73 protein-coding genes, 5 tRNA genes and 1 rRNA gene are annotated in these 83,173 nt (G+C 41.7%); 10 read left to right on the forward strand and 69 right to left on the reverse strand.

The genetic code is table 11. The features are described 5' to 3' along the window. Positions 1-26 precede the first annotated feature (26 nt). From T357_RS0114375 to T357_RS0114390, 4 genes are all read right to left on the reverse strand, one after another. Positions 27-740: a hypothetical protein gene (locus tag T357_RS0114375; RefSeq protein ID WP_031554088.1), complete on the reverse strand. Its 714-nt coding sequence runs from the start codon at positions 738-740 to the stop codon at positions 27-29. Positions 741-909: 169 nt separating this feature from the next. After that, on the reverse strand, positions 910-2,007 hold the full coding sequence (locus T357_RS0114380) for a tetratricopeptide repeat protein (RefSeq protein ID WP_155991468.1): 1,098 nt from the start codon (positions 2,005-2,007) through the stop codon (positions 910-912). Between the two features lie 4 nt (positions 2,008-2,011). Continuing rightward, positions 2,012-3,523, reverse strand: coding sequence for a tetratricopeptide repeat protein (locus tag T357_RS20480; protein WP_031554092.1), 1,512 nt, complete (start codon positions 3,521-3,523; stop codon positions 2,012-2,014). Positions 3,524-3,706: 183 nt separating this feature from the next. Then, positions 3,707-5,158: a hypothetical protein gene (locus tag T357_RS0114390; protein ID WP_031554094.1), complete on the reverse strand. Its 1,452-nt coding sequence runs from the start codon at positions 5,156-5,158 to the stop codon at positions 3,707-3,709. A 276-nt stretch (positions 5,159-5,434) separates the two neighbouring features. On the opposite strand from T357_RS0114390, the gene T357_RS0114395 reads away from it, so the two are divergent. Then, the gene (locus tag T357_RS0114395) at positions 5,435-7,021 is read left to right on the forward strand and encodes a transporter substrate-binding domain-containing protein (protein WP_031554098.1); all 1,587 of its coding nucleotides are present in this window, start codon (positions 5,435-5,437) and stop codon (positions 7,019-7,021) included. A gap of 60 nt (positions 7,022-7,081) precedes the next feature. Here T357_RS0114395 and T357_RS22360 read toward each other — a convergent pair whose 3' ends face one another. Then, on the reverse strand, positions 7,082-7,228 hold the full coding sequence (locus tag T357_RS22360) for a tyrosine-protein phosphatase (RefSeq protein ID WP_197027356.1): 147 nt from the start codon (positions 7,226-7,228) through the stop codon (positions 7,082-7,084). A gap of 96 nt (positions 7,229-7,324) precedes the next feature. Here T357_RS22360 and T357_RS0114400 point away from each other — a divergent pair, with 96 nt between their 5' ends. Further along, the gene (locus tag T357_RS0114400) at positions 7,325-8,734 is read left to right on the forward strand and encodes an alanine/glycine:cation symporter family protein (RefSeq protein WP_031554101.1); all 1,410 of its coding nucleotides are present in this window, start codon (positions 7,325-7,327) and stop codon (positions 8,732-8,734) included. Positions 8,735-8,804: 70 nt separating this feature from the next. Here the strand turns inward: T357_RS0114400 and T357_RS0114405 are convergent, their stop codons facing one another. The 16 genes from T357_RS0114405 to T357_RS0114480 form a co-directional block, all read right to left on the reverse strand. Further along, entirely contained in the window at positions 8,805-9,425 is a 621-nt protein-coding gene (locus T357_RS0114405) for an SOS response-associated peptidase (RefSeq protein WP_044917077.1), read from the reverse strand. A gap of 116 nt (positions 9,426-9,541) precedes the next feature. Then, a complete protein-coding gene (locus T357_RS0114410) occupies positions 9,542-9,793 on the reverse strand; it encodes a hypothetical protein (RefSeq protein WP_031554107.1) in 252 nt (83 codons plus the stop codon). 98 nt (positions 9,794-9,891) lie between these two features. Further along, positions 9,892-11,286, reverse strand: a complete 1,395-nt coding sequence (locus T357_RS0114415; RefSeq protein ID WP_031554109.1) for a Y-family DNA polymerase — start codon at positions 11,284-11,286, stop codon at positions 9,892-9,894. Further along, positions 11,283-11,987: an XRE family transcriptional regulator gene (locus tag T357_RS0114420; RefSeq protein WP_031554112.1), complete on the reverse strand. Its 705-nt coding sequence runs from the start codon at positions 11,985-11,987 to the stop codon at positions 11,283-11,285. Before T357_RS0114420 ends, T357_RS0114415 begins: the two co-directional genes overlap by 4 nt. Positions 11,988-12,205: 218 nt before the next feature. Then, positions 12,206-12,574 carry a YccF domain-containing protein gene (locus T357_RS0114425; RefSeq protein ID WP_031554115.1) on the reverse strand — a complete coding sequence of 123 codons (369 nt, stop codon included), beginning with the start codon at positions 12,572-12,574 and terminating at the stop codon, positions 12,206-12,208. Between the two features lie 167 nt (positions 12,575-12,741). Further along, complete coding sequence (locus T357_RS0114430) at positions 12,742-13,428, reverse strand: vWA domain-containing protein (protein ID WP_031554118.1); 687 nt, start codon at positions 13,426-13,428, stop codon at positions 12,742-12,744. Positions 13,429-13,499: 71 nt separating this feature from the next. After that, entirely contained in the window at positions 13,500-13,697 is a 198-nt protein-coding gene (locus T357_RS0114435) for a YbaK/EbsC family protein (RefSeq protein WP_031554120.1), read from the reverse strand. 135 nt (positions 13,698-13,832) lie between these two features. Beyond that, positions 13,833-13,904 (reverse strand) — tRNA-Gly (locus tag T357_RS0114440). Between the two features lie 103 nt (positions 13,905-14,007). Continuing rightward, positions 14,008-14,080 (reverse strand) — tRNA-Phe (locus T357_RS0114445). Between the two features lie 5 nt (positions 14,081-14,085). Further along, positions 14,086-14,156 (reverse strand) — tRNA-Gly (locus tag T357_RS0114450). Positions 14,157-14,324: 168 nt separating this feature from the next. Continuing rightward, a complete protein-coding gene (locus tag T357_RS0114455; protein ID WP_049962459.1) occupies positions 14,325-15,104 on the reverse strand; it encodes a DNA/RNA non-specific endonuclease in 780 nt (259 codons plus the stop codon). Between the two features lie 15 nt (positions 15,105-15,119). After that, positions 15,120-17,483, reverse strand: coding sequence for a ferrous iron transport protein B (feoB, locus tag T357_RS0114460; protein ID WP_031554125.1), 2,364 nt, complete (start codon positions 17,481-17,483; stop codon positions 15,120-15,122). Between the two features lie 127 nt (positions 17,484-17,610). Then, entirely contained in the window at positions 17,611-18,225 is a 615-nt protein-coding gene (locus T357_RS0114465) for an HD domain-containing protein (RefSeq protein ID WP_031554128.1), read from the reverse strand. A 19-nt stretch (positions 18,226-18,244) separates the two neighbouring features. Further along, entirely contained in the window at positions 18,245-19,183 is a 939-nt protein-coding gene (locus T357_RS0114470) for an efflux RND transporter periplasmic adaptor subunit (protein ID WP_031554131.1), read from the reverse strand. A 112-nt stretch (positions 19,184-19,295) separates the two neighbouring features. Continuing rightward, a complete protein-coding gene (locus T357_RS0114475; protein ID WP_031554134.1) occupies positions 19,296-20,624 on the reverse strand; it encodes a hypothetical protein in 1,329 nt (442 codons plus the stop codon). A gap of 189 nt (positions 20,625-20,813) precedes the next feature. Beyond that, positions 20,814-22,256, reverse strand: coding sequence for an alanine/glycine:cation symporter family protein (locus T357_RS0114480; protein ID WP_044917080.1), 1,443 nt, complete (start codon positions 22,254-22,256; stop codon positions 20,814-20,816). Positions 22,257-22,433: 177 nt separating this feature from the next. Between T357_RS0114480 and T357_RS0114485 the strand changes: the two genes are divergently transcribed. After that, a complete protein-coding gene (locus tag T357_RS0114485; RefSeq protein WP_031554139.1) occupies positions 22,434-23,243 on the forward strand; it encodes a PspC-like choline-binding domain-containing protein in 810 nt (269 codons plus the stop codon). A gap of 193 nt (positions 23,244-23,436) precedes the next feature. On the opposite strand, the gene T357_RS0114490 is transcribed toward T357_RS0114485, so the two are convergent. The 14 genes from T357_RS0114490 to T357_RS0114555 form a co-directional block, all read right to left on the reverse strand. Next, a complete protein-coding gene (locus T357_RS0114490; RefSeq protein WP_031554142.1) occupies positions 23,437-24,414 on the reverse strand; it encodes a LacI family DNA-binding transcriptional regulator in 978 nt (325 codons plus the stop codon). 88 nt (positions 24,415-24,502) lie between these two features. Further along, complete coding sequence (locus T357_RS0114495) at positions 24,503-25,507, reverse strand: D-ribose ABC transporter substrate-binding protein (protein ID WP_031554145.1); 1,005 nt, start codon at positions 25,505-25,507, stop codon at positions 24,503-24,505. 50 nt (positions 25,508-25,557) lie between these two features. Beyond that, on the reverse strand, positions 25,558-26,493 hold the full coding sequence (locus T357_RS0114500; protein WP_031554147.1) for an ABC transporter permease: 936 nt from the start codon (positions 26,491-26,493) through the stop codon (positions 25,558-25,560). Beyond that, on the reverse strand, positions 26,483-27,976 hold the full coding sequence (locus tag T357_RS0114505) for a sugar ABC transporter ATP-binding protein (RefSeq protein WP_031554149.1): 1,494 nt from the start codon (positions 27,974-27,976) through the stop codon (positions 26,483-26,485). The genes T357_RS0114500 and T357_RS0114505 overlap by 11 nt, the downstream gene beginning before the upstream one ends. Positions 27,977-27,991: 15 nt before the next feature. Continuing rightward, positions 27,992-28,408, reverse strand: coding sequence for a D-ribose pyranase (gene rbsD / locus T357_RS0114510; RefSeq protein ID WP_031554153.1), 417 nt, complete (start codon positions 28,406-28,408; stop codon positions 27,992-27,994). Position 28,409: 1 nt separating this feature from the next. Then, positions 28,410-29,297, reverse strand: coding sequence for a ribokinase (gene rbsK, locus T357_RS0114515; protein ID WP_031554155.1), 888 nt, complete (start codon positions 29,295-29,297; stop codon positions 28,410-28,412). A gap of 298 nt (positions 29,298-29,595) precedes the next feature. Beyond that, positions 29,596-30,039, reverse strand: a complete 444-nt coding sequence (locus T357_RS0114520; RefSeq protein ID WP_031554157.1) for a hypothetical protein — start codon at positions 30,037-30,039, stop codon at positions 29,596-29,598. 2 nt (positions 30,040-30,041) lie between these two features. Then, a complete protein-coding gene (locus tag T357_RS0114525) occupies positions 30,042-33,245 on the reverse strand; it encodes a glycoside hydrolase family 3 C-terminal domain-containing protein (RefSeq protein ID WP_031554161.1) in 3,204 nt (1,067 codons plus the stop codon). Positions 33,246-33,259: 14 nt separating this feature from the next. Then, the gene (locus T357_RS0114530; protein ID WP_031554164.1) at positions 33,260-34,789 is read right to left on the reverse strand and encodes an MFS transporter; all 1,530 of its coding nucleotides are present in this window, start codon (positions 34,787-34,789) and stop codon (positions 33,260-33,262) included. A gap of 34 nt (positions 34,790-34,823) precedes the next feature. Next, positions 34,824-36,821, reverse strand: coding sequence for a glycoside hydrolase family 2 protein (locus T357_RS0114535; protein WP_031554166.1), 1,998 nt, complete (start codon positions 36,819-36,821; stop codon positions 34,824-34,826). Between the two features lie 203 nt (positions 36,822-37,024). Beyond that, positions 37,025-38,317: an ATP-binding protein gene (locus T357_RS0114540; RefSeq protein ID WP_031554169.1), complete on the reverse strand. Its 1,293-nt coding sequence runs from the start codon at positions 38,315-38,317 to the stop codon at positions 37,025-37,027. Between the two features lie 87 nt (positions 38,318-38,404). Then, positions 38,405-39,115, reverse strand: a complete 711-nt coding sequence (locus T357_RS0114545) for a LytR/AlgR family response regulator transcription factor (protein ID WP_031554173.1) — start codon at positions 39,113-39,115, stop codon at positions 38,405-38,407. 145 nt (positions 39,116-39,260) lie between these two features. Next, positions 39,261-39,581 (reverse strand): type II toxin-antitoxin system RelE/ParE family toxin, encoded by a 321-nt coding sequence (locus tag T357_RS0114550; RefSeq protein ID WP_031554176.1) that lies wholly within the window; start codon positions 39,579-39,581, stop codon positions 39,261-39,263. Next, the gene (locus tag T357_RS0114555; protein ID WP_031554179.1) at positions 39,578-39,883 is read right to left on the reverse strand and encodes a type II toxin-antitoxin system RelB/DinJ family antitoxin; all 306 of its coding nucleotides are present in this window, start codon (positions 39,881-39,883) and stop codon (positions 39,578-39,580) included. Before T357_RS0114555 ends, T357_RS0114550 begins: the two co-directional genes overlap by 4 nt. Positions 39,884-40,103: 220 nt before the next feature. On the opposite strand from T357_RS0114555, the gene T357_RS0114560 reads away from it, so the two are divergent. Beyond that, positions 40,104-40,349 (forward strand): type II toxin-antitoxin system Phd/YefM family antitoxin, encoded by a 246-nt coding sequence (locus T357_RS0114560; protein ID WP_031554181.1) that lies wholly within the window; start codon positions 40,104-40,106, stop codon positions 40,347-40,349. Positions 40,350-40,531: 182 nt separating this feature from the next. Here the strand turns inward: T357_RS0114560 and T357_RS0114570 are convergent, their stop codons facing one another. The 23 genes from T357_RS0114570 to T357_RS21500 form a co-directional block, all read right to left on the reverse strand. Beyond that, a complete protein-coding gene (locus tag T357_RS0114570) occupies positions 40,532-41,875 on the reverse strand; it encodes a VanZ family protein (protein WP_031554187.1) in 1,344 nt (447 codons plus the stop codon). A gap of 865 nt (positions 41,876-42,740) precedes the next feature. Continuing rightward, entirely contained in the window at positions 42,741-44,063 is a 1,323-nt protein-coding gene (locus tag T357_RS0114580) for a Gfo/Idh/MocA family oxidoreductase (RefSeq protein WP_031554193.1), read from the reverse strand. 59 nt (positions 44,064-44,122) lie between these two features. Further along, positions 44,123-45,181 (reverse strand): pyridoxal phosphate-dependent aminotransferase, encoded by a 1,059-nt coding sequence (locus tag T357_RS0114585; protein WP_031554196.1) that lies wholly within the window; start codon positions 45,179-45,181, stop codon positions 44,123-44,125. Positions 45,182-45,230: 49 nt separating this feature from the next. Next, positions 45,231-45,506, reverse strand: a complete 276-nt coding sequence (locus T357_RS22085) for a pyridoxal-phosphate-dependent aminotransferase family protein (RefSeq protein ID WP_330373133.1) — start codon at positions 45,504-45,506, stop codon at positions 45,231-45,233. Continuing rightward, positions 45,479-46,297, reverse strand: a complete 819-nt coding sequence (locus tag T357_RS19425; RefSeq protein WP_330373134.1) for a pyridoxal-phosphate-dependent aminotransferase family protein — start codon at positions 46,295-46,297, stop codon at positions 45,479-45,481. The genes T357_RS22085 and T357_RS19425 overlap by 28 nt, the downstream gene beginning before the upstream one ends. Positions 46,298-46,320: 23 nt before the next feature. Then, positions 46,321-47,445, reverse strand: coding sequence for a sulfotransferase family protein (locus T357_RS0114595; protein ID WP_031554198.1), 1,125 nt, complete (start codon positions 47,443-47,445; stop codon positions 46,321-46,323). A gap of 22 nt (positions 47,446-47,467) precedes the next feature. Then, on the reverse strand, positions 47,468-48,637 hold the full coding sequence (locus tag T357_RS0114600; RefSeq protein ID WP_031554200.1) for a glycosyltransferase: 1,170 nt from the start codon (positions 48,635-48,637) through the stop codon (positions 47,468-47,470). A 52-nt stretch (positions 48,638-48,689) separates the two neighbouring features. Next, entirely contained in the window at positions 48,690-49,901 is a 1,212-nt protein-coding gene (locus T357_RS0114605) for a glycosyltransferase (protein WP_031554202.1), read from the reverse strand. Positions 49,902-49,915: 14 nt separating this feature from the next. After that, positions 49,916-50,950: a glycosyltransferase gene (locus T357_RS0114610; protein ID WP_197027357.1), complete on the reverse strand. Its 1,035-nt coding sequence runs from the start codon at positions 50,948-50,950 to the stop codon at positions 49,916-49,918. A gap of 72 nt (positions 50,951-51,022) precedes the next feature. Then, positions 51,023-51,982, reverse strand: coding sequence for a nitroreductase family protein (locus T357_RS0114615; RefSeq protein ID WP_081828192.1), 960 nt, complete (start codon positions 51,980-51,982; stop codon positions 51,023-51,025). Further along, complete coding sequence (locus T357_RS0114620; protein WP_031554212.1) at positions 51,966-53,528, reverse strand: oligosaccharide flippase family protein; 1,563 nt, start codon at positions 53,526-53,528, stop codon at positions 51,966-51,968. Before T357_RS0114620 ends, T357_RS0114615 begins: the two co-directional genes overlap by 17 nt. Positions 53,529-53,546: 18 nt before the next feature. Beyond that, positions 53,547-54,674, reverse strand: a complete 1,128-nt coding sequence (locus T357_RS0114625; RefSeq protein ID WP_197027358.1) for a polysaccharide pyruvyl transferase family protein — start codon at positions 54,672-54,674, stop codon at positions 53,547-53,549. A gap of 13 nt (positions 54,675-54,687) precedes the next feature. Beyond that, positions 54,688-55,815, reverse strand: coding sequence for an EpsG family protein (locus tag T357_RS0114630; RefSeq protein ID WP_031554218.1), 1,128 nt, complete (start codon positions 55,813-55,815; stop codon positions 54,688-54,690). A gap of 4 nt (positions 55,816-55,819) precedes the next feature. After that, positions 55,820-57,556, reverse strand: a complete 1,737-nt coding sequence (locus tag T357_RS21495) for a glycosyltransferase family 2 protein (protein WP_049962461.1) — start codon at positions 57,554-57,556, stop codon at positions 55,820-55,822. A gap of 5 nt (positions 57,557-57,561) precedes the next feature. Continuing rightward, positions 57,562-57,768 carry a hypothetical protein gene (locus tag T357_RS21275; RefSeq protein WP_155991477.1) on the reverse strand — a complete coding sequence of 69 codons (207 nt, stop codon included), beginning with the start codon at positions 57,766-57,768 and terminating at the stop codon, positions 57,562-57,564. An 18-nt stretch (positions 57,769-57,786) separates the two neighbouring features. Further along, positions 57,787-58,668: a glycosyltransferase gene (locus tag T357_RS0114650; protein ID WP_031554223.1), complete on the reverse strand. Its 882-nt coding sequence runs from the start codon at positions 58,666-58,668 to the stop codon at positions 57,787-57,789. A gap of 97 nt (positions 58,669-58,765) precedes the next feature. Further along, the gene (locus T357_RS0114655) at positions 58,766-59,908 is read right to left on the reverse strand and encodes a glycosyltransferase (protein WP_031554225.1); all 1,143 of its coding nucleotides are present in this window, start codon (positions 59,906-59,908) and stop codon (positions 58,766-58,768) included. A 753-nt stretch (positions 59,909-60,661) separates the two neighbouring features. Next, the gene (locus T357_RS0114665; RefSeq protein ID WP_242840126.1) at positions 60,662-61,411 is read right to left on the reverse strand and encodes a CpsD/CapB family tyrosine-protein kinase; all 750 of its coding nucleotides are present in this window, start codon (positions 61,409-61,411) and stop codon (positions 60,662-60,664) included. 13 nt (positions 61,412-61,424) lie between these two features. Next, positions 61,425-62,225 (reverse strand): YveK family protein, encoded by an 801-nt coding sequence (locus T357_RS0114670; protein ID WP_081828194.1) that lies wholly within the window; start codon positions 62,223-62,225, stop codon positions 61,425-61,427. 54 nt (positions 62,226-62,279) lie between these two features. Then, positions 62,280-63,005, reverse strand: coding sequence for a CpsB/CapC family capsule biosynthesis tyrosine phosphatase (locus T357_RS0114675; protein ID WP_031554230.1), 726 nt, complete (start codon positions 63,003-63,005; stop codon positions 62,280-62,282). A gap of 135 nt (positions 63,006-63,140) precedes the next feature. Beyond that, complete coding sequence (locus T357_RS0114680; RefSeq protein WP_031554232.1) at positions 63,141-63,761, reverse strand: hypothetical protein; 621 nt, start codon at positions 63,759-63,761, stop codon at positions 63,141-63,143. 200 nt (positions 63,762-63,961) lie between these two features. Next, positions 63,962-65,239, reverse strand: coding sequence for an LCP family protein (locus tag T357_RS0114685; RefSeq protein WP_049962463.1), 1,278 nt, complete (start codon positions 65,237-65,239; stop codon positions 63,962-63,964). A gap of 115 nt (positions 65,240-65,354) precedes the next feature. Then, positions 65,355-65,669, reverse strand: a complete 315-nt coding sequence (locus T357_RS21500) for a hypothetical protein (protein WP_197027359.1) — start codon at positions 65,667-65,669, stop codon at positions 65,355-65,357. A gap of 243 nt (positions 65,670-65,912) precedes the next feature. Between T357_RS21500 and T357_RS21505 the strand changes: the two genes are divergently transcribed. After that, positions 65,913-66,080, forward strand: coding sequence for a YlcI/YnfO family protein (locus T357_RS21505; RefSeq protein ID WP_197027360.1), 168 nt, complete (start codon positions 65,913-65,915; stop codon positions 66,078-66,080). Positions 66,081-66,133: 53 nt separating this feature from the next. On the opposite strand, the gene T357_RS0114700 is transcribed toward T357_RS21505, so the two are convergent. Beyond that, on the reverse strand, positions 66,134-67,642 hold the full coding sequence (locus T357_RS0114700) for a sugar transferase (protein ID WP_031554238.1): 1,509 nt from the start codon (positions 67,640-67,642) through the stop codon (positions 66,134-66,136). Between the two features lie 192 nt (positions 67,643-67,834). Between T357_RS0114700 and T357_RS0114705 the strand changes: the two genes are divergently transcribed. Next, a complete protein-coding gene (locus T357_RS0114705) occupies positions 67,835-70,048 on the forward strand; it encodes a hypothetical protein (RefSeq protein WP_031554240.1) in 2,214 nt (737 codons plus the stop codon). A 335-nt stretch (positions 70,049-70,383) separates the two neighbouring features. Here T357_RS0114705 and T357_RS0114710 read toward each other — a convergent pair whose 3' ends face one another. Next, complete coding sequence (locus T357_RS0114710; protein WP_031554242.1) at positions 70,384-70,782, reverse strand: hypothetical protein; 399 nt, start codon at positions 70,780-70,782, stop codon at positions 70,384-70,386. Between the two features lie 189 nt (positions 70,783-70,971). Between T357_RS0114710 and T357_RS0114715 the strand changes: the two genes are divergently transcribed. Beyond that, positions 70,972-71,382, forward strand: a complete 411-nt coding sequence (locus tag T357_RS0114715) for a hypothetical protein (protein WP_031554244.1) — start codon at positions 70,972-70,974, stop codon at positions 71,380-71,382. Between the two features lie 64 nt (positions 71,383-71,446). Next, positions 71,447-71,519, forward strand: a tRNA-Lys gene (locus tag T357_RS0114720). A gap of 65 nt (positions 71,520-71,584) precedes the next feature. On the opposite strand, the gene T357_RS0114725 is transcribed toward T357_RS0114720, so the two are convergent. After that, entirely contained in the window at positions 71,585-73,123 is a 1,539-nt protein-coding gene (locus tag T357_RS0114725) for a DEAD/DEAH box helicase (RefSeq protein WP_049962464.1), read from the reverse strand. Positions 73,124-73,989: 866 nt separating this feature from the next. Between T357_RS0114725 and pap the strand changes: the two genes are divergently transcribed. Continuing rightward, complete coding sequence (gene pap, locus T357_RS0114730; RefSeq protein ID WP_031554249.1) at positions 73,990-75,468, forward strand: polyphosphate:AMP phosphotransferase; 1,479 nt, start codon at positions 73,990-73,992, stop codon at positions 75,466-75,468. Between the two features lie 200 nt (positions 75,469-75,668). Here pap and T357_RS0114735 read toward each other — a convergent pair whose 3' ends face one another. From T357_RS0114735 to T357_RS0114750, 4 genes are all read right to left on the reverse strand, one after another. Continuing rightward, positions 75,669-76,022 carry a DUF1622 domain-containing protein gene (locus tag T357_RS0114735; RefSeq protein WP_031554251.1) on the reverse strand — a complete coding sequence of 118 codons (354 nt, stop codon included), beginning with the start codon at positions 76,020-76,022 and terminating at the stop codon, positions 75,669-75,671. 224 nt (positions 76,023-76,246) lie between these two features. Then, positions 76,247-76,876, reverse strand: coding sequence for a L(+)-tartrate dehydratase subunit beta (gene ttdB / locus T357_RS0114740; protein WP_031554254.1), 630 nt, complete (start codon positions 76,874-76,876; stop codon positions 76,247-76,249). Between the two features lie 110 nt (positions 76,877-76,986). Then, positions 76,987-77,895, reverse strand: coding sequence for a L(+)-tartrate dehydratase subunit alpha (gene ttdA / locus T357_RS0114745; RefSeq protein WP_031554257.1), 909 nt, complete (start codon positions 77,893-77,895; stop codon positions 76,987-76,989). Positions 77,896-78,052: 157 nt separating this feature from the next. Further along, a complete protein-coding gene (locus T357_RS0114750) occupies positions 78,053-79,324 on the reverse strand; it encodes an SLC13 family permease (protein WP_031554260.1) in 1,272 nt (423 codons plus the stop codon). Between the two features lie 510 nt (positions 79,325-79,834). Here T357_RS0114750 and T357_RS0114760 point away from each other — a divergent pair. After that, complete coding sequence (locus T357_RS0114760; RefSeq protein ID WP_031554263.1) at positions 79,835-80,722, forward strand: LysR family transcriptional regulator; 888 nt, start codon at positions 79,835-79,837, stop codon at positions 80,720-80,722. Positions 80,723-80,776: 54 nt separating this feature from the next. On the opposite strand, the gene T357_RS0114765 is transcribed toward T357_RS0114760, so the two are convergent. From T357_RS0114765 to T357_RS0114780, 4 genes are all read right to left on the reverse strand, one after another. Further along, positions 80,777-81,463 carry an FUSC family protein gene (locus T357_RS0114765; protein WP_031554266.1) on the reverse strand — a complete coding sequence of 229 codons (687 nt, stop codon included), beginning with the start codon at positions 81,461-81,463 and terminating at the stop codon, positions 80,777-80,779. Positions 81,464-81,711: 248 nt separating this feature from the next. After that, complete coding sequence (locus T357_RS0114770) at positions 81,712-82,437, reverse strand: DUF554 domain-containing protein (protein WP_031554269.1); 726 nt, start codon at positions 82,435-82,437, stop codon at positions 81,712-81,714. A 167-nt stretch (positions 82,438-82,604) separates the two neighbouring features. Then, positions 82,605-82,678, reverse strand: a tRNA-Asp gene (locus tag T357_RS0114775). 246 nt (positions 82,679-82,924) lie between these two features. Beyond that, positions 82,925-83,173, reverse strand: a 23S ribosomal RNA gene (locus T357_RS0114780); the annotation flags it as partial.

Here is an 83,173-nt window from a genome sequence, read left to right on the forward strand (position 1 = left end):
AATTAATCAATATTTTTAGATGATTTTTATCCCCATATTGAATCTTCCTGTCCAAAACCTGTTGATATTCCACTTCCGTTCAGATAATAGTTGATATTTTCTGTTGTTGCATCAACATAATTAATACTAATCAAATTTGTGCCATACAGCTCATATTGTTCTATTTGACGATTTGATAATTCATCATTGGGATCATCTGTAATATAGCCCCCAAACCAACCACCGACAGCATTGAAACCTGAATTTTTATCAAAGCTATAAACATCATCAGTTGCTTTACCTCGAGTTCTTCCGGTACCAATGTATTTTCTGTCAAGGTCCACGGAATCTATGTACGATAGTCCATATTCAGATAAATATTCGTAATTGATGTTGAATGATTTTAAACCGTTTTCAGAATAACACAGAAGCACATTACAACATGATCCATACTCTATTTCGCTATGCGTTAAAGACATAATTGATATTTCCAAAATCCCATCATTATCTATATCAACAAGTGAAAATTTTTCTGCCTTAAGTCCGGCACTATTCCATGTATTATTTTCTATTGCTGAACGATATGTTGCAATTGCGGCTGAATTCATGGCTTGAATATCACTTATATTATTAGTTCCATTATCTCCCTGATACCATGTTTGCCAATTGTCTCCGCCGGATCCCACCTGGCCTGCAAGTGCAGTAATTGAAGCCATATAGGTTAAAAACATAGTCGCTGCAAATAATCTTGGTATTTTCATTTCATCCTCCTGATAAACATTGCTTGTTTTCTTTGTATGAACTCATATTACTATCACCATCTATATAATGGTTTATAATCTGATATAACGCATTAATTTCTGATGAATGGTAACCGATGGTTAATGCAAACTATTTGTACAAAACAATAATAATTCCAACTAACCACATTTAATAAGCTTTAAACGAATCTGCATAGCCCGGCATACCGAATGTATGTTCAAACACATCTTCTTCAGTTGCACCAGACAGTTCACCATTTTCATTTACAGCACAAAAGAAAAACCCTGGTTTTTCCGGGAACGGTCCCAAGTTAACAAGTTTTCCCTTTCTAATATTATAATATTCGATCTTACCTCGAAATGAAGCTGTACCTTCTCCATCATATAGACCGTCTATTAATTGAAAAGTCGCAGACTCTGTCCTTCCGCTATTAGATCTATTAAAATATTCTGCACTGCCATATGGCACATCTTCTTTCCAACTACATTTCACATAAGTTTCATTTTTATTACTAATTGACACTAACAATCCCGAACCTTCACGTAAACCGTTTTTAAAACTTCCCCGAAATACGTAGTAAGCTTTATCTACTTTATACAGACCAAAGCCCTCACCGTTTTCATTGGAAATATACTTACCTCCAAACATATCTGTTATAGCTTTTAATTTTTCAACATTATCCTCAGATGAAATGTTAAAGGCTTCAGCTGAAACATCCAGTTCCTCGATAAGCTTTTCTGCATCCTTTATGTCACTGATAGCTTGAGATCTTTCTATAAGTTTGTCATCTCCAAGAATTGCATATCCGTCTTCCAGTATCTTGGCAGCATGATCACTATCGCCTTCTTTTAATGCCAGATCCGACCATGCAACATAAAGTTCCGCAAGGATTCCCCTTACACTCTGATTGATTTCCTCAAGGGATTTATCATTAACTGTGGTGCCGGTTCCATCGCCGATTAAATTAATGACTATTCCATAGTTTTCTGTGGCACTTGTATAAAGCGTATCGGCGGCACTATAATCTCCGGCATTCTTTGCCTCTCCATAGTAAGCGTCACCAAGTCCCAGATACCCATCAGTATTCTTTGGGTCTATTTCGATTACTTTATTAAAAGCAAGAATCGCCTGCTCATAATCAAGTTCCGCCAAAAATTTGTTTCCTAGTTCCAATTGCTTTTGTATTTTCTGTGCGTTTGATACACAGGCGCATAAACATACAAGTACCAATAAATTAATTAATATTTTGGATAATAATTTATTCATATTGTTATATTTTTTTTCCTCCAATTCCGGTTGTTATTCCGCTTCCACTCAGATAATAATTAATATTTTCTGTTGTTGCTTCAACATAATTTAAATAATACAAATTTTGGCCATACTGTTCATATTTAGCTATATTATAGTTGGATATTTCATCATTGGGATCATCATTAATATATGTATTACACCATGCGTCAATTTCATTAGTACCCGAACATTTATCGAAGCTATAAACATGACAATAATCTTTAATTCGTATTGATCTGGTAGCAATGTATTTTCTGTCAATGTCAACAGAATCTATACATATGTTATTGTAGTGATCATCGAATGAATTGAAATCCTCTGATTTTAATCTGTTTTCAGAATAATAAAGCAAAGCGTTACAACAAGAACTCATTCCGCTACTAAGAGCTGAAGTATCTGTATATACTGATATTTCCATAATCCCATCACCATCTATATCAATAAGTGCAAATTCATCTGCCTTAATCCCACCACTATTCCATGTATTATTTTCTATTGCTGAACGATAGGATTCAATTGCAGCCATTTTCATAGCTTCAATATCGCTTATTTTCTTTCCGTCCTTACCAACTTTCTTCCCATCCGGTGTTACGGTATCAACGAGCATCGCTCCATCTGCCCCAACATAGAAGGTGTTATCAATCCACTGGTTTTTAAGCATTGCTCCATTTTCATCAAAGAAATATCTCTTCCCGTTTATATCCTGCCAACCGATGACCATAATGCCGTCAGTTCTGAGATAATAGGTATTTCCATTGTCTTCCCGGAAACCGGTGAGCATAACGCCTCTACCGTCAAACAGATACCATTTCTCTTTAAGCTTTAACCAGCCTGTAACAGACACGCCGTTTTCATCATAGTAATGTCTTCCGTCAGCCTCATCTAGCCACTCATTGAAATGATACTTACTCTCATCAAGGTTTATCACGTAGGTGGCAGTTTTGTGTTCACCCTCGTATCCGGTTTTGCTTACCGCATAGTACTCGATGGTATATTTTCCGTTTTTTCCGAGTTCAATGGGGGATGAATATTTACTTTCATTATCACTTCCGGAAACCTTGTAGAAAATCTCGCCACCTTCCGATGAAGACATGGAAAGAGTCACAGGATCGGTATAGGTTCCAGAGCCCTCGGACAAAGTGACCTCCGGATATACATCTACAAGAACATCAGATATCTTCTGGTTTTCCGGCATCAGAGTCACGGCATCCTGAAGAAATTCTACCTCTTTATCAATATCTCCATTTTTCTCATATGTATCTGCAAGAAGAATGTAGATATCTTCATTCTTCGGATCTATCTCTAACATCTTCTGCAAGGTCAGGATCGCTTCGTCATAGTTTTCTTCAGCAATATACTTATGTGCGGTCTTAAGCATTCGCCTGATGCGCTGCGCAGGAAGGTTGAAATATACCAGTATCCCGACAAGCGCTGCCAGAAGGATTCCAGTCAATGCAAAAATAATTATAAATGGACTTGATTTCTTTTCCATACGCCCCCTAACGATTTCTATAATACGTACACTTCAAATATAATATATCTTACTATAAATAAAAACGCCAAAAATCTTATAGATCCTTAGCGTTTTTTGACCATACTGCTCATATTGAACTTTTTTACGATTATATACTTGGTGTCTTTCTGATAGGATTGTATCTGTATCGCATATTAGAGTTTACGGTCTTCTTATAATTGCGCATATGTCACATCCGCTATGAGTTGGTTCCTGTCCAGTTAATCCACTTGCTGCAAGTAATACTACCAAATCATATCCTGTGTCACCAATCTTCCAACGCCAGACTCCTTTTTCGATTCGTTCAGGATCATCTCCCAATAATTCACAATTACTATTAAAACTTTTTCCAAGTGGTGCCGGCAGTTTTCTCATATCCCCATTACCTTGATAAATCGTGCCTACAGGATATCCTTTTTCTTTTTCTGCCAACCAGTAGAGCTTATGATGATCTATCTCTGCACATAACAACGGATATTCTTCGTTCAATCCATAATATGAAGCCAGAAATTTGCTAGCATCAAAGACATGCCGATCTTCTTTAGTGATGCTATAAGAAGAGTTAAAAAAATAAATGATAGCAGATTCATCATGGTTATTTAAGTATTTGGAGTAAAGCGGTACTGACACTTCATCTGATCCCATTTTTATCATTCCGGTCTGCAACAATTCTTCAATTTCTTTGAGCTGTCTTTCTTTATCTTCGTTAGTTACAATCTCAAGCGCAGACTGGTCTGAAGAAATGACAGATGGCATGAGCATATCGTGTGCCGGCCAGTAGTCATTCTTCGCATATGTCTCTATGTCCTTAAATTCATACTCAAAGAAATTGCCATTATAATATATTTCACAGAAGCCAAGTTCATCATCTATCGTCTCAGCTCCAATGTGTCTATCAATGTCACAATACTTTGAATCCAGAGATCCATTAAACCCCATATCCTGTTGTCTTTGTGATTCATTTCTCTTGAAATCCTCTGATAATGGCCAGAAATGATACTTTGAGACACCTTCTACAAAGAGCTTAGGACGATATTCTTCCTTTGCGTGAACATCGGTGTAATCATGAGTAATTGTCCACCCGTTATCAACAAGTTTCCGCAGCAATGGATCAATTTCTTCAGGCGGAATATTATTAGATAAATCCACACCCATCATTCCCTCAATGGAAAGATTCCTCATTTGTGTAACTCTTCCCTCCAACATAGGAATCGTCTCCCCTGTCAAATTCCAGATAGTCCCTTCCAGTAGTACGCCTGATTCAGGTAATCTTGTATCAAATGTCCTGGAGGTATAAGGTTCCATTACTGAATCTCTGGTATAGTACGGAAGCTGGATATGTTCAGCGTCTGTCAGTTCCTTCAGATCTCCATAGGTCATCTTCGTTATATCAAAGTATTTTCCATTAATCCGGATAGTATTTCCGCCTGGATCCTTTACGCTGTTTTTCTTGTCTTTCCTGCTTTTATTCTCTTTTGACGATTTCTCTTCCGATATGGCAGTATCCTTCTTCCCACGTACCGTGTCATCTTCTGCCTTTCCGCAGCCTCCCATAAGGCAGGCACTTATTGCTAGTCCTATAACTATCTTTACTAACTGCGTTGTCTTCTTCATTATGGTTTTGTCCTCCTGTTATGATTTCAGACGTTTTCTTCTTTATGTAGACATATTATCATTTGTTTCAATAATTAAGATTATAATCTGACATAAAGTAAGCGTCAAATAGAAGGTGCAGTTGCAAAGTTCATTGTGGGAATACTTTTGACACCCACATCATAATATAATATGGAACGGAATTTATGCCGATAAACAATTATACTATTGAACAATAACAGCATATTTGATGATACAGGTATAAGGAACGGTGCAAAGTTAATAAGGAGAAAAGAAATGGGTTTTAGTCAGGCTCGAAAAAAACAGCTAATTACATTTTTGATGTCCACATGTATCCTCATGGTTTCAATGTTCACCCTCAGTGCTGCTGCGGAAGAGTCCGCCGGTTTCAGCAGTCTCTCTGACTTTAAAGGCAAACAGATCTCAATGCTTACAGGAACATCCTTCGATGTTTATATGGAAAAAAATGAGATATTAAAAGGGGATGTGGATATCCTTATGCAAAACAGTACTGTGGACTCGATTTCCTCAGTAATCTCAGGAAAGAGCGACGCCGTCATCATGGATCTGCCCATAGCTGAAATAGCGGTGGCAGAGCACGAAGAACTTGCCATCTTTCCGGAGTGCATTCAGGATGATGCTTATGGATTTGCATTCCCAAAAGGAAGTCCACTGGTTTCGCCTTTTAATAAAGCACTGAAAAAGCTCATGGACGATGGTCTCGAAAAAAAGATGGCTGAGAAGTGGATGGGTAATGATGAAGCACTTAAGGTTATCAACCCTCCGGATTGGGAAGGTTCAAAGGGGACTCTCAGATACTGGGCAAATACCGGTGCTCCACCCATGTGCTACCTGGGTTCCGACGGCACACCTGTAGGTTATGCAGTTGATATAGTAATGCAGGTTGCCCGGGAGATGGACTATAAGGTTGAAATAACAGAATGCGCCTTCAGCGGACTTATCCCATCGGTTCAGAGCGGAAAGGCAGATCTTGCGGGAGCAAGTATGTCTATCACCGAAGAGCGCCGTGAAAAGGTGGATTTCTCGGATCCTTTTTACAGGGGCGGATCCTTTTTGGTTGTAAGAAAAGACAGACTTGCTTTATCCGATAAAGCCGGAACAGCGGAAACTAATGAAGAAACCGGCAATCTCATTGCTTCAATAAGAAACAGTTTTTACAAAACCTTCATTCAGGAAAACAGAGGAAATGTATTCCTAAAAGGGTTTCTGAATACCATGATCATTACCATAGCGTCAATGTTTTTGGGCTGTGTGTTTGGATTTTCATTATTCTTCCTCTGCCGAAAAACCGGGAAAACAGTGTTCAGTATAGTACAGACAGTGACCGGTGTCATAGTCGGAATTCCTGCTGTAGTACTTCTGATGGTGCTGTTCTATGTCATTTTCGGTAAACATGATATCTCGGGAATCATTGTTTCCATCATGGCATTCACCCTTACCTTTGGGACTTCGGTGTTCAGTATGCTTCAGGTAGGAACCGGAGCGATAGACATTGGCCAGACTGAAGGCTCTTATGCTTTGGGATTTTCAGATAATGAGACCCTCTTCAGAGTCATTCTGCCCCAGGCGCTTATGCATATTCTTCCTATCTTTAAAGGTGAAGCGGTATCCCTTCTGAAGTCAACCGCCATTGTCGGTTACATCGCTGTTCAGGATCTGACAAGGGCCGGTGATATGATAAGAAGCCGTACTTTTGACGCCTTCTTTTCACTCATATCTGTTGCAGTCATATATTACGTGGTCGGCAGACTTATGGGAATGCTTATCGGTAAGTTACAGAAAAGCCTGGACCCGAAAAGGAGAAATATCGACAGAATTCTTATGGGAGTGAAAAGAGTTTGACCCCGATAAAGACCTGTGAAGATACCGTTTATACTTCACAGGCCTTTTTTCAATCTTCTTTTAAGCTGTCAGATATTTGTTTTTCATTATCCTTATTTCTTCATCAGACAGGGCCAGCCCATCAAGTATATATCTGCTTATGTCCCCATACTTCTCATTAACTGCCTGATAAAAACTATCTATATAATCTCTCAGTGCCCCAAACAATATCCGAATAGATTCGACAGAAAAAAGATTGGTAATAAGAAATAGTCATGGTAGAATTAAGTTTCTTATACAAACCATGGAAAGGGAAAATGTCAAATGATTTTGGATGTGTTGAATAAGATAGATGATGTGATGTATTACCCTGTACTTATCATCGTACTGTCACTTACGGGTTTATATTTCACAGTTTTAACAAAGGGAGTTCAGATAAGATTATTACCGGAAGCTTTGCGGCTTCTTCTGGAACCGCCTGAAGACAAAAAGAATGTTTCCTCACTGCAGGCAATGCTTGTTTCTACCGCTTCAAGAGTCGGAACCGGAAACATCGTAGGTGTATCCACAGCCATATGTCTCGGTGGTCCCGGAGCCTGTTTCTGGATGTGGCTTCTATGTATAATCGGTGCTGCTTCCGCTTTTGTGGAAAGCACCTTGGCCCAAATTTATAAGAGAGAAAAGCAGAACGGCGATTCCTACGGAGGTCCGGCTTACTACATCGAAAAGGCTCTTCATGCTCCAAAGCTTGCAGCTTTATTCTGCGTTTTTCTGATTGCTACATATGCTTTCGGCTTTAACCTTTTGTGTTCCTATAACCTTCAGTCAAGTTTCGCTGCATACTCATTTTATGATCCGGCTGTTACACCGGGCATGATCGGTTTTGTTCTTGCCCTATTAACCGCTTACTGTCTCTTAGGCGGAGGACAGAGGATAATTAAGTTCACAAGCTTTATCGTACCGATCATGGGAATCTCATATGTAGTCATCTCACTTATAGTGATTTTTTGTAACTTGAAATCCATCCCTGCCATGTTCGTTATGATATTTAAGGATGCCTTTGATTTTAAGTCAATATTTGGAGGCATTTCCGGATCCTGCATGATATACGGCATCAAACGTGGTCTATATTCCAATGAGGCCGGAGTAGGCTCTGCGCCCAATGCTTCCGCCGCAGCTAATGTGTCCCACCCGGTAAAACAGGGACTTGTTCAGACATTTTCAGTTTATATAGACACACTTATTCTTTGTACTGCAACAGCGCTTATGTGTCTTTCAAGCGGAGTAGAAAGAAACGAAGCAGTATCAGGTGCGCTTTATGTACAGAATGCGATATCAACGGTTTTCGGAAAGATGGGCCCTTTATTCATTACCATTGCAATGATTCTTTTTGCATTTACAACCATCCTGGGAAATCTGTTTTACGTTGATAATGCCCTTATATTCCTTAATCACAAGAAGCCGCTTTCAAAAACCTTTATGAAAGTATTTCACTTGTTCTGTGCCGTAATCGTACTTGCAGGCGCAACCATTCCCATGAGCACGGCCTGGGCACTTGCGGATATAACCATGGGCTGCATGACCCTTATAAACCTTCCTGCCTGCTTTAAGCTCAGAAAAATCGCATTAGCCACCTTAAAGGATTACGAAACCCAGAAAGCCAAAGGGCTCAATCCTGTATTTAAGGCTGAAGCTGCAGGCATCTCACTTGATGAACTTTGTTTTTGGAAATAAAAAGCAGCTTTCATACCACAGACAAGCCTTTGGGTTTTCGCCGCTATGTTATAACCACTATTTAAGCAAATCATGTTTTTTCAATGACCATATCCGACAGAGCATAAGGCAATATCTCTGTCGGATCAGATGTCGGACTGATCCATGCTTCTATCTTATCTTTGGGAAGCATTACCGGCATACGGTCATGTATCCGTGATAACTCTGCGGTTGGTTCCTTTGTAAGGATTACAAATACCGGATATCCATCTTCGATTCGATACAGCCCGCAAAGCCAGGTCACGGTACAACCTTTTGGCTGGATGGCATATTGATCTCCGGTTTTTTCTTTTCCGTCAGGACTTTTGAAATGCTGCCACTCAAAGTAATAGGAAGCCGGAATGATGCATCGGTGTGATTTCCAGGCCTCTCTGAAGGTAGGCTTTATACCTGCAGTTTCAACCCTTGCATTAAACAGTGTTCTTTTATTGTCTCTCGCCAAAAATCCCCATTGCATGGGGAATACTGTTTTCATCCCTTTTGCATTCGGGGCGATGACCGGAACGATATCGGTAGGTCGTACCACCCCGTCGGTAATGATCGGACGGGCATGAGTATCTATGAACTTACTCGCGAGAACAGATCTTGATACCGCATAGGTTATTTCTTTTAATTCCGGTAGTTCCTTTTCCAGTGCATATCTTGTACACATATTTTTCCTCTATCTATTTTTTTCTAATACGTCGATGCTGTTTTTTTTTACCTTTATATCTGAAAAACAGATACGAATTCGTTTGGATGCCCTACATATGTCGCCCCGACAAGCTTCTAAGGTGTTTCCTCCAAAGGTGAAGTTTCGTTATTGAATACCTCCGAAACTTTAGCTTCCGTCTTGAATAGCTCCTCATTGAAGCCTTTCAAAGCGTCAAAAGGACTGAATATTTTAGCTCTCCTTGAAAGATCCATTGCCGGATGCCTGATTGAAAAGCTGTCATATTTATCATGAACAGGTTTTCCTTTCTCTAAAACGCTTCTGTATTTAAATGAAGGAGGGAAATTTGAATCGCCGGTAATACTCATATCTGGTCTCCATTCCGCCGTCATGTTGTGGCACAAATAGTGATAAAAAAGTATTTTTCACATTTGTTCCTCAGGTCTGAAAACAAACCAAAGTTCACTTATGCTCTGTGGCCTCCGATCTGTTCATTCCTCATCTTTGTGGTTGCACCTTCCAAAAAATTAATTCCTTTCAACATTGCATTGGCTCCATATCTTGTCCGCACCTCCAGAAGCGCTGCGTGTAGTTGTCTTTCTCTATTCAGAGCATCGTAGTCTGTAAAGAGATCCATTTGATAAACTCCGTTATCCGATTTCACATCACAGGCGCATATTCCAAGCCTCCTTAAAAGTATCCTGTGGTCACTTTTTTTATCTACATCCTTCATGATCCCTTCGATAACGATATTGGCGGTATTGGTGGCTGATTTAAATCTTACGGTTCCGGTTGAATGGGCGGGATGAAGTCTCCCGTACCAGTCAATGGCAAGTCTTCCGTCATAGCTTGGAAAATATTCAAGACTCTTATAATCATAACTGATCCACCACGTAAACCTTGAAGAGACAAGTTTTTTCTTATACATATCACAGCATAAGATATCTATCATTTCCTTGAAAACTATACAGGCTTCATCATATTTGTAGGGTCTCGGAAGAACCTGACCATTGGAAAGAGAATGATTGTCACTTTTATAGTGTTTAATATCATACATGGTCACAGGTTCTACACCCCAGGCGTGATCTATGAGTATCTCAGCATCTATTCCGAAAACCTTATAAAACCACTCTTCATCACACTGTGAACGTTCGGCAATGTCTCCCATGGTGTACATGTGATTTTTTTCGAGCCTTGCTGCTTTACCACGACCTATCTGCCAGAAATCTGTAAGAGGTTTATGTTCCCAAAGGAGATACCTGTAGCTATCTTCCGTAAGTGCAGCGATGCGTACTCCGTCTTTATCTGCGGGAGCTTTCTTGGCAACGATATCCATAGCGATTTTTGCAAGATATAAATTGGTACCTATTCCCACTGTGGCTGTGATTCCGGTATTCTTAAGAACATCCCTTATCATAGTCATAGCCATAACATGTGCCGGGTGTTGTCCGGACTTTGTGGCATCCGTTTCGTAGAAGTGAAGATATGGCGTACAATCGATGAAGCATTCATCGATACTGTAAATGTGAATATCCTCAGAAGATGCATACTTTAGGAATATCCCATAGATTTTTGCTGAGGTTTTTTCGTACTCGGCCATACGTGGTGTTGCAGTAATATAAAGTACCTTTGTATGATACGTCTGCTCATATTTTCTGATGGCCCGCTTTGCCTCAAAAAGCCTCGGTCTGCTCGGAACACCTATAGCTTTCAGGGCAGGAGATACTGCAAGACAGATAGTCTGATCCGATCTTGTGGCATCCGCTACCAACAGCTTTGCTTTCAGAGGATCCAGTCCTCTGGCGACACATTCCACTGATGCATAAAAGCTTTTCATATCTATGGCGATGTAAACACTCATCGCTCCGCAAGCTTTCCGAAAATCCTGAAGGTACTGAATTCATCTATCTTTATGGGTTTATACTTTGCATTCAGAGATACAAGGAATGTCCCAAGCTTATTGGACACGTACTTTTTTATGTAGGTCATATCATCGAAAAAGAAAAGACCTATATCACCGGATTCGAGATTTTCCCTCTGCTCAATCCAGACAAGTTCTCCGTCGTGAAACCTGGGTTCCATACTGTCACCGGCGATATAAACGCCAAAATCAGCTTTATCAGGAACCGGTTCCCTTATCTCCATCACTTCAAAATTTTCTTCATCAAGGAAGTTTCCGGTACCGGCAGATGCACGTGTAAGCGCAACCTTCATATACCGGACAGGCATAGGGATAACTCCCTCCGGCAGTTTTTTATAATCACCGGACTTTTCTAAAAGATCAATATAATCAAGAACCTTCTGTATACCTTCTTCATTAAGCTCTATAAAAGGATCTAAAGGATTCTCCCCAATAAATTCCGTATATATATCGTATATTTCAAGGATCTTACACAGTACCAAAAGCGCCTCTGCATTGGGTGTACTGTTTCCTTTCTCCCATGCACTGATACCGGCATTCTTAATGGCGATATCATATTCGCCAAGAAGTTTAGCCAGCTCCTTCTGGGACAGTTTCTTTCTTCTTCGGTTACGTGCTATTACCTCACCTATATTTCTCATGTATAACCTCTTTCAGCGTGCGAAGCCCCGGGATACTCATCAATGTATATGCATTGTACCATACGTATGTTCTTAATTCAACGCTTTATTGATTTTTAGCAACAAAGAAGAGTATTTTCTATGCTGCATAGATTTTACCTGATTGTTGATCAACCGGTATTTTTTGCCCAAAAAAAGGGTCAGACCCAAAATGTCTGACCCTGACGGCTAAAGTAATCTTATCTTATATTCACTATACTTGCTCCAAACGGGCAAAGGCTCAGCCTTGCTATCTTAAAGAACTGAAGACCAAATGGGATTCCAATGATGGTGACGCACAGAAAACAGCCAATCAGAAAATTTCCCAAAGCAAGTTCAAGGCCTGATAAAAAGAACCAAAGAACATTTAGAAGAAACGAACCTGCTCCTCCACCATTTACTATTTCTTTACCAAAAGGACAAAGTGATAATGTTGAAAGCTTGAAGCATTGCATCCCCACCGGTATTCCTATGATAGTAATACACCAAAGAAGTCCTGCCAACCACCAGCCGATGGCGCTCAAAAGGCCTCCACATATAAGCCATATAAGATTTCCAAGAAAAGTCATGATGATATCCTCCCGTACAACATTGAGTTTTTAAACCTTATACCATGAATCTCTGATTCTCCGTGCACTGAGATGACTGTAGCAACGGATCTTTACTTCATTCCCATTATTACATATCCCTCATCATTTCTCTATTACCATTTTTTGCGTCATGACGCAATTTAGAGTTATCTCCTTCCCTGAACCTTGCCACGTTTCCTGAAATCTACATTGATTTCTTCATGCCAGTCACTTTCATCGAGACATTCACCTGCCTTTGCAGCACTGGGGGCCATCATTACCGAGCATACAGCCTTGGAAATACCGGAAAAGACATTAGCGGTACCAAGTTCATCACATACGTAATTTACTGCTCGCTCCTTACGGATGCCAAACTTTTGTGCTTCCGCATAGGCATCTATATTGGCACCGATGAAAATAAATTCCCAACCATACTTCTCCTGCTGATGTTTCACCATTTTTTCAACTTCCTCCCTTGAATACCGGGAGCTTGCATTCTCCATTCCGTCAGTGGTGATAACAACGATAGTATTATCAGGTCTGTCTTCAGGTCTTATATATTTGTGAACATTACCGATATGGTGGATCGCACCGCCTACTGCATCAAGAAGAGCCGTGCATCCTCTGACATAATACTGCTTGTCTGTCATCTTCTCTATCTTTTCAATCGGAACTCTGTCATGTATCACTTCACTCAGGTCATCGAAAAGAACTGTGGAGACCAATGCCTTCTCCCCTGTCTTCTTCTGCTTTTCCATCATGGCATTGAACCCGCCGATTGTATCTGCCTCAAGACCTCCCATAGATCCGCTTCTGTCCAAAATGTAAACTATCTCTGTATAACCTTTACTCATTCTGCTACCTCCTGCATATCTCTGTATATTATTTCTGCCCCTCTGCAGCGAGGCATTTCTTATCTGTTGTCTTAATGATACATTTTTGCAAATAAAAAAAGGTAAACTCGCGGTTTACCTTTAAAAAAAACGGCTGGATCAATTTCAGCTTCTGTGCATCCGATCTGTTGAGCAGCGTGCTCTACAGTATCTATTGTCTCCGGGTGTTCCGTAAGTCTGTCGCCAAATCCCTTTATTTCAAGAAATTCCTTTACTTTTGAATTTATCATCGGTATTTCCTCCAATATTTTTCTATCAATATAGTAACAGACAAAAACAGAAAAGCCGTAATCCTTTATAAAAAAAAGCAAAAACTAAAAGAAAAGGAATCATTGATTTCTCAACGATTCCTTAACTAAGTAACGAGCGCGAGACGGGGATCGAACCCGCGATCTTCGCCTTGGCAAGGCGACGTAGTACCACTCTACTACTCGCGCATTATTAATGTCCGTTCAACTTTCATTTCTGTGAAGAACGAAACACTATACAAAAGATGATCAGTTTCAGTGTGAATGTTATCGCTGTCTTTATCATCTTGGATGCCCAGAACCGGAATCGAACCAGTGACACGAGGATTTTCAGTCCTCTGCTCTACCAACTGAGCTATCTGGGCAGCTAAGCGGGTGATGGGAATCGAACCCACATGTTCAGCTTGGAAGGCTGACATTCTACCATTGAACTACACCCGCAATTGCTTTTCGCAATCACCTTATCGGTGACGCGAGTGTTATGATACAAAACTTAAGCGGCATTGTCAACAAAAAGTTGCTTTTTATTTTTAGAATATTTCAAAATTATTTTTTATTTGTTTTAACCGGTCAAACCGTCTTATATTCATCGGATTTCAAGTATCCGGACTACTTTATTTTCCGGTTTTCCCCCGTGCTGTAATCGATTTCTATTCCGGGCTGAACATTGTAGCAGTACACACAAAAGCATATGCCCTTCCCGCCGTCTTCTACGGATAATGCCTCCATCAGCACTCCGTCAGCAAGCAGATTGTCTCCCGCGAACATGGGTGTAACTCTATATAGAACATGATTATCGGTCTCGTCAATATATTCCACAACCATTTCTTCAAAGGGACGCATACCATCATAGTTCATGTATCTTGTGCCGGTAATGAGATTTCTCTCATTGTCATTCTCCGCAGTCAGTGAATAAGCAATCAAATGACTTCTGTTATAAAGATATGGCGGATCCGAATCCACTATCCCCGGATATTTCCTCTGTACCCATCCTGTAGGCTTTATATGGGATATATCGCCGCGCTTCTTTCTGGGCATCAGCTCACGGCAGGCATTGGCATAGGCCACACCGCAACGCCCCAGGGAATCAAAATCACTGTAGGTTTCAAAAGCCTCTGTGGTCATATCATCCGCTGTAAAAAAGGGAACATTATCATTTATGACCGCATAGGTTTCTCCGGAATATTCCGGTATCTCATAGACAGATTCAGTCTTAACTGTTTCCGGTTTAACTGTCTCGGGCTTAACATTTCCCGGATGGGATTGCAAAAATGTGGTATATATAACCGCAATGGCTATCACCAGCCAGGTGATAAAACTTGTCTTCCCTGATTTTTTTATGTATTTATCGTTTCTGTATTTATTCTTTCTATTGTCGTTATACGCCATAACACCACATCTGATTTAAACAAATCCTAAGGCAAGTCCCAGAAGCCTGACTATGAAAGCCACCACCCATGCAACGAAGCATTGGAAAAAAACTGTAATAATTGCTGCTCTTCCTCCGGACTCCTGTTTTACAGACGCAATAGCCGCAACACATGGAGTATAAAGAAGACAAAAAACAAGAAATACAAAGGCTGTCAGGCCGCTTAATTCCGCCCTTAGTCCGGAAGTTCCACCATAAAGCACAGTAAGCATGGAGACCACACTCTCCTTCGCAAGGAAACCTGAGATGAGGGATGTCACTATCTTCCAGTTTCCGAACCCGAGCGGCGCGAATAATGGCGCGATGCCTCCGGCAAGTACCGCAAGTATGCTCTTTTCGGAATCCGTTACAAGGTTAAATCCGAGATCAAAATTCTTTAAAAACCATACAGCGATGGTTCCGAGAAAGATAACCGTAAAGGCTCTCTGAAGGAAATCCTTTGCCTTATCCCACATAAGCATTACAACATTTTTAAGTCCCGGAAGTCTGTAGTTGGGAAGCTCCATAACAAAAGGAACCGCTTCTCCGGAAAACAATGTTTTCTTTCCGATCAGAGCCACAACTATAGACATGACTATACCGATAAGATAAAGAGCTATAGTCACGACAGCCGCATATTTCGGAAAAAATGCCGCCGCAAAGAAAGCATAGATTGGCATCTTTGCACTGCAGCTCATAAAAGGTATCAGAAGTCTCGTCATCTTTCGGTCTCTGTCGGAGGGCAGGGTTCTCGCAGCCATGATGGCAGGAACACTGCAGCCGAAGCCTATCAGCATCGGGACGATACTTCTGCCGGATAGTCCCAGTTTTCGCAAAAGCTTATCCATAAAGAACGCGACTCTCGCCATATAGCCGCTGTCTTCAAGCATAGACAAAAAGAAGTAAAGCACCACAATGATAGGAAGAAAGCTAAGCACCGAGCCTACACCCTCAAATATAGCGTCAATAACAAGCGAATGAATAGGGGCGGAGACATTGGCAGAAGTCAGAGCTGAATCCACTATCTCTGTAATGTTTCCTATAAGCACCTCCAGAATTCCCTGGAAGAAGGCTCCTATCACGTTAAAAGTCAGGAAAAAGACCAGACCCATTATAATTATGAATGCCGGTATGGCAGTCCACTTTCCGGTAAAAAATTCATCCAGCTTCCGGCTTCTGGTGTGTTCCTTACTTTCATGAGGTTTGACCACCGTCTGCCTGCAGATTCTGTAAATGAAAGTGAAACGCATGTCTGCAATGGCTGCTGCCCTGTCGAGACCACGTTCCTCTTCCATCTGTGAAACGATATTTTCAAGAGCTGCTGCATCATGTTCATGCAGCCCCAGAGCATCCTTAACCAGCTTGTCTCCCTCTATCATCTTGCTTGCAGCAAAACGGATCGGTATCTCTGCTTTTTCCGAATGATCCTCTATCATGCTCATAACGGCATGAATGGCACGATGCACGGCACCGCCATGATCATCCTTCCCGCAGAAGTCCTTCCTGCCGGGTTTTTCATTATATCTCGCTATATGTACAGAATGCTCTATGAGCTCTTTAATGCCCTGATTTTTCGCTGCGGAAATGGGTATGACCGGCACCTGCATAAGCTGCTCCAGAAGGTTGACATTAACCGTACCTCCGTTACCCGCCACCTCATCCATCATATTGAGGGCGATGACCATAGGTATATCCAGTTCCATAAGCTGCATGGTCAGGTACATGTTCCGCTCAATGTTTGTGGCATCAACGATATTGATGATGGCTGAAGGCTTTTCCTCCAGAACAAACTGCCTGGAGACCACTTCCTCACTTGTATAGGGCGAAAGAGAATATATTCCGGGAAGGTCCACGACTTCCGTGTCGGGATACCCCTTTATGGGGCCGCTCTTTCTGTCTACTGTAACTCCGGGAAAATTGCCCACGTGCTGATTTGCTCCCGTGAGCTGGTTAAACAATGTCGTCTTTCCGCAGTTCTGATTACCTACAAGTGCAAATGTAAGCTTTCCGGTTCTTGCCTCTTTCTTCTTATGTTCAACATAGTATTCAGGTTTATCAGCTTCTTCGCCGAGAGACGGGTGCGGGATATCCTTATATGAATCCGGCTTCCCATCCGGTTCCGGACTTCCTCCGCTTCTCACATCTCTGATTTCTATCTTATCCGCGTCCGAAAGTCTTATTGTCAGTTCATAGCCGGCTATCCTAAGCTCCATGGGATCTCCCATGGGTGCAAACTTTATAAGTGTCACATCCACTCCCGGTATAAGTCCCATGTCAAGAAAATGCTGACGTAAGGCACCTTCTCCACCTATGCTTTCGATAGTGGCTGTTTTTCCTTTTTCCAATTCTTTTAAAGTCAAGCTGAATTCCTCCTGAAAATCGATAAGCATATTATTGCACTAAACACGTAAGAAAGTCGAGATGGTATTACGGAGATTCTCTAAAAGCAAAAAAGGGATCCGCCGGTTAAACGTTTCCCTTTGCAGGTTAATCGGATATTTTCTTTTCTATCTCCCTGAGATCCAGGTTTCCAAACAACTTACTGCAGAGTTCATCATATTCTTTCCAGGCGTCGCTGTCTGAAAAGTCCTTTGCCAGAATATCCCTCAGGGTCTGGTAGTACCACCCCTGAAATACCGGATCAGACTGATTGAAACGATCCCAGAAAGAGTCACGGTCACTTTCATAATCCCTGACGGAGGCACGTATATTGGAAAGCTTGTCTCCGAGACAAATAAGCTTCGTCTCATATTCCGCCTGTTCGATGTGATCGATGGTTTCCTTCTTCCTTATGACCCAGGTACTCTCACGGGGCTGATCATTTCTTTTGTTCTCAGTTTCATTTTGAACCAGGTCCGCAACTCTTTTCCCGTAACGGATTTTTATATCCTCATAGCCATAATCCGTATCCTCTATTACATCATGAAGCAGTGCCGCTATGATAACATCCTCATCCTCTGTGATAGAAGCTACGATCATAGAACACTCGATTGGGTGAATGATATAAGGCACATCCGAACCTTTCCGCATTTGTTTTCTGTGAGCATGGGATGCAAACTGTAATGCATCCTGATATCGTTTTCCGGAAAAGATATGATCCATAATGATTTCTCCTAAATGGCTACCCGGCCACACTCAAGCTTTCTGCTTCACTAAGCGTCTCTTCATTACTTTTATCGTCATTATAACCGAATCTGACTTCAGCGGTTTGATCATCCTTTAGTTCTCCGGGATCGTAGATGATCGCTCTGACCCTGTGAAGATTTGATGCATCCCCTGCACGATCTATTTCAATGACATTGCCTCTGTGTCCCACTTCATCGGCAGTCACAGTCACCTGTTCCCCGAGAAAAATATCATAAATCATATGCTCTTTCACTGAGAACTCTATATATTTTATATCGGTTTCAGTAATCTCGCAAAGTATTGATCCACCGGAAATATCTTCTTTTTGTTTAAGATTAAGATTGACGATAACCCCATCAGCCGGAGCTGTAATAAAACTGTTAACTACAGCTATATCATATTTTATCTTTGCCGTATCTGAGTTCTTTATAATCTCCGAAAGCTCCTCCGTCCGGCGATTCAATTCTTCCGCCTGTTGCTTATAAACTTCCGGCTCCACTTCTCCCTTATTGTACAAAGGAGTGATCCTCTTAAGTTCATCAGCTGCCTCAAGGGCTTTTTCTTTAGCCGGTTCGATCAGTCCGACAGCTTCATCCCAGGCTTTCTTTAACTTCTTAGCCTCATCTCTGTTATCGATAAGGAGTATGGGCTCACCTCTTTTTACTTCATCTCCTGACTTTACATAAAGTCCATATACCCTGCCATTAACCCGGGATATGAAGTCAAAACTATCCATGGTTCCGATGGTTCCATTATAGGTATCCTCCTGAACCTCTGCCGCTGCCACCGTTTCAATATCTTCAGCAAACCTGCTATGGGCAGCAATGGCTATTTCTTTGGCATTTAAACCTTTTTTATACACAATAAAAGAACAAAGGCATATCACTATCAAAATGATCCAAAGCCCTTTTATGACCTTGTCTTTCATCTTCATAATGTGAACCCCTCCTGCCAACGATAAACTTGTGTCATTTCCTTACCTATAAGGATACAATATAACTCCTCTCAATTCAAAATGAATGGTTAAAACAATGACTATTCCTGTCTCAATGAAGCTGCACACTGCTGTCCTGCAAAACGGAAGTGATGTGGTTCTCGGATTTAAGCATTGACATCATAAAATCCATCTGTTCCTGATTGCTGACGCTGTCGCAGGAAAATGCATACTTATCAAAGTTCTGATAATCATACATCAGCCTGAGATCATATTTCGAGGACAGACCTCCTAGCTCGGCGGGATCCAGTTTTTCATCCACCGAAACTATAACCACATTCGTGAATGTATCCGCGGAGGTATTGGCATAGGTATTGGAATAAGTATTGGTATAGGTATCCGCAGAGGCAGCTCCAATGGTTGGACCAAATTCAGGCGCAGTAGTCTCTGAATAATCACCGAGTGTTGGGTAATTGACGGTAGGCTCTGTCTCTTCCTCATAGGTCTCTTCTTCGTATGTCTCTTCCTGTGTCTCTTCTACTGTTTCTGTCACTACAACAACAGGATTGTTTATGTTCGTATTCCTGTTATTATTTCTAGGCCTGTTTCCACCCTCTGTCTCATCTTCATCATCTGTTTCTCTTTGTTTTTCTGTCTTTCCGGTTTTTTTGTTTTCATCGGTTCCGGCAGTGATGGCTCCCTGGCCTTCATCTGTTTCCCTCGATACAACATTACCCTCGGCGTCAGTTTCCGTCAGCAGAACATTTCCATCAGCATCAGTTTCTTTCAATATGATATTGCCATCGGCATCAGTTTCCTGGGAAATAATGCTGCCATCGGAAGCGGTGCTCTCATCCGTTTTACTGCTTTCTTCTGTTTCAGGCACAGCTTCAGGCAATACACCTGTTATTCCCTGACGCACTATCGCCCACTTATCCTTCATTTGGTCATCATAGGAAATCTCTTTTCCTATTTCCAGATCTCCGGCATCCTCAAGCATTCCGCTTATTGAGAAAAAATCATTGAGAATGGTATCTGTATAGTAATCGATTCCTCCCCAGGTCTTCAGAAAATCTTTCTGGTCATCCGCACTTAATGAGTCATAAAACTCCTGGACAACAGGAGTAACGATGTTCAATGAATAATCGCCGTCTCTTGTTAATTTAAGAAGCTGAACCGATTGGTGTAAAGTTTTAAGAGAAGCTCCCGAAGCACCTTCTATACCGAGACATCGTTCAAGTCTCTTTCTGAGAGCATTTTTAAGCGCCTCTTCCCCTATCAGCGCTTCATTTTCTTCTTCATCTGCAGCCTCAGTCTCGACTTTTGCAATGACTTCCTTCTGCTTTTTTGATGAGGTTTTAGTTTTTTTGTTCGAGCCGCAGGCGCTGAGCAAAATCATAGAAAATATGAGAACTATGAATACTGATTTTTTAATCTTCATAATGCATCCCCCGGAAAAACTTTTCGATGTCTGAAACATGATCAGGCAGTCGACCGGACATAAATCCGTATATCACTTACTTCGGCTAAAAAAACAGCATTAATAAATAAAATCAAGCGTGGCAGGCGGAATTCTTTCCACCTGCCACGCAGTAAAGTTGTTTAAAATGTTTAAACCGGAAATCTTTTGTTACTTTATCGCTTGAAAATGCTCTTTGGTGAGAGAAATAACCTTTGGAGACATTATCAGAATCGCAATAAGGTTTGGTACCGCCATAAGTCCGTTGGTGGTGTCTGCAATCTCCCATACAAGGCTAAGCTGAACTGTGGAGCCCACAACTATGAATATAACATAAATTGCCTGGTATACGATGATGGCCTTTGTACCGAATAAGAACTCAAGGCATCTTGAACCGTAAAGGCTCCAGGAGAGTAAGGTTGAAAATGCAAAAAGAGTGATGCAGGAGGCAATAATGATAGATGCCCATTTATCACCAAATGTTGTACTGAAGGCCATGATGGTCAGATCTGTACCGGCGGACTTACCGTAAAAGTTGTCTGCACATCCGGAGATAAGGATGGCAACCGCTGTAAGTGTACAGATAACAATGGTGTCCATGAATACTTCAAATATACCGTAAATAGCCTGATGAACCGGATGGTCAACGTCGGAAGCCGCATGTGCTATAGCCGCTGTACCGAGACCTGCCTCGTTGGAGAAAATGCCTCGTCCGAAGCCTGCCTTTGCTGCCTGCTGGATAGTAACCCCCAGGAGACCTCCGCTTATAGCTGATGGAGAAAATGCGCCTGTAACTATCTTTGAAAAAACTTCACCCAGACTTCCGATATGAGTGATAACAACGATTACGGAAACGATGATGTAAACCAAAGCCATGATGGGAACAAGCTTTTCAGTAACATTACCTATTCTCTTCATACCACCGAAGAGAACCAGAACTGTAAGGATCGCTCCGGTTATTCCGATGATCATGTAGATCCTCTGCAGGTTATCACCTGAGATTTCAGGATCAAAGGACTTGAATACAGATCCTATGGAAGTTGCGATGGTATTGATCTGAGTCATATTACCGATTCCCAGGGAAGCTATGGCTCCGAAAGCGGAGAACAGGATGCCTAACCACTTCCACTTTTCTCCGAGACCGTTCTTTATATAATACATAGGACCGCCTACATAATCTCCTGCTTCGTTCTTCTCACGATAATGAACAGAAAGAACTATCTCGGCATATTTTGTACACATTCCGAAAATCGCTGCTACCCACATCCAGAATATAGCTCCGGGACCGCCCATGGCTATGGCGCCCGCAACACCTGCGATATTTCCGGTACCCACCGTTCCCGCAAGAGCCGTTGTCAGAGCCTGGATGGGAGTAAGTGTACCACTCTCACTGGACCTCTTTTCAAAAAGTCTTCCGAGAGTGTTTTTCATTACATATCCAAATTTTGTAAACTGAATGAATCCCAGTCTGACCGTGAAATATATTCCGGTACCTACCAAAAGGATAAGGGTTGGCACTCCCCAGACTATACTATTTAGCTCACTTGAAATTTTACTTATAAGTTCCACTTTCACACACCTCTGCTTTAAAGTACTAAGGCATAAGTTTACCATAATTTGAGGCATAAACCTAGTGTCTGTACAAATCTTATTAAATAACGGATTTTTAGCTATATTTAGTTCGAATTTTTGGTATAATAAGAATATATTTTTTATTAGTGTATGTTTAGTGGAATATTCTGCCGAACAACGATCGTGATATGTGAGAATTTTTCAAAAAGGAGGTTACTGATGAAGTTAAAAAAGACATTGATGACACTTGGGCTGACAGGATTACTCGTGATCATGTTCAGTCTGACTTCTTTAGCCCGCACCGGAGATTGGATACAGGGTGATTACGGATGGTGGTACGGATTTTCGGACGGATCCTATCTGGCAAACGGAATGTATGAAATTGACGATGAGTTGTACGCATTTGACAGTCATGGATGGATGAAATCCAATGAATGGTACAATAACGGTTGGAACTGGTATTACCTCACAAACAGCGGTGCCGCAGCTAAAAATCAATGGGTAGGAGACTACTACCTTGGTTCCGACGGCACAATGCTCACCAGCACCTGGACACCGGATGGATATTATGTTGATGAAAATGGAGAATACGATCCTTCTAAGGGTAAGCAGGGCAATTACAATGATTCCGGCGAGTATTACACCATCGACGGAAACTGGGACAACAGGGATCAGTCGGGATACAGCAAAGATAAAAGAGTAGATCTTTGGGTTGAAGTTGACCCGGGTGATGCTTATATAGGTTCCATGGATTTTGGTCTGTACATGAGTTCCGGAACACCATACAGTCTCTATGATTCTGCTAATCCTAATGGTGATTCACTTAAGATCGGTTCCGCCGACGGTTATAAATGGGGCTGCAGAAGTACCATCTCCGATAAATGGTATGATATGACCTATAACGGAAAAGATACTATAACGCTTGAATGGAGAACCTCAGGTTGGACTTCCTCAGGAAAGCTCATATTTAAGAGACGCTCCGGCGGAAGACTCCTTTACACAGGTAATGGCACCGGAGCTGTAGGTTGATGGGTAGAAACATACCTGAATTATAATCTGCGCATATTACAGCAATACATGAGACTTCCAAATCCGCCGGGAACGGTTCCGTCCCCGGCGGATTTTCGTTAAAACTATGAAAGGCATCTAATCTGATTTTAGATTAGATGCCTCTTTTTTCACATTTTTCAGGAATCGTATGAAGTCGATCCCACTACTATATTTATTTTGTGGTTTCCCTTTTAATCAGTTCCACTCCCAGGATACAGGCCTCATCATAGGGCTTTCCTTCCGCGTAATTACAGATTATATCTACTGCCAGCTCTCCCATTTTTCCAATGGGCTGCCTTATGGTTGTAAGCTCCGGTGTCATCAGGGAACTGAACCTGATGTCGTCAAAGCCTACAAGCTTTACATCCTTAGGAACCTTTATCTTATGATTCTTCAGAACCTTATATGTAGATATAGCCACTATATCATTGGCGGCGAATATTCCGTCCGCCTCGGGATACTTTTCCAGAAGAAACTCTGCTGATTTCAAACCTGCTTCGAAGGTATAAGCTGTATCGATATACATCTCCTCCAGCTTATATTTCCTGCATACATCCTGATAGCCCTTGAAACGCAGCCTGCCACTGGCGTATTCCTGCGGTCCCCGGAGACACACAATCTTACGGCAGCCACATTCATATAAATGCTCCGTTGCCAGAACACCACCGGTATAATGATCGGATTCAATGTAGGCGATCTCGCCTCCATCTGTCATATGACGATCCACAACCACCACCGGAAGATCTGTTTCTTTTATCATCTTTCCGGTATGCTCTCCGTTTGTGATAAGGATGATGCCATCCGCTTTCATGCGACTCAGCATCCTGATATTGCTTAGCTCTTTGTCGCTGTTGTTACCTGAGCTGCAAAGCACAATTTGATAACCGCGTTTAAATGCTTCTTCCTCTATCTTTCGGGCAAGCTCACTGAAGAAAGGGTTATCGATGTTGGGAACTATAAGTCCCACAAGCCGTGAGGAATTCTTGAACAGGGCCCTGGCCAGCTGGTTTGGCTGAAAACCTGTTTTTTCAATAGCTTCCAGAACCCGGTTCTTTTTATCATCATCAACATTTGCAGTTCCATTCATTACCCTGGAAACTGTGGCAGGAGAAACTCCTGCCAGCTTTGCAACCTCACGTATCGTAGCCATCTTGTCCTTCTCCGTTTGTCTTCATGTGCGTGTCAAAAGCTGACACCGAATCATTTTGTGCTACTCTCTCCACGATTCTATCACATTTTTATGCGTTTTCCTTAGTAACAAGCATAACTTCTACAGGCATTGACTTCTCAACTGTCTCACCGTTCATAAGCTTCTGAGCTGTCTCAACAGCTGTTGCACCCATAAGGTCAGGCTTCTGAGCAACTGTGCAAGCCATTGTTCCTTCCTTAACTGCTGCGATAGCATCATCTGTAGCATCGAAACCTGCAATTACGATATCCTTGCCGCTGACAGCCTCAACTGCACCGAGAGCCATCTCGTCATTGTGAGCGAATACAGCCTGAACATCAGCATTAGCCTGAAGAATGTTCTCCATAACTGACATACCCTCAGCTCTGTTGAAGTTTGCTGTCTGGCTCGCTACAACGTCAAGCTTCTCATCAGCTACCTTGTGGAAACCCTCACCTCTGTCGATAGTAGCAGAAGCACCGTTTACACCCTGAAGCTCAGCAACCTTTGCGCCTTCACCAACGAGCTCTACGATATAGTCAGCTGCCATCTGAGCACCTGCTACGTTATCTGATGCGATAGAACAATCAACGTCAACGCCATTTACCATTCTGTCTACTGCAACAACCTTGATATCCTTTGCGATAGCATCCTCAACTGAAGGTGCAACTGCATCAGAATCAACAGGGTTAACGATAAGAACTGAAATATTCTTTGAGATAAGATCCTCGATATCACTTGCCTGCTTAGCAGAATCATCACCTGCATCAACAACGATAAGCTCCATTCCAAGCTCGTCAGCCTTAGCCTGAGCACCTTCCTGTAAGGTTACGAAGAAAGGATTGTTAAGGGTTGAAAGTGATAAACCTATTGTGCCAGAACCTTCTGCTGTTGCCTCTGCCTTTGCAGCTTCTGTCTCTGTCTTTGCGGCCTCAGTTCCGGCCTCTGCCTTTGCAGCCTCTGTTGTAGCCTCTGCCTTCTTCTCTCCGTCAACTGATACTGCAGAACCGCAGCCTACAACTGACATTGCCATAATACCCGCTACTGCTACTGTGAATAAATTTTTAAGCTTCATTTTTTTCTCCTCCGTTATTGCTTAAATGTTTACTTTATTCTCAATTCCCATCAACGCTTTCTGTCTGAAAGTACCGCAATGAGAATGACAATTCCCTTTACAACTGACTGATAATATGAAGAAACTCCCATGATATTGAGACCATTGTTAAGTACCGCAATGATGAGTACACCTACGAAGGTTCCCCAGATTCTTCCGCGTCCACCGTTCATACTTGTTCCGCCGAGGGCAACTGATGCGATGGCATCAAGCTCATAACCATTACCAAGGGTAGGCTGTGCAGATGCAAGTCTTGATAAAAGGATGAGCCCTGAAAGTGCTGCCATACCGCCTGAGATTGCATAGGTGATAAGCTTTGTCTTGTTAATGTTTACGCCGGAAAGCTTTGCTGATTCAGCATTACTACCTGTAGCATAGACTCTTCTTCCGAATACTGTCTTCTGAAGCACAAAGAAGAAAAGCAGGAATACAAGGACGAATAAGATTACAGGGAACGGGATTCCGAAAAGACTTCCCTTACCAACGAACTTAAGAAGGAAACTGCTTCCAAGTCCTGAGATCGGCTTTCCGTCCATGAAGATCATAGTGATACCTCTGTACACTGTCATGGTGATAAGTGTAGCGATGAAGGGCTGTAATCTTCCCTTTGTAACCAGTGTTCCGCTGACAAGTCCGCAGCCTACACCGATAAGCAGTGCAAGTATCATGGCAATTCCTACCGGCATTCCGCCTTTTATGAAGGAAGCGCAAAATGCTGTTGCCAGAGCAAGTGTTGAACCTACCGAAAGATCGATTCCGCCGGTAAGGATAACACAGGTCATACCGAAAGCTATGAATCCGTTAATGGATGACTGACGAACAAGAGATAAGAAGTTATCTATAGTTCTGAACTGAGGGCTTATGATACTGATGACCAGCACCAGCGCTATAAGTGCTATAAGTGCTCCCAGATCCTGAATTTTATTCATTAATTTATTACTTTCCATCGTTTTGGCCTCCTGTGGCGAGAATCATGACATTTTCCTGGTTGGCATCCTGCCTGTCTATAAATCCGCCGATTTTTCCTTCTGTAATAACCATTATCCTGTCGGACATTCCCAGAACTTCAGGAAGCTCTGAGGAAACCATAATGATCGCCACTCCCTGTGCGGCAAGGTTATTAATTATAGAGTAGATTTCCTTTTTTGCACCTATATCCACGCCTCTTGTGGGCTCGTCCAGTATAAGTACCTTTGGATCTGTGAATATCCATTTCGCAAATACAACCTTCTGCTGATTACCACCGCTCAATTTATTACAGTAGTGATCAGGACCTGTGCACTTGATATGAAGCTCTTCAATGCCAGCCTTAACCATATCCATTTCGCTCTTCTTATTCAGAACTCCGTTTTTTGAAATCCTGCCGAGATTGGTTATGGCTATATTTTTCATAATGCTTTCTTCAAGCATCAGACCTTCTGTCTTTCTGTCCTCAGTGATGAAACCGATGCCGTTCTTCATAGCCTGCTCCGGATTCTTATTGTGGACCTCTTTTCCTTCCACAAAAATCTGTCCCGTAACATTTGGCATATTTCCGAATATTGACTGCATGATCTCTGTACGTCCGGCACCCATGAGACCCGCAACGCCGAGAACCTCTCCGGCTCTGACCTGGAAACTTATATCTGAGAAAACTCCGGGACAGTTAAGATTTTTAACCTCGAAGGCAATGTCTCCGATCTTCACATCTCTTTCCGGATATCTCTCACCTATCTCTCTGCCGATCATCATCTTGACAACTTCAGTCATATCAGTCTTGCTGATCTCTCTGGTGCCGATGTACTGACCGTCACGAAGGATGGTGATCCTGTCGCAAAGCTCGAAAATCTCTTCCATTCTGTGAGAGATATAAACGATGGATACGCCCTTTTCCCTAAGGCTTCTCACAACCCCGAAGAGAACCTCTGTCTCCTTCTGTGTAAGTGCTGCCGTAGGCTCATCCATGATGATGACCTTGGCATCCACCATAAGGGCTTTTGCTATTTCGATCATCTGCTGCTGACCTATGGAAAGGGTATCCATACTTGCTGCGGGGCTGATATTTACACCGAGAGTATCAAGTATCTTCTTTACTTCAGCCCTCATCGCCTGCTTGTCGCAAACACCGAACTTCTTAGTGATCTCTTTACCGAGGAACATGTTTTCCTCAACCGTCATATCGAAGAGAACATTCAGCTCCTGATGTATGAAGACGATTCCTGCCTTTTCTGCCTCCTGAGGATTTTTGTAACAAACTTCCTGACCGTCTACATATATTTCTCCGGCGTCCTTAGTGTAAACACCGGTTAAAATCTTCATTAATGTTGATTTTCCGGCACCGTTTTCACCCATAAGCGCGTGGATTTCTCCATCGCCAAGCTCGAATCCCGCATCCCTTAAGACCGGATTTCCGCCGAAGGCTTTATTGATGCCACTCATTTTTATATTCATTATCTGCTCCTGTTATCAACCAAATATACAGCCTGACTGAAGGATGATGTTTGCGTAAGGAGTTGTCTCTCCGGTACGAATCACTGCTTTACTGTTATTTGTAAGCTCTTTTAATTTTGTATGGGGAACATATTCGATCTCGATTTTGAAACCCGTTTCATTTTTCTCCAAAAAATTAAGCACTTCCTTGTGCACTTCAGGGTTCATGGTTTTGATCTCTTCTGCAAAGATCACCTTTTCGATCTTCATGTCAGCACCAACTTCATTAAGCACCTCCATAAATCTCGGCATCCCGAACTTTACTGAAAGATCGATCCTCTCAACGCCGTCAGGAATCGGAAGACCGCAGTCTCCGATGCAGATCTGATCTGTATGTCCCATATATGAAAGAACCCGGGATATATCACTGTTTAGTATTCCATTCTTTTTCATCTTAAACCTCCAATTCAGCTTCTACTTCCTTTGCTGTAGGCATTCCACCCTGGGCACCCATCTTCTCGATGGAAAGACCTGCTGCGGTGTTTGCATAGGTTAATGCTTCCTTCATTGAAGCTTTATCTGCAATCCTTACAGCGAAAGCGCCGTTTAAGGTATCGCCCGCGCCGGTGGTGTCAACCACCTTGCTCTTTCTGCAGGGAACATTCAGTATCTCGCCTGACTTAAGACAGGTTGCAACGCCCTTGCTTCCCTTTGTGATGATAAGCTTCTCAGGATACTCCCTCAAAAGCTCCTCTTCTGATTTTTCATTTCCAAAGATCAGTACCGCTTCATGTTCATTCGGAGTAAGGTAGGTTACCTTATCAACTATTTCCTTAGGAACCTCTGCTGCAGGAGCAGGATTAAGTACTGTAGGAATATTCTCTTTTGCACAGATATCTACAACATAATGAACAGCTTCAAGCGGGATCTCATGCTGGAGAACCACCATATCAAATTTCACAAGCTCTTCTCTTATGGAATCAACATAGGCCTTGTCTGCACAGGCGTTTGCCCCGGCCACAACAACTATGGTGTTGTCATTGTCCCCCAACGTGATAAGAGCTATTCCTGTAGGAACTCCTTCAACTGTTTTTATGTTATCTGTATTTACTCCGTTAGACTTGAGATTTTCGATCAATTGTCTTCCGTTATAATCATTACCCACACATCCAAACATGGAAACTTCCGCGCCAAGTCTTGCCATGGCTACCGCCTGATTGGCACCCTTTCCGCCCGGGATGTAATGAAGCTCCGAACCCTTGAGGGTCTCTCCCTTCAGCGGGATGCGCTCAGCGATAACTGTCTGATCCATGTTAATGCTTCCGACTACAGCTATTTTCAAAACAACACTTCCTTTCTACTTCACTTCGGGAACAGGCAACCGGAAGGTCTTCTTACCTGACCCGGGAGTACCTGACGGTGTTTTCGTCAGGCAACTCTTTCATAAAAAAATCTTCTCTGAAACGGGTTTCTGAAACGCGTTTCATGTAATAACAATATGCTACCAAGCTATCACTGCCATGTCAATAATATATTGTTGAATTTTATAGTTTTAACATAATAGAGGCGATAGTTTTGTGAATATTTCACAAAACTATCGCCTCTTTATCTCTCATCTATAAACGTATGCTTTTTGCCGTTTATCTTTCTTTAACTGAACGTGTAAATGCTCCGATGATCATCAAAAGCGCCCCTATGATAAAGGCTGCGATCGAAACAACAGTCACATAAAACACCTGCCAGCCTACAGTATTTACCGAGTCGTAGCTAAAGAGTCCGGCGATCAGAAGGATCCTCTCTGAGAGAACCTGTCCGAAAGCTGCTGTAAACAGCGCGATGGAAACACAAACTGCAATAGTACTGCAGATATCGTGGTTTCCGAAGATATTGGGAAGTACTACGGCTGCACAGGCAAGGACGATTCCCAAAACACCCTGCACGATGATAATTCCCAGGTTTCCAAGGGCATAAGTCACAGTCATACTGCTGCATACGCAGGCAGCAATGATACCAACTATTCCAAGGATGGCAGCAATTACATTGAAGTATGCTCCCACGCTCTGTTTTTTCATAAAATCTGACATCTTCAATCCTCCTTTTCTTTTCTCTTGGAGAGTACGAACAGGATCGCAAATACTGCTGTTAAAAGACCTGTTACAGCGATCGCAGAATGATAAGCTGTTCTCCACCATGTGTTCAGCTTAACAACATGAGTTGTCTCATTATATCTGTTCATAAGGTTACTTGCTGCGATCGCATACAGTACGTTATGTGCTGACTCTTTAACAGCCTGCTGAGCATTGGCATCGCCTGCAAAGACTGCTGCGCTGATAGCTGAGCCATCTGCCTGGTTAGCAAATCTTGGGCTGGTAAGAGTTGTATCTGCGTAGAATCCCGACATACCTCTTGTGTCATAGCAGGTTGTTCCCGATGTAAGAACCGATCCGTAGAGATCAAAGTCATCATAGATATCTGTTACTGCATAACCCTTGAATCCCCATTCGTTCTTAAGGATTTCTGTCATAAGACCTGTACTTACAGTACACTCAACCGGTCCGATCTTGGAGAAGGAGATCATAAGACCTCTCATTCCTGCATCATTATCCTCTGTATCATACTTGGTTGCTTCAAAAGCGATCTGGTATGCTCTAAGTTCTACTTCTCTTGCACGCTGCTCTGTCATAAACGGAGCAACGCCCGCTCTGTTTGTCTCCTGGTCATTAAATGCATAATGCTTAGGTGCAGCGATCAGACCACATTCAAGAGCTCCGATAGCAAATTCCATTGCTGTGTATCCTGAAAGGATCGGATCTTCTGAATAGTACTCACCGTTACGTCCGTTGTAAGCATGACGATGTGTATTAAGTCCCGGTCCCCAGAGGATAGGAATACCTGTAAAGAGTGACTCTATACCTATAAACTCACCAAGCTTCTTAGCAAGGTCCGGATTAAAGGAAGCTGCTGTAAGAGGGCTGCTGCCGAATACTTCAGGATGCCAGTTGCCGTTTGGATCTTCCGGACTGATGTTCCATGGGGCTTCTGTATCCTTGGAAGCATTAAGGTTAACCGCGATACCGTTACCGGCATTCTCTGTCATATAAGTTTCTACAGTTCCGATAGATTCGGCACCCGGGATACTTGGGCCGCCAAAGGTTGCAAGGTACTGAGCCTCCTCAAGAGTCATCTCGGAAAGGAGTTCATCCCATTTTGCGTCATCAAAGTCAAGGCCTGCCATCTCATAAAACATGAGATCACTCTTCTTGCCCCATTCGATTCCGGAAGTATCATCATCGGTCGCAATTGTATAGTACTTACCATTGAGATAATCGATCATCTCCTGACTTGTAAGAGTCATATCTGAGTATGTCTTGGGATAAGTTCCATTCCAGTCTGCACGGCTTAAGTAAGTAACTTCACCCTCCTGGAAATGATTCCAGTCTGCATAGTCAAGCTGATCAGAAATCTTTGTGCCCGTTTTACTGTAAGCAAAGGCTGTTCTTGAAAGTGTATCCTCTGTTATCTCTGTGCTGAATGCATAGTCAGCATTAGCCTCTCCAACAAGGTTCTCTGCTGCTACGCCCTGTGAAGCCATGATGTTGTTGAGTGCGTCATGAGCCCCGTTACCAAATGCGAAGTAATATGTTCCGGGATCCACGATATATGATCCGTAAGTTCCGTCTCCGTTGTCGTAAGAGCTGTCATATGTAGCAATGTACTGAAGATCAACATCTACAGATACAACCTCAGACTCTCCCGGCTGAAGAAGTCCGGTCTTGCCGTAGTTAAGAAGAACGATGGCACTCTTTTCGATTCCGCCCCGCTCATAAGGAGCCTGACCATAGATCTGTACGCTCTTTTTACCCGGTACATTTCCTGTATTGGTGACTTTCACATTGAAGGTAGCTGTTGCTGTAGTTACATCATCTTTCTTTGAAACATTAAATACAGGCTCTCCCTCAAACTCCATATCAAAGGTAGTATATGAAAGTCCATATCCAAATCCATAGGCTACTTCTGCATCATAATCCCAGGCGGATCCTGAAGCATAAGTTCCTGCTGTTCCTGTTGCATTTCCCTGTCCGAGAACTGCATCATAGTATCTTGTCTCATAGTAGCGATATCCGACATAGATGCCCTCAGCCTCTATGATGTAATTGCTGCTGTTCTCTCGTGTGATAACATCTGCTGCGTTCTTATATGAGAAGTTACCCATATTCTGCATTGCAGGAGCAGACATGTTGTAGGTAGGGAAGATATCTGCAAGTCCGCCTGAAGGTGATACCTTTCCGCAAAGGATATCCGCTACTCCCAGAAGGCCATAGCTTCCCGGTGCTCCTATCCAGAGGATCGCATCAATTTCAGGATCATTCTTAAGCTCACCGATCTCTACAGCAGATGCACTGTTCACAAGGATTATGACCTTATCACTGCACTCTTTTGCGAGAGCGATGGCATCCTTCTCGTTGGTTGTAAGAGCAAGAGGCTCTTCTGCACCAAGACCGGCAACTATTCCGCCCGGAAGATAGTCTTCACTCTCGGCGCTTGGTCTTCCGATAACAACGATCGAAGCATCTCCGTATTGAGCAAAACTGTTTTTGAAGTCTGCATTAACACCTTCAATCTCTTTTACGGAAGGCTCACCCGGATCATACTCTTCGGAAGGTCCGGCATTTTCTGTGTGAAGATAGGTCTCATTGAGCTTTGTGTAGATGGAAGTCATGGTAGGATTAACCTTGTATCCTGCTCCATCAAATTCAAACTCATCTCCGCTCCAGTCTCCTGTTGTGTATCCTCTCTCAACCTGTCCCGTTGCCCAGTTCTGAGAAAGAGATGTTGTGATGTGATGCGCAAAATCAGTTACATTGTTCTGAAGCGCCTCATCAAGATTTATAAATCCGCCAAAAGCCTTGACACCAAAGCTTGAACCGAGGATAGGAACCTGGGATCTGATTCCGAACAATGTTACGTTTGCACCTGATGCAAGTGGGAGTACTCCGTTATTCTTGAGAAGTACTGTTCCTTCTGCTGCCTGCTCTCTGTTAAGATCGATAGCAGCCTGGATAAGTGCATGTGAATTACCTGTTCCATCCTCATTTAAAAGTTCAGCAGGTGGTGTGAACCTGTCGTACACTGCATCTTTGTCATCTGTAACCATCATCTCACTCTGGGTACCAAGAGCCGTATCGATAGTTGTTGAAAAAGATTCCAGTGTGTTACCCACTATTACTGAGATTGACAGTAAAAATGACATTAGAGCTGCCAGTCCTCTGAAAATACCTGTCTTTTTCAATTTCTTTCTCCTTATCAATTTATAGTTTTCATAGCCTCTTCCATGCTCATACCATTTGCGATAGCTTCCTTACGCTTCAGGTTGACTTCCTGGATCTGCCGCATCTTTTCCCCTGTAAGAGCGTACCCCTTCATTGCGATCAAGGTTGCTGCCCAAGCCAGCATTGGAACTATGCAAAAAAGTAAGATAACAACCGCATTCATGCCTGATGAATAAGGCGTTTCTGCAGTTGGAAGATTCTGTATTCCGATAATGCTTACAGCTATTCCTACGACTGTCGCGGAAAGTGATGAAACAAGCTTATCTACCAGTGAAAAAAGCGTTCCCATGATTCCCGGGATGTACTTTCCCGATCTGTAAGTTTCATAATCCGAACAGTCTGCCACCATCGGGATCGGCATATCAGCCGTTGAGTAATAAGCTCCATAGCCGATGCCAAAAAGAATGATGAATAAAACGGTATAAAGATTTACCGAAACGCTGCCATCAGATAAAAGTGAAAGATTCCTTGACGGCACGCCCTCTTTCCATAAAAGGAGGAGGACCAATACTCCTACGTAGCACATAAGTGCCACCGATACATACCTTAGAAGTGATGCTTTCTGCCCCTTTTTCTGGCTGGTTCTTACTGTCAAAATAAAGAACGGTACCGAGAACACGTAGCCAACTATCATCATCGGAAGATAGAGACCATCGTAATTCCCCATCATGCAGCCATAGAGCATGCACAAAACAGTGGTGTTGGTTGCTATGGACAAAGCCAGCTTACATCCGGCGCCGGCTATCATAAGTCTCTTCATAGGATCATTGTTCTTAAGGATCTCGACGTATTCCGAAAGTCTGACCTTCTCCTGTTTTGCTCCACCGATCCCAAAGTATTTTGGCTGATCCTTTTCCCAGATCCCGATGATGGCAAGTGCTGTGAGCACGATAGACACTGTGATCCCGATGGGTGTCAGGACCCTGTAAAAGCTTGCACTTGAATAGTCTGCAACATTGGCTCTTATGATCGGTGCAAGGAACTGCATAACTCCCATTCCCGCGAGAGATCCGACTGTATTAAAGATGGTAAAAAGCGGTCTCTGTGAGGGGTCGGAAGTCAGAACTGTCTGCCCTGCTCTGGTGCAGGAAGTCTGAAATGTATATCCGATAACCCATATGGCATAAAGGGCCACGAAAGCTATATATCTGAAAGCCATCATGCTTTCAGGGATATTTGGCGTTATCATATACATCGTTATGATGCTGAGTGCCATTATGATATTACCTATAACCATAAATGGTCTGAACTTACCGAATTTCCCGTTGGTCCTGTCCATCAGTGCACCGATGATCGGGTCTGTGAAAGCATCAAACACTCTCATTCCCGTAACCATGATGGATGCAAACAAGATCCCAAGGTTCAGAACATTAGAACCAAAGGTCGCAATGTAGGACAAAACCAGGACATAGTAGACATTGGTAGCTCCATTATTAAGAGGAAAAAGCACCAGCTGATAGGGCTTTGCTTTATTGCCCCTTTCCTGTGTAACAGTATTTCCCATTTTCATACTCCTATTTTCACATTTGTATTCCGGATCAGGTCCAGTTTGCCCCTTTATCTCCCTGATCCTTAAGGCTGTACTCCGGATTCGGAGAAGCAACTCTCACAAATTTTGTGCTGTCTTTGAAGGCTCCGCTTACCGCAGTGATCTCAGTTTCTTTTCCGATCTCACCGAGACTTACTTCAAACTCAAACACATGCTTTCCGTGCTTTGTCTCAAGTTTTTTCCCATCTGCAAAAAGAGTTATCTCATTCTGATTGGAATAAACCTTGAGCCTTATCCTGCTCTTTGTTCTTTGTACAAATCTCTTTGAAGCTATATGCACGAAAGGATCCTCGCTCCACCATGCCTTGTAGAGATAGAAGCTGTCTTTTTTTGTCTTTCTGTCAAAAGTAACGAGACCCTTATGATTCATTCCGGGCTCACCGCCCTGGTTTCTGGCATCTGCCGCAAAATCAAACATGTTCCAGACATGTGTCGCCCACATGAACGGATTTCTTTCAAAGCACTTCAGCATGTACTCATGGTAAACAGCCTGGTATTCCTCAGTGTGGTCACCTCTGTGAGGATTTTCAGAATGAAGGTTAGGCATTCCCTCACATCCGTATTCTGAGTAGCCAAGGCATCTGTTCGGATAAACCAGATGGAAGAATCTCATCCATAGATCATTTAAGAACAGTCCCGGAACATACCAGCCTAGATACAGATTCCAGCTGACTGTATCTGTGATATGTGCCACCTTATTGAAGGGTCCGCACGCTGCATAGCAGGCAAGTGTTGTAAATCTTGTATCATCCATTTCATGGCACAGATCATTAAGTATTCTGTGGTTTTCCATCATGTCCTTTTTATTTTTGGTTGAGATAGTGATCTCATTGGATATTCCCCAGCAGACGATAGATGGATGATTGTAGTTCTGTATGATAAGCTCCTTCATCTGGCTGATGGTGTTATCCCTTCCATCAGGCATATGCTCGGAAATGTAAGGGATCTCTGCCCAGACTATCATTCCTCTCTCATCGCAAAGATCATAGAAATACTGACTGTGCTGATAGTGAGCAAGTCTTATGGTGTTGGCACCCATCTCGCAGATAAGGTCCATATCCTCTTTGTGCATTTCATTTGTTATGGCATTTCCAAGGCCTTTTCTGTCCTGATGCCTTGATACACCGTGAAGTGCATATCTTTTACCATTCAGGTAGAAACCTGTCTTTGGATGATAATGAAAATCTCTTACGCCAAATCTTGTTTCTATCTCATCTACCGCTTCTCCGGCTTCAATCAGGGTGGCCTTCAGATGATAAAGATAGGGGTTCTTTATGCCTTCCCACAGATGAACATCATCGATCGTAAATTCATGTTCCAGGCAAAAACTGCCATCACCGGAACTCTTTTCCTGCTGACTTCTTCTTTCTTCATGGCGGATCTTAGCTTCGTGGATCACATTATCATCAGCATCAAGAACTGTAATGTTTACATCAGCGCTGTCACTGTTTACGTAGAGATAAACCTTAGCTGTAGCTTTTTTGTAGCCTTCAACAGGCTTTGCCTTGATCCGGATTCCTCTTGTTCCATAATGATCAAGATCAAAATGGCTCTTGCTGACCACCAGCAGATTTACATCCCTGTAAATTCCTCCATAGAATGTAAAGTCTGCTTTCTGCGGGTAGACCCTTGTATTTGGCCTGTTATCCACCAAAACTTTAAGATAATTATCTTTGTCTTTCAGATGATCTGTTATGTCCTTTCTGAAGGTTGAGTATCCCCCTTCGTGGCGGATCACCTCTTCTCCATTCAGATAAACAGTGCTTTCTGAATTAACTCCGTCAAACTGTATATAAACGCGCTCTTTGTCCTTATCAAAAACAGGCGCGTCAAATGTCTTTTCATAGGCAGCCAATGCTCTCAGATAATCATTTCCGCCATCCTGACCATCAACTGCATTCCAGGTATGAGGAACGTCAACCTTTTCGTCGTATTTACCTTCTATCTGAAAATGCCAGTCCTTATTAAGGGAAAAAAATCTTCGCATGAACTATCTCCTTATCGTTTTCTGCAGTTTCCTGTCAGCGTCCACATCATAACAATTTCACAACATCCCATTCAACCGAGATGGAATAATCGACACTTTTCACAACATAATTTACATGTCTCTGAACTTATTTATGTACAAAAGAAAAAGATGCACAAAGATGCATCTTTCTCAAAGGTCTGATATTAAGTTATATAGGTGTTTTATGTGAGTGGAAGTATGATATTCAGATGAAATACATCGCCTTCTACCTGTGTTTTAAAGGCTCCTCCGAATTTATCGACTATCACTTTTATACTCTTTATCCCGAAACCATGTCCGTTTTCGAGATCCTTACTGACGGGAAGCTTATCTTCAAAGGTGATATCTCCTTCAAAATAATTCCAGACGTGTATGATAACCGAATCGCCAAACTGTTTCAGGCTGACATCCACAAGTCTTTTCTCCTTGTCCGACACAGTGGCAGCGCCGGCCCTGGCGTTATCTATAGCATTGCCAAACAGAAAATACAGCGACATACTGTCAAACTTATCAAGCTTATCGGTAAAGCTTACGCAGTTAAGCCTGACCCCCTGCTGCCTGCAAAGAGCTCCCATATTGCGAAGGAGTACGTCGATCACATCATTGCCGGTTCTTACGATAGGCGCAAAACTTTCTATAGACTCCCTTATAGGTGAAAGATCCGGGATATCAGTCTTTTCTTTACCAGCGAAATGCTCTATATGATTAAGCATGTGTTTAAGATCATGCATCTGGATATTGTTGAACTCGACCATCTCTTTCCACTGCTCATACTGTTTCTCAGATGCCGACAAAAGCCCCTTTATGACCATCGATTCAGCCTTTTCCTGCTGCCATTTATGCAGATAGAACTGGATAGAAAGAGCAAAGCTGCAGCACAGGATCGCGTAAATGCTGCTGGCCACAATGACTTCATTGCTTAAGCCCTTCGCATCGGCCACCAGTCTGTTGACCCCGATACATATGAGTACAACAATGACGGATAAAATATTGAGCCTTATGCTCCCCCTATCCGGAACCTGGGCTCTTGCAGCCATAAAATATACTATGGTATAGACCACCGCCATGGTCAGTACCTCCACTATTATCCTGTAGATCACACTGATCTCCAAAAGAATACTCATAGAAGGGATCAGACTTATGATCGTCATCAGTTTGAAGGCTATGTGCTGCGTTGCAACTCCGGCTATACAGGAAGATACAATGGAAAAAGAGTTACCTTTGTAGCAAAACAGCATCACCCCTACCGTCAAAGCTATTAAGAAAAAGAAAAACATAAACCTGTATATGGCGATACTTGCCGCAGGGTAAGTAATACTTGAAGCTATGATGCCGGCGATAACGGCAGCTGCCGGAAACCTGACCCAGAAGAGATTTCTCTTTTTATAAGCATGCAAAAATAGAAGTTCCGCGATCAGAACTTCTATGATGTATCCTATTGCTTCGAATTTACTTAGCATTTCCGCATTTAACATGACAGTCTCCATTCCTAAGGCCGGCCACGGCACCGATAGTGAGGTAAAGTAATTTCACACATGTTTCTCCGGATGCCGTAACAGATATCATCCAAGATAGGTATTAAGCTGCTCCATAAATGCTTTCTTTTTTGACCTTCCTATCTTGATCCTGTCGGTACCAACTTCTATCTCATCGCCGTACAGCCCTCTTATGTATGAGAGATTGACGAGAGCTGAGGCGCTGCATCTGGCGAAATTTGCACCTGAAAGCTCTTTTTCCCTCTCTCCAAGGCCCCCATAAGAGGTTATGACCTCACTTATAGTATGGAACATAAGGTCATGCCCCATGACTTCAATGTACATGATATCACCTGATGACACGATCCTAGTCCCATTCTTGTCCTTGATCCTGACAGGAATCCCGTCTCTCTGAGACAGAACCCTTACTGCCTTGTCAAGCTTTACGCTGAGATCATTATAATTTATGGGTTTAAGACAGTAATCAAGCGCATCCACGCTGTAGCCTTCAGGAGCGTACTGAGGCATGTTGGTGACAAAGATCAGGAGCACGGTAGGATCCAGTACCCGAAGCTTTTTGGCTGCTTCCATTCCATTCAAAAAGCCTTCTCCAAGTTCTACGTCCATGAACACAATGTCACAGGCCTTCTTGTAATCCTCAAGAAAGCTCTCTGCTTTGCTGTATGACCTGATGGAAAAAGCGATCTCTTTTTCCGCACCATATTTATCCAGGCACCGGGTAAGGAACTGCGAATATTCCAGGTCATCTTCTACGATTTCCACTCTGTACTGTTTCATAAAGACTCCATCCAATATGTTTTCTCGTTCTTTAACGCCAGCGGGATGAAAGGCAAATGTCCTCATTCATACATACAACGGATAATCAAGCATAAATTGCCTGACCCTGATGTTTCCAAGACTTTTCGCAAAGTGCAACCGAAAATTATTTATCTTCTTTCAGTCGCCTTTCAATATCAGAGGCACTGTATAATACTCTGGTTACCGTGACAATCTCTTCCTCAAATACATAAAATACCGAGTAATTATCTACCAGCATTCGCCTAAGTCCTTGTGAGCGTTCAGGTTCAAAATCTACCAGTCTGAACTTCTCGGGAAAGAAGCCAAGTCCAAGAACATTATCTGCTATTCTGTTATACTGTCTCATAGCATTTTCCGGTGATTGCAGATTTACTGCGATATACTCATATATCCCATCCATATCACGCAATGCTTTCTCAGTAATTTTTACAGGATATTCTCTCATCTGTGGCTCTCTCTAAAAGCTGCAAATGCTGCCTTTGCATCCTGTACTCGTCCAGCTTCAATATCCTCAAAGCCCTCCTGCAATTTTGCATGAATCTCTGCAGTCGTCATAAGATCTGCATTAATAACATCCGGTGCCTGAGGTAATGAAACCTTAAAAGGAATTCCACCTGTAAGCGTAATCTGTCTTAAATACATATCAATAGCTGTAGACATAGGAATTCCCAGACGTGAAAGCACATCTTCAGCTGATTTTTTCGTTGTAGGATTAACTCGTAAATTAAGTGTTGCTGTTTTCTCCATATGTATATCAACTCCTTTTATTCATTGTAACGCAGTTTGCGTTACAATGCAAGATACCTTTATACTTCACTGAATGTCGATTCTAATTGTTTTTTGCACGATCTAATTTCCACACAGTTAATGAATCTTTAACTTGCTGTTTTTTATCCGCACCCCTTATACTTTAGTCAAGAAGACCAGTCTGGTCTGCTTAGTCATATAATATGGGAGGTGCAGTGTTATGATGCAGGTAAATGTCCTTGAAGCCAAAACTGATTTATCAAAACTCATCCGCCTGATCGAAACGAATCGCGAAGATGAGATACGTGTAGCCCGAAACGGAACGCCTGTCGTAAAGATGACCGCCATCGAAAAAAAGCCGGTCTCAAACCGAATCGGCATCGCTAAAGGCAAATTCACAATGCCCGATGATTTTGATGCAGATAATGATTACATTGCCGACCTTTTTACAAGAGGTGACCTATGAACCTTCTGCTCGATACCCACATTGCTTTATGGGCGATAGGCGATAATCCCAATCTGCCTCAAAAGGCTAAAGAACTCATAATGTATCCTGACAACCTCTTGCCCAAAAATGGCGATTGTTTCTTTCTCGAAATTCTGGGTGTCGATCAAAGATCATCAAAGCGCTCTTTCCTTTAATCCTCCTTATAAAGCACCAAAGCTATATGCCGCCACATATCCAATCATAGCGCCCAGTCCGTTGCTGAATACATCATCAAGTTCGCAAAGCCCGATCCCGATAAAATATTGCAACACTTCAATTCCGACACTAAGCAAAACAGCCCAAAACCATCTGAGCCGATGCTTCGGATCATACAATGCCGCTCCGAGTGGCACGAACAACCAGACATTGTTCAATATGTCCTGCCTGGTCGTTGGTGAAATCATAAATTCTTTATAAGATTTGAACAGTTCAAATACAGCTCTCCGGTTCCCGGACTCCCTGAAAGCGATAGTCATGATACCTATGAAAATGATATAACAAATCAGGAATACAACCTTTACTTTGCCCCGAACCAAGATTGCAACCATCGTCATCAGAACGCCAAAAATCAAAACCAGGTACGGTCTCGTATTCAGAATGTTATCAATCCTGAACATCTGCTTTCCGTCTGCATCCAGGTAAACGTTCTGACCGTTAACCTTTTCAATTCCATACTGGCTTCTGCCAATAGTCACGGGATTCCCATCTTTGTCATAATACAAAGTCCTCGTACCTTCTCTTTTAACTATTGCATATCCACGGATCGTGTTATCCGGTTCACCGGCGGCATCCAGATATGTGGTAATTATCGTACCATCCACAGTTTCAGTCATCTCTCCGTACTGTCCTAACGTAGATGCTGCAGGCTTCAAATCCTCATCAAAGTACATATCGATAGTTGCCGGGGCAATGTAAGTCCTTCGGATCAAAGCATAGCCTGAAGTATTCCTCACCGGATTACCCTCCAGATCCAGGTACCGCACCTCACATATACGGCTGGATTTATCATAACTTCTCTGATACTGCCAGTATCCCTCTTTCCGCCGAACCTGTTGATCTCCGATCCAATATGTGTCAATGTCTGCTTTTCCGGCCTCAGTGTATGTTCTCCGGATAGTATCATAACCACTGCTGACAACAACAGGCTGGTTCCGTACATCAAGATAAATTATTTCAATGTTTAGATCGTCTTCATACACCCGGGATATCTGTGCATAACCCGCCGGAAGGACTGTAAGCTTCCCTTTTTCATCAAAATACTGCTCCAGAACCACATGCCCATCTTGTTTCGTTTTAATAACCGTAGCATAACCCTTGTCTCCGGCAAAAGAAATATCCCCTTCAGAATCAACGTAGTCAGTCCGAACATAATCCTCTGTACTCGTCTCTTCTTCCGAAAGTTCGGCTGAATTCCGGGTGGGATTCTTTATATTCATAATGAATGTGATAATTATTATCACTAAAATCGGAATCACACGGATCATCCGGTTCAAGATATTTTTCATAAGTCGTTACCAAAAAGTCAGAAGCTACCCACAAGATTTTAATTGTTTTAAACGTGCCAGGCACTCGGTTTGTGTTCCGTATGCCTGGAAAAGGAGGTTACTTTCCCGTTCTCGACTTCCCTCCGATGCATATACCTAACGGATTTCGCATCATCTAAGGTACTATTCGGCCATCCGACTGCCTGCCGTTTGCCTCGTTTCCTTTCTGGTTACTTTGGCATACCACTTATACATTATTGCCCCACACACTAATCGGAGCTGATATGGAGCAAACAGGCTCTCCACATTCGACGCTGAATAATTGTGCAAAATGAACGGTTCTTCCCGACACCGTCGGAGTGTACGTATTCTCACCAAAACGATTACGCACATGTTGGCTTCTGCTCGTGTAACAGCATCACCCTCCAAATTGAGTATTTCGGTGCTCAATGTCCGTCCCTATTGCCTAACTGTCTACGCTTAAACCTAACGTTACCGTTTCGGCTCCAAGACTCGTTAACGGTGAATTGGTTAATCCTTTCCGTATGGGGTTTCCACCCATTATCTAAAGCGTCCTACATGGGCGCACTACACGGTACCAATGTGCATCGTTCCCGTTGTAGTGAGCGGGAGAAAACAAGTGCTATAGAACGATTGACGGGACAAAAGTACCCTGAGTTTTTGGACATCGTTTCTTATCCGATGAATTATTTATTTAAAATTTGACATTTTTTCACCGGCAAAAAATCTGACAGTTTTTGAATATATAACGCGAATCTTGCCGATAGCAGCTTTTTGCTACCGGTTATGTTGTTATACTCTTTTTTAAGTTTACACGTTTTCTCCGCTTTTTGGGGCCACTTTGGGAACACGCCGCATTCGAGGATCAAATCATTACCATGTTTCTCCGCTTTTCGAACTGTTCCATGACATCTGCTATTTTAAGTGTAACATCTCTATTTATTTCTGGATTCAGTTTTCCTCGCTCAATTGCCCTTGTAAATGAGACCAATTCATATCTAATGCCTTCTCCATCAAGCTGATAAAAATATCTTTTATTTTTTGACTGGTCCTCGTATCTAACTTCAAAATAATCTGTTTTCCACCATGGAGCTGGAACATATAAATATCCTTCTGAGCCTGTAATTATCAATTCCCCTTCTGATTTGACTCCATCACCGATTTTTATAGAACCTACGCTATGGTCATAAACAAAGTCTATCTTTGTAAAGCAATCACGTCCCTTTTTATCAAAACGAGATACTATCGAGCATTGCTTAAAGTCTGTACCAAGAATCTGAAATATCGGAAGCAGTGCCGTTGGTCCCCACTCATGGATACTATTCCACTCTATACCTTCTTCATTTTCTCTCATACTTGTACAGGTAGCATCGGCAGAAACTACATCTCCTATTTTGCCGCCTTTAAGAATCAGCAACAATCGAGAATAGGCCGTAGCGTATGCTGTTTTAATTGCCTCCATTAAAATGAGATTTTTTTCAGATGCCAACTTAATTAATTCTTCTACTTGCTCTTTATCTATAGTTAAGGGCGATTCACAGAGCACATGCTTTCCTGCTTCTAAAGCTACTCTAATGTGTTCATAATGATTTTGGGGTAACGATCTTATATATACAGCATCAATCGCAGACAAGAAGTCATTGTAGTCATCTGTTACAAATCCAATTTCAGCTCTTGCTTCTAACGTAAGAACCTCTGGATGTTTTGTACACACTGCTGTAATATGAATTCCATTAACGGACTTCGACTCAGCCCACACTTTATTCAAAAACTTTGCATCACCAAGAAGTCCCAGCCTTATTAACCTCTTCTTTTCTCTTATATCTGAGCTTGAAACACCATCGGTTCTCGGAAGATAGACCACTTTACAGTATTCTTTAAGATAATCGAAGTACCCATCCCAATCAGAACCAACAGTAAAAATGTCGATATCATATTTCTTAATATCGTCAATCTTCTGCCCTTCATATTCTTCAATTATTATCTCATCCGCAAGGCCTGTTGCTCTGACTGCCTCGACTCTTTCCATAAGGGATTGTTGCAGATTTATTTTTCCTCTGGTTTTATCATAATCATCAGATGTTACACCAACAATAAGATAATCTCCTAGTGCTTTTGCTCTCTCCAACAGCCTAATATGACCGTAGTGAAGCAAATCATATGAACCATATGTAATTACCTTGACCATATAGACTCCCTTCTGTAGTTACGCGGTATCAGGTAGCCATGGCTGTCCCTGATATGGTCTTATTTGTCTAATTCTCCCAGTGCTGCTGTAAACTGCTCCATATACTTCTGTTCGCCGATGCTCACGCGCAAACAGTTTCCAAACTCTCCGACATTCGGATATGTCTTTATCAGAATCTTCTTTTCCGCCTTCATCCGATCCACTATAGTTTGCGCATCAGTCTTAGGTTTGATAAAGATGAAGTTTCCGGCTTCTCCCTTATGCTGATATCCATCTGAGTCCAACCAATTAATCAGATACTTTCGACCAATTTCAAAGTTCTGAATCAAGCTATCAAGCATCCCCGGTGTGGTCAAGACAGCTTCCGCAAACTTCATCGCAAAAGCATTTGTATTGTGTGGTGTGCACAACTTCTGAACCATCTTAATCCCATCCGGGCATCCTGCTACATAACCAAGACGGCATCCAGCCATGGAAAACAGCTTAGAGAAGGTTCGGGTAACAAACACGTGCTCACCCTCGAGTGCATACTTGATAAAGGTCTTCGGGTAGAAATAGTGATACGCCTCATCAATAAGAATGTTGATCTGCTTTTCCTGCGCCACCTTCAGAATCCTCTCAAATTCCTCATCTGAGTACACATTACCCATCGGATTATTAGGATTGAGAAGAATGAGGAGCTGCGTATCGTCTGTCAAGGCATCAATTATATTCTGCACATCCATGCTCAGATCGTCATTATATGGAACCTTAACAAACTCGCGCCCATACATTTCTGAATATATCTGGAACATGAAGTAAGAAGGAACCACTCCGACAATCCTACCGTTTTCGCTTGTGAATGCTTGAATGATGTAACGGATGCCTTCAGCTGATCCGTTGACGAGGCATAGGTGGCTGATGTCGGTATGAAGATACTCCGCCAGCACTTCCGTAAAATGCAGTGTTTCAGGATACTGTGCCACAAACTGTGGAGTTACATCAGATAACACTTTCTCAATGAATTCCTGTGGAAGTCCTCCCGGGTTTTCGTTAAGATCGAGCCTTAGATAATCCTTTCTCTCATTCTGATCAAAGATGCGATATAGATTCTCTACCTTAGGATCTAAATAGTACATAATTCTCCTTCCGAGGTTTTTAACCTCTTTCGGAGTCCTATTACCTGCCTCACAGCAGCCCTCTTCGATTCATATCATGCAGCGCATCTATCAACTTGTGATTATCCTCCGATGTAATGTGTCCAATGTGTCCGATTCTGAACACCACATCCGCCATTTCACCGCCATTCGGGCAAGCCCAAATGTTATATTCATCCTTTAGGATTCTCACAATTTCTTTAGCTCCGCCGTGAACAGGTCTCAAACAGGTAACTGCATTGGATGGGGACTCCGAAACAATTTCAAGCGGTAAATCTTTTATGCTGTTTCTAAAGTCCTCAGCCACAGAGGCGATATTCTTCCTTTCCTGCAGTACCCCCCTCGATTTGAAATTTGGGTTAATCGCTTATTAATCTGGAGCAGTGTAGTTACTGCGGGAGTGAATGGTGTCTGTCCACGCTCCCCATTCTTTAGTGCCTGTTTAAGTGAGAGGTACATGCATACTTCCTTGTTCTTCTCTACTCGGTCTATTGCCGTAGGAGCCAAAGCGATAAGAGACACTCCCGGCTGAACAGCTAAAGCTTTCTGCGATCCTGTAATCACCGCAGCGGCTCCAAGGGTCTCCATATCAATATCATCTGATAGAAATGCGGAGATGGCATCAACTATGAGTAAGATATTATTCTCCCAGCAAAACTCTGACACCATTTTCATATCATAGAGAACACCTGATGATGTTTCATGCATGTTGATAAGCAGAGCCGTGTAATCCTCCAAATCACTCAACTGTTCGATTTTTAGCTGATGACCGAACTCACATTTGACCTCTGTATAGGTCCTATTATGCAGCTCACAGAGTTCAACAAAACGCTGACCAAAACTGCCTCCATTGATAACGATGACTCGATCTGAGCTGTTCAGAATGTTCATTACGGCTGATTCCATGGAGCCGGTACCGGATGCCGTGAGAAATACGGCATAAGAACCAGCAGGCGCTTTTAGGAATTCCAAGAACAGTCTTTCATTCTCTTTGACGATCTCAGAGAACTCCGATGTTCTAAAATATGGTGTTGAGTGATTGGCAACATCAATAATGTCGGGATCGGACATCACCGGTCCTACTGTAAAGTTAAGCATAGTATTTTCTTTCCTCTCATTTTTCATATGCGCCTAATGACATTCAGCAATCCCTTCTTTTTCTTTACTCGTGAGTCATCAAACATATCAGAAATGCTCGTCTCTATCTCGTAAGGAAACTGATAAGTATATTCACTGAATTCTTTCTCTAGTCTGTTGATTTCATCTTTCCATTTATCACTGATTCTATAAACCTGTGTGTTTTTAATAGACTTTGCGGGATCAAAAAAACTTTTGAAAGCAGTACGATCTTCCGGTTTCAAACTGCAATGCTTCTCAATACGCTCCACCGTCTCCTCATAATTATAAATGAGATCCTCAAAGCTGACTGTAAGAATCCTATAATCATCGGATGGTTGTTCACATGCATTTACTCTTCTCCAATAATCAACAAATGTGTCGATCTCAAAAGGATACATAGAGCCTGCATGGATTTCTTTCCATAAATACTTATTAAATATGTATACATCACGGATATCTCTTTGCATTCTAATAATTCGGAAATCGTCATCAAAATAATGTGGGATTCTATATAAATTATGGCATAATAGGAGCCTATCAAATACAATGTTCCCTTTCCCGGGCTCCCTATACATCTCTAAATAGGCTTTCACAAATCTTTTCGCGGCTGTGTAAAATTCTTCATCCGATGGAAATGCAACTGTCATTCCCGGCTTGACACTGTTATAGACGAATTGTCTTCCCCATTTATAGATATTTCTTCCAACCAGAATTTTTGCAGCAAGCTGTACCGGAATTTTTAAAGGGTTAAAAATCACTTTTTCACACTGACCATAGTAGCGAACACCAATATTAAAAGGATGTAAATCATCTATAAATTGATTTAAGTTTTTTTCAAACTGATTTCCAAACAGTTCACGAAATGATCCGTACCATCCAAAATTATTATTATTAAGCCGCATCATTTCTCTTTTGAAGGTCGCTAACGCTTCATCCGAACGATGTATGTCATTATTTTTTAACAGCTTATCTTCAAGGTCAAATATCCCACCGGGGAAATATAAGGTGTTATGTTCATATCCGCCTTTGTCTTCTATTAAGCCTGTTCCATTGCACCTGTATTCAGACAGTAAGTCTAATACTGCTGATGAACCAGAACCAAAATATCCTGTGACTGCTATATACATTCTCTATCCTTCTCTTTCATTTTCAAATTTCATTTATCAAATGCTCAAGCTTATTAACAGCTTTGTTGGGAGCAAAATCTTTTATTCTTTCGTAGCCTCTTTCCTTAAGCATCTCTCTAAGCAAACTATCGTCATATATTTTTCCAATATTATCTCCCAGTGTTCTCTGATCACCCACCGGACTAATAAGGCCAAATACATTGTTTCCCAGGATCTCACGCACCCCGGGAATACTGTCAGTAGCTGCTATCGGAACACCATATGCCATAGCTTCAAGCAATACTGTCGGTAAACCTTCCATAGGACTAGAATGGACATATGCATATGCTGCTGAATAATAGTTCTGCATATCAAGACAGTTACCTAAAAAGTGAATATATTCTGAAGCATTCTGGTTTTTCGTAAACTCTTCGAGTTCTTTCCTGTTTACACCATCCCCTGCGAGCAACAAATGAATTGTTCTATCTGTCTGTTCATTAAGATGCTTTATCGCAAGAATAGCAGTCTTCTGGTCCTTATCTGGTGCCAGACGTCCTGCCATTAAAGCAAAACGGCCATACTTGCTTTTCAGGTTCGCCACCTTTTCCTCATCTATCTCTTTATCTTTGATGAGGATTGGATTATAGATCAGTTCCTTTCGTATTCCGTTCTCATCATTAAACTTCTTGCAAGTGATGTCACAGAGTTCAGAGAGACATACCAGATTCTTTATCTTTCTATATAAAGCAAAGTATCCATCTGAAATGACTTTGTATTCGAATTCCGAGCCGTGAAGCCATGCGATTTTTTTTCCTGGAAGATATCCGGATGCAACGAACATCAGGTCATTAAAATGGCCAGAGAAAGCAATCACAACATCTGTGTTTGCTAGTGACTTCAGCTTTGGCTCTATAATCGTTCGCTTTAGTGCATTCAAGATGGTCAACGCAGTACTAATTCCAGCATAAGCTATAGCACCTTTTATCCCTTTCTCTATGCCTTTTGCATAACGATAGGGAACCATGGAACGAGTAAGAGAGATCTCATGAATCTCACAGGTCTTTGGTAACTGATGATACAGATCTTTTAGCGCAGGTGTAACATTGACAACTGATACTTTATGTCCCCGGTCAATAAGCAGTTTTATATAATCGATTCCGACCCTTTCGATACCGCCGACCTGCAAGCCATCAAATACAAATACTATGTTCATGCAGCCACCTCATAACATCTTTCTGTTACAAAGCAGCTATTTTCGATACTACTTAGTACCCCCCCACATGGCTTTTTGCCATCATATCATTCAGCATCGCTTGAAGCTGGATCTTTATCGTTTCAGGCTTAAAAGCTTCCAGCCTTTCTCCACTCAATGTCTTATATTTCTGATACAGTCTTTCATCAGTTTGTAGCCGATAAATTTTTCTTGCCATATCATCAGAGTCCTTAACCTTGCATAGGAGGCCGTATTCGTCATTTCCGAGAATCTCCCGAGGGCCAACTTTAGAATCTGTTACTACCATCGGCAGATTGTAAGAGAGAGCCTCAATCATCACTGTCGGAAGTCCTTCTCCAGCTACACTTGCGTGCACAAGAAGCTTTGCAGCAGCATAATAATTCTGCACATCACTTCTTGCGCCCATAAAATGAATGTGAGAAGAAACCCGCTCATCCTTTTTACTTACATGCATTTTGACTCTCTGTTCATCCGGTCCATCACCGATAAAAAGCAGGTGAAGATTTGAATTGTATTCATTCACCAACTTTTCCAGAGCATCACATACGGTAAACTGATCCTTATGAGGATACTTGAAGCGCGAAACCATGATCATAAAATCACCATACATTTCCTTTAATCGTTTCACTTCATCCTCATCTACAGTTCTATTTGCTATGTATGTCGGATTGTAAATCTTATGAATATTGAATGCATTCTGATGATTATAAATTAAAGCTTCATCCTGTGCGTCATCTACAAGGACAACAAGATTCCGAATCTTCTTATAAAGATTGTAAAATCCATCTGAGGTAATCAGGTATCCATATAAGGCTCCGTGTAGCCAGCATATCTTCGCTTTTGCTCTTATGAATCCATCTGCAACAAAGGTGAGATCATTAAAGTGCCCGGAAAAAGCAATTGCAATATCATATTCTTCCTTTAGAAATGGATACATTCGGCTAATTACCTTGTATACTTCATCTACGGTACCAAGGGCAATCGTTGCCATAGGATAAATAAACCGACCAAGCAGATTGCGTTTCACCAGCTGTGCATACTGTTCCGGACAGACTATTCGAGGAAATGAAACATGCTCTATTCTAGTTCCTTCTGGCATTTCCGATTCCATCTGATTCAATTGTGGGCAAAGATTTATGACAGTTACTGAATGACCGAGCTCATTAAGAAGGCGAACGTAATCCCCCCCTACCCGCTCAATACCTCCTATTTGTAGACCATCAAAAACTAATGCTATATTCATAGATTCCTCTCACTCTATATATAGATTTCAGTAAGCCTCTCAGCAGTCAATCTAATATCAAAACCACTCCTGCGTATTTCAGCACTTCTATCTTTCCGTTCTTTCTTACTTATCATTTCATCGAGTTTTCTCGACCACTCTTCCGGACTGTTCTGAAGATTCATTCTGCACAAATTCGGATTGATATCTGTCTCTGTGGTGATGGCATCTGAGATAAGGCATGGCAAATCTGACGCCTGCGCCTCAACCAAAGTCACTGGAAGTCCCTCGTAATGTGAAGGAAACAGCAATGCATCAAAAGCACTGTAAAGCTCATTCACATCTGCTCTGCTTCCAAGAAAACGAACGGATTCGCCTATCCCAAGTTTTGTCACTTTCTCTTTTATCTCATCTATCATGTCACCCTTACCAGCCATAGCCAAAATAGTATCTGGATGTGTTTTAAGAAAGCAATTAAAGATATCGATAAGAAATGAGTGGTTTTTGGGATAGCTGAAGCTTCCAACATGTCCAATGACAATCCTGCTCTCCCATCCTTCCTCTTTTCTAATCTTCTCTCGTGTCTCCGGGCTATATAGGAAATTCTCTACCACGATACCATTATTAATAATCTCGTACTTCCCTCGCTCACCAAAAAGCCATTTCCCTGCTTTATCTGAGCAAGCAAACCTTACTAATGGCATATAATTCAGTATAGGTCTACAAATATAATGCGCCTTCACATGATGGAGCGTACTAGTTGAATGTGAATGGACAATCACCGTCCTGAACCCGGCCCTCTTTGCAGCCATTGCATCGAGCACAGCGTCCATGGCGTGCTGTGTATGAATATGGAAGGTGGTGTATTCCTCATGAAGAGGTTTAAGGTGCCTCTTTAGGACAAAATAGTTTTTCAGGCGCTTCACGGGTCCACCAGTTGTTATAAGTTGAAGATGCCGAACTTTTCCACCTAATTCTTTTATTTCGCCGTCATAATCGCCTTCTCTTTTCTGTGTTACCAAGAAGTCAAACATAACCTTGGAGCGATCGATCGTTCTGAATACATTCATAATAAATGTCTCTTCACCGGCACGATCCATGATTGATACATAATGAAGTGCTTTTTTGTACATTTTGTTATATCAAATCCCTTTCAGAGTGTCCTCGGGGCTCTTTCTCTGAGCAACAATGCATTTTGTTCCGTCTTTAGGATATTTCCCGTATCCAACAAGCGCAACTATGGCCTCACTCTTTTTTATTCCAAACATTTCCTTGACCTGAATCTCACATTGCTGCGCATACTTCCACTGCAATATAACAGACCCAATATCTTGAGAATGGAGTGACAAAGTCAGTATTCCCAAGTAAATCCCACCATTTGTGTACCACTGTAGGAATTCGTCATTTCCAAAATATGCTCGATCTACGGTAACTAAAAGATAATATGGAATCTCACCTTGAAAACCATGACTTCCATCAACAAGCTGCTCAAATTCCCGTGCCGTAACCTGTTCTTTCGTGTAGTATATTTTAATAGGTTGCCTGTTGCATGCAGATGGAGCCCTATTAGCTAATGCTATGACTGTTTTGAGTTCATCCTCTGTTATTTCTTCTCGACTAAAGTGTCGAATACTATGGCGCGAAGAAAGCAAATCACTAAAATTTGTACTATTGGGAGCTTTCAAATCCTCGTAAACATAGTCATTGTATCCTGCTTTGCAATAATTATCACAATCTATTGATACTGTTTTTCTGATTTCTGAAATATTATCAATATTTACATGCTGTTCTCCCATTAATGCAATGTATTTATCTAATACCGCAATACTTTCTAATATTGGGAAGGAACTGACACCGTATATATCAGCATATTTTTTGATATTCTTCACCAAAAGAGCCGCTTTTTTCCTGCCATAGCCAATTCTCGGATTGGGAATACCCATACCTTTTTCAAGGCTGTGCGCTAATAGAAGCATATCCCTCTCTATAAATCCTTTGAAATCCACATAATTAGCTTTTTCATTTGAAAGTATCTTTCTTTTTTGTAAATATGTATGAAGGTCTGATTTCTTTGCTTTTGCCCAGTTAATAACATTCATCATTTTTCCTCTTTGTAATAATACTTTTCACCCTTCCTGGAAGCATATTGAACACAATCTCCCGAGACCGAGTAAAATCACGAATATGTAAATATCCGATGCAAAGAATAATGTTGGGCAATATCAGACAGATAATCCCCTTTATAAGTAGTCCAACCAATCCGCCTAACTTTATGATAGAACAACACATGACGCAAATAACACACGCCAGGATTCCAACGAATGTAATCTTTATTAAATTAATCCAATATAATTTTGTACTTTCCTGAAAATAGTTCTTATATAACACCCTAATAGAAAGCGGAATATTTAATACAGCTATTGTTATTATTGTCGAAACAAGTATACCCGCAGCTCCCATTACTTGAACTAAAGCAATGTTTAATAACAAATTTGTCAGAGCCTCTATCACAGGTCTATACCTATCTTCCCACCACAAACCAGCAGCTTGTCTATAGGTAAAGCATATATTTGCTATAGATAATGTAAAGAAATAGATACAGAATAATATAACTATCTCATACTCAAACATATTTGATTCACCCATCCAGATTTTCATGAATGGTTGATATAAGGAGGCTAGACAGCAAGTACACCAAGAAGCTAGCCATCCATATAATAATAGTATTCCGTTAAAATCTCTCTGGTTTTTTTCTCTTGTCTCAGTAGCAATACTATTTCCGATGCTTGCAATGATAGCATTGCTTATCAAGGTAAACACACTGACTACGGCAGTCATTATGTAATAGTAGTTTTGATACTTTGCTAAGACTATCAATCCCAAAAAAGTAGAAAGAATAATGCTGTCAAACGAATTCCTGCACACCTCGCTAATTTTGTATACAACCAGTCCTAATATTTTTTTCTTCAGTTCTGCCTTGCTTTTATCTGACAGCTCCCCTTCACACTTAATATCTGGATAGTAATACTTCACCACCGAGGATCTTATTACATTGATTATTACGGTAATAACTAGAATTAATGCACTATACACATAATAGTTTTTGAAAACTGCCACTGCGATTATTTGAAGGACATACATTGCCAAATAACAAACAGAAATGATATTTAGTGATATGTCTGTTCTTTGATGCGCCACAAGTATTGATTCCTTATACGCCGAAAGGAAATAGCTAATAGCAGTATTCAACAGGTAAATTAAATAAATGTAGTAGATATTGATATCAGCAGGTGCTGTACCATTCATTAACTTCGGCAAAAAAGGAACTAGCAGCAATCCAACTCCCATAATCACAGTACCGATAACTCTATATATTATCTTGTAAAACCTGTAGAGTGCGTTGATCTCCTGCTTATCACCATTGGCTATCGGCTTATACATGCTAAAAACGATGGCACTACTAATCCCTAGCTCTGCCAAACTCAGCATCGTAAGTATTGACTTAAATAAGCTGCTTAGTCCAAGATACTCAGCACCGAGATTATTATTTATAACAGTTCGAATTATAAACGGAAATATGATGGTGATTAATTTATTAACTACACCAGCAATCATATTTCGTGTTGAATTTACCGTTCTACTTGCCATTAAATGCTCCTTGCATCTCTATATCTTATCTACCAGCATTTTCAATTTGTGCTCATAGTATTCAATATAGATTGAATCGCTGTTGCTTATGTGAGGGACGGTCATCTTTAACTCTAATGCTAACGAATAGGCTTCATCGAGATTCTGTGCAAGTTGAACAGCATGTCTATCAAATCGATTCTCAAACCATTCGAGGGCAGTTGTGACTTTATGATCATTTGTCTTTATTACAATCACAGGTGTATTCGCAATCAGTGAGAAAATCGTTCCATGATATCTATCTGTGATTATGCACTCATAACGAGCAAATTCCTTGACCTTTTCTAGAATTTCATTCTGCAAATCGTGAAAAACTTCATCTGCAGATTTATTACTATTCGTATCTGTTCTAACTACTGTTCCATAAACGTCCTTAAGTCTACCCAGCAAAGTGATTAATTCATCATCAGAATAGAATTTCTCATCATCATTCCTTACGCAGAGCATAGCGCCTTGTCTCTTTTCATTTATTGGTACGCGCCCAATTAAGGATGTGACGATATCAGGAAAACATTCTAAACGCTCATCGTCTACAAAGGATTTAGCATATTCCCTCGATTTTGAATCCCTCGTTATGAACAGTAACCTCTTGCAATGTGTAAATATATTCTTGGTTATGGATATGTCTCTCTTATCATTCAACTTAACCGTCTGGGGCAAAACCACTAGTTTTGTGCCTGGAAACTTTTTTGCAATATGAAGGTGCATCAAGTGATCTGGATTGTTGTGCCTTGTGCAGTATCCACTCTGGAAGAAAATTATGTCATTCTCACTTATGACTGATTTCATATAATCATTCATCTTTTTATCAAAGGAAACTCGTGTCCTTCCTTCAATTACTCTGTATTCTGGATAGTTTTCAGAAAGCCATCTTCTAGTACAATATGTCTGCGCTATATCTCCCAAATTATTATGTTCAGGCACTCCAAAGTAGAATATCTTTTTGGTTTGTTGATTCATATCTATATTTGCATCAATTATTGAATCCGCCATTTTCCTTCTGGCAATAAACTCTTTTGACACGCGGAAAGGCGTATAAAAGAAGCGAATAATCTTAAATAAAGTCTCATTTTTCATTATATTGTTTCTAATACTTTGATAACTCACTTTTATCTCTCCATTAGATAATTCTTCCGAAAACATTTGTGTATGGCATAAGGTCTTCTAAATTATAGTACTGAGTAATCCATATAACAAAACGCGCTATTCCGTAAACAACTATAATCGCACTTAACGCCCTTCTTATGTTTCTACTGTTTCTTCTTTTATAAACCCGAATGAAATAAGGGAGCAAAATAATTATAGGCATAAATATGGTTTGCATTCTTCCAAATATAGGTAGAATATAACTTAGCATTCCGAAAGCGAATCCAGTAATAACATAAATATACGCTATCTTTGCAACATCCCGATCCTCTCTGTTTTTTCTACATAAATATAGCAAAAGGAACATTGGAGCATAATATACTATTTGCTCGAGGCCAAACCTAACATCTTGATTAATCAAATAGATAGAATATCTTTCATATCCCCAAAGTAGCGAGGCTATACTTCCTCTTCCCAAATACAAAAGAATAAAAAAAGCAACTGCGCTTATGGCTATCATCTTTTTTGACAGCATTTTTGCGAGGTATAATACATACGGGATTATCAATGCCAAACACGCCACGTGAATTGTTGATGAGATTGAAATCCAAGCCAGTGCCCTATATGGCTTCTTCTCCATGATTGCATCGAATGCAAAAAGAGAAATACTCACAGCCATGTACTGTCGATATGCAGAGAAGCTGTTAATAAAATATATACTTGTGAATAACAGCACTGCCGCAGGAACATCGATTTTATCTCTATATTTATAAATAAAATGAATTACCGGAAGGATTGTTATCAGTCCGACTACAAAAAGAAATACCGTGTAATTATCTGTGATATTTCTGATGATAACCATTAGCAATCTAAATCCTGGCTCTAAAGTCTGATCACGGTATCCACTCATTGAGGTTGCAGATTGAAAATTGAAAAAATATCCTGATCTTAAGTCCCTTCCCGTTGTATTAAAACACTTTACAATCAACAGCACGATTGCGACAATCAAGAGACTAACTGGATATTTTTCTTTTTTCCCTTTTCCCCATTTGATTTTCTTTTTGGGAATAACACAGGTTATCAAGTAGCAGCCAAGGATAATTGCAAGATAAAACATAAGCGTCCTTGGACTCCACTTAATCGTTACATTCGTAAACTGCATTCTATTATCTCCGACTAAGTTCAAATATCTTTTTTGTTGTTCCAAACCCCAAAAAACTTGACAGACAGGCCATTCTTACCTTCTTCTTCGTCTGAGGATTCCTTATAACCTGGCCACGGTACAAAGAGATAAACTTTTCAATCCTTCTACGTTCTTCTTTCAACTCACACGGTACCATCATCAATATAGTAAAAGCGATATTCACACATCTTGATATCAGTGGATCATAAACGCTTGAATCTTCATTTTCACTGATCATCTCTTCTAATTTTTCAATTGTAGACATCATTTGCGGTTTAAAAATCCTGGAAATACTATCTCCTCGTTCCAAATAGTTGTAGGCTTCAAAGTCGAGATATTTACCCTTGGAGCATTTCATTATATAATCGAAATTAAATTTAAAATCCTCTGCCATAATCATATCTGTATCAAAGCGAAGTTTTCCAATCACACACCTACGATACATCTTTCCCCAAATAGCATTTGTCTCTATGTGTCCAAATTTAGGACTCATATAACACAAATACTCGATACAGTCATTTCGATCTTTAATTTCACTCCCCCGCATAACAGCATGCTTTGAATTCGTGATTGTTTGGCCATGTTTGCAGCCACAAGAAACGAAATTGACTCCTTCTATCTGTGCCACCATCACTTCAATTGCATTCGGCGCCACCGTATCGTCACTATCGATAAACGCTATGTATTCACCGGAGCTTTCATTAATCCCTTTATTCCTGGCAGCAGATGCTCCTGCGTTTTCTATGTGATATACTCTTGTCTTTTCATCCGCTATCGTATCGCATAGTTCCGCACACTGTTTCTCAGAACCATCATCCACAACAATCAGCTCCATCATCTCATATGTCTGACCTTGAATGCTTCGGATTGATGCTCTCAAAAGATCTTCCTCTGTGTTGTAGACCGGCATTATAACAGACACTAAGCCTTGTACTGTTTCTTCTTGATTTTCTTGAAAATTTTCTGGGGAATCAGTCCGATTATCACCGGCTTGATCACATAAGCGATACCCCCCAAGTATTCCAAGGCTCTTGAATCCTTTAAATCTGACTGCTGCTTCATTTACTCTATTCTTCATAGGTCTGTACTTTTTATTGCCGTTCACGATACGGTATTCGTACAACTTTTCTTGGATGTTATAGCCCTTGTATCCGGCTGCATACATTCGCATGAATAAGTCATAGTCTTCGTGACGATTGGTTTCCTTGGAAATCCGATAACCACCGACTGCCTCCAAGGCTTCTCTTCGCATCAAGACAGTCGGATGCGCAAAGGGGCTATTCCAATAGAAAGATTTTTTCGTAGGCGTTTCTTCAAGCGGATACTTTCCCCACACACCGCCATCATCCGTCACATCTGCTATGGAACCGACAATAGCATACTCTGGATGAGAATCTGCAAATTCGACTAATCTCTGTAATCTCACTAGTTTCGACTCGTCATCCTGCCTGGCTATATACTTTCCTCCTGCTTCTCTAAGGCATACGTTAAGGGCATACGCTAATCCATGGTTCTGGTCGTAAGATAAAACCTTTATTCGCTCATCAAGGGCTTCATAGCTTTTCAGCAACTCCAGTGTCTTTCCATCCGTGGATCCATCATTGCAAATTATAAATTCCCAGTCTGTGTAAGTCTGTCCGATTATAGAACGGATGCTTTTATCCAATAGGTCTGGTCTCTTGCAGTTATATACACCCATAATTATGGATACAGTTGGCATCTCATCTACCTCTTCATTAATTCATCATATTTGGCTTCCAACGTTTTTACTGCATGTGTGATGTCATAATCTTTACTGTGCTCATTTAATCTTACCGTTTTCTTTGAAGCCGCAAAAATCTTCTCAACCCACATTTCATCAGAAGCATCCATACTCAGATAGTCACAGGCATTGCTAATTACTACATCCGGATTAACAATGTCGGAAATCACACATGGTATACCAGCGATTTATGTTTCTACTATGGTGACCGGAACACCTTCAAGCACGGAACGAAGTATCAATACGTCCATCAATGGATAGTAATTTTGTGGATCTGTCACCTTCCCAGTCATGATAACTGAACCTCGTACTCGGTACTGATCAATCCATTTTTCAACTTTCTCATGTTCTTCACGTTCTTCACCATCGCCAATCAGGATCAATACAGCATCCGGTTTCATAGCTTTTAATGCATTGAAGACCGACACGACCTTCTCATGGTTCTTGGCAGCTGTAAATCTTCCGACATGCCCGAGTACGAAGACGTTCTCTGGAATATTCAATTCCCTGCGTTTCTGATTAGTTGCAGCTTCACTAATCCTGAACTTATCAAAGTCCACTGCATTTTTAAGGATCGTTACTCTTCCTTCATCCGCAATATGATTTCCAAACAGCCATCTTGCAGCTGCATCCGAGCAAGCACAATACTCATTTGCAAAAATCTTAGAGAAACACTTCAGAATGTTCTTTAATACATTTCTCCCGGCTTCTTTACCACCCGGAATGCTGTGATTATGTGCGATTCGGAATAGAATTCCTTCTTTCCACGCGCAATATAGCGGAAATACTGATATCGTGTTCAAGTGCGAGTGTACAATCTGATAATTGCCCTTCCTAAAATATCCTCGTAACGTTTTGATATACTTCGGAAGTTGTTGATAAAGCGGCAACTTATAAAATTGCGCCCCGAGTTCTATCAAATCCTGTGGTGGTTCAACCGTAGAATCCTCGTCATAAAAGAAATCGAACTGATATTTCTCGTGGTCTACAGCTCTGTAATAGTTGAATACTACAGCTTCTACACCACCGGCCCACATTTTTCCAATAACCTGTGCTATACGAATACTCATGCAGCCACCGCCTCTCCGGCAACAGACCAAGCATCGTATTTCTGAGACACGAAGTCATAATAACTACATGCTTTTACTTCCCAAATGTGCGGAACAACTACTTCAAGCTGTACCCCCCCCTAACATGGCTTAGAGCCTTGAAATACCAAGCTTCAAGCTTCGGGGCTTGCGTTTTTATGTTATAGTCTTCCGCAGATTTATTTAGATGTACTTCCTTATTCGCAGCATTTACAGCTTTCTCTGCCCACAGTTTTACCGAATCGTTCAAATCTAAATAAATACACCCATCACTGATAATTGCCTCTATTGGAATAGCTTTAGAAATGACAGCAGGTACTCCAGCAACTTGACTTTCAACAGTTGTCATAGACAGCCCTTCGAATACAGATGGAAGAATGATTACATCGTTCAGTTTGTAATATTTCTCAGGGTTCTGAACCTTTCCCCTCATTACTACACAATTCTCTAGTCCTCGGTTCCTGATACCTTTAATAATTTCATCATGTAACTCGCCATCACCAACTAATAGGAGCCTCGCACATGAATTCCTCTCATTAATCTCCTTAAATACATCTAGCAAAAACTCATGATTTTTAGCGTATGTAAAACGACCAATATGACCTACTATAAAGCAATCTGACAGTCCCAGTTGCGTTTTTAAATCTTCAACTTCTGACTGAGATGTATGAAACCTATAAAAATCTACAGCGTTTTTTAGCACATATACTTTACCATCATCAAACGCTTTGTCACCGAACATCCAACGGCCAGCCTTTTCAGAACAGGCAAAATAATGCGTAGAAAAAAGTTTTGACAACCGCCTTAGAACCTGCTTTGCCAAATTCCTCTTCAGTTCATTGCCACCAGGAACACTATGATTATGTGCAATTCTCACAGGTACATGTTCTCTCCAAGCTGCATAGAGTGGAAATACAGATAGTGTATTGAGATGAGAATGAACTATCGTATAGTGTTCTGTCCTTAGATGATGCCTTAACTCTTTTAAATATGCCGATAACTTCTGGTATGGAGGAAGCATTATAAATCTCGCACCCATATCAATCAGATCTTGCGGCGGTTCAACCGTGGAATCCGCATCGTAATAAAAGTCAAATTGGAACTTTGTATGGTCGATCGCACGATAGTAGTTGAATACAACCGCTTCAACACCGCCAGCCCACATCTTTCCAATAATATAAGCAATTCGAGTCGGCTCGCTATTAATTTGTTTATTTCCCACAGTCAATTACTCTCCTTGCTTTTGGTCATCTGAAAAAATATTATTCCGCCTTCTGCTTTTATCAGAACCTGCGCCGGCGGAGATTGAGATTACACGTTTAAATCTGGTCATTATTGATGTTTGCATCTCCTTTGAGTTCATATATCTATGAGAGCGGTTACTGGTCATCCACAACATATTGCGGTTTTGGTAAGTTATCGTAGGGTCTGACAGTAGCTGGCGCTGAAACTGACCTCCAATAGCTACTCAGGACTTTTACATAGATATTGTGGTTGTTAGCGTTCGGCGCCACCATATCTATGTAAAGCTGTTGAGTTGGTAGCCAGCCGCTCTATCCCTCCCCGGTTAACAAGCTTTTCTCATTCCCCTTACATAGATATAGTGGTTAGTGAAGCCTACCACCCATATATCTATGTAAAGCCCATACTCTCACACAACTTTTGCCAAACCCGTGTGGTTATTCCTATCCTTTCTATAAATTCCTTAAAACGTCAAATAAATAGCCCTAAATGAGACCTGGATCTCATTAGGGCATTTGACTTTCCCCCTGTTATATTCCCCGTCTTCTTTTTGTTTGGGTCAAAATAGAATTCTCAAGAAACCTGTTCCATTTTGCGAGACCTTCCGATGCCCGTCATTCCAGCACGTACTGGGAGCTACTCAAAAAACGCCTGAATGACTCAAAAAAAACGCCTGAATGACGAGGGAGCCAGCGAACTGCTTACAAATTGTAAGCAGTTGAAATTAAAAGATCTACTTCCTATACTCCCCATACCCATATCCGTACTTTGAGTACTTTCCATACTTTTTCCCGTACTTATGGTAACTGTAGTAGCTGTTGTAGTAACCGCTCTTTGTCATATTGACCTTGTTGAGGATGACCCCCAGGAATTTAACTCCGGTTCGGTCCAGCTGCTCCTTTGCCCTCTGGAAAAGACGTCTGGAGGTGACCTCCGCCTCTATAACCAGCGCTGCTCCATCCGCATACCTTGTTAGTATCGCCGCATCTATAACAGTTCCTATAGGAGCAGTATCCATGATAACTATGTCATAATTCTGTTCCTTAATAAACTGAAACAGCTTCTCACACATCTCATCTTCAAAAAGCTCTGTAGGGTTCGGTGAATAGGGTCCGGCAAAAATCATATCAAGGTTCGGCATCTGAGGATCGTTGTAGAAACCCTCCTCCAGCGATACCTGCCCCGTAAGCATCTGGGAAAGCCCCACGGTTTCTCCCTTTATCTTGTGTACGGCAACAAACTCTGATTTTCTGATATCGCAGTCAAGGTAAAGTGTATGTTTACCTGACTCTGCAAAAACTCTGGCAAGCTCGAAAGAGGTTGTGGATTTTCCTTCGTTTGGTGAAGTGGAGGTTATAAGTATGTTTTTAACCTTTGAACCCGAAAACAGAAGGTTAGTTCTCAGAGTTCTCAGGGCTTCACTGTAACGGAAATCGTCATCCGGAGCCAGCTTCATATTTACAGTTTTTTTGTTGATGGTCATAAACTAAAGTTCCTTACTTTTTTTCTTTTTTTCTGTAAGCGTAATTATATTGGTCAGCCTTTTTGGCAGCCTCCGGATCCTTTTCCGGAATAGCCGCAAGAACCGGAAGATTGAAGTAATTCTCTATATCATCCTCTGTTCTTATGGTGTCATTGGTTATGGTTGAGATAACGATGAAACCTGCGGTTATCATAAAGAACACCGCTGCTGCAATCAGTGCATTTCTTCCGTTATGAGGACCTGTCTTTTTGAGAGGTATCTCACCATACTCGATGATCTTCGGCGGATCCTGCTCCATGATGTCTGCTATATAGTCGGAAGCGCATTCAGAAACCGCATCTGTGAGATGCTTTGCTCTCGTCGGATCAGTATCCAGCACTGAGATGTTAAGGATACGGGTATTCTGTGGATTTTCAAGGGTTATCTTTCTTCTTAAATCAAGATAATCCATATTATCGATGTTTAATTTCTTAATGACATCTTCCATTACGGTTCTGGAGGTAACCAGAACCTTATAGTCTGAAGTAAGCTGAGAACCTATCTGAAGGTCCGCAAGTGATGTAAGGGTGGTTTCCTTACTCATTACGTAGATCATGGAAGTGCTGGTATAGGTGGGCACCAGTACAAACTTGGAAATGGAATATCCGATTCCTCCGCCAAGGATGAGTGCCATAACGAGAAATAAGATGTTTTTCTTAAGCTCAAAAAATATTTGGGCAAGGTCTATCTCATCATCGTCATCGTCATCCAAGGTATTGATAGCCACTAAGTTGTTTGGCTGAAGTAAATTGTTGGTGTTAGTATTATCAGGCATATGTTCCTCACTGATTTTCGGGTGTGTAATTGAGCTTTTAGTCACACCTTTTTATTAAAGATCTATCTCTATATCTTCTGTGATCTTCAGACCATTCACGAAAAGGAGCTCGTTGGCGTAATCCTTGTCGAGATTTTTTGAAATCCACCTAAGGGCATCCCTTATCACCGGCGGTCTGGTGTCCGCCCGATGCATATCCGTTCCCAGAAAGTGAACCTCTTTTTGTTTCAAAGCATTTCTTACGAATCTTGTTTCTCCGTCAAGAATCGCACCAAACCCTTTTCTTCCTATGGGTTCTGTGGAAAGCTGTATGTATGCCCCGAGGCCTATGACCTCCCTGAGACCATTCTCTCTCAGTCCCTTGAATCTTTCAGCGTGAGCTATGACAGGTAGAAAGCCGGCATTCCTTACATTACGAACGCATCTAAGGATCGTTTTGTAGCTTTCCATAGGATAAAACTCTATAAGGGTATATCTGCTTCCTGCCAGAGTAAGTATCTCGCCCTTCTTAAGATGTTCTGTCATGCTTTCAAAATAGAGGACTTCATTGCCGGAATACAGCCTTACCTGGATCCCGGCGTCCCTCAAGACCTCCTCTATACAAGAAAGTCTTTCCTTTATAAGTGCAGGATCCGTGGGATGCTCCACGTAGTAGTGGGGTGTAGCTATGATGTCAGCCGCCCCCTGTTCTTTAGCCATAGTGATAAGCTTTACCGATTCCTCTATGTTTCGAGAGCCGTCATCTATGTGGTAGATGATATGAGAATGTATATCAAACATCTCAGGTCTCCTATATCATGTTTTATCAGCAATTATGAAAGGCAGCAGACCGACTCTGCTGCCTTTCATATCCACGAGCCTTATACAATTTGTGCGATTGTATATCACCCTCAAGCAGACCGGATGACGGAATCATCAACCTATGATCACGCCTTCGTCATTAAATATAAATGTCTGTCCGTTGATGATCTGTGTTCCTGTGTAGAAATAACCCTGTGCATTTACATAGTGAACAACAAGGTTGCCGTTTGCATCATAAGCCCAGTAAAAAGCGTCCTGACCTGTAGCTAATGGAAGGCCTGTTGTCGGATTAACGAAGCATCCTAAAGAGACACCATTCTCTGTGATTACCAGAATAGGACTTGTGTTGATAGTCTCACCATTGGGTCCTACAGCAGAACCGCCTTCTGTGGTTCTCAGCATAACGTGCTGTGTACCGTTGCTCATGAACTCAGCTTCATTAAGTGTAGTTCCATCATTGCCGACAGTGGTTACTGTCATCTCAACGCCGTTAGATGAATACTCATTCTTTGTAACTGTCTGTCCGCTTGCATTGGTAGAAACAGATGTTGCACCTGAGTTGCCTGAGCTTGTTGAGCTTGATGAGCTTGATGAACTTGATGAACTTGATGAACTTGATGAGCTTGATGAGCTACTTCCTCTGTCATTGGTTGAGGATCCCGCAGCAAATGAAGCACTGAAGCTTGAAAGTACAAGTCCTGCGATAAGTGCCAATGTTAAAAGTTTCTTTTTCATCGGTAAATACCTCCATAAAAATTATGTGGCAAGGTACTTACGCAGTGCACAATCCTACTCACAGCACCTCCCCATATTTGAATATTGTAATTCAGTCAATCCGTATTTTTGAGGACATATATGTCAAAATCGCTGCATATTCAGCTTATTCATATTTTTCCGGTTTTAAAACCCGCCTGAAAAGAAGTCCTAAATATGAATCATACCTGCCTGAAGAAGGTATCCAGCACCAGCCGATCTACCTGCTCATAATCCGGCCAGAATTCATCCTTATCCTTTTCATGATTAACAAGGTTCTCCCCTTCGAGGGTTGAAAAGTCTTTATCGCTCAGGGGATCACCACTAAGTACGGCATCCATTGCTATTTTGAGATAAGTTCCTTTAGCCATATCAGTTATGATGTTTCCCTCTATCAGGGAAAACATTCCCGGAATAACCTCTGAGTCTCTTTTAGCAAGCTTTCTAAGCTTGTTTTCAAAGGCTATGGCATACTGGCGGTGTCTTGACATACGGGTCATAGCTGTGAAATCCACAGTTATGTCTCTCCTTCTCACAAATTTTTCAGCCTGATCCCCTTTAAGGAGTACTGTGGCACCCTTTACAAAAGCCGGGTCGGCAGCCTCCAGTCCATCGTCTTCGATGGTGACCTCTACTCCGCCGATGTAGTCATTAAGCTCATTTATAATGTCAATGGAGCCTGCCATATAACCGTTTAGCTTTAAGCCTCCCATAACACCGGACACCGCATCCATAGCATATTTTCCGGATTTCTCATGGTTGTCCCCGTACATCCAGGCTCTGGTCAAGTGATCGATCTCCGTTCCCACAGGATCTGAATTTTCATCAGTCACTGTAATGGCAGTCATGGTATCACGGGGGATCTGAATGATATGTACTCTGTTCTTTGCCGTATTTTCAGCCACCAGAAATATCCCGTCCGAAAGACCGATCTCGCTTATGTCCCTGTCGATCTGCAATGACCCTTTGTTATCTATCCCAAGGATAAGCCACGCCTTAATGGCTGTATTCCTTTTATAATGCACACCGTTATAGGACAGCTCTTTCTCTCCGAAAAGCTGTGGTCTTTCCGTGGTCTCTCGTCCGTTTACGGTATAGATGAGTTTTCCATCCTCTGATTTTCTGCACTTTATATCCGGAACTCCTTCCTCATTTCCTGCTCCTGCACTTTCAGCTGCTGCAGACTCCATCATATTTATAAGACGGTCAATGTTTACGCCTTCAAGTCCTACATTTCCTTTTTCATCCATGGTCATGCCGGCTGCTCTGAGCTGCTCGTTCATCTCCTCCGGGGTTATGGTTTCTGCGGTTCCAAAACTATATACTGCATTTTTTTCATTGGCCGCTTCTACTGCTTTTCTGAGCTTGTACTGATTAACAAGCCATACACAAGTCATAAGTGAAATAATCGCTATGATCCCCACAAAGATCAATACAGGCTTCCGGGCTGTTTTTCTCATATCCTATGATGCTTCCTTTCCATACCTTCGTATTTATACTACTCGTGAAAAAACAGGCACCCTGAGCTCACTGTTATGTCGGAATTAAAAGCTCATGGATACCTGCTCGCCATTATTAATTTGTGGTTATCAAAACCATTTTTTTCTTTACTTCCTTGTTTTTCTGTGAACGAATTGCATTTTCTGTAACTTCATCTATCATCCTCTGCAAATCCTCATCAATTTTACAATCTACATTATATTTCTTACGCCAGCCTTTATACTTTCCGCTTGTTACCCGCTGGTCTTCAGGTTTTTTCGCATCCTTCGGGATCAGCCACTTGCCTTTTTCTTTAATTACACCCTCGATTTTTCCCTGTCTGCACAACAACTGAACATACTTTACCGAGAGTCCCCAGTCAGAAGCGCACTGTTTGATACTGATATACATCGCGCCATTTATATATATATATATATCCCTCCTTGCCATAACATCAGGTTATGTGTTATTACAGAGAAATCTGCTCTATGGCTATAATCATACATTATCATTCTGCATTTTGCAATTTTTTTGTATTGCATTCTGCAATGCTGATATGCGCTTATATTTATAGCGCTATATATTTTGCTTAATTCAGTGCTGATTTCTCATACTTTTAGCAATACATTTATAAAAATATAAGGAGGCACAGAAATGGCGTTTCAGATAAAACCAAATCGTAAGGAAAGCGAAAATAAGACTATACGTTTTCCAATCGAGGTTATAGAAAAAATCAATGATGCAATACAGGGAAAGGATGTTTCCTTTTCAAGTTTTGTTATTCAGGCTGTAGAATATGCCTTGGATAATATGACAGAATAAAAATCAGCAGACAAAAAAATGTGCTTTTGTCTGCTGACTCTTCCTATGTCCGTTTACATAGCGCCCTTTCGTGCTATCACGACCCATATGGTCTTAAATAATATCTTTATATCCAGTCCTATATTCCAGTTCTCGATGTACCACTTATCAAGAGCGACGACCTGTTCAAAATCAGTTATCTGTGATCTCCCGCTCACCTGCCACATACCTGTTATCCCGGGTTTGGCGGACATCCTTGCACGATGCATGGGTTTATATAGCTTCCACTCATCCAGTGTCGGAGGTCTGGTCCCAACCAGTGACATATCCCCCTTTAAAACATTGAAAAACTGCGGGAATTCGTCAATGGACATATCGCGTATAAAATTCCCTATACCTTTATGAATTCTACCATCTTCATCCCTTCGGCAGCCTATGATACGTGGATCATAATCCAGTTTGAACATAAACCCTTCCTTTATACGGTTCTCATCCATAAGCTCCTTTTTACGTTCCTCTGCATCCGGATACATGGATCTGAATTTATACATCTCAAAAATACGTCCATTCCTTCCTATACGCTTCTGCTTAAAGAATATAGGTCCCGGTGAATGTAAGTAGATCATCGGACCGAAGATCACTGCCAGACAGACCGTTAGTACCGACCCCACTATACCCCCGATGATATCTATAAACCTCTTGAAAAGAAGGGCTCCTGTGGTTGCATCCCCAAGGCTGTTGGTGATGACATTATATCCCCCTATCCTGCCTATTGTATGATGTCTTCCTTCGATCCTGGTTTTCTTAGGCAGACGTATATGAACCGTGATTCCCATGTCTATGATGGCATTTACAAGCTCCTCAGGCATCTCGATATTTTCAGGCACATCCATCAATATCTCATCTACCCAGTTGCCAAGCAAATATTCTATAAGCGTGTCCTTATTTGCTACGACCTGGAGCTTCCGGGCAATTGCTCTGTTCTCTTCGGAAATGGTTCCTCCATGACCTGTTACCTCGTCGTAAACCGACTGTTTTTTTCCGCTTCCGTCAAGAAGTGCCATGCCCGAAATATAGTAGTTTCCGTAATCCTTCCTGATAACGCTGTTTATGATCTCGTGAACATTATCAACCCCCGTAATGATGAACAGGGCTGTGCTTTTCTGGGACAAGGGTCTGTTTCTCAGTATATTTTTCCAGAATACCCGCACACAGTATGCTAAAATAAGGTAGCTTATCAGCATGTAAAAAATGGTCATCCGGGATATGATGGATCCCATATGAACCGCAAAGAGATAACAGGTGGTTATGGCCAGAACGATACTTATGTGCTGCAGCATCCTTACAAATTCAACATAATAACCCCTCTTCAATACATTATGAAAGGAATTGAAGGAAGCTGCCACAACCAGATCTATCAGTATGAGCACCAGACACATATTGCTATAGTTACTGTTTGAAAAGCTAAAAAAGCTTTCGTGACGGATATAGTATCCCAATATAAAAGAAATCTCCAGACAGATGATATCAAGCACTATAAAATCAAGATGCTTAAGCCATCCCCTAACCTTACGCCTATACATAAAATCCACCCTTTAACTTAAATAAGGTAATTATAGGGGAGTTTCTTCCTGTGTTTATGAGCCAATATGTCAAAATAGTTTCCGGAGATCATCGGGTGGCCGGTTACTGTCCAACAGTATTCTTTTGACATATACGGTGTTTAAACATTATTCCCCCGATTTTAAACTTGGATTTATATAATTGGAGGGGTTATGTTCAGATTTCTATGTGATAAACGCGGAGCTGTAAATCCGCTTTTTATAAGGATCATACTGGGTGTTGTCTGTGCTCTGGTCCTGATCTTACTCGGAATTTCCACTATCTTTGATAAGCAAAGTGATGATGAATATCAGAAATGGGCAAAAAGCGAAAACCAAAAGATTTATAATGATTCCCAACAGGTACGTTTAACAGAAAGACAGCTTCTGAAGCTTAGGCGTGAGCTTAATGACAGCTTCTACCAGCGGCTTGAGCATGATCTCCCTGTACGGATCCTGATAGTTGGTGATGCCTACGGCAATGGCTTCGGTGTCAGTAACAAATCTTTAGTTTGGAGCAAGCTGCTTCAGGCAGGTTTGAAGAAAAAATTCGGTGTCAAGGCCGAGGTCGAAAACATTACCCTGTCCGGCATGAACGGAGGTTACGGTGCCTGGGTACAGCTAATGAAGCTTCCTGATGGCACTGCCTCTCCAGTGCTTACTGCTGCCGGTGCCGTGAAGGATAAGGAAGGTACCTACACCGGTGAGGTGCAAAACGACACCGGTGATGTAAAAAAACAAAATGGTGAATTCGCCGGAGAGATCCTGGATGCAAGGACTGTGGCAGCTTCCAGAGAAAATGAATACGATCTTTGCATCGTGAGTCTCGGTATGACGGACGAGCCTCAGATGTTCGAGCTTTACTACGAGGGTGTCCTCCGACAGATTCGGAGAAAATTTGAGAAATGCAGTATCATTTCACTTCTGTCCAATCAGGCTCTGACAGCTCCTGAGCTTGGATACGCAGATGAAAATTACGATGCACTGTATAAGATATCAAAGCACTATGATGCATCTGTTATAAATGTTGGACTCGAGATGACAGATCCTGATGCTGCCGCCAAGGGTGCCACGATTTCGCAGCTGCCCTATAGCTCTGCTGCGACTGAAAGTCTGGCAGCAGATATGCAGTCTGATGGGATTTCCAAGAAAAAGGCTGATGAGATCGCTTCAAAGGATCTTGCCGAGAGGACTGCCGCCGCTGAAGAAGCCATACACAAGTACACCATTGATGGACTTTATCTGAATAATGAAGGTCAGAAATTCTTATCCGAAAGAATTTTAAGTTTTATAGAAAAAAAAGTGAGCAAGAGTACCGGGTATAATGCCAAGGAGATTTCGCCTCTAAAGAAAGAAGTGACGACACTGGATCGATACCACTATTTTCCGGTTTCAGAGCTGGTTCGTCTTGATGACTTCACATATGTTCTGGCTGAGAACACGGTGAAAGCTGCGGCCGGTGTAGAAGATCGGGACGGGGTTTTTCCATTTTCCGATAAAGCCGGTGCCGATGGAGAAAGAGTCAGTGCCCCCGCCGGCGAAGGTGCTGCAAACAAAGCTGCCGGCGTGAATGACCTGAAGCCGGAAGAGCTCGGCACTATCATCGGCGTGGATTATGATCTTGTGGAAGGCGACAATGACCTTTATGCTGCCACCGGAGACGGAACCACCGGTTTCGGACGTATCGTTCAGCGTAACAACGACGCAGTTAAGGTACGCTTTATCATGCCTCTTAACGATGGTTACTCTTACGAGCGTGACCGTAACCTTATTCTGGCCTTCTCCACAAAAGAACAGGCAGATACCTTACACGGCATCATCCTCGGCGGAGACTTTACTCTACCCTCCTACTTAGACGGTTTCCAGCATGTGCCATATATCGGTCTGACTGACAAAGAAGGAAAACCTATACATCTTAACCGGGATGGACAACCTACAGAAACAGAAAATGATCTGCCGGAGCAGACCACAAAAGAAAACGACAAAACCTCAAAAGCCGGTAATCCGGGCAGACCGTCGGAAGCTGACCCTGGTAATCCTGCAGCGGTACCTGAAATGACGATCCAAAGCACCGAAGCTGAAACCACTGCTGCTACCTTCGGAAATGACCAGCCTGCTCAGGGAAACGCCGCAGCAGTTTCAGAAAGCTTAAGTAACCTTACGGCAGCTTCAACTCAGGGAGAGGAAGCTTCTGAGACATCCGAGAGCACGTACTCCGACAATGAAAACACCGAGACCTCCTATTACGAAGAAACTCATGCGGACACATACCCCGGCAGCGAAGCCACCGATGCTTCCGATTCCGAAGATATAAATACCGGCATCGGTCCTGAACGTCCTGATGAAACCGAATGGTTCTCTTACGAGGTTGGGAATCCGCAAAAGTAAAGTGGCTGTACAACACATATGAAACGATAACATCGGACATATCTGTTTTTTGATCATATCAGACATTGATTTAATATCAAATCATTACTATATATAGAAAAAAACATCGGAGCTTCATGCTCCGATGTTTTACTCGTTTAAACGATAAAGATCCTTCTCATAAGTATCTCCGATCCCTCGGAGATATCATTATGCTCACACGAACATTGCATAGGAATGTTTCATTATCCCATGAGCTCCCTCTGTACTGGTAATTCGGCTAATGGTGAATTTTTATTACTCTTTTTTGTGAGATTTTTCCGAATTAATACAATCTTAAGATGATATTTAAGGTTTCATTTTCTATATCTTTTTATATTCATAACATGAAAGGCTTTCACCCGGAGCTCGGCAAAGCTTTCATCGTTTACTCTGTTACTGTAGGTGATGAAATCGACCCGCATGTCTGTAACCTTTCCTCCCTTAAGCTGAAACAGGACAGGTATGGTAACTTCGGGAAACCGGTTTGCTGTTTTAATAAGCTCAACATAGGTGTAATCATAGTCCCAGAGCTCAGAGTCTTCCTTAAAGGAACATAGGGCATGTATATACTTATTCCATCCGATGACATCTTCACCGAAAATTTCGGCAATGATATATCCGCTTTCCTCGTCACCCTCCTCCATGGCAAAGTTGATTTCCATTTCGCAGGTTTTGTATTCGGATTTTCCCAGCAGTTGTTCTAAAAATCCCATAGAGGATACCTTTCAATTCTTATAATATATTTTGAAAATGTCTTGAATCACAACATTATATAACCATATATATTCGGTTGCATCATCGTACTACTATTATATATCGAACGGATTAAACATTAAAATAACCACCTTATAAATACGATTTCAAAGCCGAACTTATAATTAAGGGATATGAGGAGGACAGCTATGATCAATATAACTAAAAAGGCAGCTTTAAATTATCTGGAGGAAGCATTAAGCGAATGCAGCCTGAAGGAGATCTCAGACAATATTTATAACACAACCATAGTCGGATATGAGGCGAGTGAGCCCAATGCCATGACCTATTATTGCAGAGCTTTCAATATCACTGCGTACGGCGTCGAGAACCAATACAAGGGTATCCTTTCAGATTTCCTTTTGGAGTATCCCCCGGAAGACCTGAGAAAAGCCTTTTTCCAGATTTTTACACGTTACCCCAAAGGAATGACCACTGAAGCTCCGATATTTGCCGATGTTTTGGAATCGCAGCTTGCAATTGACGCCAGAGAAGCTGCCGAAAAAGATGAGGACGGTGTTCTCAATGTATTTAAACCATTTTTTAAGCCAAAGAAATAAAATAATTCTTGACAAATATCCTGAGAACATGTATTTTATTACTCGTTGCATTGATGTAGCGAATGCACCTTTAGCTCAGTTGGTAGAGCAGCGGACTCTTAATCCGTTTGTCCAGGGTTCAAGTCCCTGAAGGTGCACTTTTTTATAAGCCCAAAACCATAGGAATTCTACTCCTTTCCTTGGTTTTGGGCTTTTTGTTTGCTCATGACGCTCTTCTCTTATGTTCCTTCTTTTTCCCGGTCTCTTCCTTTACCTTTTTACCGGAATGATTTTTCTGCTTCGTCTCAAAGGCTTTAGTTGCTTCTTCGAAGATGTCTCCGTTCTTCTTGTAGAATTTTTCGAAGCCGGTCTTCTTCTGGGATGCTTTCTTTTTAGCCTTAAGTTTCCTGAGCTTATCTTCGTTCTTCTTTTCTGAGAATCTGTCAGTCTTAACCGACCTTCTCTCAAAAGTCACCTTTTCAGGCTTTGTCTCAGTCTTCTTTGCTGGCAGATCTCTGATCTCCTCTTTTACACATCCGCTTCTACGCGTCGCGGACTTTTTCCTGTCTTCCCTGCCGGAAGCCTTTGCTGCGGCAACCGCTCTTCCGAATCTTCTTCTCTCACCGCGCTGTACACGCTCGATTGAAACTGAAAGCTCGGTTTCCAACTCCGGAATCTCCTTCTGCATCATCTTTTCGATGTCATAAAGAAGTCCCATTTCATCCTTACTGCAAAGGGTGATTGATTCTCCGGTCTCTCCGGCTCTTCCTGCACGTCCTATACGATGGATATAGGATTCAGTCTCCTCCGGAAGATCATAGTTAAACACGTGGCTTATCTTCGGTATATCAATACCACGGGACGCCACATCAGTAGCTATAAGTACCTTGATATTTCCGGAACGGAACCTCTCAAGTGCATTCTGACGCTGTCCCTGGGTCTTGTTGCCATGGATAGCCATGGATTCAATGCCCAGCTTTCCGAGATCTCTTACAAGATGGTCAGCTCCGTGCTTTGTTCTGGTGAAAATGATGGACTTCTTGACATTATCCTGCTTCAGGAAGTCACTAAGTACTATCTTCTTGTTGTCCTTCTCCAAAAAACAGATCTTCTGATCCACCGTCTCAGCCGGACTTGTGGTAGGCGCGATCTTTATGGATTCGGGATCATGCAGTATATCCTGTGCCAATGCCTCGATTTCCTTTGGCATGGTGGCAGAAAACATTACCGTCTGTCTTTCTTCGGGTATCTCTGCTACCACCTTACGGATGTCATGGATGAAGCCCATGTCCAGCATTCGGTCAGCCTCATCAAGAATAAATATCTCGATGTCCCTGAGGCTCACAATACCCTGATTCATGTAGTCCAGGAGACGGCCGGGGGTTGCCACCAGAACGTCACAGCCTCTTTCATAAGCACCGATCTGGGGGCCCTGCTTTGCGCCACCGTAGAAACATACGGTATGAAGTCTCATGTATCTGCCATACTTTTTGAAATTCTCAAGGATCTGTATAGCCAGCTCTCTTGTGGGTGTGAGTACAAGGGCGCGGGGATGCGGACGGGATTCATTGTCAAGCATATTTAATACAGGCAATGCAAATGCCGCAGTTTTTCCGGTTCCGGTCTGTGCACAGGCGATGAGATCCCTTCCCTCCATCATGAGGGGGATAGCCTGTTCCTGAATTGGTGACGGCTCTTTGTAGCCTGCCTTTGTGATAGCGTCAACGATACGTTTGCTGAGATTTAATTCGTTAAATGTCATTTATTATTCCTTTATGCAATAAAAAACTGATCAGGTTCTGCCCGATCAGTTATGTTAACTTATTCAAAATAAGTTGTTTCATCGATAAGACTTGAGGAGTTTAACACATCAACAAGCATAAAGCAAATAATAATTTTATAAAATGCACCTTTCCGGTGGGGATGGTTCTCGCCGGTGGGGACGGTTCTCGACGGTGGGGACGGTTCTTGCCGGTGGGGATGGCTCTCGCAGGTGAGAATCCTAATTCTTAAATTTATTTTATCTATTTGTGACAGTATTGTGACAATTAAGATGATAACATTTAAACATACAAAAGAAACAGTCTTTTGGTATCAAAAAGAGTTATAAAGGCGATGCGGAGCCCACACCCCTTCCATCCCCACCGCAGCCTTTTTACTTAATTAGAGAAGAGCCGGTATCTTAGCACCTCGTCTAGCTAAGATAGCGGTTCTTTTATTTTTGAAAAATTTTTATAAAAAAAGCTTATTTATCTAAACTATCCGCCGACGTATATATCAAGCCAATAATACATTGTTTTTTTATTATCTCCTTACAGACGTTGGAAGAGGGAACCATCGAAAGATGGTTCCTTCTTTCGTGTCAGCCAAGGATTGGAAATCGTGGAAGCCACGCTGTGATGAGCGGTTCAAAAGAATCCGCATGGATTCTCTCTTGTTCTGCCCAAGATTGAAAATCGTGGAAGCCACTCGACTTTGAGCGGTTCAAAAGAATCCGCATGGATTCTCTCTTTTCTACTCTTATTTATTATGAATTTTCTGTCGAGATTAATGTATATATGTTTAGTTCGGAAATCGGCATTTATGCCTGACATCACATAGTCTGTCATCAAAAAGGAGACATTAAAAATGATTGACAATTATAATTCCATTCCAAAACCTGAGTCCGATGAAATAAAACAGCGTCTGGCTGTCGCTCACCAGCGCCTTTCGGAGCAGCAGCTTCTCATGAAGGACAGTAAGCTTCCCGTATTTATACTTTTTGAAGGTTGGGGTGCAGCCGGAAAGGGCACTGTTCTCGGGCAGGTGATCAAGAACCTTGATCCCAGATTTTTCTCTGCGGTTTCGATGAAAGATCCCACCACCGAAGAACTAAGGAAGCCATTCCTGGCAAGGTATTTTGCTGAGATTCCGGAAGCCGGCCAGTTCAAGTTCCTTGATATGGGCTGGATGAGTGAAATTACTAAAGATGTTCTTTTTGACAAGATATCAAAGCGTGATTACAAAAACCGCATCGGCAGTATCCTGAGATTCGAACGTTCACTCACAGATAACGGATACCTGGTGTTGAAATTCTTCCTTCACATAAGTCATAAAGAGCAGACAAAGCGCCTCGAAACTCTCGCAGCAGACAAGGATACCGCATGGCAGGTCAATTCCTTCGATACGTGGGAAAACGAACATTATGATGAGTGCTATAAGGTTTACGACAGATTTCTTGAGGAAACCCACACCTCCACCATCCCCTGGAATGTCATTGATGCAAAGTCCAGGAAATGGGCCGAACTTCAGGTAATGGAGACCATAGTTGCCGGAATAGACATTGCCCTTAAAAACCATACCCTGACTGTACCTCTCATTCAGAACATCTTCCCGCTGAAGCGTATGCCTAAGCTTAAGGATGTGGACCTGAAGAAGACAATTTCCGAGGAAGATTACAAGACACAGCTTAAAGAGCTTCAGCTGAAGCTCAGGAATCTGAACAACGCCTGCTATCGTAAGCATATTCCGGTCATCATTGCCTATGAAGGCTGGGATGCTGCGGGAAAGGGCGGTAATATCAAGCGTATCACAGCTGCTCTTGACCCGAGAGGCTACATCGTTCATCCTATAGCAAGTCCGAAGCCCTTTGAAAAGAGCCGCCATCACCTGTGGCGTTTCTGGACCAGACTTCCCAAGACCGGTCATATCGCTATTTTCGACAGAACCTGGTACGGCCGCGTTATGGTAGAGCGTCTGGAAGGATTCTGTTCAGAGAATGACTGGCAGCGGGCTTACAATGAATTAAATGAGTTCGAGAAGGAGCTTAGTGACTGGGGCGCTGTTATCGTGAAATTCTGGATCCATATAGATAAGGAAACTCAGCTTGCCCGCTTTACTGACAGACAGAATACTCCTGAAAAACAGTGGAAGATCACGGAAGAAGACTGGCGAAATCGTGAGAAATGGGATCTTTACGAGCAGGCTGTTGACGAGATGATTGCAAAGACCAGTACGACTTACGCTCCATGGCATATACTTGAATCCAATGACAAGCAGTATGCCAGAATCAAGGCCCTTAAGACCATTTGCGTCGCAATGGAAAAGAAGCTGAAAGAAGCTAAATAAAACCATATTTTCCGGATCAATTGCTTAGCAATTGAGTTAATCAGATATAGACGACTGAAAACACTCGTTTATAGATTAGGATACTGACCAAAATTTAATAGAAAAGAATTGTAGGTTCAATATAAATGATCCCCGGAGTAACGGATTTGTTTACTCCGGGGATCGTCTGTTTAAGTGATCTGATGATTTCTCTACTCATTTTATGCTTCTTTTGTTTTAACTTCCAGCAAATCCTTCTTCTCGTTCTTAATCTCCCAATGGATAAGGAATGTGAGAAGTCCTCTGAGGATGATTATCGCGCCAAGTATTCCAAGCTCACTCCACTCACGGACAACTACGGTACGGAGAACCTCTCCACCCATCTTGAATTCAAGAGCTAAAGCAATACCCTCAGCCAGATCAAGACGCACATGCTGGTCATGATTGAGCCATCTTAAAAAACATTTAACTGCAGTCAAAACAAGTACCAGGATTCCTACCATTTCAAGCAGGATAGTACAAACCGCAACAACATTCTCAAGTACAAAATCAAGTACCGAAACCAAAGATTCCATAATTCATATTCCCCTTCATAATAGTATATCCAATATTATAAACTATAATCGATCTACATTATACCAGAATATGGTTTTATAAGAAAATAACAGAATACTCCCCTCCGGGAGCTTTCGCCATCCGGAAGGGAGTATGTCTAACCGTTTTTTAGAGTGATTTATCCTTTATGATCTATGAAATCTTTATAATATGTGTGTTCCGTTGAGTGTAACCTGTCAGTGAATTACTTTATGAATCCAACCTGCTTTGAGATGATCTCTACCTGTTCATCCTTTTTCTTGTTGTACTCCACCTTTTTCTCCTCGAAATAATTCTTTCCATAGGAATCGATGGATACGATCAGAGGTCCAAACTCTTCTACGTGGCAATGCCATAAAGTCTCAGGCATTCCCAGATCCTTCCACTGCGCTTCAACGATTTCCTTTACTTCAACTGCCGCAACAACTGCATTTCCCGCAGGAAATACACAATGGATAGCGCCGAAATCTTTGCAGGCTGCCGCTGTATTCTCCTTCATTCCGCCCTTTCCGACGATAACTCTGACACCTGTCTCCTTAACAAACTCATACTCGAACTTCTCCATACGCATGGAGGTTGTAGGTCCTACGGAAACCATCTCGTACTTGTCATCTCCGAGTGGTCTGATGATTGGTCCTGCGTGAAGTATGCCACAGTTTCTTACATCAACGGGAATCTGTCTTCCCTCTTCCACAACTCTTCTGTGTGCCACATCACGGCAGGTTGTAAGGTCGCCTGAAAGGTAAACAATATCTCCGATATGAATGTCCTTTAAATCCTCTGCACTAACAGGTGTAACCAGTATTTTCTTTCCATCTTTTATTTCAACTGACATTGACTGCCTCCTTCTATTTAACGATTATGATATGAACATCTGACCTGTTTACTTTCACCTTTACTCTCGCACCCGGCCAAACGTTTTATATGCAAACAGTTCCGGTTAATTTACGCTTCCTTATATTCAAAACCTGTATGTGTATCTACTGTAAAATTAAGGTCCTTATCGAATACGATATGTCCTCTTCTGTGGCTCCAGCAGCCTACATTAACCGCTACACCGATGGCAGACGGATGACGGGCAGTGTTCTCAATGTTTACGCCCATTACTGAATAGTTTCCGCCCATACCCTGAGGTCCCAGGCCGATGGCATTGATTCCGTCCTCCAGAAGCTTTTCCATCTTTGCTGCATTTGCATTCTCATTGTGTGATCCAACAGACCTCATAAGAGCCTTCTTTGAATTAAGAGCTGCAGTTTCAACTGAAGTTGCAACACCTACACCTACAAGAAGAGGCGGGCAGGCATTGAGTCCATAGGTAGTCATTCTGTCAAGTACGAACTTGGTAACACCTTCATATCCTTCACCGGGCATCAGGACGGTAGCATTACCCGGAAGTGTACATCCGCCGCCTGCCATATAGGTATATATCTCGCATGAATCTGAGTTTGGAACGATATCCCACCATACGGTAGGAGTTCCCTTTCCAACATTCTTGCCAGTGTTGTATTCGTCAAATGTCTCCACCGAGTTATGGCGAAGGGGAGTCTTGATGGTTGAATCGATCACAGCCTCCTTGAGAAGTCCCTCAAGGTCATCGATAAGGGGGAATCTGGTACCACACTTAACCCAGAACTGAAGGACGCCTGTGTCCTGGCAGGACGGACGATCCAGCTTTACAGCCAGCTCCTGGTTGCGAAACATGGTATCGTAAATGACCTTGGTCATAGGACTTGTTTCTTTGTTGCGGAGCTCCTCGAGCTTTGCAATGACGTCGTCAGGCAGCTTTTTGGCTGTGAATCCGACAAACTGTGACATGATATCGGTTAATCTTTTAACCTGTGCTTCGTTAGACATAACTTAAAATCTCCTTTCAAAAAAACTCAACTTGAATCTATAAATAAACTCATTACTTAATGTATGATGATTATTTCTTGATAATGCTTTTCTCACGGCTGAACTGCATCAGCTCAGGCTATCTCAATTCAACCGATTTATATTTTTCAACGGATCATCAACCCGGGAAGAACGGGAATGCTATAGGCAGGATGATCATGCTTACTATGGTTGCGATCACAATAAGAGGCAAACCAGCCTTTACGTAATCATTGAACTTGTATCCACCGGCACCTACAACCATTGTGTTTGCAGGCATTCCGATAGGTGTTGCATAAGCACAGGATCCGCCTATAACGCAGGCCATAAGTACTGCTCTAGGATCTGCCCCCATACCCTGCGCAATAGAAAGACAAATAGGTGCCATCAATGCTGTGGTTGCAGTGTTTGACATGAAGTTTGTCATGATACAGCAAAGAATGAAAACTACAAAGGTGAGAAGCATCGGTGAAGGATTAGCGCCGAGAGCATTGATAACAGCATTGGCAATCATTTCTCCTGCTCCTGTTTTATCCAAGGCTTCTGCCAGTGATAAAGTTCCGCCAAAAAGGAAAATGGTCTTCAGATCGATGGACTTAAGTGCGTTGTTCTCTGAAATAACCCCGGTAATAATGAGAAGAATGGCGCCAATACATCCAGTGATACAAAGCTTGATACCGATCTGATCTTCAAAGATCATTCCGAGAAGTGTAGCTATAAGAATCACAAGTGACAAGGTTTTCTTCCACTGAGGGACACTGCTGAAGTCTTGTGAATCATCAAATATTGAGTCATCATTGGCAGTATCATGATTTGGAAGAAGCTTGTAGCCTACAGTTGCATAGAAAATGATCCCTGCGATTAGTATCGGTAATCCTACGATGGCATACTCGAAAAATCCGAATTTAAGACCAATAGGTTCAAGTGTTGACTGAGCTATCATGTTTCCCGGTGCACCGATAAGTGACAGGTTTCCGCCCATGGCAGCTGCAAATACCAATGGCATAAGAAGTCTTGATCTCTTAAAGCCTGACTTTGCGGCTATACCGATAACTACAGGAATAAGTACTGCGGCGGTTCCTGTATTGGAAAGGACTCCGCTCATCAATCCTACAATCACCATGATGGCTACAATAAGCTGTCTCTCAGTCTTTGCAAATTTTGTAACTATTCCGCCTATCTCGTTTGCCATTCCTGTCTCGAAAAGGGCGCCGCCGACTATAAACATCGCTACAAAAAGAATTACATTTGAATTGATAAAACCTTTAAATGCTGTGCTGACATCAAGTACTTTTGTGACTACCAGGCCAACACATACGATCATAGACGTAAGACCCAATGGTATTTTTTCAGTTACAAACATGATGATGGCAAATGCCAGAAATAAAAGCGTTATCGCTGCTGGACTCATACTTTTCAACCTCCGTCCGAATTCTCAAAATCCTAATCCCAAATATTTCGTACTGTTCTTTAAAACCTTTGTTTCAATCAGCTACAGTTTCATTGATAAGTGCCTTGGAAACAAAAATTTATTCATTCACATTTTCTTTGACATATTCTTTAGAACTATAGATTTCTGATTCTGAATCTCATAATTTAAAAATCATAATTGCTATTTTGAAATTCTCCGGCCGGACAACTTCATTTCCTATGTCTGCATTATCCCGCAAATGCTTAAATTTGTACATTTGCCTATTCCTTTATAAGTATAAGCAAAAGTTAAGCTGTCAAATTTCGCTTTGATGTTTTGTGTAATATTTACATGTATATAGTATTTAATCTATAATAGTTGCAAACGAGCGATTATTACTTACACTCGCAAGCTCCAAAAACTGTCAATAGAGAAATGTAATTTTATTTTCTGTTTACAATATTTGTTGGCAAGTTTTAATTTAAAGGTATTTAAAAAGGTGACCTGATCATGACTTTAAATCAACTGGAATACTTCTGCGCAGTATGCAGATATCACAGCATTTCAAAAGCAGCTGAAGAACTATTTGTTTCCCAGCCTGCCATATCGGTAGCTATCCGTGACCTGGAAAATGAGTTTCATCTAAGACTTCTCAATCACGCAAAAAACAAAATATCTCCCACACAGGAAGGCATGGAGTTTTATAAGCGTGCAGAAATAATCCTGGGGCAGACTCAGGATATGTACAGTGATTTTTCACAACTGGCTTTAACCAAGAAACCCGTTCGTATTGCCATCCCGCCACTCATGAGTACAGTATTTTTCCCAAGGATGATCGATTCATTTCATGAGACCTATAGCGACGTACCGGTTCAGCTTTATGAATACGGATCTGTTCGTGCAAGAGCTCTTCTTGATTCAGGCGCTTTGGATATAGCATTGGTAAATATGGATTTCTATAATTTGGAGAATTATAACAGTCAGATACTTATGGAAGACTCTCTCGTATACTGTGTATCAAGAAATCACAGATATGCCGGGAAAGATAATTTAACTTTGGATATGATGAAAGATGAACGTATCATACTTTTAAATACTGATTCCGTTCAGACTAAGCTTCTAAAATCAAAATTTAACGCACTTAAATTAAAACCAAACATCATTATGTACTGCAGTCAGTTAAACACAACTCTTAACTTTTTACGTGGCGGAGACTGTGGAGCCTTCTTATATAGTTCCCTTGCTGTTAATCCAAGGGATTTTGTCAAAATCCCATTGGCTTCCAAAACATGTACAAATTTTGGATTTATATGGAAAACCGGAACCTTTATACCTCAAAACACCGCAAAGTTCATCGATTTTGCAAAGAGTTACGATACGTCAATCTTTATCAATTAAAAAAGTCGATTTTCATGATCATCATGAAAATCGACTTTTTAATTATTATAGTGATTAAACGCTATGTCTCTCTATATACCTGGCTTTTCTTTCTTCACGCTTTGCAGCTCTGCCCTCTTCATCAAGCTGTGGTAATGAACCGCACTTATTTGCGTATGACCAGGCTTTAAATCCTTCTGTCATAGCTTCATAAAAGGTAAGAAGCTCAACTCCCTTTTCACGATCTATCATAGTAGGACGGAGCATTGATATACCGAGACTTATAAGAACACCAACTCCTGTGTCGATGATTCTGGCGATTGTGTAGCTCACAAAATTGCCAACCGGCTGAGTACAGAGTACAACGAAATATACAACTGTACCGGGCTGTATAGCGTTGTTGGCACCCAGCATGAAATTAATCAGCATAACAAAGAATACACCGAGACAAAGATAAACCTCTCCGGGGATTCCGAAGGGAGTATTCATATAAAGCCAGTATGAAGGAATGACAACAAGACCTCCGATAAAGGTTCCCACAAATCTGTTAAATCCATTATGGAATCCTTCCTGGAACTGGCTGCCCATGCCATATACAGCACCAATACATGCAAAGCAGGGATTGCGGTCTCCAAGCAGATACTTATAAATAACAGCTGTGACAAAACAAGCTATAACTGTACGAATAATTCGATTTGTGTATTTAGGGAATTTAATTTTTTCGGTAACTTTGCTAAACCGTGAGTTTTTTTCGCCTTCCATTGATCAGAACTCCTTTTATACATATTATAAAAATACATTTTTATCGAAAGGAGCTATTTTCCAATCAGCTGAAATTCTTATCACGTCAAGAACCTTTCGTAATACTTCTTAAAATAATATCCATTTTAATGATTTTTGCAAGAGTATTTAATTGCATTTAAATGTATTTATTTGAATACAAAAATAGAACCTACCATTCATATGAATGAGTAAGTCCTAAATAAAAATTTTTATCGATTTTTTGACGCTCAGGATACTAACGGAATAATATAAGTACTCCATAAATGACTAATTGGCATCGCAATGACCATTGCAGGAATCATATCTGCAACCGGAAAATCCTTTAATTTCATCATTCTGAAGCCTGTCGCTATCAGAAGAACACCTCCGCAAGCTTTAAAATCATTAATCATCGTTTCTGTGCAAAATGGGTAAATTATATTGGCAAATGTAAACAAAGCTAAAAATATGATGCACTGTGGTATGGCTATAAAACTTGTCACAATTCCAAGGCTGCAAGCAAAAATCAATGCTGTAGCAATATCAAGAATAGATTTGGCAAGAAGTATACTGTGATCTCCAGTCATTCCTGAAACTATACTTCCAAATATGCCTGTACCACTGGCACAGAATAAAACAATGGCAGTAACCAATTGCTTCTTATAATCCTCGTCAAATGCCCCTTTTCCTTTAAAAACTTTGGAAATACAATTTCCCATCCAAAGTCCTCCGGCAGTTATCTTGTCCCCAAGCTTAATGGCAAAGCCAATAGCTGTACCTAAAAGAACGGCAAGCATAACAGCAGGCATATTGGATAAAAGTATCACCGAACAAATACCCATAGTCATAGCACAAACTCCAAAAATAGCATTCATGCTTTCAACTACTTTTTTTGATAATCCCGAGCCTAAAACGTTTCCTATCAGACCACCTAAAACAACAGCAGAAGCATTAACAATTACACCTATCGGCATATGACCCTCCCAAACTATTTTGAAATATTTCGTATATATCAGCAGCAGTACCTCAGAGCACCACACAAATATGCGCATCGCAAAAATAATAACATGTAATCTTTTGTCCATACATTTATATTTTCACGAACAAAAAAAGAAGTAGATCAACTACTTCTTCATCAAAGCGACCCGGGACGGAATCGAACCGACGACCTCCGCCGTGACAGGGCGGCGCTCTAACCGACTGAGCCACCGGGCCATATTACAAAGACAGAATCCATTCGGATTCTTTTGAACCGCTCAAATTTTGTATCAATTTTTGAAAAAAATTGATATGTAGCGTCAGCCCTCGCGAAGCGAATCTAATTGGCTGACGTTCCCAATGCCGCGCGGCTCTTTAGATCTTTTTTCAAAAGATCTAAAGCAGTATCGTACCTTCAAAACAGCATACCATTTATGAATCATTCCCAGTAATCCATCTAAACCTCTAACCTTTCCAGCCTTTTTGGACAAGCCCTCGACCTATTAGTAACTATCACCTGAATGCTTTACAGCACTTACAGCTTAGCCCTATCTACCTCGTAGTCTTCAAGGGGTCTTACTCTTAACGATGGGATATCTCATCTTGAGGGTGGCTTCACGCTTAGATGCCTTCAGCGTTTATCCAGTCCCGACATGCCTACCCTGCACTGGAGTTGATCTCCAACAGGTCCAACAGAGGTCAGTCCATCCCGGTCCTCTCGTACTAAGGACA

Source organism: Oribacterium sp. FC2011 (assembly GCF_000701645.1).
Lineage (GTDB): Bacteria > Bacillota > Clostridia > Lachnospirales > Lachnospiraceae > Oribacterium.

What these genes read in the sequence shown, in the direction of transcription:
- T357_RS0114375 (WP_031554088.1), bottom strand. Translation starts at nt 740, where the DNA reads ATGAAAATACCAAGATTATTTGCAGCGACTATGTTTTTAACCTATATG.
- T357_RS0114380 (WP_155991468.1), bottom strand. Translation starts at nt 2,007, where the DNA reads ATGAATAAATTATTATCCAAAATATTAATTAATTTATTGGTACTTGTA.
- T357_RS20480 (WP_031554092.1), bottom strand. Translation starts at nt 3,523, where the DNA reads ATGGAAAAGAAATCAAGTCCATTTATAATTATTTTTGCATTGACTGGA.
- T357_RS0114390 (WP_031554094.1), bottom strand. Translation starts at nt 5,158, where the DNA reads ATGAAGAAGACAACGCAGTTAGTAAAGATAGTTATAGGACTAGCAATA.
- T357_RS0114395 (WP_031554098.1), top strand. Translation starts at nt 5,435, where the DNA reads ATGGGTTTTAGTCAGGCTCGAAAAAAACAGCTAATTACATTTTTGATG.
- T357_RS0114400 (WP_031554101.1), top strand. Translation starts at nt 7,325, where the DNA reads ATGATTTTGGATGTGTTGAATAAGATAGATGATGTGATGTATTACCCT.
- T357_RS0114405 (WP_044917077.1), bottom strand. Translation starts at nt 9,425, where the DNA reads ATGTGTACAAGATATGCACTGGAAAAGGAACTACCGGAATTAAAAGAA.
- T357_RS0114410 (WP_031554107.1), bottom strand. Translation starts at nt 9,793, where the DNA reads ATGAGTATTACCGGCGATTCAAATTTCCCTCCTTCATTTAAATACAGA.
- T357_RS0114415 (WP_031554109.1), bottom strand. Translation starts at nt 11,286, where the DNA reads ATGAGTGTTTACATCGCCATAGATATGAAAAGCTTTTATGCATCAGTG.
- T357_RS0114420 (WP_031554112.1), bottom strand. Translation starts at nt 11,987, where the DNA reads ATGAGAAATATAGGTGAGGTAATAGCACGTAACCGAAGAAGAAAGAAA.
- T357_RS0114425 (WP_031554115.1), bottom strand. Translation starts at nt 12,574, where the DNA reads ATGACTTTTCTTGGAAATCTTATATGGCTTATATGTGGAGGCCTTTTG.
- T357_RS0114430 (WP_031554118.1), bottom strand. Translation starts at nt 13,428, where the DNA reads ATGAGTAAAGGTTATACAGAGATAGTTTACATTTTGGACAGAAGCGGA.
- T357_RS0114435 (WP_031554120.1), bottom strand. Translation starts at nt 13,697, where the DNA reads ATGATAAATTCAAAAGTAAAGGAATTTCTTGAAATAAAGGGATTTGGC.
- T357_RS0114455 (WP_049962459.1), bottom strand. Translation starts at nt 15,104, where the DNA reads ATGGCGTATAACGACAATAGAAAGAATAAATACAGAAACGATAAATAC.
- T357_RS0114465 (WP_031554128.1), bottom strand. Translation starts at nt 18,225, where the DNA reads ATGGATCATATCTTTTCCGGAAAACGATATCAGGATGCATTACAGTTT.
- T357_RS0114470 (WP_031554131.1), bottom strand. Translation starts at nt 19,183, where the DNA reads ATGAAGATGAAAGACAAGGTCATAAAAGGGCTTTGGATCATTTTGATA.
- T357_RS0114475 (WP_031554134.1), bottom strand. Translation starts at nt 20,624, where the DNA reads ATGAAGATTAAAAAATCAGTATTCATAGTTCTCATATTTTCTATGATT.
- T357_RS0114480 (WP_044917080.1), bottom strand. Translation starts at nt 22,256, where the DNA reads ATGGTAAACTTATGCCTTAGTACTTTAAAGCAGAGGTGTGTGAAAGTG.
- T357_RS0114485 (WP_031554139.1), top strand. Translation starts at nt 22,434, where the DNA reads ATGAAGTTAAAAAAGACATTGATGACACTTGGGCTGACAGGATTACTC.
- T357_RS0114490 (WP_031554142.1), bottom strand. Translation starts at nt 24,414, where the DNA reads ATGGCTACGATACGTGAGGTTGCAAAGCTGGCAGGAGTTTCTCCTGCC.
- T357_RS0114495 (WP_031554145.1), bottom strand. Translation starts at nt 25,507, where the DNA reads ATGAAGCTTAAAAATTTATTCACAGTAGCAGTAGCGGGTATTATGGCA.
- T357_RS0114500 (WP_031554147.1), bottom strand. Translation starts at nt 26,493, where the DNA reads ATGGAAAGTAATAAATTAATGAATAAAATTCAGGATCTGGGAGCACTT.
- T357_RS0114505 (WP_031554149.1), bottom strand. Translation starts at nt 27,976, where the DNA reads ATGAATATAAAAATGAGTGGCATCAATAAAGCCTTCGGCGGAAATCCG.
- rbsD (WP_031554153.1), bottom strand. Translation starts at nt 28,408, where the DNA reads ATGAAAAAGAATGGAATACTAAACAGTGATATATCCCGGGTTCTTTCA.
- T357_RS0114520 (WP_031554157.1), bottom strand. Translation starts at nt 30,039, where the DNA reads ATGTCAGATTTTATGAAAAAACAGAGCGTGGGAGCATACTTCAATGTA.
- T357_RS0114530 (WP_031554164.1), bottom strand. Translation starts at nt 34,789, where the DNA reads ATGGGAAATACTGTTACACAGGAAAGGGGCAATAAAGCAAAGCCCTAT.
- T357_RS0114535 (WP_031554166.1), bottom strand. Translation starts at nt 36,821, where the DNA reads ATGCGAAGATTTTTTTCCCTTAATAAGGACTGGCATTTTCAGATAGAA.
- T357_RS0114540 (WP_031554169.1), bottom strand. Translation starts at nt 38,317, where the DNA reads ATGTTAAATGCGGAAATGCTAAGTAAATTCGAAGCAATAGGATACATC.
- T357_RS0114545 (WP_031554173.1), bottom strand. Translation starts at nt 39,115, where the DNA reads ATGAAACAGTACAGAGTGGAAATCGTAGAAGATGACCTGGAATATTCG.
- T357_RS0114550 (WP_031554176.1), bottom strand. Translation starts at nt 39,581, where the DNA reads ATGAGAGAATATCCTGTAAAAATTACTGAGAAAGCATTGCGTGATATG.
- T357_RS0114555 (WP_031554179.1), bottom strand. Translation starts at nt 39,883, where the DNA reads ATGGAGAAAACAGCAACACTTAATTTACGAGTTAATCCTACAACGAAA.
- T357_RS0114560 (WP_031554181.1), top strand. Translation starts at nt 40,104, where the DNA reads ATGATGCAGGTAAATGTCCTTGAAGCCAAAACTGATTTATCAAAACTC.
- T357_RS0114570 (WP_031554187.1), bottom strand. Translation starts at nt 41,875, where the DNA reads ATGAAAAATATCTTGAACCGGATGATCCGTGTGATTCCGATTTTAGTG.
- T357_RS0114580 (WP_031554193.1), bottom strand. Translation starts at nt 44,063, where the DNA reads ATGGTCAAGGTAATTACATATGGTTCATATGATTTGCTTCACTACGGT.
- T357_RS0114585 (WP_031554196.1), bottom strand. Translation starts at nt 45,181, where the DNA reads ATGTACTATTTAGATCCTAAGGTAGAGAATCTATATCGCATCTTTGAT.
- T357_RS19425 (WP_330373134.1), bottom strand. Translation starts at nt 46,297, where the DNA reads ATGCTTAACTTTACAGTAGGACCGGTGATGTCCGATCCCGACATTATT.
- T357_RS0114595 (WP_031554198.1), bottom strand. Translation starts at nt 47,445, where the DNA reads ATGTATATAGCAGTCACAGGATATTTTGGTTCTGGTTCATCAGCAGTA.
- T357_RS0114600 (WP_031554200.1), bottom strand. Translation starts at nt 48,637, where the DNA reads ATGAACATAGTATTTGTATTTGATGGCTTGCAGGTCGGCGGTATCGAA.
- T357_RS0114605 (WP_031554202.1), bottom strand. Translation starts at nt 49,901, where the DNA reads ATGAATATAGCATTAGTTTTTGATGGTCTACAAATAGGAGGTATTGAG.
- T357_RS0114610 (WP_197027357.1), bottom strand. Translation starts at nt 50,950, where the DNA reads ATGAATGTATTCAGAACGATCGATCGCTCCAAGGTTATGTTTGACTTC.
- T357_RS0114615 (WP_081828192.1), bottom strand. Translation starts at nt 51,982, where the DNA reads ATGATGAATGTTATTAACTGGGCAAAAGCAAAGAAATCAGACCTTCAT.
- T357_RS0114620 (WP_031554212.1), bottom strand. Translation starts at nt 53,528, where the DNA reads ATGGCAAGTAGAACGGTAAATTCAACACGAAATATGATTGCTGGTGTA.
- T357_RS0114630 (WP_031554218.1), bottom strand. Translation starts at nt 55,815, where the DNA reads ATGCAGTTTACGAATGTAACGATTAAGTGGAGTCCAAGGACGCTTATG.
- T357_RS21495 (WP_049962461.1), bottom strand. Translation starts at nt 57,556, where the DNA reads ATGCCAACTGTATCCATAATTATGGGTGTATATAACTGCAAGAGACCA.
- T357_RS0114650 (WP_031554223.1), bottom strand. Translation starts at nt 58,668, where the DNA reads ATGAGTATTCGTATAGCACAGGTTATTGGAAAAATGTGGGCCGGTGGT.
- T357_RS0114665 (WP_242840126.1), bottom strand. Translation starts at nt 61,411, where the DNA reads ATGACCATCAACAAAAAAACTGTAAATATGAAGCTGGCTCCGGATGAC.
- T357_RS0114670 (WP_081828194.1), bottom strand. Translation starts at nt 62,225, where the DNA reads ATGCCTGATAATACTAACACCAACAATTTACTTCAGCCAAACAACTTA.
- T357_RS0114675 (WP_031554230.1), bottom strand. Translation starts at nt 63,005, where the DNA reads ATGTTTGATATACATTCTCATATCATCTACCACATAGATGACGGCTCT.
- T357_RS0114680 (WP_031554232.1), bottom strand. Translation starts at nt 63,761, where the DNA reads ATGAAAAAGAAACTTTTAACATTGGCACTTATCGCAGGACTTGTACTT.
- T357_RS0114685 (WP_049962463.1), bottom strand. Translation starts at nt 65,239, where the DNA reads ATGAGAAAAACAGCCCGGAAGCCTGTATTGATCTTTGTGGGGATCATA.
- T357_RS21500 (WP_197027359.1), bottom strand. Translation starts at nt 65,669, where the DNA reads ATGTATATCAGTATCAAACAGTGCGCTTCTGACTGGGGACTCTCGGTA.
- T357_RS21505 (WP_197027360.1), top strand. Translation starts at nt 65,913, where the DNA reads ATGGCGTTTCAGATAAAACCAAATCGTAAGGAAAGCGAAAATAAGACT.
- T357_RS0114700 (WP_031554238.1), bottom strand. Translation starts at nt 67,642, where the DNA reads ATGTATAGGCGTAAGGTTAGGGGATGGCTTAAGCATCTTGATTTTATA.
- T357_RS0114705 (WP_031554240.1), top strand. Translation starts at nt 67,835, where the DNA reads ATGTTCAGATTTCTATGTGATAAACGCGGAGCTGTAAATCCGCTTTTT.
- T357_RS0114710 (WP_031554242.1), bottom strand. Translation starts at nt 70,782, where the DNA reads ATGGGATTTTTAGAACAACTGCTGGGAAAATCCGAATACAAAACCTGC.
- T357_RS0114715 (WP_031554244.1), top strand. Translation starts at nt 70,972, where the DNA reads ATGATCAATATAACTAAAAAGGCAGCTTTAAATTATCTGGAGGAAGCA.
- T357_RS0114725 (WP_049962464.1), bottom strand. Translation starts at nt 73,123, where the DNA reads ATGACATTTAACGAATTAAATCTCAGCAAACGTATCGTTGACGCTATC.
- pap (WP_031554249.1), top strand. Translation starts at nt 73,990, where the DNA reads ATGATTGACAATTATAATTCCATTCCAAAACCTGAGTCCGATGAAATA.
- T357_RS0114735 (WP_031554251.1), bottom strand. Translation starts at nt 76,022, where the DNA reads ATGGAATCTTTGGTTTCGGTACTTGATTTTGTACTTGAGAATGTTGTT.
- ttdB (WP_031554254.1), bottom strand. Translation starts at nt 76,876, where the DNA reads ATGTCAGTTGAAATAAAAGATGGAAAGAAAATACTGGTTACACCTGTT.
- ttdA (WP_031554257.1), bottom strand. Translation starts at nt 77,895, where the DNA reads ATGTCTAACGAAGCACAGGTTAAAAGATTAACCGATATCATGTCACAG.
- T357_RS0114750 (WP_031554260.1), bottom strand. Translation starts at nt 79,324, where the DNA reads ATGAGTCCAGCAGCGATAACGCTTTTATTTCTGGCATTTGCCATCATC.
- T357_RS0114760 (WP_031554263.1), top strand. Translation starts at nt 79,835, where the DNA reads ATGACTTTAAATCAACTGGAATACTTCTGCGCAGTATGCAGATATCAC.
- T357_RS0114765 (WP_031554266.1), bottom strand. Translation starts at nt 81,463, where the DNA reads ATGGAAGGCGAAAAAAACTCACGGTTTAGCAAAGTTACCGAAAAAATT.
- T357_RS0114770 (WP_031554269.1), bottom strand. Translation starts at nt 82,437, where the DNA reads ATGCCGATAGGTGTAATTGTTAATGCTTCTGCTGTTGTTTTAGGTGGT.